Origin of the sequence: Pseudomonas sp. Pseusp3 (assembly GCF_047304225.1) — a bacterium.
Lineage (GTDB): Bacteria > Pseudomonadota > Gammaproteobacteria > Pseudomonadales > Pseudomonadaceae > Aquipseudomonas > Aquipseudomonas fluorescens_CD.
Genome location: NZ_JBGLYV010000002.1, coordinates 1 through 115,343, shown reverse-complemented (window position 1 = coordinate 115,343; position 115,343 = coordinate 1). Strand labels below are relative to the sequence as shown.

General features: G+C 56.7%; 101 protein-coding genes and 7 pseudogenes (1 of these 108 running past the window's edge). 50 read left to right on the top strand and 58 right to left on the bottom strand.

The window, feature by feature from the left end:
• Window positions 1-751, top strand: the 3' portion of a protein-coding gene (locus ACCD00_RS01470; protein WP_413421301.1) for a Gfo/Idh/MocA family protein. The gene continues 365 nt to the left of window position 1, outside the view; only the last 751 of its 1,116 coding nucleotides appear in the window; the start codon falls outside the window, past its left edge; its stop codon occupies window positions 749-751.
• A 286-nt stretch (window positions 752-1,037) separates the two neighbouring features.
• Here the strand turns inward: ACCD00_RS01470 and ACCD00_RS01465 are convergent, their stop codons facing one another.
• From ACCD00_RS01465 to ACCD00_RS01450, 4 genes and pseudogenes are all read right to left on the bottom strand, one after another.
• The gene (locus tag ACCD00_RS01465) at window positions 1,038-1,232 is read right to left on the bottom strand and encodes a hypothetical protein (RefSeq protein ID WP_413421299.1); all 195 of its coding nucleotides are present in this window, start codon (window positions 1,230-1,232) and stop codon (window positions 1,038-1,040) included.
• On the bottom strand, window positions 1,148-1,924 hold the full coding sequence (locus tag ACCD00_RS01460; RefSeq protein WP_413421297.1) for a metallophosphoesterase: 777 nt from the start codon (window positions 1,922-1,924) through the stop codon (window positions 1,148-1,150). The genes ACCD00_RS01465 and ACCD00_RS01460 overlap by 85 nt, the downstream gene beginning before the upstream one ends.
• Window positions 1,925-2,000: 76 nt before the next feature.
• Window positions 2,001-2,183: pseudogene (locus ACCD00_RS01455) on the bottom strand (hypothetical protein); the annotation flags it as partial.
• A 576-nt stretch (window positions 2,184-2,759) separates the two neighbouring features.
• A complete protein-coding gene (locus ACCD00_RS01450) occupies window positions 2,760-3,077 on the bottom strand; it encodes a hypothetical protein (RefSeq protein WP_413421295.1) in 318 nt (105 codons plus the stop codon).
• A 272-nt stretch (window positions 3,078-3,349) separates the two neighbouring features.
• Here ACCD00_RS01450 and ACCD00_RS01445 point away from each other — a divergent pair, with 272 nt between their 5' ends.
• Window positions 3,350-3,706: a hypothetical protein gene (locus ACCD00_RS01445; RefSeq protein ID WP_413421293.1), complete on the top strand. Its 357-nt coding sequence runs from the start codon at window positions 3,350-3,352 to the stop codon at window positions 3,704-3,706.
• Window positions 3,707-3,756: 50 nt separating this feature from the next.
• Window positions 3,757-4,032, top strand: a complete 276-nt coding sequence (locus ACCD00_RS01440; protein WP_413421291.1) for a hypothetical protein — start codon at window positions 3,757-3,759, stop codon at window positions 4,030-4,032.
• Window positions 4,033-4,036: 4 nt separating this feature from the next.
• Here ACCD00_RS01440 and ACCD00_RS01435 read toward each other — a convergent pair whose 3' ends face one another.
• Window positions 4,037-5,002 (bottom strand): LysR family transcriptional regulator, encoded by a 966-nt coding sequence (locus tag ACCD00_RS01435; protein ID WP_413421289.1) that lies wholly within the window; start codon window positions 5,000-5,002, stop codon window positions 4,037-4,039.
• A 296-nt stretch (window positions 5,003-5,298) separates the two neighbouring features.
• Here ACCD00_RS01435 and argH point away from each other — a divergent pair, with 296 nt between their 5' ends.
• From argH to ACCD00_RS01395, 8 genes are all read left to right on the top strand, one after another.
• The gene (gene argH, locus ACCD00_RS01430) at window positions 5,299-6,726 is read left to right on the top strand and encodes an argininosuccinate lyase (protein WP_413421287.1); all 1,428 of its coding nucleotides are present in this window, start codon (window positions 5,299-5,301) and stop codon (window positions 6,724-6,726) included.
• A gap of 162 nt (window positions 6,727-6,888) precedes the next feature.
• Window positions 6,889-7,767 carry an amino acid ABC transporter permease gene (locus ACCD00_RS01425; protein WP_057396441.1) on the top strand — a complete coding sequence of 293 codons (879 nt, stop codon included), beginning with the start codon at window positions 6,889-6,891 and terminating at the stop codon, window positions 7,765-7,767.
• A gap of 10 nt (window positions 7,768-7,777) precedes the next feature.
• On the top strand, window positions 7,778-8,542 hold the full coding sequence (locus tag ACCD00_RS01420; protein WP_413421285.1) for an amino acid ABC transporter ATP-binding protein: 765 nt from the start codon (window positions 7,778-7,780) through the stop codon (window positions 8,540-8,542).
• Window positions 8,543-8,595: 53 nt separating this feature from the next.
• Window positions 8,596-9,420 carry an ABC transporter substrate-binding protein gene (locus tag ACCD00_RS01415; RefSeq protein WP_413421283.1) on the top strand — a complete coding sequence of 275 codons (825 nt, stop codon included), beginning with the start codon at window positions 8,596-8,598 and terminating at the stop codon, window positions 9,418-9,420.
• 92 nt (window positions 9,421-9,512) lie between these two features.
• Entirely contained in the window at window positions 9,513-10,361 is an 849-nt protein-coding gene (locus ACCD00_RS01410; RefSeq protein WP_413421281.1) for a polysaccharide deacetylase family protein, read from the top strand.
• Window positions 10,354-11,241 (top strand): polysaccharide deacetylase family protein, encoded by an 888-nt coding sequence (locus tag ACCD00_RS01405; RefSeq protein ID WP_413421279.1) that lies wholly within the window; start codon window positions 10,354-10,356, stop codon window positions 11,239-11,241. Before ACCD00_RS01410 ends, ACCD00_RS01405 begins: the two co-directional genes overlap by 8 nt.
• Window positions 11,238-12,587, top strand: coding sequence for an MmgE/PrpD family protein (locus tag ACCD00_RS01400; RefSeq protein ID WP_413421277.1), 1,350 nt, complete (start codon window positions 11,238-11,240; stop codon window positions 12,585-12,587). The genes ACCD00_RS01405 and ACCD00_RS01400 overlap by 4 nt, the downstream gene beginning before the upstream one ends.
• 132 nt (window positions 12,588-12,719) lie before the next feature.
• Entirely contained in the window at window positions 12,720-13,898 is a 1,179-nt protein-coding gene (locus tag ACCD00_RS01395; protein ID WP_413421275.1) for an MFS transporter, read from the top strand.
• Between the two features lie 107 nt (window positions 13,899-14,005).
• On the opposite strand, the gene ACCD00_RS01390 is transcribed toward ACCD00_RS01395, so the two are convergent.
• The 5 genes from ACCD00_RS01390 to treP all read right to left on the bottom strand — a co-directional run bounded on the left by ACCD00_RS01390 (window position 14,006) and on the right by treP (window position 21,354).
• A complete protein-coding gene (locus tag ACCD00_RS01390) occupies window positions 14,006-14,302 on the bottom strand; it encodes a PTS glucose transporter subunit IIB (protein WP_413421273.1) in 297 nt (98 codons plus the stop codon).
• A gap of 2 nt (window positions 14,303-14,304) precedes the next feature.
• The gene (gene ptsP, locus ACCD00_RS01385) at window positions 14,305-16,839 is read right to left on the bottom strand and encodes a phosphoenolpyruvate--protein phosphotransferase (protein WP_413421271.1); all 2,535 of its coding nucleotides are present in this window, start codon (window positions 16,837-16,839) and stop codon (window positions 14,305-14,307) included.
• 61 nt (window positions 16,840-16,900) lie between these two features.
• Entirely contained in the window at window positions 16,901-18,124 is a 1,224-nt protein-coding gene (locus tag ACCD00_RS01380) for a maltoporin (protein WP_413421269.1), read from the bottom strand.
• A 96-nt stretch (window positions 18,125-18,220) separates the two neighbouring features.
• Window positions 18,221-19,870: an alpha,alpha-phosphotrehalase gene (gene treC, locus ACCD00_RS01375; RefSeq protein ID WP_413421267.1), complete on the bottom strand. Its 1,650-nt coding sequence runs from the start codon at window positions 19,868-19,870 to the stop codon at window positions 18,221-18,223.
• A 41-nt stretch (window positions 19,871-19,911) separates the two neighbouring features.
• Window positions 19,912-21,354, bottom strand: coding sequence for a PTS system trehalose-specific EIIBC component (gene treP / locus ACCD00_RS01370; protein ID WP_413421265.1), 1,443 nt, complete (start codon window positions 21,352-21,354; stop codon window positions 19,912-19,914).
• Window positions 21,355-21,582: 228 nt separating this feature from the next.
• Between treP and treR the strand changes: the two genes are divergently transcribed.
• Window positions 21,583-22,287 carry a trehalose operon repressor gene (gene treR / locus ACCD00_RS01365; protein WP_413421263.1) on the top strand — a complete coding sequence of 235 codons (705 nt, stop codon included), beginning with the start codon at window positions 21,583-21,585 and terminating at the stop codon, window positions 22,285-22,287.
• Between the two features lie 289 nt (window positions 22,288-22,576).
• Here treR and glyA read toward each other — a convergent pair whose 3' ends face one another.
• Together glyA and ACCD00_RS01355 are read right to left on the bottom strand one after the other, a co-directional pair.
• Complete coding sequence (gene glyA / locus ACCD00_RS01360; protein ID WP_413421261.1) at window positions 22,577-23,530, bottom strand: serine hydroxymethyltransferase; 954 nt, start codon at window positions 23,528-23,530, stop codon at window positions 22,577-22,579.
• Window positions 23,527-24,732 carry a benzoate/H(+) symporter BenE family transporter gene (locus ACCD00_RS01355; RefSeq protein ID WP_413421259.1) on the bottom strand — a complete coding sequence of 402 codons (1,206 nt, stop codon included), beginning with the start codon at window positions 24,730-24,732 and terminating at the stop codon, window positions 23,527-23,529. Before ACCD00_RS01355 ends, glyA begins: the two co-directional genes overlap by 4 nt.
• Before the next feature lie 348 nt (window positions 24,733-25,080).
• Here ACCD00_RS01355 and ACCD00_RS01350 point away from each other — a divergent pair, with 348 nt between their 5' ends.
• A complete protein-coding gene (locus ACCD00_RS01350) occupies window positions 25,081-26,469 on the top strand; it encodes a PLP-dependent aminotransferase family protein (protein ID WP_413421257.1) in 1,389 nt (462 codons plus the stop codon).
• A gap of 131 nt (window positions 26,470-26,600) precedes the next feature.
• Window positions 26,601-26,786 (top strand): annotated as a pseudogene (locus ACCD00_RS01345) (MerR family transcriptional regulator); the annotation flags it as partial.
• Window positions 26,787-26,814: 28 nt separating this feature from the next.
• Here the strand turns inward: ACCD00_RS01345 and ACCD00_RS01340 are convergent.
• Window positions 26,815-27,858, bottom strand: coding sequence for an NAD-dependent epimerase/dehydratase family protein (locus ACCD00_RS01340; RefSeq protein ID WP_413421255.1), 1,044 nt, complete (start codon window positions 27,856-27,858; stop codon window positions 26,815-26,817).
• 286 nt (window positions 27,859-28,144) lie between these two features.
• Between ACCD00_RS01340 and ACCD00_RS01335 the strand changes: the two genes are divergently transcribed.
• The 4 genes and pseudogenes from ACCD00_RS01335 to ACCD00_RS01320 all read left to right on the top strand — a co-directional run bounded on the left by ACCD00_RS01335 (window position 28,145) and on the right by ACCD00_RS01320 (window position 30,956).
• On the top strand, window positions 28,145-28,519 hold the full coding sequence (locus tag ACCD00_RS01335; RefSeq protein WP_413421253.1) for a hypothetical protein: 375 nt from the start codon (window positions 28,145-28,147) through the stop codon (window positions 28,517-28,519).
• A gap of 102 nt (window positions 28,520-28,621) precedes the next feature.
• A pseudogene (locus tag ACCD00_RS01330) lies at window positions 28,622-28,963 on the top strand (integrase); the annotation flags it as partial.
• Window positions 28,964-29,301: 338 nt separating this feature from the next.
• Entirely contained in the window at window positions 29,302-30,693 is a 1,392-nt protein-coding gene (locus tag ACCD00_RS01325) for a tyrosine-type recombinase/integrase (RefSeq protein WP_153425777.1), read from the top strand.
• Window positions 30,694-30,761: 68 nt separating this feature from the next.
• Complete coding sequence (locus ACCD00_RS01320; RefSeq protein WP_413421251.1) at window positions 30,762-30,956, top strand: hypothetical protein; 195 nt, start codon at window positions 30,762-30,764, stop codon at window positions 30,954-30,956.
• Here ACCD00_RS01320 and ACCD00_RS01315 read toward each other — a convergent pair.
• From ACCD00_RS01315 to ACCD00_RS01270, 10 genes and pseudogenes are all read right to left on the bottom strand, one after another.
• A complete protein-coding gene (locus ACCD00_RS01315; protein ID WP_413421362.1) occupies window positions 30,941-31,804 on the bottom strand; it encodes a methyl-accepting chemotaxis protein in 864 nt (287 codons plus the stop codon). The two genes, ACCD00_RS01320 and ACCD00_RS01315, sit on opposite strands and share 16 nt — an antisense overlap.
• A pseudogene (locus ACCD00_RS01310) lies at window positions 31,799-32,092 on the bottom strand (HAMP domain-containing protein); the annotation flags it as partial. The pseudogene ACCD00_RS01310 and the gene ACCD00_RS01315, both read right to left, overlap by 6 nt.
• A gap of 987 nt (window positions 32,093-33,079) precedes the next feature.
• Window positions 33,080-35,542: an efflux RND transporter permease subunit gene (locus ACCD00_RS01305; protein WP_413421249.1), complete on the bottom strand. Its 2,463-nt coding sequence runs from the start codon at window positions 35,540-35,542 to the stop codon at window positions 33,080-33,082.
• A gap of 4 nt (window positions 35,543-35,546) precedes the next feature.
• Window positions 35,547-36,686, bottom strand: coding sequence for a WD40/YVTN/BNR-like repeat-containing protein (locus tag ACCD00_RS01300; RefSeq protein WP_413421360.1), 1,140 nt, complete (start codon window positions 36,684-36,686; stop codon window positions 35,547-35,549).
• Window positions 36,687-36,727: 41 nt separating this feature from the next.
• A complete protein-coding gene (locus ACCD00_RS01295; RefSeq protein ID WP_413421358.1) occupies window positions 36,728-38,047 on the bottom strand; it encodes a DUF1329 domain-containing protein in 1,320 nt (439 codons plus the stop codon).
• 54 nt (window positions 38,048-38,101) lie between these two features.
• The gene (locus tag ACCD00_RS01290) at window positions 38,102-39,805 is read right to left on the bottom strand and encodes a DUF1302 domain-containing protein (protein WP_413421247.1); all 1,704 of its coding nucleotides are present in this window, start codon (window positions 39,803-39,805) and stop codon (window positions 38,102-38,104) included.
• 659 nt (window positions 39,806-40,464) lie between these two features.
• The gene (locus ACCD00_RS01285; protein WP_413421245.1) at window positions 40,465-41,367 is read right to left on the bottom strand and encodes a transporter; all 903 of its coding nucleotides are present in this window, start codon (window positions 41,365-41,367) and stop codon (window positions 40,465-40,467) included.
• Between the two features lie 86 nt (window positions 41,368-41,453).
• Window positions 41,454-41,804: a Rieske (2Fe-2S) protein gene (locus tag ACCD00_RS01280; RefSeq protein ID WP_413421243.1), complete on the bottom strand. Its 351-nt coding sequence runs from the start codon at window positions 41,802-41,804 to the stop codon at window positions 41,454-41,456.
• A gap of 18 nt (window positions 41,805-41,822) precedes the next feature.
• Window positions 41,823-42,749, bottom strand: a complete 927-nt coding sequence (locus tag ACCD00_RS01275; RefSeq protein ID WP_413421241.1) for a VOC family protein — start codon at window positions 42,747-42,749, stop codon at window positions 41,823-41,825.
• Between the two features lie 95 nt (window positions 42,750-42,844).
• Window positions 42,845-43,843: a fumarylacetoacetate hydrolase family protein gene (locus ACCD00_RS01270; RefSeq protein WP_413421239.1), complete on the bottom strand. Its 999-nt coding sequence runs from the start codon at window positions 43,841-43,843 to the stop codon at window positions 42,845-42,847.
• 290 nt (window positions 43,844-44,133) lie between these two features.
• Between ACCD00_RS01270 and ACCD00_RS01265 the strand changes: the two genes are divergently transcribed.
• Window positions 44,134-44,730, top strand: a complete 597-nt coding sequence (locus tag ACCD00_RS01265; RefSeq protein WP_413421237.1) for a TetR/AcrR family transcriptional regulator C-terminal ligand-binding domain-containing protein — start codon at window positions 44,134-44,136, stop codon at window positions 44,728-44,730.
• 102 nt (window positions 44,731-44,832) lie between these two features.
• On the opposite strand, the gene ACCD00_RS01260 is transcribed toward ACCD00_RS01265, so the two are convergent.
• The 7 genes from ACCD00_RS01260 to ACCD00_RS01230 form a co-directional block, all read right to left on the bottom strand.
• On the bottom strand, window positions 44,833-45,759 hold the full coding sequence (locus ACCD00_RS01260; protein ID WP_077431820.1) for a 3-keto-5-aminohexanoate cleavage protein: 927 nt from the start codon (window positions 45,757-45,759) through the stop codon (window positions 44,833-44,835).
• A complete protein-coding gene (locus tag ACCD00_RS01255; protein ID WP_413421234.1) occupies window positions 45,756-46,295 on the bottom strand; it encodes a cupin domain-containing protein in 540 nt (179 codons plus the stop codon). Before ACCD00_RS01255 ends, ACCD00_RS01260 begins: the two co-directional genes overlap by 4 nt.
• Window positions 46,296-46,350: 55 nt before the next feature.
• The gene (locus ACCD00_RS01250) at window positions 46,351-46,821 is read right to left on the bottom strand and encodes a PaaI family thioesterase (protein WP_413421232.1); all 471 of its coding nucleotides are present in this window, start codon (window positions 46,819-46,821) and stop codon (window positions 46,351-46,353) included.
• Window positions 46,822-46,832: 11 nt separating this feature from the next.
• Window positions 46,833-47,822: a fumarylacetoacetate hydrolase family protein gene (locus ACCD00_RS01245; protein WP_413421230.1), complete on the bottom strand. Its 990-nt coding sequence runs from the start codon at window positions 47,820-47,822 to the stop codon at window positions 46,833-46,835.
• Between the two features lie 13 nt (window positions 47,823-47,835).
• Window positions 47,836-48,681 (bottom strand): ABC transporter substrate-binding protein, encoded by an 846-nt coding sequence (locus ACCD00_RS01240; RefSeq protein WP_413421228.1) that lies wholly within the window; start codon window positions 48,679-48,681, stop codon window positions 47,836-47,838.
• 94 nt (window positions 48,682-48,775) lie between these two features.
• Window positions 48,776-49,735: a PDR/VanB family oxidoreductase gene (locus ACCD00_RS01235; RefSeq protein ID WP_413421226.1), complete on the bottom strand. Its 960-nt coding sequence runs from the start codon at window positions 49,733-49,735 to the stop codon at window positions 48,776-48,778.
• A 76-nt stretch (window positions 49,736-49,811) separates the two neighbouring features.
• Entirely contained in the window at window positions 49,812-51,059 is a 1,248-nt protein-coding gene (locus tag ACCD00_RS01230; RefSeq protein ID WP_413421224.1) for a Rieske 2Fe-2S domain-containing protein, read from the bottom strand.
• 281 nt (window positions 51,060-51,340) lie between these two features.
• Between ACCD00_RS01230 and ACCD00_RS01225 the strand changes: the two genes are divergently transcribed.
• Entirely contained in the window at window positions 51,341-51,904 is a 564-nt protein-coding gene (locus ACCD00_RS01225; protein WP_413421223.1) for a MarR family winged helix-turn-helix transcriptional regulator, read from the top strand.
• A 61-nt stretch (window positions 51,905-51,965) separates the two neighbouring features.
• Here ACCD00_RS01225 and hpaR (ACCD00_RS01220) read toward each other — a convergent pair whose 3' ends face one another.
• Both hpaR (ACCD00_RS01220) and hpaA read right to left on the bottom strand, forming a co-directional pair.
• Entirely contained in the window at window positions 51,966-52,388 is a 423-nt protein-coding gene (hpaR, locus tag ACCD00_RS01220) for a homoprotocatechuate degradation operon regulator HpaR (RefSeq protein WP_413421221.1), read from the bottom strand.
• Window positions 52,389-52,514: 126 nt separating this feature from the next.
• Window positions 52,515-53,417, bottom strand: coding sequence for a 4-hydroxyphenylacetate catabolism regulatory protein HpaA (hpaA, locus tag ACCD00_RS01215; RefSeq protein WP_413421219.1), 903 nt, complete (start codon window positions 53,415-53,417; stop codon window positions 52,515-52,517).
• A gap of 176 nt (window positions 53,418-53,593) precedes the next feature.
• Between hpaA and ACCD00_RS01210 the strand changes: the two genes are divergently transcribed.
• The 8 genes from ACCD00_RS01210 (at window position 53,594) to hpaI (ending at window position 60,903) form a co-directional block, all read left to right on the top strand.
• On the top strand, window positions 53,594-54,268 hold the full coding sequence (locus ACCD00_RS01210; RefSeq protein WP_413421217.1) for a fumarylacetoacetate hydrolase family protein: 675 nt from the start codon (window positions 53,594-53,596) through the stop codon (window positions 54,266-54,268).
• On the top strand, window positions 54,265-55,035 hold the full coding sequence (locus tag ACCD00_RS01205; RefSeq protein WP_413421215.1) for a fumarylacetoacetate hydrolase family protein: 771 nt from the start codon (window positions 54,265-54,267) through the stop codon (window positions 55,033-55,035). Before ACCD00_RS01210 ends, ACCD00_RS01205 begins: the two co-directional genes overlap by 4 nt.
• 5 nt (window positions 55,036-55,040) lie before the next feature.
• On the top strand, window positions 55,041-56,501 hold the full coding sequence (gene hpaE / locus ACCD00_RS01200; RefSeq protein WP_413421213.1) for a 5-carboxymethyl-2-hydroxymuconate semialdehyde dehydrogenase: 1,461 nt from the start codon (window positions 55,041-55,043) through the stop codon (window positions 56,499-56,501).
• A 107-nt stretch (window positions 56,502-56,608) separates the two neighbouring features.
• Window positions 56,609-57,466: a 3,4-dihydroxyphenylacetate 2,3-dioxygenase gene (gene hpaD / locus ACCD00_RS01195; protein WP_095152395.1), complete on the top strand. Its 858-nt coding sequence runs from the start codon at window positions 56,609-56,611 to the stop codon at window positions 57,464-57,466.
• 61 nt (window positions 57,467-57,527) lie between these two features.
• The gene (locus ACCD00_RS01190) at window positions 57,528-57,920 is read left to right on the top strand and encodes a 5-carboxymethyl-2-hydroxymuconate Delta-isomerase (protein WP_110656884.1); all 393 of its coding nucleotides are present in this window, start codon (window positions 57,528-57,530) and stop codon (window positions 57,918-57,920) included.
• Between the two features lie 43 nt (window positions 57,921-57,963).
• Window positions 57,964-59,268 (top strand): MFS transporter, encoded by a 1,305-nt coding sequence (locus tag ACCD00_RS01185; protein ID WP_413421210.1) that lies wholly within the window; start codon window positions 57,964-57,966, stop codon window positions 59,266-59,268.
• 12 nt (window positions 59,269-59,280) lie between these two features.
• The gene (hpaH, locus tag ACCD00_RS01180) at window positions 59,281-60,084 is read left to right on the top strand and encodes a 2-oxo-hept-4-ene-1,7-dioate hydratase (protein WP_223457531.1); all 804 of its coding nucleotides are present in this window, start codon (window positions 59,281-59,283) and stop codon (window positions 60,082-60,084) included.
• A gap of 18 nt (window positions 60,085-60,102) precedes the next feature.
• Window positions 60,103-60,903 carry a 4-hydroxy-2-oxoheptanedioate aldolase gene (gene hpaI / locus ACCD00_RS01175; RefSeq protein ID WP_413421208.1) on the top strand — a complete coding sequence of 267 codons (801 nt, stop codon included), beginning with the start codon at window positions 60,103-60,105 and terminating at the stop codon, window positions 60,901-60,903.
• 64 nt (window positions 60,904-60,967) lie between these two features.
• Here hpaI and hpaR (ACCD00_RS01170) read toward each other — a convergent pair whose 3' ends face one another.
• The 3 genes from hpaR (ACCD00_RS01170) to ACCD00_RS01160 all read right to left on the bottom strand — a co-directional run bounded on the left by hpaR (ACCD00_RS01170) (window position 60,968) and on the right by ACCD00_RS01160 (window position 63,713).
• Window positions 60,968-61,390: a homoprotocatechuate degradation operon regulator HpaR gene (gene hpaR, locus ACCD00_RS01170; RefSeq protein ID WP_413421206.1), complete on the bottom strand. Its 423-nt coding sequence runs from the start codon at window positions 61,388-61,390 to the stop codon at window positions 60,968-60,970.
• Between the two features lie 126 nt (window positions 61,391-61,516).
• Window positions 61,517-62,467, bottom strand: a complete 951-nt coding sequence (locus ACCD00_RS01165; protein WP_413421204.1) for a p-hydroxyphenylacetate 3-hydroxylase reductase component — start codon at window positions 62,465-62,467, stop codon at window positions 61,517-61,519.
• A 76-nt stretch (window positions 62,468-62,543) separates the two neighbouring features.
• Complete coding sequence (locus tag ACCD00_RS01160) at window positions 62,544-63,713, bottom strand: p-hydroxyphenylacetate 3-hydroxylase oxygenase component (protein ID WP_413421202.1); 1,170 nt, start codon at window positions 63,711-63,713, stop codon at window positions 62,544-62,546.
• Window positions 63,714-64,313: 600 nt separating this feature from the next.
• Here ACCD00_RS01160 and ACCD00_RS01155 point away from each other — a divergent pair.
• Window positions 64,314-64,937: a TetR/AcrR family transcriptional regulator gene (locus ACCD00_RS01155; protein WP_413421200.1), complete on the top strand. Its 624-nt coding sequence runs from the start codon at window positions 64,314-64,316 to the stop codon at window positions 64,935-64,937.
• Window positions 64,938-65,059: 122 nt separating this feature from the next.
• On the opposite strand, the gene ACCD00_RS01150 is transcribed toward ACCD00_RS01155, so the two are convergent.
• From ACCD00_RS01150 to ACCD00_RS01120, 7 genes are read right to left on the bottom strand one after another with little or no spacing between them, the layout of a single operon-like run.
• A complete protein-coding gene (locus tag ACCD00_RS01150) occupies window positions 65,060-66,403 on the bottom strand; it encodes a hypothetical protein (protein WP_413421198.1) in 1,344 nt (447 codons plus the stop codon).
• 20 nt (window positions 66,404-66,423) lie between these two features.
• Entirely contained in the window at window positions 66,424-67,197 is a 774-nt protein-coding gene (locus tag ACCD00_RS01145) for an SDR family NAD(P)-dependent oxidoreductase (RefSeq protein WP_413421196.1), read from the bottom strand.
• Window positions 67,198-67,240: 43 nt separating this feature from the next.
• Window positions 67,241-68,413, bottom strand: coding sequence for an MFS transporter (locus ACCD00_RS01140; RefSeq protein WP_413421194.1), 1,173 nt, complete (start codon window positions 68,411-68,413; stop codon window positions 67,241-67,243).
• Complete coding sequence (locus ACCD00_RS01135) at window positions 68,410-68,763, bottom strand: c-type cytochrome (RefSeq protein ID WP_413421192.1); 354 nt, start codon at window positions 68,761-68,763, stop codon at window positions 68,410-68,412. The genes ACCD00_RS01140 and ACCD00_RS01135 overlap by 4 nt, the downstream gene beginning before the upstream one ends.
• The gene (locus tag ACCD00_RS01130; RefSeq protein WP_413421190.1) at window positions 68,760-70,436 is read right to left on the bottom strand and encodes an FAD-binding oxidoreductase; all 1,677 of its coding nucleotides are present in this window, start codon (window positions 70,434-70,436) and stop codon (window positions 68,760-68,762) included. Before ACCD00_RS01130 ends, ACCD00_RS01135 begins: the two co-directional genes overlap by 4 nt.
• Before the next feature lie 3 nt (window positions 70,437-70,439).
• A complete protein-coding gene (locus tag ACCD00_RS01125; protein WP_413421188.1) occupies window positions 70,440-70,895 on the bottom strand; it encodes a hypothetical protein in 456 nt (151 codons plus the stop codon).
• Window positions 70,896-70,897: 2 nt separating this feature from the next.
• Complete coding sequence (locus ACCD00_RS01120) at window positions 70,898-71,140, bottom strand: hypothetical protein (protein ID WP_413421186.1); 243 nt, start codon at window positions 71,138-71,140, stop codon at window positions 70,898-70,900.
• Window positions 71,141-71,471: 331 nt separating this feature from the next.
• Here ACCD00_RS01120 and ACCD00_RS01115 point away from each other — a divergent pair, with 331 nt between their 5' ends.
• Complete coding sequence (locus ACCD00_RS01115) at window positions 71,472-72,065, top strand: TetR/AcrR family transcriptional regulator (protein ID WP_413421184.1); 594 nt, start codon at window positions 71,472-71,474, stop codon at window positions 72,063-72,065.
• A gap of 107 nt (window positions 72,066-72,172) precedes the next feature.
• On the opposite strand, the gene ACCD00_RS01110 is transcribed toward ACCD00_RS01115, so the two are convergent.
• Entirely contained in the window at window positions 72,173-73,285 is a 1,113-nt protein-coding gene (locus ACCD00_RS01110; protein WP_413421182.1) for an FAD-dependent oxidoreductase, read from the bottom strand.
• Between the two features lie 500 nt (window positions 73,286-73,785).
• On the opposite strand from ACCD00_RS01110, the gene ACCD00_RS01105 reads away from it, so the two are divergent.
• From ACCD00_RS01105 to ACCD00_RS01095, 3 genes are read left to right on the top strand one after another with little or no spacing between them, the layout of a single operon-like run.
• Window positions 73,786-74,790 carry an ornithine cyclodeaminase family protein gene (locus tag ACCD00_RS01105; RefSeq protein ID WP_413421180.1) on the top strand — a complete coding sequence of 335 codons (1,005 nt, stop codon included), beginning with the start codon at window positions 73,786-73,788 and terminating at the stop codon, window positions 74,788-74,790.
• 46 nt (window positions 74,791-74,836) lie between these two features.
• Entirely contained in the window at window positions 74,837-75,847 is a 1,011-nt protein-coding gene (locus tag ACCD00_RS01100; RefSeq protein ID WP_413421178.1) for a dihydrodipicolinate synthase family protein, read from the top strand.
• Between the two features lie 28 nt (window positions 75,848-75,875).
• Window positions 75,876-77,327, top strand: coding sequence for an NAD-dependent succinate-semialdehyde dehydrogenase (locus tag ACCD00_RS01095; RefSeq protein ID WP_413421356.1), 1,452 nt, complete (start codon window positions 75,876-75,878; stop codon window positions 77,325-77,327).
• Between the two features lie 232 nt (window positions 77,328-77,559).
• On the opposite strand, the gene ACCD00_RS01090 is transcribed toward ACCD00_RS01095, so the two are convergent.
• The gene (locus ACCD00_RS01090) at window positions 77,560-78,474 is read right to left on the bottom strand and encodes a LysR substrate-binding domain-containing protein (RefSeq protein ID WP_413421176.1); all 915 of its coding nucleotides are present in this window, start codon (window positions 78,472-78,474) and stop codon (window positions 77,560-77,562) included.
• A 198-nt stretch (window positions 78,475-78,672) separates the two neighbouring features.
• On the opposite strand from ACCD00_RS01090, the gene ACCD00_RS01085 reads away from it, so the two are divergent.
• The 4 genes from ACCD00_RS01085 (at window position 78,673) to ACCD00_RS01070 (ending at window position 82,706) form a co-directional block, all read left to right on the top strand.
• Window positions 78,673-79,422, top strand: coding sequence for an SDR family NAD(P)-dependent oxidoreductase (locus tag ACCD00_RS01085; protein WP_413421174.1), 750 nt, complete (start codon window positions 78,673-78,675; stop codon window positions 79,420-79,422).
• Window positions 79,423-79,522: 100 nt separating this feature from the next.
• Window positions 79,523-80,821, top strand: a complete 1,299-nt coding sequence (locus tag ACCD00_RS01080; protein ID WP_413421172.1) for an MFS transporter — start codon at window positions 79,523-79,525, stop codon at window positions 80,819-80,821.
• 17 nt (window positions 80,822-80,838) lie between these two features.
• The gene (locus tag ACCD00_RS01075; RefSeq protein WP_413421170.1) at window positions 80,839-81,687 is read left to right on the top strand and encodes a transketolase; all 849 of its coding nucleotides are present in this window, start codon (window positions 80,839-80,841) and stop codon (window positions 81,685-81,687) included.
• Window positions 81,684-82,706, top strand: a complete 1,023-nt coding sequence (locus ACCD00_RS01070) for a transketolase family protein (protein WP_413421168.1) — start codon at window positions 81,684-81,686, stop codon at window positions 82,704-82,706. Before ACCD00_RS01075 ends, ACCD00_RS01070 begins: the two co-directional genes overlap by 4 nt.
• Window positions 82,707-82,854: 148 nt before the next feature.
• On the opposite strand, the pseudogene ACCD00_RS01065 reads toward ACCD00_RS01070, so the two are convergent.
• From ACCD00_RS01065 to ACCD00_RS01015, 11 genes and pseudogenes are all read right to left on the bottom strand, one after another.
• Window positions 82,855-83,562, bottom strand: a pseudogene (locus ACCD00_RS01065) (alpha/beta hydrolase fold domain-containing protein).
• A gap of 622 nt (window positions 83,563-84,184) precedes the next feature.
• Window positions 84,185-84,850: pseudogene (locus tag ACCD00_RS01060) on the bottom strand (IS630 family transposase); the annotation flags it as partial.
• A 131-nt stretch (window positions 84,851-84,981) separates the two neighbouring features.
• Window positions 84,982-86,076 carry a polyamine ABC transporter substrate-binding protein gene (locus tag ACCD00_RS01055; RefSeq protein ID WP_413421166.1) on the bottom strand — a complete coding sequence of 365 codons (1,095 nt, stop codon included), beginning with the start codon at window positions 86,074-86,076 and terminating at the stop codon, window positions 84,982-84,984.
• A 341-nt stretch (window positions 86,077-86,417) separates the two neighbouring features.
• Window positions 86,418-88,007 carry a phytoene desaturase family protein gene (locus tag ACCD00_RS01050; protein WP_413421164.1) on the bottom strand — a complete coding sequence of 530 codons (1,590 nt, stop codon included), beginning with the start codon at window positions 88,005-88,007 and terminating at the stop codon, window positions 86,418-86,420.
• A gap of 71 nt (window positions 88,008-88,078) precedes the next feature.
• Window positions 88,079-90,139, bottom strand: a complete 2,061-nt coding sequence (locus ACCD00_RS01045) for an FAD-dependent oxidoreductase (protein ID WP_413421162.1) — start codon at window positions 90,137-90,139, stop codon at window positions 88,079-88,081.
• 235 nt (window positions 90,140-90,374) lie between these two features.
• Window positions 90,375-91,247: an ABC transporter permease subunit gene (locus tag ACCD00_RS01040; protein WP_222585719.1), complete on the bottom strand. Its 873-nt coding sequence runs from the start codon at window positions 91,245-91,247 to the stop codon at window positions 90,375-90,377.
• Window positions 91,244-92,155, bottom strand: a complete 912-nt coding sequence (locus ACCD00_RS01035) for an ABC transporter permease subunit (RefSeq protein ID WP_222585718.1) — start codon at window positions 92,153-92,155, stop codon at window positions 91,244-91,246. The genes ACCD00_RS01040 and ACCD00_RS01035 overlap by 4 nt, the downstream gene beginning before the upstream one ends.
• Complete coding sequence (locus ACCD00_RS01030; RefSeq protein ID WP_413421159.1) at window positions 92,152-93,285, bottom strand: ABC transporter ATP-binding protein; 1,134 nt, start codon at window positions 93,283-93,285, stop codon at window positions 92,152-92,154. Before ACCD00_RS01030 ends, ACCD00_RS01035 begins: the two co-directional genes overlap by 4 nt.
• A gap of 33 nt (window positions 93,286-93,318) precedes the next feature.
• Window positions 93,319-94,419, bottom strand: a complete 1,101-nt coding sequence (locus tag ACCD00_RS01025; RefSeq protein ID WP_413421157.1) for a polyamine ABC transporter substrate-binding protein — start codon at window positions 94,417-94,419, stop codon at window positions 93,319-93,321.
• Between the two features lie 78 nt (window positions 94,420-94,497).
• Window positions 94,498-94,857 carry a cupin domain-containing protein gene (locus tag ACCD00_RS01020; RefSeq protein WP_413421155.1) on the bottom strand — a complete coding sequence of 120 codons (360 nt, stop codon included), beginning with the start codon at window positions 94,855-94,857 and terminating at the stop codon, window positions 94,498-94,500.
• A gap of 8 nt (window positions 94,858-94,865) precedes the next feature.
• Window positions 94,866-96,926 (bottom strand): FAD-dependent oxidoreductase, encoded by a 2,061-nt coding sequence (locus ACCD00_RS01015; protein WP_413421153.1) that lies wholly within the window; start codon window positions 96,924-96,926, stop codon window positions 94,866-94,868.
• A gap of 394 nt (window positions 96,927-97,320) precedes the next feature.
• Between ACCD00_RS01015 and ACCD00_RS01010 the strand changes: the two genes are divergently transcribed.
• The 8 genes from ACCD00_RS01010 (at window position 97,321) to ACCD00_RS00975 (ending at window position 106,318) form a co-directional block, all read left to right on the top strand.
• A complete protein-coding gene (locus tag ACCD00_RS01010; protein WP_413421151.1) occupies window positions 97,321-97,869 on the top strand; it encodes a cupin domain-containing protein in 549 nt (182 codons plus the stop codon).
• 356 nt (window positions 97,870-98,225) lie between these two features.
• Window positions 98,226-98,975, top strand: coding sequence for an electron transfer flavoprotein subunit beta/FixA family protein (locus ACCD00_RS01005; RefSeq protein ID WP_413421149.1), 750 nt, complete (start codon window positions 98,226-98,228; stop codon window positions 98,973-98,975).
• 1 nt (window position 98,976) lies between these two features.
• Window positions 98,977-99,906: an electron transfer flavoprotein subunit alpha/FixB family protein gene (locus ACCD00_RS01000; RefSeq protein ID WP_413421147.1), complete on the top strand. Its 930-nt coding sequence runs from the start codon at window positions 98,977-98,979 to the stop codon at window positions 99,904-99,906.
• A gap of 94 nt (window positions 99,907-100,000) precedes the next feature.
• On the top strand, window positions 100,001-101,650 hold the full coding sequence (locus tag ACCD00_RS00995) for a 4Fe-4S dicluster domain-containing protein (protein WP_413421145.1): 1,650 nt from the start codon (window positions 100,001-100,003) through the stop codon (window positions 101,648-101,650).
• Between the two features lie 33 nt (window positions 101,651-101,683).
• A complete protein-coding gene (locus ACCD00_RS00990) occupies window positions 101,684-103,108 on the top strand; it encodes a gamma-aminobutyraldehyde dehydrogenase (protein ID WP_413421143.1) in 1,425 nt (474 codons plus the stop codon).
• A 435-nt stretch (window positions 103,109-103,543) separates the two neighbouring features.
• Complete coding sequence (locus tag ACCD00_RS00985) at window positions 103,544-103,906, top strand: hypothetical protein (RefSeq protein WP_413421141.1); 363 nt, start codon at window positions 103,544-103,546, stop codon at window positions 103,904-103,906.
• Window positions 103,907-103,975: 69 nt separating this feature from the next.
• Window positions 103,976-104,317 carry a cupin domain-containing protein gene (locus ACCD00_RS00980; protein ID WP_413421139.1) on the top strand — a complete coding sequence of 114 codons (342 nt, stop codon included), beginning with the start codon at window positions 103,976-103,978 and terminating at the stop codon, window positions 104,315-104,317.
• Between the two features lie 39 nt (window positions 104,318-104,356).
• Window positions 104,357-106,318 carry an FAD-dependent oxidoreductase gene (locus ACCD00_RS00975; protein ID WP_413421137.1) on the top strand — a complete coding sequence of 654 codons (1,962 nt, stop codon included), beginning with the start codon at window positions 104,357-104,359 and terminating at the stop codon, window positions 106,316-106,318.
• Window positions 106,319-106,429: 111 nt separating this feature from the next.
• Here the strand turns inward: ACCD00_RS00975 and ACCD00_RS00970 are convergent.
• Window positions 106,430-106,708 (bottom strand): annotated as a pseudogene (locus tag ACCD00_RS00970) (heme-binding protein); the annotation flags it as partial.
• Window positions 106,709-106,825: 117 nt separating this feature from the next.
• On the opposite strand from ACCD00_RS00970, the gene ACCD00_RS00965 reads away from it, so the two are divergent.
• Window positions 106,826-107,611, top strand: a complete 786-nt coding sequence (locus ACCD00_RS00965) for an IclR family transcriptional regulator (protein ID WP_413421135.1) — start codon at window positions 106,826-106,828, stop codon at window positions 107,609-107,611.
• Here ACCD00_RS00965 and ACCD00_RS00960 read toward each other — a convergent pair.
• Both ACCD00_RS00960 and ACCD00_RS00955 read right to left on the bottom strand, forming a co-directional pair.
• Window positions 107,608-109,101, bottom strand: coding sequence for a class I adenylate-forming enzyme family protein (locus ACCD00_RS00960; protein WP_413421133.1), 1,494 nt, complete (start codon window positions 109,099-109,101; stop codon window positions 107,608-107,610). The genes ACCD00_RS00965 and ACCD00_RS00960 overlap by 4 nt on opposite strands.
• Window positions 109,102-109,103: 2 nt before the next feature.
• On the bottom strand, window positions 109,104-110,126 hold the full coding sequence (locus ACCD00_RS00955) for an alcohol dehydrogenase catalytic domain-containing protein (protein ID WP_413421131.1): 1,023 nt from the start codon (window positions 110,124-110,126) through the stop codon (window positions 109,104-109,106).
• 111 nt (window positions 110,127-110,237) lie between these two features.
• On the opposite strand from ACCD00_RS00955, the gene ACCD00_RS00950 reads away from it, so the two are divergent.
• The 4 genes from ACCD00_RS00950 to ACCD00_RS00935 form a co-directional block, all read left to right on the top strand.
• On the top strand, window positions 110,238-110,975 hold the full coding sequence (locus ACCD00_RS00950; RefSeq protein WP_413421129.1) for an enoyl-CoA hydratase/isomerase family protein: 738 nt from the start codon (window positions 110,238-110,240) through the stop codon (window positions 110,973-110,975).
• Between the two features lie 104 nt (window positions 110,976-111,079).
• Complete coding sequence (locus tag ACCD00_RS00945) at window positions 111,080-113,605, top strand: TonB-dependent receptor plug domain-containing protein (protein ID WP_413421127.1); 2,526 nt, start codon at window positions 111,080-111,082, stop codon at window positions 113,603-113,605.
• Between the two features lie 6 nt (window positions 113,606-113,611).
• The gene (locus ACCD00_RS00940; RefSeq protein ID WP_413421125.1) at window positions 113,612-114,958 is read left to right on the top strand and encodes an MFS transporter; all 1,347 of its coding nucleotides are present in this window, start codon (window positions 113,612-113,614) and stop codon (window positions 114,956-114,958) included.
• A 20-nt stretch (window positions 114,959-114,978) separates the two neighbouring features.
• Window positions 114,979-115,343: acyl-CoA dehydrogenase family protein (locus ACCD00_RS00935; RefSeq protein WP_413421123.1), on the top strand; the 365-nt coding region annotated here is incomplete at its 3' end.

Here is a 115,343-nt window from a genome sequence, read left to right as displayed (position 1 = left end):
CGGCGTGGTCACCCGTGTCGGCTACAACTACCAGCACAACCCGATCATCGGCCTGGCGCGCGAGTTGATTCAGAGCGGTGAACTCGGCGAAATCATCAGCTTTCAAGGCGAATTCAGCGAAGACTTCATGGCCGATCCAGCGTCCCCCTGGTCGTGGCGCTGCGAGGCCGGACATGCCGGCGGGGCGCTGGCGGATCTGGGCAGTCACTTGCTCGCCATGGCGCGCCATCTGCTGGGTAATGTCGAAGCGGTGTGCGCCGATTCCCAGACTGTGCACCGCCTGCGCCCGGTCACGGCCGGTAGCCAGGAACAGCGCAGCATTGCTGTCGACGATCAGGCCCATGCCTTGCTGCGCTTCGCCAACGGTGCGCGTGGCACCTTCAGCAGCAGTTGGCTCAAGCACGGCTACAAGAATCACCTGAGTTTCGAGATCAGTGGAACCCAAGGGACCCTGTCATTCGATCAGGAGCGTTTGAATGAGTTACGCCTGTGCCGTGTCGGCCAGGACGGTTTCCAGCGCTTACTGGCCGGGCCGAACCTGCCCGGATATGCCGCGTTCAGTCCGGCGCCGGGGCATCAACTGGGCTACAACGAGTTGAAAACGCTGGAAGTGCATGAGTTGATCATGGCCTTGGCCGGCCAAGGACAAGCCGGCACTGATTTCGAGCAAGCCCTGGAAGTGGAGCGACTGGCGACGGCGATTCGATTGGCGGCACGGGAACAGCGTTGGGTCAATATCAGCGAGATCTGATCGCCGATAAGGCTGCCGCCAATGGCAGTGGCAGGATGCGAAAGGTGCACTCGCAGCGTGTGCCTTTTGGTCTCTACCCTTGCAGGAGTTGTACAGGTCATTGTCGGGAATCAGGACGCAGCTGCCCTCGCAAGCATAACGCCCGAATGAAGCGTCCAAAATCATTAGGCCAGTTCAAAACCACAATATCGCTATATAGGGACAGGCTCCAAAAGCGACGACATATTCGAAGACGGGGCAGATGCGCCGTGGTTTGTGGTTCGTCGTGGAGAGTGGATTGAAAGGGTTAGGGATCGCGTATGTCTGGCGCCCACTGAAATAACAGCACCTCAATGATACTAATTAGCCACCACCCTACCAATTTTTCCTCAAGCGAAATGTACGCCTGCTCGCAAGTCACTCCCCGGGCTCTGGCTTGGTCAGCATTTGCAGCCAGGTCAAACGCTCGTTGGTCAGCGCGCTTGAACGCGTCGATAAGCACAGCGACGGCTGGAGGGTATGCAGATTCAGCAGGGTGAAGTGGCCGTCCATCCAGCCGCCGGTGTCGATGTGGTAGACGTTGCCGAGAACTGCTGGCTGGCGCACCGGTGTATGACCAACCACAACAGCCCTGACCCCGCTAACCACCTGGGAGCTTTCTTCAGAAATACGCTTCCTCGACCATTGGGCAATCGCTGCAACGTGAGCTGCTTCCACGGAGCTTCCCTGCTCGATCACCTGTACGAATTCATTCCAGTGGTCATAGGGGCAGTCGGCGTGGACGATCCCGATAAGGCCCGCTGGCGTCCACACTTCGATCACCAGTGGCAAGTCGGCCAACAGCTCGGAATACCAAGCTTGCTCAACAGACGAGCGCGCATAAAGCCAAGAACCACCGTTGATGAGGTGCATTACCTTCATGCGACCTTCAGGGTCTGCACGGTAGGCATCTACTGCCATCTGCTCATGATTTCCGCGCACGGCGTGAAACCATGGCTTGCCCAGCCAAGAGTCAACCTGCTCCGACTCCGGCCCGCGATCCACGAGATCGCCGACGCTGAAAAGCCGGTCAACATCAGGATTGAACTGAACTGCATCCAAGGCGGCTTGCAACCTGGAGAAGCAACCATGGATATCACCAACCGCAAAGTCCCGGCCGATTTCGTTGATTTTGAAGCGATCAATCCGGTTCATGCCGCCACCTCGCCCAGCAGATCGGTGAACACCACACCGCGCGCAGTGAAATCAGCCACGATGCGGTCCGTGTATTGATCTGCGTCATCTTGGCAACACGCTGGTAAAGGGCAAACCAGAGGGCATTCTGGTCGAGGATATGGTCCTTGCCCGGACGCAGAGAGACCACAGCGTACTTCTTATCCCGGAACATGGTGTTCAGCCTCGTGATAGCCTCAGCGAGCCTGGCTTGGCTGTTAACGCTGATTTTACCAGTCATTGCGCCGCCCTCTTCACTTCCAGTTCACTATGAGCAAACGCAAGCCCGACAACATGCGGGTACGGATCGAGCAGTCCTGCCGGGCGCTGCTCAGCAGCAACCACGTTGCGCCAGCACCGACGACAGACATGGCTGGGTCTACCGGCCCACGGAATTGAAGAGGCAGGCCATGGCCAAGAGTGGACAGGAACGATCGGCGAACGCTGCATAGAAGCGGATCGAGTACGACGAGAAGGAAATGTGGTGCGGATGTTTCGAAATGAAAGTTTGCGGGAGCTGCGCAGGGACCCGGGTGACGAGCACTTCGCGTCCTGAACGGTCATTCCTGCAATCAGTTACCTCGACTGAGCTGCAAGTTCCGGGTCGTGCATTCAGTGGTGCTAACAGTACCCATGAAAGCGTTCATCTTCACGGCGCACCTCTCGATATTCAAGCCATTACATCCATCGCTTGAGATGTTGGTGACTATGGGCCAGGGAGCCGCCACCCGCAGGTTTGATGCTCAAGTAGCTTTCCCCCTGACACCGTTCCCATGCCCGTTTCCAATGTCATCCAGGCGTGCATTCGCAGATACGATCACGACCCTATGTGCGAAAGTTCTTCGTCAATGGTTCGCTCTGCATTCTGCGCAGCGGTTGTCGCGAACTCGTAACAGACCCAGAAGTCCTGCTCCGTTACGGATGCAGATCCCTGCAAGTTCTCCAGGCAGCGCGTTAATGCATGCTTTATCAAGCCATCATTTAGAACATTACGGGCTGCCTCTTCACCTTCAACCGCTCGAATGGCAGCTTCGATTTCTTCGATCTGCTCAATCTTTGCCGCCAGCGCGACCTTGGCGAACTCATCTCGCTCGATGATTTTGCTCCAAGAGTGATCAACTATCAGCGTTTTCATTAGTAGTCCCCTGTCTTCCGGACTCATGAAGGGCCATCAAGCAATAGCCCAAAAACTCGAATCACGCCAGCCCGGTGGCGCTAGCCCAAGGCAAAGAGGTTCTGCCGTTCGGACCGCCCTGCGAAGGTTTCGATTTCACCGGCTGTGAATGCCCATGATCTGGTATCGATGGAGTGATCATCGGCCTCACCTTTTGTCGCAAGTCGATTGACTGACAGGGGCCTTGGGAGCTCAGTTATCAGCCGGCTAAACCTGATCAGAAGAGAAACACCATGTCTAAAATTACAGTGATATCCGGTGACTTTCTGGCAGGTGATGCCGATTTTCAATCTGGACGGTTCACTCTAAAATCCGCATTAAAACCTTCTCGCGAATTAACGATATCCATTTCAAAACTGGAAGCCCTGGAAACAGCAACCGAAGAGGTCGTAAACAAGAAAGGAAGCGTCATTCGATGGAGCCTGGCTGGAGCATTGCTTTTAGGGCCGATTGGACTGGTTGCGGGCTGGTTGCTATGTGATAAAGAAAGGGAAATAACCTTCTACGCAAAATTCAAGGATGGCCGCTCCCTTCTTGCTACAACTGATATCGACACTTACTCCAAAATCTCTGCCTCGCCCCTCAAGTAACACCACTCCCCCCCTTCAAAGTCAGCCGCTAACACGGCAAGGGCGAAGTCATGTCTGAAGAAACTGTTTTGATCCAGTCGCTGCCGGTCGAACCGGGCGCCGAGTCGATCCCGAGACTGAAAAGTGTTGCGGCGCCTGCTTGTGTGATGATGGATCCAGGCGAATATCACGCTCTTCACGGCACGGCATTGGGAACTCTACAAGCAGTATTGAGCGAACGTTTCGATAAAGACGATTTCGTGTTGCTGCACATTCTGAAACCTTATGCCCGGCCCAGTCATCCCCATTGGCCGCCAGTGTTCGTTAGTTGGTGTTCAACGTGGTGAACAATCAAACCGAGGCTTTTAAATCCACGCCCAGCGCCTGGGCAAATGCCTTCACCAAGGGGCTGCGCACAGTGTTATGGCGCAGGATCAGACTGAACGGCGTGACGATGTTGATCAGGTCCGGGCGCACCGCGCGAAACTCTCCCCGCGCCACCATCGGCGCGGCGTAATGCTGGGGCAGGAAACCCAGGAAACGACCAGTCTTGATCAGCAGCGCAACGGCCTCCACCTGGGTTGCCGAGGCGGAAAAGCTGTCGTAGTGGGCAAATTTCAATTTGTCGCGATGAATCGCGTAGCGATGGTTGATGCATTCGTAATCCTTGAGCACATTACTACCCATGTCCGCGTCCGCCATGGAGAACAGCGGGTGGCCGAGCGCGCAATAAACCTCCGAGCGTTCTTCGTATAGCGCGTAGTAATCGAACTCCTCGCGCTTTTGATAAACCGGCACAACCCCCGCAACTAACCGCCCCTCGACGACACCTCTTTCAACCTCATCAAGCTGCGTTGCCTGAAGTTGAAATCTAACCTTGGGAGACTGTTCGTTTATACGTCTAAGCGCGGCAACTAACGGCGAATTGGCGTCAGAGATGGTGTTATCAATAACCCCCACACCAAGATCACCGACAAGTTCGTTTTGCGCCGAACTAAGGCGGTCACGAAAGTTGTCGACCGAAGCAAATAAGTCTATTGACGCCTGATACACCAGACGCCCTTCTTCCGTCAGGTGAAAGCCCTCTCGCCCTCGCGTGCAAAGGCGCATGCCGATACGGATTTCCAGGTCGGAAATTTGTTTGCTGATGGCTGCCAGCCCCACATTCAGCTCATTTTGCGCGGCACTGAAGCCTCCAGCCTCGACCACAGCCTTGAACACTTTGAGCAATTTGAAGTCCAGCCCGCTGAGGGCTAACGGTGCCCGTTGCAGGGTTTTCGGCGGCGGGTTTCCGGAATTGGAAAGTGGGGTTTCCATAATGCTTATTTACCTCTGGCGCCCTATTCAACAATCTGTGCCCAACAACAAAAACATAGCTGGCCTAATAAATAATGAACACAGAAAACCAGGCTTGGCAACCGCCAATAAATCCCGAACATCAGTGCCAAACCACTGATCTCAAAATATTAAAAGCTGACACTTCGATCAGTTCTCGCTCCTTTGCAACTGCCCTCTTGAAAACTGCCCTGGCCTGATTTCGCTCGCTGACTTTGTAGCGACGTTGCGGCCCGGCATCCCCATTTCAGTTCGCGTTACCGACGAGGAAAACAACAATGTCTCAAACCACCGACCGTCTCTGGGGTGCTCGCTTCAAAAGCGGCCCGTCCGAAGCCTTGGCGGCCCTGTCCCGTTGCCCTGAGCGCTACTTCCGGCTCACCCCGTACGACCTCGCCGGCTCCAAGGCCCATGCCCGGGAACTGCAGCGCGCCGGACTGCTGAGCGAGCAAGAAACCCGGACCATGCTCGACGCCCTGGAACGTATCGGCGCTGACTTTCGCGCCGGCAGCATCGCCCCGACCCTGGACGACGAAGACGTCCACACCTTCATCGAGCGTCTGCTGACCGAACGCCTTGGCGCCCTCGGTGGCAAGCTGCGCGCCGGTCGTTCGCGCAACGACCAGACCGCCAACGACCTGCGTCTGTTTCTGCGCGATCACGTACGCACCCTGGCCGCCGAAGTGCTGGCCTTGCAACAGGCGCTGGTGGCTCAGGCCGAACAACACATTGAAACCATCTGCCCCGGCTTCACCCACCTGCAGCAGGCACAACCGATCGTGTTTGCTCATCACCTGCTGGCTCATTCGCAATCGATGCTGCGTGACGTGCAGCGCCTGGTGGACTGGGACGCTCGCACCTCGCTATCGCCACTTGGCGCAGCCGCGATGGCCGGGTCTGCCATCGCTCGCCTGCCGCAGCAATCGGCGAAAGAAATGGGTTACAGCGGTGTTTGCGAAAACTCCATCGACGCCGTGGCCAGCCGCGATCACGTCGCCGAGTTCCTGTTCATCGCCAGCATGCTCGGCATCAACATCTCGCGCCTCGCCGAAGAGTTCTGCCTGTGGTCGTCGCGGCAATTCCGCTGGGTCGCGCTGGACGACGCCTACGCCACCGGCAGCTCGATCATGCCGCAGAAAAAGAACCCGGACATCGCCGAACTGGCGCGGGGCAAGGCGGGTCGCCTGATCGGCAACCTGACCGGCCTGTTGTCCACCCTCAAATCCCTGCCGCTGTCCTACAACCGCGACTTGAGCGAAGACAAGAACGGCGTGCTCGACAGCGTCGACACCCTGCTGCTGGTGCTGCCGGCCATGGCTGGAATGGTCGCGACCATGAAGGTCAACGTCGAAGAGCTGCGTCGTCAGGCACCTATGGGGTTCACCCTCGCTACCGAAGTCGCCGACTGGCTGGCCGTACGCGGCGTGCCGTTCAAGGAAGCCCACGAAATCACCGGCGCGTTGGTCCAGGCTTGTGAGAAACACGACATCGAATTGTGGGAAGCCTCGCCGACACTGTTGGCCGAGATCGATCCACGCCTGACCCCGCAAGTGCGCGACAGCCTGACCCTCGAAGCCGCCATCGCCGCCCGCAGTGGCTGGGGTGGCACCGCGCCGCAACAGGTGCGCGAGCAGATCGGCCGTTTGAAAACCGCCCTCGCCGCCCAGCAAGCATGGACCGAGAACTATCAGGGCTTCCGCCTCTGAGCCAAAACACAAAACTCCTGTAGGAGCGAGCCTGCTCGCGATGGACCTGAGAGCGCCACGGGGTGTCAGGTTCCCAGCGTTATCGTTGGCGACCATCGCGAGCAAGCTCGCTCCTACAAGGGATAAGTGTTTGACCCGAATAAAGTGTACGGAGAAACAACCATGAGCCAGACACAGGCAGAGCGACTCCAGGCGGAGCGCAAACTGGCGGAAAACCAGTTTGATATCACCCAGTACGATCATGTACCGCGGCGTTACTACGGGCGGATTTTCTTTGCCACGGTGATCGTCATCGCGATCATTGGCCTGGTGCGCGCCTTCGCCGAAGGCAAGATCGAATGGTCGTATATCGGCCAGTTCCTCACCTCCCAGGCGATCATGTGGGGCTTGCTCAACACCATCGTCATGGCGGTGCTGGCGATGGCCCTGGGCATCGTGTTCGGGGTGATCACCGCGATCATGCGCATGTCGGCCAACCCGATCCTGCGCTATGTGGCGCTGACCTACACCTGGCTGTTTCGCGGTACGCCACTGATTCTGCAACTGCTGTTGTGGTTCAACCTGGCGCTGATCTTCCCCACCATCGGCATCCCCGGCCTGTTCGAAATGGACACCGTGAGCCTGATGACGCCGTTCGTGGCGGCCCTGCTCGGCTTGAGCATCAACCAGGGTGCCTACACCGCCGAAGTGGTGCGCGCCGGCCTGCTCTCGGTGGACACCGGGCAATACGAAGCCGCCAAGTCGATCGGCATGCCGCGCCTGCAGGCACTGCGCCGGATCATCCTGCCCCAGGCCATGCGCATCATCATTCCGCCGGTGGGCAACGAGTTCATCGGCATGGTGAAAATGACCTCGCTGGCGAGCGTCATCCAGTACTCGGAACTGCTCTACAACGCGCAGAACATCTACTACGCCAACGCCCGCGTGATGGAGCTGCTGATCGTCGCCGGTATCTGGTACCTGGCCACCGTCACCGTCCTGTCCTTCGGTCAAAGCCGTCTGGAGCGTCGTTTCGCCCGCGGCGCCGGCAAGCGTTCTTGAGGAATCCGACATGAGAAGCATCGTCAAGGCCGTGAGCCTGAACAAGTATTACGACCAGTTCCACGCACTCAAGGACATCAACATCGAAGTCGAGCAAGGCGAAGTGCTGTGCATCATCGGCCCGTCCGGTTCCGGCAAGAGCACCTTGCTGCGTTGCGTCAACCAGCTGGAAAAGATCGACAAGGGCGGCCTGTGGGTTGACGGCGAGCTGGTGGGTTACCGGATCGTCGGCAACAAGCTGCACGAACTCAACGAAACGCAGATCGCCCGCCAGCGCCTGTCCACCGGCATGGTGTTCCAGCGTTTCAACCTGTTCCCGCACATGACCGTGCTGCAAAACATCATCGAAGGGCCGTGCCAGGTGCTCAAGCGTTCGCCCAAAGAGGCGCACGAAGAAGCCGTGGAACTGCTCGCTCGCGTCGGCCTGGCCGACAAGCGCAACAGCTACCCGATCGAACTGTCGGGTGGTCAGCAACAACGCGTCGCCATTGCCCGTGCATTGGCCATGCGCCCCAAGCTGATGCTGTTCGATGAACCCACTTCGGCACTCGACCCGGAACTGGTCGGTGAGGTGCTGTCGGTAATGCGCGATCTGGCGCAGACCGGCATGACCATGATCGTCGTCACCCATGAGCTGGGCTTCGCTCGCGAGGTTTCCAACCGCATGGTGTTCATGGACGGCGGGCAGATCGTGGAGGCTGGAAGCCCCGAAGAAATACTAATAAGTCCGCAAAACCCTCGCACCCAAAGCTTCATTTCTGCCGTTCGAACCTAAGGGCCGTGCTTGGAAAACAAGAGCCGCCTCACAACACTCATAAGAGAACGACCATGAAGAACTTCGTTATTCCAGCAGTACTCGCCGGCGTTATGGCATCCGGCTTCACCTTCGCTGCCGAATTGCCGGCCAGCATCAAGGCCAAGGGCGAAATCGTCGTAGCGATCATGCCGAACTACCCGCCGATGGATTTCAAGGACCCGGCCACCAACACCCTCACCGGCCTGGACTATGACCTGGGCAATGCCCTGGCCGAACGTCTGGGGGTGAAGATCAAATGGCAGGAAACCGGCTTCGAACAAATGATCAACGCCCTGACCACCGACCGAGTGGACATGGTGCTGTCGGGCATGACCGACACCGCCGAACGTCAGGCCAGCGTGACCTTCGTCGACTACTTCACCAGCGGTCCGCAGTTCTACACCTTGCAGAAAAACAAGGACACCAACGAGATCGTCGACCTGTGCGGCAAGAAAGTCGGCACCAGCCGCCGTACCACCTTCCCGGCGGAAATCGCCGAGTGGAGCAAGGCCAACTGTGAAGCCGCCGGCAAGCCTGCGATCAATGTGATCGGCACCGAAGGCTCGGCCGATGCCCGTGCGCAACTGCGCCAGAGCCGCATCGACGCCGCCATGCAGGGCAGCGAAACCCTGCCCTACCTCAAGACCCAGGAAAAGGATATGTACAAAACCGTGGGCCTGCCGATCTCCGAGCAGTACACCGGGATGGGCGTGAGCAAGAAAAAACCTGAGCTCAGTGAAGCGGTGAAGGTTGCGCTGCAGAGCATGATCGACGACGGCAGCTACCAGGCGATCCTGAAGAAATGGGACCTGGAACTGGGTGCGATCAAGACTGTGACGGTTAACGCCGGGAAGTAAGTTTGCAGGGATAAATGCAATACCTGTGGGAGCGCCAGTGCGGCGCTCCCACAAGGTCTTGTGATTGTTTATGGATCACCGGAGCACTAACGATGTCCTCCTCACCCCAACCCACCTGGCCCGACCGGCACAAGGCCTGTCTGGCCCTGGCCTTCGACCTCGACGGCCCTACCGGCGATGCCATGCTCAATGGCTCGATCTGGCGCAAGCCCGAGTATTTCGGTTTCGGCGGTTACGGCCCGTACCGGGCGCTGCCGCGGATTCTCGATCTGCTCGACGAGTTCCATATACCGACGACCTTCTTCGTCCCGGCCTGGGTCGTGGAGAACTGGCCGAAACAGTGCCAGGCGATTGTCGAGCGTGGGCATGAGGTGGCTTATCACGGCTACAAACACGAATCCTTCTACGCCCTGACGCTGGAACAGCAAAAGGACGTGATGAAGCTGTCCCGCGAGGTGTTCTGGAAGCACCTGCACATCCGCGCCGAAGGTTTCCGCACGCCGTCCGGCGACTGGCGGGCCGAAACCCCGGCAATGCTGGTGGAGGCCGGCGTGACTTACTCCAGCAGCATGCGCGGCGATGACCGGCCTTACCTGGTCAATGTGCCGGGCCATGCCACGCCGCTGGTGGAAATCCCCGGCCGCTGGGAAATGGACGACTACGCCTCCATCGCCTACACACGGGCCCCGGACTTCCCGTCCGGGCTGGACCGCACCGCCAGCTACGCCCTGACCCTGGACAACTGGTGCCGTGAATACGACGGCGCCATGGATGAAGGGCTGTGCCTGACCACCCTGTTCCACCCCAAGATCACCGGCAAGCCTGGGCGCATCCTGCTGCTGGAAAAACTCTTTGAACACATGCGCCGACGCGACGACGTGTGGTTCGCCACCTGCCGCGATGTCGCCCAGTGGTGGCTGAAGGAGCATCACCATGGCTGATTCCACTGTCTGGCCCAAGGGCTATCGCTGCGCGGTAGTGCTGACCGTCGACTACAACGACATCCACGGCATCCTCACTCAGGCCCCGCAAGTTGCCGGGCGTGACAAGACCCTGTCGGTCTGGCGCTACGGCACCCAACGCGGGGTCGAGCGTTTGCTCGCGTTGTTCAAGGAGCTCGGAGTGTCCAGCAGCTGGTTCGTACCCGGTATCGTCGCCGAGGAAAACCCCGAGCATATTCGTGCGATCCAGGCGGGCGGGCATGAGATTGCCTGCGCCGGGTATCACCATCAGAACTACGACACCCTCGACCTCGCCGCGCAGAGCGCTGACATTGCCAAGGGTTGTGAGGCGTTGACGACGCTGACCGGTCAGCGTCCCACTGGTTTCCGCATCCCCGCCGGTAACGGTGCACCCGGCTTCATCGAGGCGTTGAGGGATCAAGGAATTCGCTGGTCGTCATCTTGGCGTGGTGATGACTTGCCCTTCGCTCACCCGACCGCACCCGACGTGATCGAGTTGCCCCTGCATTACGAGCTGGAAGACGAACCCTATTTCGCCTTCAACCTCAGCCCGGCGGTGCCTCCGGCGCAATCGCGGATCGCATCCTACAGCCACACCCTGGGCAACCTGCAAATGGACTTCGCCGGGTTTCATCGCTTCGGCCTGTGCTACGTGCTGCGCCTGCACCCGGAGATCATCGCCACGCCGGGACGGATTGGTGTGTTGCGTGAATTGCTTGAGGGAATTCTGCAGCACGATGACGTGTGGATCGCCACAGGTAGCGAGGTCGCCCAGTGGTGGGAGCAGTCGGCTGCGCCAGTGACCGAGGATCATCCGGCGTCAGTGTATGAGCGGCACTATCGGGATTATCTGTCATGACCGAACGCATGCAACGACTGGCGCAATTTTGCGTGGATACGCGGTTCGAGGACCTGCCGGCCGCACTGGTGGAACAAGCCAAGCGTCATATCCTCGATACTTTCGGCGCGACCCTCGCCGGGGCAGACAGCGAAGTCGCGAAAACGGCAAGGCAGGTATTCGAAGACGAAACGGGCGACACCCTGGTCTGGGGTACTCGCCAGCGGGTCGGCGCCGCTCAGGCCGCCATGCTCAACGGCATCGCCGCCCATGCCCTGGAACTGGACGACACCGGTGGCTGCGACCACTCAGGCGCCGTAGTGCTGCCGGCGGTCATGGCGGCGGTGTCGATGACCGGGCAACCGGTGAGCGGCCACGAGTTCATCACGGCCGTGGTGATCGGTTACGAAGTCGGGCGCCGGGTGCTCGAAGCCTGCGGCGGCTACTCAGCCCATAACGGCGCTGGCTGGCACTCCACGGCGACCTGCGGAGTGTTCGGCGCGGCAGCCGCCAGTGCCCGGATCTTTCAATTGAATGCCGGGCAAACCTTGTCGGCACTGGGCATCGCCGGCAGCTTCAGCGGTGGCTTGTGGGCTTTCATCCACGACGGTTCACAAAGTAAAAAACTGCACAGTGGCCGGGCCGCCGAAGGGGGGTTGCTGGCGGCGCGGTTTGCGCAGCAGGGCATCAGTGGTCCAACCAGGTTGTTCGAGGATGTCTGGGGCGGCTTTTTGCAGACACTTGCCGCCGCCACCTCAACCCCCGAAGCACTGGATGCCGACCTCGGCACCGTATGGAAACTTGCCCGCTGCTCGATCAAGCCCTACGCCTCGTGTCGCGGCACGCATTCGGCCATCGATGCGTTGGGGCTTTTGCTCGACCAATTGAATGTGCCAGTCGATCAGGTCGAAGACATACAGGTTTCGCTGTGCGGTTTTCTCCAGGACATGTGTGGCGGCCAGGATGTCGGCACCCTCGCGGCGGCGCAGATGAGCCTGGCGTATGCACTGGCGGCACGGCTGGTACATGGCCATTGTCGATTGCAGGCCTATGACGATGAGGCGCGCAACGATCCACGCATTGTCCAGTGGATGTCACGCATTCGCCTTGAAGTGGACCCGCAACTGTCAGAGGACGGCGAGCCCGTGGTGACACTGCGGACCGTGGACGGTCGGCAAGCGAGCCTGTGCGTTGAAGTGCCGTTGGGCGCGCCGGGTAATCCGCTGAGTGATGTGGCGCTGGAGGAGAAGTTTTTCAGTTTGGCGATGCGGGTCATGTCCCGGGAGCGGGTTGAGGAACTGCTCGGGCAGTTGTGGCGGATTGAAGAACTGGAATCGGTTCGTACTCTGGATCGGTGGCTGACTTGATGTTTGTGCCATCCGCAAGGGCCTCATCGCGGGCAAGCCCGCTCCTACAGGTACGAGCCGGCTTGCCCGCGATGGCAGCGACGCGATATTGCGGCGAACACCAACAATCTGAATAAGGACATTTGCCCCACCGTGGTTACTTACTCGCTCGTTATCCGCCGCTTGATGATCGTTTCACTGACCATCGTGGTCAGCCGCGCCATTACCAGCCCCTTGCTCACGCTGTTCCTGAGCAACAAGCTGGGCCTCAACCAACAGGACGTTGGCTTGCTGCTCGGTATCGCGGTGTTCATCGCCACCCTGCTCGCGCTTTACGGCGGCTACATCATCGACCGCCTGGAAAAGCGCCGGCTGCTGATCCTGGCAATGCTCTCCAGCGCTATCGGCTTCGTGCTGCTGACCTTTGCCGAAAACCTCTACCTGACCACCGCCACCCTGGTGATCACCGAGACCGCGTCAGCGCTGTTCCTCATCGGCTCCAAAGCGATCCTCAGCGAAAACCTGCCCATGGGCCAGCGGGCCAAGGCGTTTTCCTTGCGCTACACGCTGACCAACATCGGCTATGCCACAGGTCCCATGCTCGGCGTGGTGATTGCCGGGGTCTATCCAGTTGCACCGTTCCTGATTGCCGGTGGCATCGCGTTCTTCAGCATCTTCCTGATGACAGGCATTCCCAGGGATTCGGCGCAGGCACCCGCCATCGGGCAACCCCAGAGTTTCCTGAAAACCCTGGTCACCCTGAAAAACGACCGCACCCTGATCATGTTCACTTGCGGCTGCCTGCTCAGCACCGTGGTGCACGGGCGTTACACCCTCTACCTGTCGCAATACCTGCTGGTGACCCACGATTCCAAACGCGCCCTGGAAATCATGGCCGCCCTGCTCGCCTGCAACGCCATCAGCGTGATCCTGCTGCAGTACCAGATCGGCCGGTTCCTCAATCGCGAAAAGTTGCGCTACTGGATTGCCGCAGGCACCAGCCTGTTCATCCTTGGCCTGATCGGTTTCAGCCTGGCCGACAGTATGCTGAGCTGGTGCGTGGCGATGTTCATCTTCACCCTCGGTGAAATGATCATTTACCCGGCCGAATTCCTCTTCGTCGACACCCTGGCCCCGGAAGAGCTGCGCGGCAGTTACTACGGCGCCCAGAACCTGGCAGCCCTCGGTGGTGCCCTGAGCCCGGTGATTTGCGGCTTTCTATTGATGCACACCCCCGCGCCCACGATGTTCTATGCCTTGAGCGCACTGACCGCGATGGGTGGGTTCCTGTGCTTCATGAGCGGTCGTCGGGTGGCTAAAGTGCAAAAATAAGGCACTGAAACTGCATTGACATGGACCTTTCAGTTTCAGGAATGCCAGTCGCCCTGGCCGTTGGCGCAGGCGTTGACCCGCGCGTCGAGAGCGACCGGCGCCGCCAGTCAGCCCCAACTTGGGCGCCGGGTCAATACATGCACCACGCCATCCGCCAGCACCATCACCCCCGGCACACCCGCCGCACGCAAGGCCTGTTCGTCCAGTCGGGTTACATCACGCAACTGGACCCGCACTCGCGTTATCGCAATGCGCTGTTGCGACGCCAGGTTTTCCAGCCCACCCAGCGCGCAGACCACACTCGACGGCAGCTCCGTAGAAGGCAGGGCAGCTACCTTCGGCTCATCCACCAGCAGATCCGGGGTCAATGCCCTCCAGAACGCCCGTTGCATTTTCTCGAACATGTTCAGTTCTCCAACACCTGTGAAGTTTCGACCATCGCCTGCTGCTGCGAAGACAAGGCCTCGCGGACCTGCTCAGCGCTCTCCAGCCCGAGTATCCGATGCGCGACAGCCTGACAGTCGCTGAGTTCGACCTCGCGAATCGCGGCCTTGATCGCCGGAATCAGCGGCACGCTGACCGACAGTTCATCCACCCCAAGCCCCAGCAACAGCGGCACCGCCAGAGTCTCCGAAGCCAGCGCGCCACACACCCCGACCCACTTGCCGTGGGCATGGGCGGCCTTCACGGTGCCGGCGATAAGACGCAGTACCGAGGGGTGAAAACTGTCGGCCTGGCTGGCCAGGCGTGGGTGATCGCGGTCCATGGCCAGGGTGTATTGGGTCAGGTCGTTGGTGCCAATGGAGAAGAAGTCCACCTCGGGGGCAAACAGGTCCGCCATCAATGCCGCGGACGGGACTTCGATCATGATGCCCAGTTTCGGCAGCGCCTTGAGCCCGAGCGCCAGCGCCTCTTCTTCCAGCATCTGCCGCGCCAGACGCAGCTCCGACAACTGGCTGACCATAGGCAGCATGATGTGCAGACGGGCCAGACCGGCGCTGCTCAGAATTGCCCGGAACTGCTCGCGCAACAGTTGCGGACGCTCCAGGCACAAGCGAATTCCGCGCATGCCCAGAAACGGATTGGCCTCGCTGTCCATTGGCACGTAGGCCAGCGGTTTGTCGCCGCCCACATCCAGTGTGCGCACCACCAGATTGCGCTCTGGCCCAAGGGCCCGGGCAATGGCGCTGTAAGTGACCGCTTGCTCGTCATGGCTGGGCGCGTTGTTGCGCTCCAGATAAAGAAACTCCGAACGCAGCAGACCGACACCCTCGCCGCCCAGCATCATCGCCTGTTCGACCTCCAGCAGCGAGGCAACGTTGGCTGTCACCTCGAAGTGATGGCCGTCACGGGTACAGGCCGCCAGCGAAGCCTGCTCGAGTTCGCGCTGATGCCGTTGCCGTTGCTGCTGACGTTTGGCGTACAGCTGTTCGATGGCCGACAGATCAGGGTCCAGGTGCAACTCGCCCTTGTCCGCATCAAGCAGCACTCGGGTTCCGCTGGCCAGCGACAGCACCTGCACCGGTAAACCACACACCGCCGGCAAACCCAAGGCCTGGGCCAGTATCGCTACATGGCTGGTCGCACCTCCGCCCACCGTGGCGAAACCCAACACTTTGCCGCTATCCAGGGCAGCGGTCTGCGACGGTGTCAGTTGTTCGGCAATCAAAATCGCCTGATCCGGCAACTCCCAGACACCGTCCGGCACCCCGAGAATCAGCTTGAGCACACGCTGGCCGACATCCATCAGGTCCAACGCCCGCTCGGCCAACAACGTGTTGCCCAGTGACTTGAACAGCGTAGCGGTGGCTTGAGTGGCACTGTTCCAGGCAAACGCCGCACTCTTGCCCTCGGCAATCAGGGCCTGGGCTTGCTCCAGCAGACTCGGGTCCTCCAGTAACTCCTGATGAGCCTTGAAGATATCCCCCTGCGCCTTGCCTTCGGCGTTGTCGCGCAAGTGCTGCAGCGCCTGCGTCGCGTGTGCCAGCGCACGCTCCAGCGACTCGCGCTCCCCGCGTTGATCCGCGGCAAACTCAGGCACCTCCAGGGTGCGCTCAACCACCTGCACCACCTGCCCAAAGGCCGAACCCGCCGAAGCACAGACACCGCGCAACAACTTCGTCGACACATCCTGCACCTGAACCACTGGCGCGACGACCTCCACCGCCGTCACGGCCTCACCGCAGCCATCGGCCAGCAGTTGGGCCAACGTGCTGATTGCCAGTTCGGCATCTTCGCCCACCGCACTGACCTGCAGTGCATCGCCGTGAACCGTCTGCAACGCCATGATCGCCACCAGGGACTTGGCGTTGGCACTGTCCTGCTGCTTGTGCAGGCAAATGCTTGCCGCAAAACCTTTCGCCGCCTGCGCAAAAATCGCCGCCGGCCGCGCGTGCAGGCCATTGGGGTTGGGCAGGTGAACCGGTTTGGAGAACAGCGCTTCGCCCTCCTCCTGCGCAACGCTGGAACGCGGATCGCCGAGGCTCAGGCGCAACACGGGCTGTGCACAGGCCACCAGGCCGTTGTCAGGTGCCAGCAGGCTGAAGGGCTCGCCACTGACCACCAGCATCAAGGTCAACAGGCTGCGGGCATGCAGGGCTACATAGTCGGCATCGAACTCGATCAACGGCTGTCCGGCCTCGACACGCTGGCCCTGCCCGACCAAGGCATTGAACCCCTTACCCGCCAGGTTCACGGTGTCCAGACCAATGTGCAGCAGCACCTGTACGCCGCTGTCGTCGGTGATGCTGATCGCATGGCCACTGTGTTGAAGGTTGCTGACCACGCCGGCCAACGGCGCGCAAAGGGTCTGCGAGGTCGGATCGATGCACAGGCCGTCGCCGATCACCCGGCTGGCGAACACCGGATCCGGCACGTGCTCAAGTGGCACCAGCACCCCGGACAGCGGCGCCAGCAATTGCAATGGTTGGGTTATGGTCATGACTTCACCTGCGGTTTTATTCTTTGAAGTGCCGATGGAGCGCGAGCTCCGACAGCATCGCTTATTTCCACCAGTACTCGACTTGCAATCCGACGTTCGCACCATGCAGCGCCGTGCCGAACGCGCCGGTATCGGACAACGCTGAACCTTGCGCCAGTTCATTGGCCGCACGCTTGGCCGCTTCGTTCCAGCTGGCATAGGTGTAGTACAAACGCACCTCGGGACGTTCCCAGAACCCCGGGCCGTTTGGCGACCAGGTCGGGGCAAAGGTGAACTTGCTCAACTTGCGCGTCCCCCCCGGGGCCTCGACCTGATCGTGTCCCAGCTCAGTCACCAGCTTGAATTGATCGGTGATCGCGTAAGCCGGGCGAACGCCCAGGGAAATCCAGTTCTGGGCGTTACCGTCCGGGCGGATGTCCTTCTGATAGACCGCTTCGACCTGACCACCAAAACGCGGTGTCACTTGCCAGTCGAAAAACTCCACCAGCCGGTAGCTCTTGTTGCTGTCGTCCAGGCCCACATCGCCGGTGTAACCCAACCCGGTACCAGGCCCTTCGCCGTATTGCAGCGCCAGTTTGTTCTTGCCGCCAAGGAAGTTTTTCTGCACATGCTGGGCGGTGATTGCCCAACCTGCGTGCGCATCGTTGCGGTCAGGCTTTTCGATGTAACTCAGGCCAAACTCCAGTTCACCGCCGGGGTTGGTCTGAAAACCCGCGACGTTGAAATCCTGCCGGGTGACATAATCCTTCTGGTACAGGTTGTCCTTGCGCGAAAAGGCGTAGCTGTATTTCAGGTCGCCGATCTTCACATCCTCGATACCACCACCCGTGGCGCTCTGGTTCCAGTAGTAGAAGTCGGAAATATGGATGTCGTTTCGTTTGTAGTAACGCCGACCGGCCCACAACGAACCACCATTGAGACTCGGCAAGTTCGACCATTGTGCGTACATCTGTGGCATGCGCACCGAGCCGTTATCACCGTTGAACGTCAGGTCTTTGTCGTACTGGTTGTACAACGAAGCCATGCCGTCGACGCTCAGCACAGAGCCATCGTCCAGGGTGAACAAGTCCTGACGCAACTCCAGTTCGGCGTACTGCTCACATTCGTTGCCCAAGCGGTATTTCGACTGGGCACCCGGCAGTTGAAAACACTGTTGAGAACCGCTGTTGACCGAAGTCCCGACGCCGCTACGCAAGTAACCGGCGAACTCCAAAGCCTGTGCCGGGAACGGCAACACCAGACACACGCACGATGCCGCAAGGCTGCGATTAATTGTTGTTTTCAAGAGCCACCCCATTATTTTTATTGTGCTCATCCGGTAAAACCTGCGCGCAGGAAGCCCCCGCGCAGTACTCTGCGAGTTGTTTGAAGATCGTTTTGTTTAGTTATCGGTGAGGTGCAGAACAAACGACTCGTACGGCCGCAGGAATAGTTGCCGACTACGCGTATCACAATCCGGGTAGTTGCTGATCACCAGGCGTTGCAACATGCCGTCGGTAATTACCCGTTCCGGCAACTCGACTTCACACGCCGTGCCATAGAAGTTGTTCACCACCAGCAGATGCTCGCCTTCGCCTTCGCGCAGGTACACCCAGACCTGCGGGTGCGTGGGCAAGAGCTGGCGATACACGCCGTCCTGAATCAGCGGTTCGCTGCGGCGCAGGGCAATCAACCGGCGATAGTGGTGCAGCACCGAAGTCGTGTCGTCGAGTTGGTTTTCGACGTTGATCTGCATGGCGTTGGCCGGCACGCCGATCCAGGGTTCGGCACGGCTGAATCCGGCATTGGCTTGCGTGCTCCAGTGCATCGGGGTGCGACTGTTGTCGCGGGATTTCTGCATGATCGCGCTCATGCTCGTCGCCTCGGACTCCCCGGCATTGCGCTTGAGCCGGAAGATGTTCAGCGTCTCGACATCGCGGTACTGCTCGATGCTCTCAAAGCCCGGGTTGGTCATGCCCAACTCTTCACCCTGATAGATGAACGGCGTGCCCTGAAGAAAATGCAGCGCGGTGCCAAGCATCTTCGCCGATACCACACGGTGTTCGCCGTCATCGCCAAACCGCGAAACCACTCGCGGCTGATCGTGGTTACACCAGAACAATGCATTCCAGCCGCCACCGGCCTGCATGCCGGTCTGCCAGTCGGAAAGGATGCGCTTGAGTTCGAGGAAGTCGAAGGCAGCGCGAACCCACTTCTGCAGGTTCGGGTAATCAACTTTCAGGTGATGAAAGTTGAAGGTCATCGACAGCTCTTTCGAGTCCGGCCGCGAGTAACGAATGCAATGTTCCAGGCTGGTGGAAGACATCTCGCCGACGTTGATCAGGTCATGGCCTTCGAAGACTTCGCGATGCATTTCCTGCAAGTAGTCGTGCACGTTCGGGCCGTCGGTGTAGAAACGCCGGCCATCGGTGCTGTCCTCGGGAAAATCTGCTGGCTTGGAGATCAGGTTGATCACGTCCAGGCGGAAACCGCCCACGCCCTTGTCACGCCAGAAGCGCATCATGTTGAAGACTTCGGCGCGCACCTTGGGGTTGTCCCAGTTCAGGTCGGCCTGAGTGTGGTCGAACAAATGCAGGTAATACTGACCGGTCTGGGCTTCGTACTCCCAGGCCGAACCGCCGAACTTGGATTCCCAGTTATTCGGCTCGTCGCGCCAGATGTAGAAGTCACGGTAAGGGTTATCGAGGCTGCTGCGGGCCTGCTGGAACCAGGTGTGTTCGATCGAAGTGTGGTTGACCACGATGTCGAGCATCAGCTTGATCCCGCGCTTGCCGGCCTCGGCGATCAGCAATTCGCAGTCGGCCATGGTTCCGTAGCTCGGGTCGATGGCGTAGTAATCGCTGATGTCATAACCGTTGTCACGCTGGGGCGAACGCAGGAACGGCGTGATCCACAGGCAATCGACACCCAGCCAGTGCAGGTAATCGAGCTTGGCTACCACACCGAGCAAATCCCCCGTGGGGTTGCCGGCGTGGCTGTGAAAACTCTTCGGGTAGATCTGGTAGATCACCGAACGCTGCCAGTCTTGCATGGCGGATTCCTTTTTGAATATGTACTGACGAATGCGATCTGTCAGGCGACCCGATACCCAGGCCGGACAATTTTCATGCTCAGCCCGCAGGTCAGAACGAACGGCACGACCATGGCAATCACCATCCCGACCACGAACATCGGAATGAACTGCGGGATGATCGAGATGAAACCGGGCAAGCCACCGACACCGATCGCCGAGGCCTGGACCTTGTTCAGCGACAGGAACATGCAGCCCAGCGCCGAGCCAATCAACGCTGCGTAGAACGGAAACTTGTAGCGCAGGTTGACGCCGAACATGGCCGGTTCGGTGATGCCGAAATAGGCGGAAATCGCTGAGGTCGAGGCCATGCTTTTATCCCGCGCACTGCGGGTCATGTAGAACACCCCGAGTGCCGCGCTGCCTTGTGCGAGGTTGGACATGACGATCATCGGCCAGATGAAGGTGCCGCCCTGAGTGGAAATAAGCTGCAAGTCGACCGCAAGAAACATGTGGTGCATGCCGGTAATCACCAGCGGCGCATACAGCAGACCGAAAATCGCCCCGCCGACCATCGGCGCCAGGTCAAACAAGGTCACCACGCCTTCGGTGATCAGAATCCCCAGGTGACGGGTCACCGGACCGATCACGGCCAGCGCCAACACCCCGGTCACGACGATCGTGGTAATCGGCACCACCAGCAGTTGAATGGCATTGGGTACCCGCGCCCGCAGCCATTTTTCAATGACGCTCATGACGTAGGCGGCCAGCAGGATCGGCAGAATCTGACCCTGGTAGCCGACCTTCTCGATCTTGAACCAGCCAAGAATATCGAAGTACGGCAGGCTCTGGCCGTCCAGCCCGGCCACTGCCTTGCCGTAGTTCCAGGCGTTGAGCAGGTCCGGGTGAACCAGCATCAGACCCAGCACGATGCCAAGGATTTCACTGCCGCCAAAACGCTTGGCCGCCGACCAGCCGACCAGCGCCGGGAGGAACACGAACGAGGTGTTGGCCATCAGATTGATCAAGCTCCAGACACCGTCCAGCGTCGGGTAGGCCTCAAGCAGAGTCTTGCCGGCAATGAACATGCCTTTGGCGCCGATCAGGTTGTTCACCCCCATCAGCAGGCCGGCAATGATCAGCGCCGGCAGAATCGGCATGAACACATCGGAGAACACCCGCACCAGCCGCTGCATGGCATTGGTTTTATCGGCGCCCTTCTGTTTCACGTCGGCGATGGTCGACGCCGCAAGCCCTGTCTGCGCGCGCAGCGCGGCGTAAACCTTCTCGACCTCGCCGGGACCGATGACCACCTGAAACAGGCCGCCCGTGAAAAACGAGCCTTTGACCAAATCGATCTGATTCAGCGTCGTACTGTCGACCCGCTGCGGGTCTTTGAGGGCCAGGCGCAGGCGCGTGACGCAATGTGCGGCCTGCTCAAGGTTGTCGGCACCACCGAGGCTATGAAGCAGCTCGCTGGCGATCGTCGCGTAATCATGGCTCATGCTTTTCATCCACTGTGTTTTTTTGTTGTTTGGCAGCACACCGAAGCGAAAAATACTCGTCTGTACGAGTTAAAGCAACAACTCGTACAGACGAGTTTGGATTTATTTATCAATAACCCGCCCAGCGGTAATATTTCCGACAGCCACGACCGCCCCGCCATTCGTGCAATAGACAAACCCTCACGCGTTCCCTAAGGTTCCTGCCTTGAGCACAACGCAGCCACTCCCATGAGCAAATACAACCAGATCTACAGCGATCTGCTTACCAGCATCACCACCGAACGTCTGGAACCCGGCGCCCGGCTGCCTTCCGAAACCGAATTGATGGACAGCTACCAGGCCAGTCGCGGTACTGTGCGCAAAGCCATAGAAATGCTTCAGGAACGCGGCTTCGCGCAAAAAATTCACGGTAAAGGCACCTTCGTGCTTTCGCCCAATCCGATCGAATTCCAGCTCGGCGGCATCGTCAGCTTCCAGGAAACCCACCCAAGGCTGGGCAATGACGTCAGCACCGAGGTGGTGGCGTTCGAGCAGTTCCCCCTGCAAGGTGCCTTGCGTGAACACCTGAAAGCCGAAGAAGGCAGCCTGATCACCCGGATCAAACGCGTGCGTCGAATCGATGGCAAACGGGTCATCCTCGACATCAACCACTTCGTCGCCGATCTCATTCCGGGGCTCAATAGCGAGATTGCCGAGCATTCGATCTATGCCTTCATCGAACAGACGCTGCAACTGCAAATCAGCTACGCCCAGCGCACCATCGAAGCCGTACCGCGAGGCAAGGACGACCAGCAGCACCTGGACCTGGAGGGGCAGAGCCATGTGATCGTGGTCAGCAACCAGACCTTTTTGCAGGACGGCCGCCAGTTCGAGTACACCGAGTCGAGGCACACCCTGGACAAGTTTTACTTTTCGGATGTGGCTAGACGGTGAAGGGGGATCAACGTGCCTGCTGCAGAACGGGGTAATCAATGCAGCATGCACTTCATCAATGGTGGTGGATGGGGTCTACGAGCTGTCCGGCATCGAGCAAGGCTGGTACGCCAGCATCCATCAAGACTTGCCTCTGGTGATCGAGGGCCATACGCCGCTCAGGCAGCCGGTTGTACTCGGGAATGTTTCGCGCCGATCGCCAATCCAATGAACGTCGATGCTCCACGACGATAAGGCCCGTGAGCGTTTTTACACACTCCGGGCCAAAAGCAGACGGCGCCTCCAGCAATCAAATCAGCAGATACACCGGAAAGCATTCACACAAATGCATCACCCGACGCCGGGTGTTATCCAGCAGCGCCGCGTTGTTCGGCTGCTCCAGCAGATCGGCGATCAGGTTCGCCACTTCCGCACATTCCGCTTCACCAAAACCGCGGGTGGTCAACGCCGGCGTGCCGATGCGAATGCCACTGGTGATCGCCGGTTTCTGCGGATCGTCGGGTATCGCGTTTTTGTTCAACGTGATGTGGGCACTTTCCAGCAGCGCTTCGGCATCTTTGCCGGTGATGTTCATCGAACGCAGATCGAGCAGGAACATATGGCAATCGGTGCCCCCGGACACCACCCGCAAACCCCGTCGGGTGAGGATATTGGCCATGGTCCTGGCGTTGCTGATCACCCGTTGCTGGTAATGCTTGAACCCATCGCTCAAGGCTTCATTGAACGCCACGGCCTTGGCGGCGATGATCATTTTCGGCCGATGCTCCCGGGCCAGGGCTTCCATTTCGGCGTAGTCGAGGGTTTCGGTTTCTTTCTCCAGCCCGTAGGAAAACGCCCGGTAGAACTTGCCGGAAAAATTCACCGAGGCACCGTGGGTCAGATGCCCGCCGCGAGCCAGTGACATCCCCAGAATCGTATCGCCGGGTTCGAGCACCGCCAGAAAAACGGCTTGGTTGGCCTGGGATCCGGAGTGCGGCTGGACGTTGACATATTCACAGTTGAACAGTTTGCGGGCGCGTTCGATGGCCAGGTTTTCGATCTCGTCGACGACCTTGCAGCCGCCGTAGTAGCGCTTGCCCGGATAACCTTCGGCGTACTTGTTGGTCAGCACCGACCCTTGGGCCTGGAGCACTTCTGCGCTGACATAATTTTCTGAAGCGATCAGCTCCAGGTGGGTTTCCTGGCGATTGCGTTCGTGGTCGATCAGGCGGGCAATGGCGGGATCTAAATGTTGCAGGCTCATGGTCGGCGGCCCTCAGCGAGGGCAGCGGTTTTGCTTTCCCGGGTGCAGGTCAGTACGAAGTTCGCCACGAGGCCGAAGATCAACCCCCAGAACGCAGCGGCCAAACCGAGGAAGCTCATGCCCGAGGCCGTCACCAGGAAGGTAATCAGCGCCGCTTCCCGTTGTTTCTCATCTGCCATGGCGCCGGTCAGCCCGGCGCTGATTGCACCGAACAAGGCCAGGCCGGCAAGGGAGGCAATCAACTCTTTGGGCAGGGCGGAAAACACCGAGGCCAGGGTCGCGCCGAAGGTGCCCATCAGAATGTAGAACAGCCCGCAGGCAATCCCGGCGATGTAGCGTTTGTCGCGGTCTTCGTGGGCTTCGCGGCCGGTGCAGATCGCTGCTGTGATTGCTGCGAGGTTAAAGCCGTGGGAGCCGAACGGCGCCATCAGGACCGAGCCGATCGCGGTGACCGAAATGATCGAGCGCGCGGGGGTGTTGTAACCCGAGGTGCGCAACACCGCCATGCCCGGCACGTACTGGCCGGTCAGGGTCACCAGCGCCAATGGCAGGCCAATGTTGATGATCGCGTGCCAGCTCCACTCGGGGGCGATGAAGACCGGATGGGCCACGGCGATGGTGATCGAGCTGCCGTTGAGTTCACCGAACGAGGCCGCCACTGCACAGCCGACAATCAGTACCGAGAGAATCGCGTAGCGCGGCGAAAAGCGTTTGAAGATCAGGTAGGCCGCGATCATCGACAGCACCAGTTCCGGTTGCAGCTTGATCGAAGTGAACAGCTCGGCGCCGAAGCGGAACAGAATGCCCGCGAGCATGGCGGCGGCGATGGCTTTGGGCAGGCGTTTCATCAGTTTGTCGAACGCCCCGGACAAACCGACCACGGCAATGATCACCGACGCCACGACATAGGCGCCGATGGCCTGCGGCAGGGTGACGGTGGGCAACATCGTCACCAGCAACGCCGCACCCGGCGTCGACCACGCGGTGATCACCGGAACTCGCAGGCGCCAGCTCAGGAACAGGCCGGTAATACCACTGCCGATGGAAATGGCCCAGATCCACGAAGACACCAAGTCGTTGGGCAGGTGCGCCTCCTTGGCTGCCTGAAACACAATGATCAAAGGGCCGGCGTAGGAAATGATCACGGCAATAAAGCCCGCGATGACGGCTGACAGAGATAGATCCTTTCTGAGTGTGTCCATGATGTCTCGACTTGGCACGACAGAGTCGCGCAGTGAACAGGGAGGATTGAGTCGATTGCTTCGATTCTATATGAGTGTATTTGAAAGAATTGAGTTGATTCAATAGGTGACAGGGTTTTTACGAGATGTTTTTTTGCTATCAATGGCTGATTTTTCTCTATTTACTGCTTAAATATATGATTTACAAGCGAATTAGCCGTGTGAAAAATATCTTTTTTGAGCATTGGATATCGACTCAATCACAGGCTCAATCGAATCAATTTATCGATTGAGTCGATTTATCAGCTGCTTAACCTCCATGTGATATGCTCGGATATTCATCATTTCTACGATGGGCAGTGATCATTCATGTGGGTTCCCCAGCTAAGCGAGTTCAACCAGCCGATGTATTTGTCGATTGCCGATGCGTTGGCGCGCGATATCAGCAACGGCGTGTTGAATGAAGGCGATCGCTTGCCGACCCTGCGGGAGCTGGCCACTACCCTGAATGTCACGCCGGGCACCATCAGCCGGGCCTATAGCGAAGCCCATCGACGTCGCCTGGTGCAGGGGGAAGTGGGCCGCGGTACTTATGTGCTCAACCAGAAGCAGCTGGAACTGCCGGCGAGCAACAGCGCCGCACCGCTCAATCTGGGGCAATCCGAGTTACTCGATCTGTCGATCATCAAGCCCTACAGCGAAACCCTGGAGTACTGGTTGCGCGACGCCCTTGTAGGGATGGCCAAAAGCACCGATTTCGCCCGGGCCCTGGATTACGCGCCGGACGGCGGTCACCCGGCGCATCGCGAGGCGGGTGCGCAGTGGTTGCGCCATTCGTTGCCCGATGCGCAATGGCAGCAAGTGGTGATCACCGCCGGGGCCCAGCATGGCTTGATGGTCGCGATGAGCGCCCTGACCAACGCCGGTGACCTGGTGCTCTGCGAAGCGCTTTGCTACCCCGGTATCATTTCCCTGGCCCACGGCCTTGAGCGCCGCCTGCGTGGCGTACCGATGGACGACGAAGGGATCATTCCCGAAGCGTTGCGCGAACTGTGCGAGCGAGAGAAACCAGCGATGCTGGTTTGCGTGGCGACCTGCCAGAATCCGACGGCGGCGATCATGTCGCAAAAGCGTCGGGCCCAAATCGCGGCACTGGCCGAAGAATTCGACTTCATCATCCTCGACGACGACATCTATGGCTTCCTCGCCACCGATCCGTCAATCAAGCCGCTGTCGGCATTTGCGCCGGACCGTTCGGTGTACCTGACCAGCCTGTCGAAATCGATCATGCCGGCGCTGCGCGTCGGTTATATCCATAGCCCGCCGAAACTGCTGTCACGCCTGACCTCGATGGTGCGCAGCAGCGTCTGGATGCCGTCGCCGTTGACCGCACAACTGGCCAGCAATGTGATTACCGAAGGCCTGGACAAAAAACTGATCCGCATCCAGCGCAACGAAGCCGCCGGGCGACAAGCGATTGCCCGGGAAATCTTTGCCAATTTCGAACTCAAGACCCAGCCCTATTCGTACCACATCTGGTTGACGCTGCCCGAGCCGTGGACCGGCGACGAGTTCACCATGCTCGCCCGGGCCAACGGTGTGCTGGTACTCAGTGGCACCCAGTTCCAGGCTGAACGCTCCGGGATTTCCCGTTGTGTACGGCTGGTATTGATGTCGCCCACGAGCCAGGACGAATTGCGCTTCGCCCTGACCAAACTGGCCAGCCTGATCGAGTCCGACCCGCGACGGTACTACTGAGTCGCCGCAGGCTGGCATATTCGAAAGACCCACATCACCCGCGTGCTCCGCATGACGGTTGTGACGGTTACGGGCTGACTGGCAATCAAACGGACAAGGCATTCAACACATTTAAAAAAAGGAATTTAAGAATGTTCATTGGACGACTCGCCAGATTGACCGGCTGCACACCAAAAGCCATTCGACTGTATGAACAGATGGGCTTGATAAACGAGCCGGAACGCGACGGTCGATACCGGACCTACAACGCTCACCATCTGGAAATCGTCCACCTCATTCGCAGGGCACAAATTGCCGGTTTCAAACTGGCAGAGATGAGTCCCCTGATCAGCGCCAAAAACGAGCTCAAAGGCGAGATGAACTCATTGTTCGGTCCTGCACCGACGTCAGTTCTTCATAAGGCTGGGTCGATCGCCTGCCCAGATAAACAAAAGCTGACATCAGCGCCTCTTCGGCCGGTCGCGGATTGAACCCCAATTCAGTCTTCGCCTTGACGATGCTGTACTCCTGCCGAACGTTATGGAACAGGCGCACCTGGCTGAGCAGTAACCTGGCAGGCTTGCCAGTCAGTTGCGCGGCCCGCTCCTGCATCCAGGCAATGCAGACCAATAACCACTGCGGGGCTCGCGGTGGCTGGCGATAACCCGGTGAAAGCGCATTGACGACCTTGACCAGGCTGGCGAGCGACGATGAGCGCTCATTCGCAAGAATATAGCGCTGTCCTGCCCGGCCCTTTTCGGCGGCCAGAATCAACCCCTCCGCCACGTCGCGCACATCCACGAAATTGAAATGGAACCCTGGGTCCAGCGGGATCTGACGCTGCCTGACTGATTCCAGAAACCCCATGGTATCGGTCAGCCGGGTCGCGTTTGGCCCCACCATCGCCGAGGGCAGTACCGACACCATCCAGAGCCCCAGGTCGTTGGCGGTCCGCCAGGCCATTTGCTCGGAGAGAATCTTGGATTTGTAGTAGGCATTTTCGGCCTCGTCATTCCAATGCGCTTCATCCAGAGCACTGCCGTCATGACCAACCGCGGCGACGGAACCGACATGGACGACACGCTTGACGCCCGCCCGTGCAGCGGCCTCCAACACACTACGTGCCCCCCGCACATTGGGCTCGACAATCTCGGTTTCCGGGCTTTTGGCCCAATGCCTGAAAACTGCCGCCACTTGAAACAGCACGTCGACACCGTCCAACGCCTTGAGCATTGCAGGCCCGTCCAGCAATTCGGCATAGACCAGCTCGCAATCAAGCCCCGCGAAGGGCGCCGTGTTACCGACGTCACGCACTCCGGCTCGGACTCTGTAGCCCTGACTGAGCAATGCTCTGACCAAGGTATTGCCCAGGTGCCCATTGGCGCCCGTGACCAGACATAACTTGCTCACTGAAACTCCTTCTTCTGGAAGAGAACCATTCTGTTCAGGATCTAGAAAATCATAAAGTCTGTCCCCCAGGACAGAGTCAAGCGTGTCCTGGCACGTTAGTTCGAGTTATCAGAAAAACACGTCAATGAAATATTTAGACACATCCGCCCGACACAACATTCAACAGACTTAACACCCACAGGTGCAGGGTCTTTTTTGACTGCCCCCCTCCCGCACTCAAGCCCCTCACCTTCTCGCCGATACTGCGACTGCATACTTTGCTCAACATATTTTATGGAAGAAGGTAATGATCAGAAGTTCTTGGCTACTTGCTGTCCTCTGCTGCAGCGCCTCGTCTATAGCCCTGGCCAATGCTTCAAATGAGAAGGGGATTCACTGCGCGGCTTACTACGAAATACTGTCAGTAGCTGGTGACCAACCAGATATCAGTCGCAAACAGTCCTCACGAGCCTTTTACGCATTTCTAAAGCATGCCGGAGATACTCCCGAGGTCCAGGAACGCATTGCGCAGAAAATGGTGGATCTTGGCAAAGAAATGCCTGGGAAAATGACCTCCGAAAATGTTGCAAACTTCAGAGATAAGTATGATGCCCAGTGCCAAGCCTTACTGAAACCCGTTTGGTGCGAAGCCTATAAAGACCCGGGAGCTTGTGCTGAGTGACGCCTTTTCGGCGGATTCACACTTTAGCTATTGTCTATTGAAGCTCTACTCTCACATAGCCCGGCCTCGTATCGGGCTTTTTCATTTGGCCTCCCCGCTGCAGAGTTGCAGGCTGTCATCAGTAAATGCCGCGACGATATCGCCTCACCTTATCTGGCAAACCGCAAACCTGATCGCCTGAAACACAAACAGAAACAGGCACAGACCAAGGACCTCTGGACGAAGGCTGAAGAAAGATATTTGACCCGGGCGTTCAAAGACGCTCGGGAAGCGACGGAATGCGACAAGTAATGGAAGGAAGAGGAGATGCCGGGCTTCCACGAAGTGCGAGCGCTGTCGCTGTACCTGTACAAGAAAGCCGGAAAGGACGGGTAGAAAATCGCGAGACATGCGAGCGAAGGAATGACCAAGAACTACCAGCGGGACCACGCGGAAATCGTCTAGCCAGAGGCAATTCCCGACCTGAACATCAGCGAAATCACCGGCTAGTTTTGCGCGGGTTTTTCGCCAGCCTGAAACGAGAAAGGGGACCAAGCACCTAAGCACTTGATCCCCTTACGAAATATGGTCGGGACGGAGTGATTCGAACACTCGACCCCTAGCACCCCATTCAGTTAAGCACTAGACATCCATAGTTCTCACAACACCTCTATAGAATCATAAACCCCAGTAAAATAAGACCTTTAAGCGATTAACTCTTCCAACAACCGCTATCCTGACCTACCCTTAGCTGACGGATCCGTGGGAGTAAATGTGGGAGTAAATTTCTCAGGAGGTTGATTATGGCCAAGCTCACCGCCAAAGAACTAGAAGCACTCACTGAGCAAGATGTCGGCACCGTTATACGCGACGAAGGTAGCCTATCAGGCAGGGTCTCGCTCCGCAAAAAAGGTGTCGCAATCCCCTTTTACTTCCAGTTTCGTTGGGAAGGTATTTACACCCGCTTTTCCTGCGGCACCTGGCCAAACAAGTCGTTGACCGAAATCCGCAAGGAGCGCAACGAAGCGCGAGACCTTGTAGCCAAAGGGATCAATCCTAATGAAAACAAGCGCGCCGGGAAGGTCAGACAAAAAGCGGAGCTGGCTGCTCAACTCGCGGAGGCCGATCGGCAAAAGTCTAAGGAGCTAACGCTGCTGGAGCTCGCAGGAGAATGGCTTCGCGATGGTGTGGCGCGCAAGGATGGTAATGCTGAATTACGGAGAAAGTTCGCGAAAGACCTTTACCCCGCCCTTGGCTCAAAAGTCATCAGTTCAATTAGTGAGCATGACCTGCGGAATCTGGTGCGGTCCGTAATGGCTCGCGGCGCTACTCGTCAGGCAATCAGTCTTTTTTCGGATATCGTTCAGATGTTTGGATGGGCCCAGAAGCGCCAGCCATGGCGAACACTGCTGATTGACGGAAACCCTGCAGACTTGATCGAAATCAACAAACTGGTACCCAGCGACTACCAGGAGGAGCGAACCCGGATCCTCTCCCCTAGCGAACTTCAAGAACTACACCAGCGCTTTCAAAAAATGACTGCGGACTATGCAGCACTACCTGCTGGCGAAAAGTACGATGGGATTCGCCCACTCAAACCAGAGTCCCAACTTGCACTCTGGATCTGTTTGGGAACGCTATGCAGGATCGGTGAACTGCTTCAAGCGGAATGGAAAAACGTAGACCTAGAAAATGGCGTCTGGTTTATTCCCGTGGCAAACGTCAAAGGCAGCCGTGGAAAGAAGCAGGACCACCACGTGTTCCTATCTGCGTTTGTGACCCACTATTTCAGCAAGCTTCGGTTGCTTACGGGACACTCTCAATGGTGCTTCCCCGCAAAGCATCATGATGGGCATGTCGATCTCAAGGTCGTCAGCAAACAGGTGGGAGACCGCCAATCACGCTTCAAAAATCGCAAACCGCTTTCCCGTCGCCGACATGATGACACCCTGGTGTTGTCCGATGGTGCGAATGGGGAATGGACACCCCATGACTTGAGACGAACAGGAGCAACCATGATGCAAGCCTGGGGCATAAGCCTTGACGTGATAGATCGCTGCCAGAACCATGTGCTCGCAGGTTCTCGGGTCCGCCGACACTACTTACATCATGATTATGCCGAAGAGAAAAAAGCAGCCTGGAGCCTGCTGAGCGAGAAGCTCTCTGAGATCATGATCGACCAGGATGGTTTGTAGGGACTTGAGACACACCTCCGCCATTTTTACCCCAGCAGGTGATGCAGCTACTGTCCCAAGTCGATTTCATGGGCCAGAAAATCCAACGCTTTGAAACGATCAACGAACAACTTCCCCCACCAATCGCCATCCCCAAGCGGCACAATCTTGCCAAGCGCAGCGAACAACTGAGCCTCAACCATGGCAGCCTGCTCGACATTGATTCTGCCATCCAACGACGATCATCTTTCGCCTTAATCGTTAATATTTATGTGCGAAAGTGACCGACCGCTGCATTCAACTCCTGATCCACCCGCTGGAGTTCAAGCGTCAAACGCTGCAACTTCTCACTTTCTTGGGCGCTTTCCTCTGCCACCTCGCGCACCCGAACTATGTTCTGGCTAGCCTGTTCCGCCAAAACCCGTTGTTGCTCCGCGGCCCCTGAGATTTGTTTGTTCATCTGTTCAATGCTCGAAACGGCGCGAGTAATTCGTGTCAACGCCTGAGATGCCTGACCAGCAAGGATCACTGTTTCACCTGTCAGTGCATGGCTACCCTGTAGCCGTTCAGTTGCCTGCTGGGCGACGCCACGCAGGCGACTGATCAAGTCTTCGATTTCGGCGGTAGAACTCTGCGTGCGGCGTGCCAGACCACGCACTTCGTCAGCTACTACCGCGAATCCACGACCGTGCTCTCCTGCTCGCGCGGCTTCTATGGCCGCATTTAACGCCAGTAAATTAGTCTGTTCTGCTACAGCTTTAATCACATCAAGCACGCCGCCAATAGCCGTACTTTCTGCCAGCAACGATTGCATTGCGTCAGTGCAGCCGGTCATTTCCAAAGCCAGTTGGTTGATCTTGGACCCCGCTTGGCGTGCTAAGTCGTCACCTTCGCGCGCCTGGTCATCAGCAAGGGCTACTGCAGCACTGGCGTCCTTGACGTTACGTGCGACTTCGCCGGCCATCGCATTCATCTGTTGCATTGCGGTAGCGGCGATTTCAGTCTCCTGTCGTTGTCTCTCAACTCCCCGGCTGCTGCGCTGAATAACTTCTACCAGGCTCCCTGCTGTTCCATTGAGCAGGCCTACCCCGGTACCAATTCGACCCACCAGGCCTCTCAGACTACCTAGCATGCTATTGACGGTATCCAATAGCTGCCCAAGCTCATCGTGCCGAACGCTTGCACCATCAGGCACACAATTCAGATCACCTGCGGCAACCTGCTGGGCCAGATGAACAGCCCGACGCAACGGCTGCAGTATCAAATGACGTATTAATAGACTCGCGCCAATGCCCAGCGCTAACGCCAGTAGACTAATGAGGCCAAGCTGACGGTATGCGTTGCGACTATCGCGTTGTATCGCCTGGCTCTGAAATTGGTTGGCCTTATCCAACAACTCGCTGACTTGCTGAGTTTGCATGTTCATCGCTTCGCTGCTACGAGCGCTTTGCTTGCGGCTGGCAACAAACTGTTCGAATGCTTTTCGATAATCTCCCAGTGCGTGACTTGCAGCCTGCAGCGAAACCTTCTCCTGATCATCGAGATTGAGCACCTGCATCGAAGACAGCAGGTCGCTCATGCTCATCTCCCAATCGCTACGGAAGCGTTCCTCACCATCCAACGAATAATACAGCTCACTGTCACGGAGCCTGGCCAGCTTGTCACGCAGAGCAGTGGTCTGTTCCAGCAACAACAGTTGCCCGCTGTCCGGAGGGGTACCTCGTTCCTGTTGCGCACTCAACGCATCCAACTGGTCGAGAAATACCAAGGTGAAGCTTTCTCCCGCTGTCTGCGCGAGTGTTTGCATGCGCATGCGAGCCTCTCGTGCTTGCTGAAGAGACTCGGCATAACTTAGGAACTGCTTTAAATAGTCGCTGGACGCATCCCGCATCGCGATGTCGGCGCTATTTTTTTGGGAGAGGCCATCAAAATGCCGAGTGAGCTGCTCAACTGCCCCTCGCACTTGATCCTGCGCCTGAGGAGAAAGACTCAGCGCATATTCTTTTTCCGCGATACGAGCCTGCAGGATCAACGTTTGAATCCAATCCTCGGTACGAAGTTGTTCACCACGAAGCCCTAACAGACTCAAAGAATGGAAGGCGGTAATCCCCACCCCGAGAGTGAATAGCAACACCAACCCAAAACCGATCGACAGCTTGGCTCCTACCGAGAGATTACCCAGTAGCCGGCTCACTAAAGACATACAAATCTCCTCTTCACGCTAGTGGTGGTGCACCCAGGAACAGGAAAACATGCCCACTGGCGGAGCCACTACTGCTTTGCCGACGGAGGCAGCGTCACTGGCCGGATAAGCCTGAACCAGGTCCAGGATTATCCGGGCGCTACATGCCCCACGGCAGTTGTTGTGAAAGCCCTTGATCAACCGTAATACGCCGTGGCGCGCCGATCAGGCGTTGGCGCTGTGCAGACGCAGTGGTTGACCTGAAGTAGGTTGTTCACTCAACGCCACCGGGTTGGCCACCTTGCTGCTGGAAGCATCGCTGCGGGGTGTGGAAGGCAAAAGAAAGTAAGCCAGTGCCGGCAGCAGGAGAAGAGCCCCCACCATGTTCCAGACAAACATGAACGCCAGGAGCACACCCATGTCAGCCTGGAACTTGATGGGGGAAAATATCCAGGTACCAACACCTATCGCCAAAGTTATCCCTGTGAGCATTACAACCTTCCCAGTGGAGACCAAAGCGCGGTAGTAAGCTTCGGAGAGGCTTTTTCCTTCGCGCAAGAAACCCAGCATGATGGTCATTACATACAGCGCGTAATCAACCCCGATACCGACACCTAGAGCGATTACCGGCAAGGTCGCCACTTTTACGCCAATACCTAACCCGACCATCAATGCCTCACACAGTATCGACGTGAGCATGAGCGGAATTACGGCACACAAAGTCGCTCGCCAAGACCTGAAGGTGATGAGGCAGAGCAAAATAACTGCGCCGTACACCCAAAACAGCATTTCGCGATTGGCCTCTTTGACCACAATGTTCGTTGCCGCCTCAATTCCCGCATTACCGGCGGCAAGCTGGAATTTGACTTCATCGGTGTCATTAGCCGCTGCAAAAACTTCGACGTGACTAACCAGGCGCGAAAGGGTTTCGGCCTTATGGTCTTTGAGAAAAACGTAAAGCGTCAGCAGGCTGCAGGACTCGTTGTAAAGTCCACGTGGCGCGCTGGCGGTAATCATGTTGAGCATTGCCTGGTTGTTTTGCAGCTCGTACCACTTCGAGTTGCCCTCAGACAGCCCCACCAACATACGACGATTTAGCAGAGCCATGGAGTTCGTTGAATCTACCCCAGGCAAACTACGCAACTGCCAATCCAGATCGTCGACCTTACGTAAGATGTCGTAGCGAGAGCAGGCACTTTTCGGCGTCTTCACCATTATCGCGAACAGGTCACTACTGGCTCCGTAGCTGCGCGTCATGAAGGCATCATCCAGGTTATAACGCGAATCCGGACGGAGCTCTGGCGCACCCGCATCCAGATCGCCAATGGCCAGATGCAAGCTGACCATAAAGCCCAGCACAGCAGCCACCAGGCTGACACCCACGCTGACCAAGGCCCATGGCTTGCGAGTGAAAAGATCAAGGAATCGCCAAAAAACGTGTCGCGCTTGACCACTCTGCTCTGCCCGTTCGCTTTTGAGGCTCAGTTCGGCCGCGCGGCGATTGACGCCGACATAGGAGAGCAGGACGGGTAGCAGAATGAGGTTGGTGAAAATCAGCACAGCAACGCCGATGCTAGCGATAATGGCCAAGTCTTGAATGACTTTGATCTGAATGATCATTAGCACGGCAAAACCCACCGCATCACAAAGCAACGCAGTCAGGCCGGCGAGAAACAGGCGACGAAACGTGAAGCGCGCGGCAACCACTCGATGCATGCCACGACCAATATCCTGCATGATGCCATTCATTTTCTGGGCGCCATGGCTCATGCCAATGGCAAACACCAGAAAGGGCACCAGGACCGAATATGGGTCAAGCTCATACCCCAGCAACGGCAGCAATCCAAGCTGCCAGACAACTGCCACCAGCGAGCAAAGCACGACCAAAAGTGTGCTCCGCATGCAGCGGGTGTAGCCATAGAGCACTACTGTCGTGATAGCGATGGCGGCGGCAAAGAACAGCATGATCTGCCCCAATCCATCAATCAGGTCCCCAACTTTCTTTGCGAATCCCGTGATGTGAATGTCGACGCTGTCACTTTGATACTCGGCGCGAAGCGCTTCCAACTGAGCAGACAGTTTGGCGTAATCGAGGGGCTGACCATCCGGCGTGCGTGACAGCAAAGGAATGGAAATGATGCTGGACCGCTGGTCGAAGGCTACCAGTTGGCCGATCTCGTTAGACAGCTGCACATTGCTGCGCAACTCAGCGAGTGATGTGGGACTACCGTCGAACTTATCAGGGATTACCGGTCCACCATCTAGCCCATCCTCCGTCACCGAAACCCAGCGGGTGGCAGGCGTCCACAGCGACTTCATGTAAACGCGGTCCACACCTGGCAGCAAAAAGATACGATCACTCATGGACTGTAAAGTACGCAGGTAATCAGTGTCGTAGATGTCCCCCTTCTTGTTGGCCACAGCGATGCGCACCGTATTACCGAGTCCAGAGAGCTCCTTTTGATTGGCTAGATAATTAGCAATATAGGGATGTCCAGTAGGGATCATCTTCTCGAAGCTAGCGTTCAATCCCAGTCGAGTGGATTGCCAGCCGAGCAGAACAGTGATCAGCAGACATAGCAGAAGCACCCAGTGGCGATGGTTGAACAGAGCACGCTCAACCAAGGTCCCTGAGCTTGGATCAAATACGCCTGACTCAGGCAGGGAAGGATGACGAGCGGAATTCATATGCTCACTCCGAAACTTCAATGGCAGGATGTGAAAAACGTGACAAACCAGCAAAACCGGAGGTAATCAGACTGCCGTCGACCGCCTCAACAATGCTGCTCACGGGAATTCCCAGCGGTTTTCCCACCGGGTTAAGCGCTAAACCATTTGAGGCGGAGCTACTGAACAAATCACCAGTTTGATTGGCTAGCAATACGCTTCCATCTGGCAACCGAGTGGAGCTACTGATTGAATTCGGCCAGGAGACCATCAATGGATTAAAGCTGGCACCATCATCAGATGACATATAGGCATGACCTTTAAGGCCCGCGATCAGCAGAGCTCCGTCACCCCGTACATTGGCGGTGAAGAAGCTACCGTTATATGGGCTTGGCAATTGTGCGAAAGACTCTCCGTCATCAGTTGAACGAGCCACATAACCTTGCTCACCGGCAAGGAACCAAAGGTGGTCTTTGCGAGCGATCGCGTAGATATGCACAAGCGACGGATTTTCGATGCGGCCTATCAGCGACTGCCATGTTGCCCCTCCATCCCGAGTAGAAAAAACCATCCCGTAGGAGCCGGCGACGAGGCCGTGCTTGGCATCAAGAAAGTGCAGCGCCAGGAATGGTTTATCCGGCCCATCCGCCACCAGGCGTTCGGCATTGGAAATACGCATATCAGCTGCGTCGGCATCGACTGCATTAGCCTTGTTATCTTGAGCGGCCTTCAACTCAATCTCTGCAGCCTGTATACCGGTAAGCTGGAGGCTCCAGAGCTCGCCACCGTCCGCAGTGGCCAGCACGGTGCCGGCGTGTCCGACTGCCCAGCCATGTTTGTCATCTACGAATTGAACCGCAACCAGACTAACTGAGACCGGAACTTTCACCTGCCGCCAGGACTGGCCATTGTCATCAGACAGTACAATGACCCCCCTTTCACCGACGGCAATCAGTCGATCACCGGCACGTGCCAAATCGATCAGAACAGCATGAGCGGGTGTGGCTATTTGCATTGCCGGTGAACTCAAGGCAGAGCCAACAGCCCCGCCTTCAGCACAAGCCAGCGAAGCTAAAGCAGACAAAGCGAAAGCTAATGCCAAGGCACTTAAACGATTGTTTATTATCATTTTTATTATCTCTTGAATCGCGTGTTGCAAAAGCACCGACAACCGAGATTGTCGGTGCCTTTCAGAGAGTATTAGCGTTAACGCACACCCTGCCCCGCCATGACTGTTGGCGAGAAGTCAGACTTCTTGAAACGATCGACAATCCCCCATTGCGAGGGCTGTCCAGTGAGCAGGTCAAGTACAAACCAAGTACCGGACATAAAGTCATAGAACCCCGACGACACAGAAGCCTGGGCAGGGATATCTGGCATGACTGCCGGTAGCGCCCACAGTGTTTTGGCCAATTGACCACTTGCATCCCAACGATCGCCCAACAGCGCTTGCCAGGTATCTTCATCCAGGTAGTAACGGCTTTTAACCATTTGATGGCGCTCGCCAGGCTTCAGATTTGCCTCGACAACCCACACACGATGCAGTTCCCAGCGCAAGACGTCCGGATTAAGATGCCGCTTACCAAGTACGTCTTCCGGTTTGCCTGCGGTAAAGAACTTATTGGTGTTATAGGGAATATATAGTTCCTTTTTCCCTACCAACTTCCAATTGAACCGGTTGAGCCGCCCTTTATAAACGGACAGTTCATCATAGGCCATCACGCCTGCTGTTGAAGGCGCTGGCGTGTCGCAACAGGAGTTAGGTACCTTGCGCACTCGCCGTTGACCGGCAAGGTAGATATGCGTCTGTGACTTATCGGCATTGAGATTGGCCCGATCCATCGCCTGCTCACCAGCACGAATCGGTGGGCCAATATTAAGCAGGCGAATCATCCAGTAATCGCCATCGAAAGTCTGCGCCGAGCCATCCTGAAAGTAATACGGCATCTCTTGGATAGCCCGACCATCGGTAGTCATTACTTGTTGACCATCGGCAGTCATCAAATAAAAGCGAGCGTCCCGCGTAATGGAAGTACCGCTCCAACTCAGCAGATGGTTCCACATCGCCTCGTCACCATTTTTCGGAATCGGAAACGGGATGCCGCCATAAGCCCCTTCGGGCATTGGACCCGCGCTCCCCTCTACCAGCTTGGCATTAACCGCATTCTTGGCTGTATTGTCATATACCCACTGCGGAGCCGCTGCTGTTCGACGTGTTGGGTAGATATCCATTCGATAGGTGTCTGGATACCGCTTGAACATTTCTTTAACACCATCGCTCAACTTATCTGCGTACTGAGCCATGTTCTTCGAAGTAATGCTGAACAGTGGTTTATCCGCGGCGAAAGGATCGCCACGTTTACCACCCTTCTGATACGACGGATCAACGGTGGTATATCCACCCTCCCATGCCGGGATACTTTTATCCGCGTTACCAGCCCGCTCAGCGCCAAAGGGAGTCAGGCTTTTACCTAAATCATCTACTCCGGTAGCCATCGCGGACGCACTGAAAGCAACAGCACTCATTATGACAAAATAAGCGGCACTGAATTTAATTCGAGAAATCATGCTCAAGTCCTCTTAGAAAGTGCTCTTGATCGAGAAGGCCAGGTAATCCCGATCTTTAAATGATTGCTTATAGTTAAACTGGCTGGCCTCATTGAGCGTAGTGTCAGATGGACCGTAATAATGTGTGTACGTCAAACCGCAAGTGACACGATCAAGATAGGTGGCGGTTACACCGATATTGAAATCACCACCTTTATCAGGACCGAAAGCGCCAACTACAGCCGACTTACCCATAGGGAAATAGCTGACGCCCAGCGGAACACCAAGGTCGATGCCTGGGAAGACCTGACGATAAGTTGGTGTATACACCAACTTGAGCCCTACCCCGTCGTCTGTAGCATTCGGATCCAGTGCCGATCGGTTTTCAGTAACCTTCAACAAACGATTCCAGGCAATTTCACCGATCAAGCTAGCCTCATTGGATATGAAAGTTGGCTCGAGAGAAGCGAGCACGTTCAAATTCACATGGGCAGTCCGCCCGACCGCGTACAGTGGATGCTTGTCGTTGTCAGCTTCTACATCAGGCAGTACGACCTGACCATTCGATACCAGGGGCATATTCCAGCGCATAGACGCTTCCCCGGCAAAGTTATACTCACCCACTGATGTGGTAAAACTTGCACCCAGTGCGCGTATATCCTCCGGATACACCCAGAAGAACTCACCTACTTGCCCGGTTGCAAAATTAGGGGCGCCTACGCCAGGACGCAGGTACAACTGAGGCGTTTTATCGTGGTATTGGATAGCATAAAGCCCGTAATCGACAGTTTCTGCTGCATAGCGCAACTGCAGACCACCCTGTCCAGAATTCCGGGCTTTTTTGTCCTTACCATGAAAAAAGGCCGCAGGGCTACTTGGATTACCACCGAGAAAATCCGGGAATGGCTCACCAACAATAAGGCGCTCAGCCCCCTCTCCCATCATGTCGAGCGTGGAAAAATAGCTACCCGCCGCAGGTAGTCGTGTTTCTTCCCACTCAAACTGATAGAACGCACCCAACGAAAGCGCATCAGTAAGTTGGTAGGAAGTAGACAACTGACTGACTGGCCTGGTGATTTCCTTGAACTGGGTGTTGGGTACTGAAATAGCCTTTACCACGTCCACCGGAGCCATTCCGCCCGCAATCCCGTTGGACCCGAAAAACAGACTTTCTCCCCAAATTAGGCCATGCCGACCCAAACGAACGGACAAAGCTCGATCCGCAACTTCACCATTCCAATAGACGAATGCATCTAATAACTCACCATCACCGCCGTGCAGATGTCGAGTGTCATCAGTGAATTCGTCATAGGCAACTGATACCTGGTTAGCACGTGCGGGGTTGTTGTTATCGTTGTCCTTCTGGTATTCGGTGTCGAACCAGGCTGCCCCGCTTAGACGACCACCAAAATTGCGGTAACCGATATCCATTTCCGAGAGCAGGTCGAAACGGTTAGAGATGAGGCCCTTATCAAAAGCACGGTCACCGTCATCCTGGTTCAGGCTGACTTGGCTTTTCGAAAGCTTGCTGCTTGGGTCCTTCAGACGCCATGCAGAACTGTACTTGAGGGTGTTATCCCAGCGGACACGAAGATCGTTGTCACCCGTATAAATTTGAAATGCACTGGCACTCATCGATATCACACTCAGCGCACCACCTGCGAGAACGCATGATAAGAACTTTGGCCGCCCTGAAGGCGACGGATATGAGTACGCAGTAGACTTGATTACACGCATATACGAACCTCTTTTGTTTTTGTATTAGGCTTCGCTAAATTTAAATTTGACGCTGCTTAACCGCTCCTTCCAAAAACTCATATACCTACCCGGGTCTCACCGAGCACCAGCGATATGACCATTCCCATAAGATTTAACGATACGGGACGTTTCGTATACTTACAGCTATCAACCAGGCCTGTCAAGCCCAGGGTGAGGTGTTTTGCCTACGGTTCCCTGTTGGGGGGATTTTGGCTGGCATAGCGTACCCCGGCAGCCTCAAAATCCGCGGACCCACCAGCAGAAAGCGCTAAAGGAGAGATAGTTGTGATCTTTTGAGATTGGGAAGTCGCCGCCCCCTTTCCTGCCGTGTTAACAGGCGACGCGCAGGCGCAATCTCACCATTCATCTGCTAAGCGGCGACAAGCACAAATAAAACAGAACGTACCGTTTAGTGCGTTCCCATTTGTCATGTTCTGCAAGATGACTGCAAGAAAAGTTAAGGTTTAGAGGTCAACCTGAAGGGGACAAAATAGCGTCACGTATCGCTTCTCTATACTCTGGGAATCGATACGCGCTGAATGGTAGGTGGCGTCAAGGGCCGTAAAGCTAAATCGCCACAATGATTTTATTAAAAAAACGCTTGCACTAGAAGCCAAGCGTAAAGTTGCAGCACCTAATTAAAATTTAAGCATTCCATTGAGCATCACCGTGTCGCCCTCCGAAGTATTTCGAGCATAAACATCTTTTTGATAGCCGAGTACTATTCCAAAATCCCGACTTGCGTAGCCCACTTGCGGGCCGACCTTTATGGATTTGGTTCGATTACCTACATCATTCCCCTGGGACTGGTCATCATTCACCTGGGTCGATAAATACCCACCAATACCTGCCAGCCAGTTCTGGGTCAGCCGATAGTTAAATCCATAGTCTGCAACGACCTGCACTCCAGATTTATAGTCAGTCTTTGGATTTTCGTAACTATAGTTAACACTGATCTTCGAGCTAACCTCAACTTTCGGCATTGGAAACCACGTAAAGGCGTAAGCAGCATAAATTGCCTTACTATTGCTTCCTGGATTAATCAAGGCATGTTCATCATATTTACCCCAAGGCGCTACAAAATCTAACTCAATGTTATGAAGATAGGTTGGAGACTGCCAACTGACCAAGGCACCGAATAATGGGTCGCCCATTCCATTCGAGGAGTCTCTACCAAATGCTCCCAATGCAGGAATATCCAGGTGACCGGCAACGTAAGGAACTGCGAGCTGCAATGATACGTTCCCGCCAAGTAGTGTTGGCCCATCAAGCGTGTGTACTACTCTCAAAGCATGAGAGTGAACTCTTCCTTTAGCCTTTTGAAATACCTTACTTCCTTGTCCATCGCGAATTGAATCTATGGCAACAGTTTTATTGTATGTATAGGCATGGGTTTCGCCTGGAGCACCTACTGCCCCACTCATGACAGTTACAATACCCAATGGATAACTTGAAGCACCTCCTTCAAGCGCCATCGATTTGGCGGCAAACAGCAATACACCAAAACAAATCACCTGGCGAAAATCAGCGGGAGTCTTCATCACACGTTCCTTTCTTGTTTTTGTTCTTAGCAATGGAAATTGACGCAATCAAGCAATACAAGAGTCTGCCAAAAATCCTTTGGCTGCTACTCTTCCAGGAAAAATATTTCTCCCACCTCAGTAATTTCCAAACTTACAGGAATCAAACGCAAGCCAAGACAGGGACCTTTTATGCACAAACCCGAACTAATTTCAAACAACGCACCATGACCACTACAAACGATATGCCTGGACTCGCCGTCGAGATATCGATTCTTGCGCACTGGCATAGTTGAGCCCGGCCAATGGGGACAAGAGTTTTTATAGCCAAAAATATTCCCGCAGTCATTGACTAAAAAAATGTCGTCGGGGCCTATGCTTCCCTTCCTGAACCCCAAAGATTGGCCTGGCGCAATTTGCTCGAGATGGCAAAGCCTGCGGCGATCAGATTTTGCCATCTTTAACTTCCCTCCTTATTAATCAGGCTTGCCGCCAGGAGCCCATTTTTCACGCCATTGGAACAGGAACACTTGGGAGTTATCCATGATTGCAGGGGCTACGCGCGGCGACCAGTCATCGTCGTGCTGATCCATATCGGCGTCGTACTCGATGTGGCAGCCCAATGGGGTGTTGAAGTACCAGAACCAGTTAGACCCAAACTTATGTCGCCCTGGCCCCCAATATGACTCATAACCTTTAGCTGCAAACGCATAGCCGGCTTGCAGTACTTCCTGCGGCCCCCCCATATGGAAGGTAAAGTGTTCGCATCCCTGCAAATGCGGCGGGGTTTGAATGAAGAAAAGGGTGTGGTGGTCGAAAGTACCCGCAGGACGCAGAAATGGCCCCATCCCGACAAATTTGTCGGTGAGTTTGAAGCCCAGACGATCCGCATAGAAGCGCTCGGCCTTTTCGATATCTGGAACGAAATAGACAACGTGGGAGAGCGTTCGTGGCTTCGGAGCGAGCTCGGAACTTTCATCCACACCGGTTTTGTTTGCAGGACGGTGAATATCTCCAGGCGCGTTTACGCGCTCGGCAGGCAGTTTGTGCGGCTTTCTCATCGAAACTTGAAAGCCCAGGGCGAATCCGAGATCGTCCACTAACTCCAGTGAACCATCAGCCAGAACCTTGACTTCTCGCTCGCCCTCAAATTCCTTCCGGATGCTCGCGAGAGTCGCGACGTCTTTTACGCCATACATTGTCTTGCGCAACATGTTCGCGGTCGGCAAATTCCAGGCAGGTAGCGAGGGATCGTCACGATGTTTGATAACTACACCAGTTCCATCCAATGCCTCAAAGCGTCCGCCCCCTACCGGCTCAAGGCCGTAATCCTCCAGGAAGCGCTCGCAGAGCGCGACATCGTCAACACCAAAATACAAAGTGTCCGGGCCAAGGATGTTCATTTCAACACCTGTCAAAGAATGCGTTTTTGTTATGTCAGGCCCGAACCATTGCAGGGCCTGAGATCTCTGATGCGCGCGTGAGTTTCAAATACACGTCACATGAATGGCTTGCGCTCTTCAGGCCACCATAGACCGGAGATAGGTTGCCCCATCTTGTTGCGCAAAGTTCCAACGCCATCAACGATGATTTCGACGACATCACCGGGCTGGAGCCTGCGATCGAGCTCCAGAGCTGAACCACCGCCCATCGTACCCGAGCCGATTACATCGCCAGGCACGATGGCTTCACCAAGGCTGGCCCAGGCAATCAGCTCACCAATCGTCCAAAGTTTGTTGGAGCTGTCACCCTTACCCCAAGTCTCGCCATTGACGCGGACTTCCATGCCGATCCGGTCCAGATCTTTGAATTCATCGACGGTGGTAATCCAAGGCCCGATACCGTAGGCGAAGTCTTTGCACTTGGTGGGGCCCATCCCAATCGGCATTTCGACCGCCTGACAATCGCGGGCACTAAAGTCATTGAAGATGGTGATACCAAACAAGTGATCAAGGGCGTTTTCAGGGCGCAGGCTTTCTCCACGCTTGCCGATGACGTAACCAAGCTCCAACTCGTAGTCCATGTGCTGGATGTATCCTGGCCACGGAACTTCCGCTTCATGCCCAATCACTGTATGCGGGGTACCTTTGAAATAGCCAGGCACCTTCAAGAGATTTGGAGTGGGCGGCTGGCCAATTTTTTCATGGAAGCCTTTGATGTGGCCCACGAATGTCAGTCCATCTCGCACCACAGAAGGATCCGAGGCTGGCAACCACTGCACGCTATCGAATGAGATCGAATGTGCATCTGGCCGTTTTGCATTGATTTTTTCTGCCGCCTCGATAAACGGCGTGCCCAGTGCAATTGCCGCCGACATGCTGCCGGGGAAAACAGCATTTGCATATTGCAGAGCGCTTTCCCGGGAAGAACCGCCCTTGACCAACTGCTCATGGAGCGCGCGCTTCAGGTCGATGACCCGATGCTCCTCTGGAAATACCAGCACCAGACGCGCTTCCGCGCCGTCGGGCCCGTTAACAGAAATTCGACCTAGCTTCATGTGATTCCCCTCTTTTTATTGACTTGAATGAGCCTGAATCAGCTTTCCAGGACCCAAAGCTAAACGACACGCACCGTTTTGTAAAGAACAAAAATTGGTACAATTTCGAAGGTCCCGCTGATACATCAAGCCCGTGGCTCAGACAGATCAATAGGCATCAGGAGGGACTGAAACAGTCGAATTGATAAGTCAGGCAGACGACAAATATACTACTCGTCTCGTTTCGATTATAGGTTCCTACAATGAATCAGTCAGACCATCTCAAGGCCGCAGCGCCAAGGAACCCACCAATGCAGGTTAAGAAAACCTCATTGCCTGCTGGACGCCCTCGTAGTGAAGCAACGCGCCGACAGATCCTAGATGCGGCTATCAGCCTCCTCCAGGACAAATCGATTCAAGCGATCTCTATCGAAGCGATAGCTCGAGAGGCAGGAGTGAGTAAGGCGACCATTTATCGATGGTGGGAATCCAAGGCTTCCGTGGTGATTGATGCGTTTATTGAGCAACACTTGGTTAAAACAACGCTTCCTCGAGGCATGCGCCCACGCGATGCCGTAACGCACCATTTCCGTTCTTTCGTGACGCAGTACTCAGGATGGCCCGGCCGGCTCGTCGCTCAAATTGTTGCTGAAGGTCAATCTGATCCAGCCATCCTTCGCGTCTTCCGTGAGCGATTTCATTACGGCCGAAGAGCAGTCGTCAGAGAGATGCTTGAAGAGTGGAAAAACAGCGGCGACATTCCAAAAGGTTCAGATGTCGAAGTACTCATGGATTTGATCTATGGGCCGGTTTATATGCGCCTGATGATAGGTCATGCCACTCTGGACGAGTCCTTTGCTGAATCACATATCAATTACATATGCGAATTGCTGGGCTCTAGATCCTGAAAATCGCCATGATTTCCATACCAAAAAGCCGGCCTGATGGCCGGCTTGTGTATTTCACAATACAGGGTGAGCCGTCACTGGATGGCCCTTCTGAACACCGAATTAGAAAGCAGTATTTGTCTTTCCTTTCAGCGCGAGTATTTCCCTTGCTTCTTGAGGCGTAGCGATTTCAAACCCCAACTGTTCCACGATACTTCGGATTTTCCGCACTTGTGCGGCATTAGATACCGCCAACTCACCGCGCCCGATGTACAAGCTATCTTCAAGACCCACTCTGACGTTGCCGCCCATAATGGCCGCGAGAGTCGCTAGCGACATCTGGTCTTTGCCTGCGCCCAATACCGACCAGTGATACTGATCACCAAAGAGACGATCTGCGGTTCGCTTCTGATGCATCACATCTTCGATATGAGCCCCCATGGCACCACGCAATCCAAAAATTGTCTGGATGAACAATGGCGGTTTAACCAAGCCTTTATCCAGGAAATACTTTAGCGTGTACAAGTGGCTGACGTCGTAACACTCGAACTCAAAGCGAGTACCGGTATCACCAATGGTTCGCAGGATCCATTCGATATCGGAAAAAGTATTGCGGAAGACCAGATCCTTTGTGGCATTAAGATGCTCCACTTCCCAGCTGTAACGCCACTCTCGATCCTTGCTGGCCATTTCGGAAAGGTTGAGGTTTATAGACCCCATGTTCAGGGAACACATCTCCGGTTGTAGTGCTACACCCGCCGCCGCACGCTCGCTAATTGCCATTCCCGGGCCACCACCGCCCGTAGAAATGTTCACGATGGCATCCGTTTCGGCCTTAATTCTCGAGACAAATTGACGAAAGATTTCAGGATCGCCAGTGGGACGCCCATCCTCAGGGTTTCGGGCGTGAAGATGAACGATCGCCGCTCCCGCCTTTACCGCTTCGATCGCCTGATCGCCAATCTCCTGAGGAGTAACCGGCAGATGAGGAGACATCGACGGCGTATGTGCCCCGCCCGTGATAGCGGCGGTTATTATAATTTTTCTCACAGCTCTTCTCCTTCTTTCAGCGCTAACAGGACAAACAGCATTCGACAGTTACGCCCGGAACGATTCGACCAACTGTGGTTGGTTGCGCGCTGTACCAGTACGTCTCCTGGCCGCATAACGGTTTCACCGTGATCCATCATCGCGACAATCTCGCCCTCGAGTACCACGGCGTAATCAAGGGATTGCGTTTTGTGGAACCAGAAATGTCGAGGCTTTTTCTTGTCGCGAACACCTTCACTATCAAGAAATTCGACCAACTTTTCCTGGTCATAAACTTCGTCTGGCGGGAAGTCGACTATTCGAAGAAGCGAACCATCATCAGAATGAAAACCAAATTTGTGTCCGGCTGGCGCTGGATCCAAACCGTCCGCACGCCCAACACCCGTTGCCCAGACGACCTGTGCAACCGGCTTACCAGCTTGTGCCAGAACATTTGGTGTATTGGCGTCACTGGTGAAAACCGACTCACCAGCTTCGTTATGACCAGTGACAATTCTCCGTACTGGCTTATAGGCCACTTCGGTAATGTTATTCATCATACAGCCTCAAAATACGGTTCGTTTAGTTTCGTTATTAATTAAATTTTTTGACTCATACCGCCTTTAGGCGACTCACCGGCATAACCACAAATGTTGCTGACGAACTGGCGATCAGCACTTCCCGCTGAGGGTCATGAAGTTCAGCCCTGGCGAACGCAATTTGACGACCCACGCGTTCAACTGTTGCTTTTGCTTTCAACAACGACGGTTTCGCAGCCGCCTGCATATTCACAGTGATACTGGTAGTGGCACAGGTTTGCCCACACGGCAGCATGCTGAGCACTGCAAAAGCCATGGCATAGTCGAGCATGGTCATCAAGGTGCCACCGGCTATAACACCATTTCCCTGAATGGCTGAAACTGGCGCTTCGAAACTGAGCTCGACAACTCCAGGGCGGCCATGAACCAACCGGGCGCCAAGCGCACTTAGTCCAGCAGTCAATTCAAACGGGGTGTCGAATTGGGCCTCTGAAATAACACGTTCCAAAAAGGCCCGATCTGGATTGTCATCGATCGTTTGCATAATACGTTGCCTCAACCTGGATAACTGATGCACTTCTGTCGCTGCTCACCCAGTCCGGCAATTGTGCCAACCATAATATCGCCGTCGAGCAAGAAACGATTGTAATGAGTTCCATTGCCTGCAGGTGATCCAGTACAAATCACATCACCTGGCAATAACTTTGCGTACTTCGAGATGTATGCAATTTGTTGTTCAATTCCAAAAAGCATATCTGCAGTGGTCTCATCCTGCATTGTTTTGCCGGACACTGTCAGTTGCATCGATAGGTTGTGTGGATTTTCAACGAACTGCTTGGGAACCAGATACGGACCAAGCGGAAGAAAGCCTGGCTGCCCTTTCGATCTCAGCCAGTCGGTACCGAGCATCTTGTAGTCAGTGCGTGGAATCAGATCACGAGCAGAGATGTCATTGACGATCGTATAACCGGCGACATAATCCATGGCGTCTTCCGCCCGGATATTGTACCCCTCCTTGCCTATTACTACGGCCAGTTCCAACTCCCAATCTGGTTTGCTGGTTGTGGGTGGAAGAACCAAGTCTTCATAGGCACCCGAAATTGCAGAGACGGGTTTGGTGAATACATAGGGTTCTCCATTAGTCACCCTCTGATCCATCATGTCTTCGGCCCACTTTCTTAATTCTTCCTTGCTCAGTCCTTCTGGACCGACATTGGAATCAACGGTCAAATCCACTACATGCTTTCGATAGTTTGCACCGGTGCAGAACACTTGCCGCGGCAGGTCAATCGCAGGATGAAACGTGAGTTGATCTTCATTATACCAAGAGGAAGTAGTGGCTTTACTCACAATCGATTCGAGAGCGGTGTAGCTAGCATCCCAGTTTTCAAGTAGCGATAGCACATTTTTTTCTCGGAGAATATCAACATCGAACGCCTCTGCCACGCTGCTGACTGGAACAACCTTTGCGTCGACAACCAGACCAGCAAAGCGGTGATGCGGATTGGTTTTTAAAGAAAATGTACCGAGCGAGAACTTCTTCATGTGCATCTCCGAATTATTGTAGGAATGAGCAGTCGACAATTTGCTCATAGGTAAAATCCGCACCGGGTAACCCAAGCAGAGCTCTTTGACCAATAAGCAGTTCGATACCCTCGCGAGAAGGCGTCAGAGTTACAGGGAATGCATTAACCAATGCTGTTACTGCTTCGGCAGGCATGCCAAGCAACCCCAAAGCCTCGGTCAGCCTGGCTGTGTCGCCAGGCAGAGTCGTTAGCGATGCGTTGAGGATGCGTACCCACGCTTTCAGCACTTCGTTCGTATGGGTCACCGATTTCCTTACGACCAATCCTTGACCCGGAAAATTGGCAAATACATCCTGAATCGTTGCAATTTTATTGAGTCCCCGCTGCACCGCCATGGTGTCGAAAGGCGGCCCCAGCAAAGTCGCATCACCCTCCCCCGCAACAAGAGCCGAGAACCGCTCTCGCACCCCGCCAACGGGTGTCAGGCGATAGTCGTCAGCACCGAGTCCTACTTCCTTGAGAAGCGCTCGAAGTGCAATGACAAAACCGTTCTCGGGGGCATCCACCAGAATGTTGGCACCGCGCAAATCCGCAGGAGCTGACATGGCCGAGGAGCCGACCAGCTGTAACGGCGTGGTGGTTTCAATTTGAGCAATCACCACGAAGTCTTGTGGACCTTGCCGGCGGTTCCAGTGCAGAACGTTGTCGATCGACGTTACGACCGCGTCGACCCCTCCTGCACAAAGTGACGAGTACTGCTCATCAGACGATTGAGTCATTGAAGACTCGAGGCGCAAATCCGCCGGCATTTGCCACGAGGCTGCTACCGCAATGGCGGGAGGGACAAACCACATCACACGGAGAGAGTCGTTGGGCATTTTTTATTCTCGTTGAAAGTACCCATATATAAAACTATACGTACCGTATTGTCAACGAACCTACCGATGCTTGATTAACCCGCTTGAAGGCGGGTTATAGGTCTAACACCATACGAGGTGTCTTGCTTCCTGAGCAGCAGACAAACAACGTCTTGCCCGCCTGCTTTTCCGCGTCGCTGAGAATTGAATCGCGGTGGTCTGGCGTGCCCTCCAACACCCGCACTTCACAAGCACCACAGATGCCTTCGCGACAGGAGTGCATCACTTCTACACCGTTTTCAATCAGCGCATCGAGTATGCTTTTGCCCTGCTCCATCTTGAGGGTCTTCCCGGTCTTCGCCAGTACGATCTCATATCCACCCGACGTCGCGGCTTCCTGCAGCGGTATAAAGCTCTCGAAGTGAACTCTGCTATCAGAGATGGAAAGCGCCTTTGCTTGCTGGGAATAGGCCTGAATCATCCCCGCAGGCCCGCAACAATAGTAATGCCGGGTTCCATCATCACCACGGAAAACCTCTTGGATATGAGCGACAGTAGCCTCGACGTCGTACCCCAACAGCAACTGGACCTTGTCCTGGGTAATATGACCTTGCATCGCGTCAATCAACGCGGCGTGGTTAACACTGCGAGCGAAGTAATGCAGCTCCCAGTCCATTTTTTTGCTATTTAAATGCTGTGCCATACACCAAAGCGGCGTAACCCCTATCCCACCCGCAATCAGGACAGAACGATGCTCGCCTTCAGAGACGGGGAACAGATTTCTAGGCTCACTGACCTGCAACCTGTCTCCGGGACGCAAGCGATTATGAATCATGATCGATCCGCCACGACTTTTAGGATCTTTGGCTACCGCTATGACGTAACGATTTCTCTCAGACGGATCGTTTAACAAGGAGTAACTGCGCAGAGGAATACCCTCTGCAATGACGTCAATGTGGGCCCCTGGAGTAAAGGCAGGAAGCGTTACGCCCTCCAGCCCTTTTAGCTCATACGCCAGTACCCCATCTGCCTCATGGGTAACTGATTTGATGTACACCTGGAATGTGTTTGGCATTTCGCAACCTAACCTGAACCATGATTGTTATTGGAGCGTTCGGCCGCCAGCTCATCGAGCTGACGGCCGAACGGGCTCAGAGATAAGTCATTCTGCGTTCTTGACGCTTCTGCTCCGTGTAGTCCTGAATGACGGTCCCAACAGGAATCATGTCAGCCAACGCCCTCAATGAACGGTAGTCGCTCGCTTGCGCCTGGACGCTGTCTTCACTGGCTTCCGATTGACGGATCCGCTCCATCAATTCACGCCGTAAACGGACAATTGCGAGATCCCCGCTACCCAGAAACTCCCGCGTCCGATCGACGATGGGGATGCTCTCTGCAACGGCGTAATCCTCAAAAATAACGCCCGGAACGCCTGTCCAGCTCCGACCGGCACGCATTGCTTCGCGATCTTGCCCATAGTTGGGAAGACCTTGGCGGGACGCTGCGAAGTTGTCGTCGGATTCATCGGTACCCAGCAGCGCGAAATCCGGGAGGTTTTCATCGATGGGTTGGCGCGAATCCCAATAGACGTACCACTGAAGACTGCGCGTGTTGTTGACCGGCACTACGATGATCAGAAATCCTGCTTCTTGTTCGGTGGTACCAATGAACGCGGTCGCCGGTGCTACAAACTCGGTCACCCGAAGGTAGTCCTGCTCCTGACCAGTGGTGCGCAACGAATACGACCGTAAGCCATACGGCTTGCTTTCCAGTGTGTACTTGGGGGTGTCGTTGCCAGTGACGAGCTGAAGCCCGGCCTGGGGAAGCTCCGGGTTCGCCGTGGTGTCATGGTGCAGCAGTCCGATATGGGCCGAGTCCATCAACGTTTCGACGTTTTGCAACCAGTTCGCTTCGTTATAGGAAGCCCGCGGTCTGGCGTGCTTACGATCAAAATAGGTGAATGCATAATCAGTGAAGGCCGGCGCTTCGCCCTCACCCAAGTACACCCAGACAATACCGCCACCCTCTCGCACCCTGAACCCCTGGCCCTTTACCTTTTTGCAAAAAGCCTGGTCCTTCTCGGTTGGCATTTTGGTGCAGTTGCCCTGCGTGTCAAAACTCCAGCCATGGAAGATGCAAGTCAGGCGGTTACCTTCATTTCGACCGAGCGCGAGCGAAACGCCGCGATGGGGGCATGCCTCATGGAGGAATCCGACATGACCATCATCCGCGCGAAAGGCGACATATTTTTCGCATAGCAATTCGACACGTTGTGGCGTTCCTCCCGGCTCAAGCGCCTCACTGCGCAATGCAGGAATCCATTGCCTTTTCCAATACCTGTGCAGAGGTGTGCCAGGGGAAACGTCCGTCAGCAGGCGGTTCTGTTCAGCGGTCAGCATAGCGAGCCCCGTTCTTGTTTTTTAGAAGAGCCGCAGCTAGGCGGCCAAAACTATCTTAATAACAAAGTATCTCAGTCTTTAAGATAGTTTTAGGCTATGCTCGCTTTTAGAGCTCGTCAAGAAAATTCGTTAGCATGTTAACGCGTTGCGATGAGCGCTCCGCGAGCCTCAATGCACTGGGGTTCATCGCCTCAATGACATCCCTGGCAGCGCCATAGCTGCAGGGCACACTTGGTTTGCGCTGGGGTATGATGACCTCAACGCCACCTGATGGATTTTGCATGAACGATTTATTGTTTCCTGCCGCCAGCCCTGAGGCCGTGGCGCAAGCGTGGCGTAACGAACGCCCGGATCTGGATCACCATGGACTGGCAATTACGCTTCGGATCCGAAGCCTGGCCATGCTGATCGATCACCACATCGAGGTCATCGCGGACGACCTTGAACTGGGAATGAAGGATCTTATGCTGCTGTTCGCTTTACGGCGAAGCGGCCCGCCTTATTGCATGCGCCCTACCGATGTTTTTCGCCTGCTGAAGGTGACGTCAGGCGCTGCCACCTATCGAGCGGACAAATTGGTGGAACGCGGCGTCGCCAACCGGATTCCCGATCCACGTGATCGCCGAGGTCAATTGATTCAATTGAGTGAGGAAGGAATGCGCCTGGTTGATGTCGCTATCACCCGCCTGGCGGAATCAAGCTCCAAATGCCTCGCTTCGCTCGATAGCAAAGAAGGTGAGCTTGATCAGATTGGCCATCTGTTGCATTCGTTGGAAGCCGGGTGGATGGAGATCACTCCCCTCAGTGAAAACCCGCTCGCACGCTCTGACGATCCCGGTCTGTGATGAGCAATCCATGACTGCGGATGAGCGGATGTCGCCGATTTGAAAAAGCAGGTAGCCCTTTTCAGGGCTTGATCTTTTTAAGATCCTCGAGTAATTCGAGCAACTTCTGCAATTTCTTCTCGCCAAACTGCCGCTGGATCTCGAGGTAATTGCGCTCCATCCCCTCGCTCATCGACAAAAAGCAATCATGCCCTTGCTCGGTCAGGTTGAGGAAAATGCGGCGCTGATCTTCAGCCGATTTCCTGCGAATGACCAGGCCGTCGCGCTCCAGGCGCTTGAGCACACCGCTCATGCTGGGTTTTAGAATACAAGCCTGATGCGCCAACTGGTGACTTTCCAGTTCGCCCTGTTGGCGCAGGATTCGAATGACTCGCCACTGCTGCTCGGTCAAGTCATGATCGTTCAGGCCAGGACGGAAAAACGTCATTACCGCTTCGCGTGCCTGGAGCAAAGTGAGTGTCAGGGAAGGTCGGGGATTGGGCATATTGAGTGGACTATGTGAACAAGCCAACAGCTTACGGTTGGTGCTTCAGTAGCGCAACCGGCTGGAAATCGGCCGCGCCCCTTTACCCTGAAACAAACACGATTCAGTCACCCAAAATACAGGTCGTCAGCGAAACCCCGAATGTCGCTGGCGATACTCTCCTGGCGTCATTTGTGCATTGCGTTGAAAAAAACGACTGAAATACGCCGGATCCCTGAAACCCAGCAGGTAGCAGATTTCATTTGCCGAGCTGCCCGTGAACAACAGCAAACGTTTGGCTTCCTGCATGACTCTTTCGAACACCAGGCGTTTGGACGGCAAATCGGCAATACGTCTACACACGTCGTTAAGCCGCGCTTCGTTAACACCAATGGCCTGCGCATAGCGGCCAAGCGCCCAGTGCTCCAGATAATGCTCTTCAATCAGTGCATTAAATCGATGAAAGATCTGTAAGTCTTCACGTCGCGTGGGCGTCGCTTCGAGTGGGTTTGCGCACAACCGTAATACGCCGACCATGACCAGTCGAGTCAGGCTTAGCACCGCGTCACTGTGACCGGCGGCCCCACTGTTCATCTCCCCTCGCAGCTCTTCGAAAAGAAATGCCAGGCGCCGTGCTTCGCTTTGCAGCTCAGGCTTCAGGTGATCAAGCGCCACACAAGCAGGGGGTGGTTGCGGACCCGGTGCCAGCCCGGGATCGCTTTCGATCAATTGCCAGATCAACTGCTGGCGAACGGTAAGCACGTGGCCGTCGCTGTCCGCCTCCGTCACGAAAGAATGGGGAATCGTCGGTGGGGTGAGAAAAAACATGGGGCCCGACTCGACGTACTGCTGGTCATCAAGATAGACCCTCACCGTTCCGCTCTTGACGTAATGCACCTGGAAAAATCGATCGTGGCGGTGCACTGGCATGTTGCGCCCAAAGAAACCCGCCAGGTTGCCGAGCTTGTCGTAATGCACCTCGCTATCGCTGTAGCGCTGATCGTAGACCTGGCCGATGTTGATGTTAGGAATTGGATACCGATTGTTCATCACGCACTACTCATTATTTTTAGTCCCGACACCCCCGCACCATGGTGCACCCGTTGCGAGTAAATCGCCACAAACGAGAAGGTGCTTGACGATCATTAACATATTAACTATAACGATAATATGTTAACAATAATCAGGCCGGACACCTCCAGTCCCGCCACTGCCAGGAGAGAAGCATGAGCCATGCCTTGCATGACATTGCGACCGGCACCCTGCTCGGTGTAGCGCTGAACTACCAGGGATTGCTGCTGAAACGCCTTTCTGAATTCGAGCAGCCGCCGTATCAAAAGGTGCCTGTCAAACCGGTTCTGTTCATCAAGACGCCCAATACGCGCAACCTACATGGCGGCGCCGTGGTGCATCCCGGTGCAGGAATTTCATTGCAACCTGGTCCGGCTCTGGGGGTGGTGATCGGCAAGGATGCCAGTCGAGTGAGTGTTGACGAGGCTCTGAATCACGTTGCTGGCTATACCATCGTCAACGAATTCAGCCTTCCGGAAGAGAGCTATTACCGCCCTGCCGTGAAAGCAAAATGTCGCGATGGCTTCTGCGCCATCGGCCCGGAACTCGTACCACGTGAACAGCTTGCCAATCCGCATGACCTGACCCTGCAACTACGAGTCAATGGCGAGCTTCGACAAGAAGACTCCACCGCAAACTTCGTACGCAAGATTCCTCAGCTGATCGCCGAAATCAGCGAGTTCATGACCTTGTATGCCGGAGATGTGTTGATCACCGGGACACCTTTGGGTCGTGTCGATGTCCTGCCAGGTGACCGCGTAGACGTAGAAATCCAGGGTCTGGGATGCCTGACCAATATCATCGTTGCCGAGCAGGAGGGCACCGTATGAAACACGCTCGTATCCGATTCGAAAGCCAAATACATTCCGTCACAGTTGATGCAGACAACATCGTGCATCTGAGCGATGGCCGCTCCCTCAGCGAAGACAAGGTCGAGTGGCTGCCACCGGCCAATGGCAGCATGTTTGCCCTCGGCCTGAACTATGCCGATCATGCTGCCGAACTCGCCTTCTCGCCGCCCACCGAACCTTTGGTGTTCGTTAAATCACCGGGTACCTACACCGGCCACAATCAGGTCACCTGGCGACCTGACAACGTTGCCTACATGCACTATGAGTGCGAGCTGGTTGCGGTCATCGGCAAGCCTGCGCGCAACGTCAAGCGTGAAGATGCGCTGAGCTATCTGGCGGGTTACACCCTGTGTAACGACTACGCGATCCGCGATTACCTGGAAAACTACTACCGCCCGAATTTGCGGGTAAAAAACCGTGACGCCACGACCCCGGTCGGTCCATGGATTGTCGATGTTGCAGATGTCCCCGATCCGGGAAATCTGAAACTGCGCACTTGGATCAATGGTGAGCTTCGCCAGGAAGGCTCGACCAAAGACATGATCTTCGACATCCCCTACCTGATCGAATACCTGTCCAGTTTCATGACCCTGCAGCCAGGCGACATGATCGCCACCGGTACACCGGAAGGCCTCGCAGACGTAGTTCCAGGCGATGAAGTGATCGTGGAAGTCGAAGGCGTTGGTCGCCTCGTTAATCGAATTGTCAGCGAAGCGGATTTTTTCTCCGCACGAAAAGAGGCTTGAGCAATATGATCAAACATTGGATCAATGGCCGTGAGGTCGAAAGCAAAGACACCTTCACCAACTACAATCCGGCCACCGGCGAAGCGATTGGTGAAGTGGCCAGTGGCGGTGCTGAAGAAGTCGCACAAGCGGTGGCGGCGGCCAAGGAAGCCTTTCCTAAATGGGCCAATACGCCCGCCAAAGAGCGCGCACGACTGATGCGCAGACTTGGCGAGTTGATTGAGCAAAACGTTCCACATCTGGCCGAGCTGGAAACCCTGGACACTGGTTTGCCGATCCATCAGACCAAGAACGTGTTGATCCCTCGCGCTTCGCACAACTTCGATTTTTTCGCCGAAGTCTGCACCCGCATGGACGGTCACAGTTACCCGGTCGACGACCAGATGCTCAACTACACCTTGTACCAACCGGTGGGCGTTTGCGGCCTGGTGTCACCCTGGAACGTGCCGTTCATGACGGCGACCTGGAAGACTGCGCCGTGCCTGGCACTGGGCAACACTGCCGTGCTGAAAATGTCCGAGCTGTCGCCGCTGACGGCCAACGAACTGGGTCGCCTGGCCGTCGAAGCTGGCATTCCGAACGGTGTACTCAACGTCATCCAGGGCTATGGCGCTACTGCCGGTGACGCGCTAGTTCGGCACCCGGACGTACGAGCGATTTCCTTCACCGGCGGCACCGCCACCGGCAAGAAAATCATGCAAACCGCCGGCCTGAAAAAGTACTCCATGGAACTGGGCGGCAAGTCCCCGGTATTGATCTTTGAAGATGCCGATCTGGAGCGTGCCCTCGACGCGGCGTTGTTCACCATCTTCTCGCTCAATGGCGAGCGCTGCACCGCCGGTAGCCGTATCTTCATCCAGGAAAGTGTTTACCCGCAGTTCGTGGCTGAGTTCGCGGCACGTGCCAAACGCTTGATCGTCGGTGATCCGCAAGACCCGAAAACCCAGGTCGGCTCGATGATCACCCAGGCCCACTACGACAAGGTCACCGGCTACATCAAGATCGGCATCGAAGAAGGCGCCACCCTTCTCGCTGGCGGCCTGGAACGTCCGGCCAACCTGCCGGCCCATTTGAGCAAAGGCCAGTTCATCCAACCGACTGTGTTCGCCGACGTGAACAATAAAATGCGCATTGCCCAGGAAGAAATCTTCGGTCCGGTGGTGTGCCTGATTCCGTTCAAGGATGAAGCCGAGGCCCTGCAACTGGCTAACGACACCGAATACGGCTTGGCGTCCTACATCTGGACCCAAGACATCGGCAAGGCCCATCGCCTGGCCTACGGTATCGAAGCCGGTATGGTATTCATCAACAGTCAGAACGTGCGGGACTTGCGTCAGCCGTTCGGTGGTGTGAAAGGTTCCGGTACCGGACGCGAAGGCGGCCAATACAGCTTTGAAGTGTTCGCCGAAATCAAGAACGTCTGCATTTCCATGGGCAGTCATCACATCCCTCGCTGGGGATTGTGAGCAGCCGATAGCCGCTGCTGAAGGCTTCGATGAGTCGCGCATCGGCTCATCGCAGTTTTCACTGGCCGCTGAATTGAACCGACAAGAATAATTTCAGGAGAATCATCATGGGCGAAGTCGTCCTGGCAGCAAAAGTCTGTCATGTGCCGTCGATGTACTTGTCCGAACTGCCGGGCAAACACCACGGCTGTCGTGCCGCAGCCATCGCAGGGCATAAGGAAATAGGTCGCCGTGCGCGCGAATTGGGTGCCGACACTGCCGTCGTGTTCGACGTGCATTGGCTCGTCAACAGCGGCTACCACGTGAACAACGGTGAGCACTTCAGTGGTGTTTACACAAGCAATGAACTACCGCATTTCATCAAGGACATGGTTTACCACTACCCAGGCTGCCCGGAACTCGGACAACTGATCGCCGAGGAAGCCAACGCAGCCGGTGTGCGTACGCTGTCGCATAACATCCCGAGTCTGGAACTGGAATACGGCACCCTGGTGCCCATGCGCTATATGCATATGGATGTACCTGCAGCCGAAAAACTCAAGGTAATTTCCATCGCGGCCTGGTGTGCCTGGCATCGTCTGGAAGACAGCTTCACTTTCGGTGCCGCCGTACGCCGCGCAATCGAGAAGAGCGACCGCAAAGTCCTGGTGCTGGCCTCCGGATCACTGTCGCATCGTTTCTCTGACGATCGCGAGGCGGAAGCCAATATCCACAACTGGACTCGCGAATTCGACAAACAGGTCGACATGCACGTGGTCAAGTTGTGGCGTGAAGGTCGATTCAAAGAATTCTGCGCAATGCTTCCTGATTACGCCGAGCACTGCTTCGGCGAAGGCAAGATGCACGACACCGCCATGCTCCTGGGGCTGCTGGGAGGTCCTGACTACAACAAGCCGGTCGAAGTCCTCACGGAGCCCTTTGGAAGCTCCGGAACCGGCCAGATCAACGCCATTTTCCCGCTCTGAATTTCGCTCAAGCGGCAGGGGCGCGCCCACCGCTGAGCGCAACTGCCTACCAGGAGGGCACATGCCGCATTTTATTGCTGAATACACCGACAACATCGAGCAACAGGCCGACTTGCCGGGTCTCTTTGAAAAAATCCACGCGACACTTGGGGGCAGCGGTGTATTTCCGCTGGGGGGTATCCGTAGCCGAGGCGTTCGACTGGATACGTGGCGTATGGCCGACGGCAAACACGATTACGCCTTCGTCCACATGACGCTGAAGGTTGGCCATGGCCGCGACCTGGCGACGCGCCAACAGGTCGCTGAAAAGCTGTTCGAAGTCATTACCGCCCACTTCGCTCCGCTGCAGGCAGAACGTCTGCTGGCGCTGTCGTTTGAAATGATCGAGCTGCACCCCGAGCTGAACTTCAAGCTCAACAACGTGCATGCCTTCCTCAAGCAGCAGGCGAATTAGCAAGCCCTCCCCCCACGGCCACTCTCACAAAAAGTACAAAATCATGAGCATAGCCACTTCCGCTACACAGCCATTGAGCGATGCCTCAATGTCGACCCACCGCACAGTGACCTGGCGGCTGATGCCACTGCTGCTGGTGTGTTACCTGTTTGCTCATCTTGATCGGATCAACATTGGTTTCGCCAAGATGCAGATGGGCGCCGACCTGCAGTTCAGCGATACCGTCTACGGCTTTGGTGCGGGCCTGTTTTTTATCGCCTACGCGATGTTCGGTTTACCCAGCAACATCGCTCTGGATCGCATCGGACCACGACGCTGGATCGCTTTGTTGATGGTCGTCTGGGGGACCCTGTCGACCAGCATGCTGTTGATCAAAAACGCTGAGGGTTTCTACGCGTTGCGCTTCTTGCTCGGCGTCGCCGAGGCCGGATTTTTCCCAGGCATTTTGGTGTACCTGAACCGCTGGTATCCGGCCAGCAGGCGCGCACAAGTCACCGCGTTGTTTGCCATTGCCGTGCCGCTGGCCGGGGTTGTCGGTGGCCCTCTATCGGGCGGTATCCTGCAAGGCTTGCATGATGTTGGTGGCCTGCATGGGTGGCAGTGGATGTTCCTGATTGAAGGCGCGCCAGTCGTGCTTCTCGGCTTGCTGGTACTCAAGGTGCTGCCTGACAACTTCGAGTCAGTCAGCTGGCTGAGCAACGAACAGAAAGACCAGCTGCGCAAGCAACTGGCTAGCGAAGAGCAACGCAAACCCATCATTTCGTTTGGCGGAATTCTGCGAGATCCGCAGGTCTGGCTGCTGGTGGGCATCTATTGCGCAGTCATGTTGGCGGTCAACACGCTAGCGTTCTGGATGCCTACCCTGATTCACAGCGCCGGGATTGGCAGCGATGGTAAGGTCGGCCTGCTCAGTGCACTGCCTTACCTGGCGGGCTGCGGTTTCATGATCGCCTGCGGACGTTCATCGGATCGGCACCGCGAACGCCGGTGGCACTTGTGTGTGCCATTGCTCATGTCTGCCCTCGGTATCGCCGTAGCCGGCCTGATGCCTGACGATCCCGTCATGGTAATCGGCGGCCTGGTGATTGCGGGTATGGGCGCGAGCGCCGCCCTACCGATGTTCTGGCAGTTACCACCCGCTTTCCTGTCAAACCGTACCCAGGCGGCGGGCATCGCCTTGATCAGTTCCCTGGGAAGCATTGCCTCGTTCCTGACACCCAATCTGATTGGCTGGATGCGTGACACCACGCACAGCGCCAGCCTTGCCCTCTACGTCCTCGCGACCTTGATCGTCGCCGGCGCCTTCCTGGTGCTGCGCACGCCCGCCGCCATCGTCAACCCTCATTAAGAGATCCACGTCATGCTTGATCAAGAATTCATCCAGCAAGCCGCTGCTCAACTGGACAACGCCGAACGCTCTCGTGAACAAGTCGGGCAGTTCTCCCTCGCGCATCCACAGATCACCATCGAAGATGCCTATGCCATTCAGCGAGCCTGGGTGGCGCAGAAAATAAAGAACGGACGAAAGTTGGTGGGGCACAAGATTGGCCTGACCTCTCGGGCCATGCAGGTTTCATCAAACATCACAGAACCGGATTACGGGGCGTTGCTTGACGACATGCTGTTCGACGAAGGCACCGATATCCCCTTCAACCGTTTTATCGTGCCGCGCGTTGAAGTGGAGCTGGCATTCATTCTCGGCAAGCCCCTCAAAGGCCCCAACGTCACTATTTTCGATGTGCTGGATGCTACTGAATGGGTGATCCCTGCCCTGGAAATCATTGACGCGCGTATCCAGCAGATCGATCCCGAGACCAAAGCCACGCGCAAGGTCTTCGACACCATTTCCGACAATGCGGCGAACGCAGGGGTGGTCATGGGCGGTCGCGCTGTGCGCCCTCATGAGGTCGACCTGCGCAAGGTGCCCGCTGTCTTGTACCGCAATGGTGTGATCGAGGAATCAGGGGTTTCTGCCGCGGTGCTCAATCACCCGGCGAAAGGTGTCGCCTGGCTTGCCAACAAGCTCGCACCTTACGATGTCACGTTGCAACCGGGGCAAATTATTCTGGGCGGATCGTTTACCCGTCCGGTGGCTGCCAGCCCAGGCGATACCTTCCATGTCGACTACGACATGCTGGGCTCCATCTCCTGCCGCTTTGTCTGATTTCTGGAGGATCGTTTCATGGATATGCCCTTCAACACATTCAAGCAACGCCTGAAAAGTGGCAAGGCGCAGATCGGCCTTTGGCTCGGTCTGGCCACTCCTTATTGCGCAGAGCTGGCAGCCAATGCCGACTTCGATTGGCTATTGATCGACGGCGAGCATGCGCCCAATGACGTACGCAGCATGCTTGGCCAACTGCAGGCGATAGCGCCTTACGCCAGTCATCCGGTCATCCGTCCTGTCACTGGCGACACCACGTTGATCAAACAGATTTTGGATATAGGCACCCAGACCTTGCTGGTGCCGATGGTCGAAAGCGCCGGGCAAGCGCGAGAACTGGTGCGCGCTGTGCGCTATCCGCCCAGTGGCGTGCGCGGTGTAGGCAGTGCTCTGGCACGGGCGTCGCGCTGGAATACCGTGCCTGGGTACCTGGACAAGGCTGATGAGCAAATATGCCTGCTGGTGCAGATTGAAAGCCTCAAAGGCCTGACCAATCTGGATGCCATCGTCAACGTCGAAGGCGTTGACGGGGTGTTTATCGGCCCCGCCGACCTCAGCGCCGCCATGGGCCATCGCGGCAATCCGGGGCATCCCGAAGTTCAAGCCGTCATTGAAGACACGATCATTCGAATCCGCAATGCGGGTAAAGCACCCGGCATTCTCAGCGCTGACGAAAAACTGGCCAGGCGCTACATCGAGCTCGGCGCGGCATTCGTAGCGGTGGGCGTCGACACCACTGTACTGATGCAAGGCCTGCAAGCACTGACAAGCAAGTTCAAAAATACCCCGGCCACCCTCAGTACTGGCGGCGTTTACTGATTTCAGGTCAATTGCAGATAGTCGCTGCTGGCGGTCGTTTCTGCCAGCAGTGATCCTCCGCAGATCAACGCTTCAGTGACTTCAAATCGTTGAGCAACCCCAACAACGTCTGCAATTTTTCTGCGCCGAAGCGCTCCTGCAAGCGCTCATAGTTCTCTTCCATGCGCCCCCTCATACTTTCAAAACAACTATCTCCGGCCCCCGTCAGTTTCACCAGCACTCGACGCTGGTCGTGTTCTGAGCGCCGTCGTTCGACCAACTCTGCGGTCTCCATCCGCGCCAGTACGCCTGTCATGCTGGGCTTGAGAATGCACGCCAGGTCCGCCAGGCGATTGATCTCCAGTTCGCCCTGTTGACTGAGAATTCGCACCACCCGCCATTGTTGCTCAGTGAGGCCTATATCCTTCAGAGAGGGCCGGAAAAAGCTCATGGCGACTTCACGGGCCTGGAGCAAGTTGAGTGTCAAAGACTGTCGGTGCCTGGACATTTAATATGACTCTAATTTAGTTAGCATGTTAATGATATTATCACGCTGAGATACCCATAAAGCTTCTTGCTTCCATAAAAAAACGGCGCCTTTGGCGCCGTCCATTTGATCACTGACCAGAGCAATTCAGAGCCTGATAACCGCTTTCAACACAGTCTTGAAGGTTTCCAATTGGTCGTCGCTGAACTGGCTGAAGACTTTTTCCTGCTGTTCACGGGCTATTGACCACAATCCTTCTGTTTCATCGATACCTTTAACCGTCAGACGCAAGCGCCCATCCTCCTCACAGACCAGCCCCTTGCGAGTGAGATTGGCAACGGCCTCTTCGATCTCCCGCACGGGCATCGCCACCTCGCGTTGCAGATCGATGAGGCTTAAACCCGCATCATTTTCCAGCACCATCAGCATACGTGCCTCACTGGTCCGCAAACCTGTCGACAATTGCCGCGGCTGGTAGCTTGCCTGATAAGCGCGCAACGCTTGGGTCATGAGGTAGTACAAATTGTGGCTCAGCCTCCCCTGGAAGTGGCTGCTCGGCGGCTGACCTTCGGCACTTTTTGTCATGCGTGTGTGGGGCAGCACCATGGAGTAAGCACCCTGGTGGTAAAGCAACGGCGAACGACCAAAATCATCAAAAGCCACTACCCTGCCAATCATGATCCAATGATCACCGCCGTCCACCTGCTGATGCTTTTTGCACTGAAAGCGCGCTGAACAATCAACAAGAATTGGCGCCCCCCCGTGACCTGATTCGTATTCGATGCCATCAAAACGATCGTCTTTCGGACGGGCGAAATTGTTCGACAAATCAATTTGATCGGCAGCAAGCACGTTCACGGCAAAATGCGTAGCGGCAGCAAATACGTCGTGACTTGTAGATCGTTTATCGATACTCCAGAGAATTAACGGAGGATCGAGCGACACCGAGTTGAAACTGTTGGCCGTCACCCCCACTTTGCGGCCGTTGTGGTCGGCGGCTGTCACCACGGTTACACCGGTGGCGAAGTTACCTAATGCGCGGCGAAATGCACGGGCATCGAAGGCAGAAGAAACGGCAATCTCATTGATATCGGACATGCAAGGCTCCCGAGCACACCCTGAGGCGTACTCTGAATTTTTTTATGAGGGGCTTATGGCTTGGCGGCGAACGGCCTCAGGCCATTGACGGATCGGGCTCGAGACCCATCAGTTCGCGACCGAGTATCTGTGCACAGACGTCATAGTCGGTGTATGCATGCGCACCCGTCAGATGTGAATCGCGGAAAAGGCGTTGCAACTCGTTGGTTTCAAACCAGGCACCGCCGCCGGCCGCTTCCATTAGACGGTCCACGGCCTGGATACACATTTTCGTGGCATAGCCTTGATTGGTACGCCAGAACGTGAGCGTGGTGCGGCTAGGGTACTCGTGGCGCTCACTGTATTCGGCAATCTCCTCCCAGCTTTTCTCCAGCAACGCTCGGGCGGCCGCAACCTGATGCGTGGACTCGGCCAGGCGCATCAATGCCGGGGTGGCGGCACCGACAGCGGCACCGGTGTAGGCACGGACGCGGTTGCGGGTTTTCTCGCGGAAGACATCCAGCATACGCTCGGCAATACCCAGGCTGACGGTCGAAAAACCGCTGGCGAAATAAGGTCGATAAGGGGCGAAGAAAATCTTGCTGTCCGGATACAAACCAAAGCCCGCCGACTTGCCTTCGATCATGTCCTTGGCTTTCTGGATTCGGTGCTCGGGCACGAAAGCATTCTTGACGATCAGGGTTTTGCTACCACTACCGCGCATACCAACGGCAAACCAGTCATCACGAATTTCGTAGTCACTGCTTGGCAGCACCGCGAAACAATAATCCCGAGTACCTTCGGTATTCTCGCGAAAGAACCCCATGATGGCCCATTCGGCATGATCACAGCCTGAACTCCATCCCATCTCGCCACTGAAAGTGACGCCACCCTCCACCTCCTCGGTGCGACCAAAAGGCGCGATGCTGCTGCTGGCAGTGGCATCGGGGTCATTTCCCCACATCTCATCCTGCAGCTTGCTGGAAAACATTGCGATTTGATGACTGTGAGTACATAGAAGGCTCATGGCCCAGGCCGTACTGGCACAGGAACCGGCCAACAATGCGATGCAGTCGGCAAACTGAGGCAAAGAGATCTCCATGCCGCCGTACTTTTTCGGCTGCAGCGCATGGTGCATACCAATGCCTTTGAGCAGGGCGATATTTTCGGCGGGAACACAACGCGAGCGTTCGGCCTCGAAGGCATTAGCCGCGATAGTAGGCAGAACACCTTTCAGGTCTTCCAGCAGCGGGTTTGGAGTTTTCATGGGCGGTCTCTTTATTATTGGATAGTAGCGCTCCGCTTGGCAGGCGCTTGCGAACAGCGCCAGAAGGCACCGTACGGTAGATGGCAAGCGGGTACGCGCGTCAGCACCTGTTCAGTATGAGGTGCTGGGGCACTACGAAAAATGCACGTTACAAATAGAAGATTGCACTTTTCATAGAGTCTTTAAGCAACGAACAAAACGCGAAGAAAAATGGACCTGAAAGTGATGTTCATCGCTGACTGTTTAAAAATGGCCGCTGCCCTTCCCTCCTGGCTTGCCCCCACGCCGCCGACTTACCGACAACAGATCCGAGCAAAAAACCTCATACAAACGAAACGTAATGACTTGTAGAGAGTCGACCAAGCGAAGCAATTTACACTGCAACAGAGCCTTCAGCTTGAGCACCCTAGACCGCGCTAAAAACAACAAAACAAGCTTATTTCGAGCGAACATTTTCCTGCTGGATTGAGCACAGCCAAGGTAGAATTTTTCACACACAGGCAATATACTAAACACTGCGTATACTAATTATTTCTTGACGAGAGCCATCCTGGGCTTTTTTTTTTAGAAACAAATGCACCTGGGTAAGGGATCTGGAAAATGTCGACTTACAAACCTGTATCGACCACCAAATCGATAGTGGGTCGCCCACGAAGCGAAGCTACGCGCCGTCAGATCCTGGACGCCACCATCAGGCTGCTGCAGGAAAAATCCATTCAAGCCATCTCGATCGAGGCGATAGCACGAGAAGCTGGCGTTAGTAAATCAACCATATACCGGTGGTGGGACTCCAAAGCGTTAGTCGTTATCGACGCATTCATAGACAACCAAATGTTGAAGACAGTCTTGCCACGAGAGCTGGGTCCGAGAGAGGCAATTGCTCAGCACTTCCGCTCACTCGTAGACCAATACTCTGGTTGGGCCGGTCGACTGGTCGCACAAATACTCGCGGAAGGTCAATCAGATCCCTCTATTTTGAGAGATTTTCGAGAGCGGTTTCATTATGGAAGGCGCGCGATAATTCGAGAAACACTAGAAGAATGGAGGGTGAGCGGCGAGATATCTCCCGATACGGATATCGAGATACTGATGGATTTGATTTACGGGGCCGTTTACATGCGACTCATGATTGGACACGCCCCACTTAACCAGGCGTTTGCCGAGTCTCACATAAACTTTGTGTACCACTTACTGGGTGTCAAGAGCACTGACCCCGAGGCCTGATCGTTGTTGATCAAGTTCAGTGCGCAAGCGTTGAGTTGATCGGATACCGACGTGGAGCCATTGGAAACGAACACCCCGCTCATCTCGCTATAAGACTGATCGAAGTGCTCGCCCCAATTGGGTCATTTCTTTTTCGTGGCGCGGGCGAGCTTATCGGCAACGCCCATCAGCACGTTGTTACCGGCTACCCAGACGCCCAGGTTCTGAACCGGACTGGAACGTTTGGCCTTCGGATCCTCGCGTCCCATCTCCGGGTTTTTATGACAGGCAACCGGCGCGTTGAGTATCAGCCTGCGTAAACAGGAATTGGCATGGTCGCACCACACGATCTCAGCCTCACGACCTTCGATTACCTTCACCGCATAATCAGGATCGGCCAGCATCTGCCGCGCCAGCATGCTTGCATCGACATCACCGTCCCAAATAGCCGCCGCCGCTTGCCGGGGGTCTGGAGTACTGGAAAGGAACAGGAGCACCCCGCTACCGAGCGCCTTGCGAAAGGCCAGCGGCTCTCCGTGGGTCAGCATGTTGCCGGAAGTGCTCGGCACATTGTCACGCATCGACTCGTAGTTGCCCTCGCTGAGCGAGATGAAGTCCAGGCCGACTTCGGCGATGTGCGCTGCCACTTCAGCGTAACCCTCAGGCCCCTGGCCACCGGGCATATGGTCATTCACACTCATGCGCACACCCACCGGATAATCCGGGCCGACTTCGGCGCGCACCGCTGCAACCACGTCGCGCAACGCTCTTGCGCGATTGGCCACCGAGCCGCCATATTCATCGGTGCGCTGATTGGCCAGCGAGGACAAAAAGGACGAGTAGAAGTAGCACATGTGTGCGCCAATCTCGACGCCATCGAAACCACAAGCCTTGGCCCGGCGTGCACCACTGACGACGCTCGCCTCGATGTCCTTGATCTCCTGGATGCTTGCCTCGTGTGGCACCGGTGTGATTCGGCCGCCGGGGATGTAGAGATGGTTGGGCAAGCCACCGGCCCCCAGGTTCACCGGCTTCGGGCTGGCCGCCAAAATCCACTGACCATTGCGCGGCACGCCCATGCGGCCGAAACTCGGAAACAGCTGTGCGAACACTGCCGCACCGCTTTCATGTACCGCGTCGGTCAGGCGCTTGAGATCATCGACAAATTCGTCCTTGTCAAAGCGCAGGTTTGGCGCAAACGGTGACTCGTTCCAGGCGCGTTCGCTGCACACCGATCCACCAACGATGACCAGGCCCACCCCGCCCTGCGCACGACGCTTGAGGAACGCGATGGTCTGCTCACTTGGGCGGCCGTCTTCGGTCGGGCGAAGCACCGCCATCGGCCCAAGGATAATGCGGTTTTTTATCTGCAATCCATTGATCTGCAGCGAGCTTGCCAGCACCTTTGCTGCATTGCTTGTATTCATGGAAATGTTGGACATGGTCAAAACTACTCTTGCCTGTTTAGAGTCGGCTTGCGGGTTCAATCAGCTGAATCCAACTCGACTTACATGATTGAGCTGGCACCACCGTCCACGGGAATATTGATCCCGGTGACCCATTTAGACTCATCAGAGGTCAGGTAAAGACCTGCCCAAGCGACAGCGATCGGCTCGCCCGGCTTACCCGTCAGGGTGCGTTCCACGATCGGGGCCACGGGTGCCTTGTCACCAAACTCCCGATACATCGCCTGAACCGGCGGGGTGTTCATTACACCAGGGCTGACCGAGTTAACCCGTACACCAACAGCTATGCCTTCTGCGGCCAGCTGGCGCGTCAGGGCAAGGACCGCCCCCTTCGCCGCGGCATGCGCAGCCTGCGGCAACGTTCTCGCCCCCTGCATGCCAGCACCGGAGCCGATGTTGACGATGGCACCTTTGGACTTCACCAGATGTGGCCAGGCAAGCTGGCAAGCACGCCAGACAAGATCGAGTTCATTCTGGATCGTGAAGACATAGTCGGCATCGCTCTGCACCGCAAAAGGCGCAAAGCGCGGCAGACTGGCGTTGTTGTACAGCGCGTCGATGCGGCCATGCCGAGCCGCCGCACCATCGATCCAACGCGCTACATCGTCGCGATTACCGAGGTCGACAGGAGCAACCACGTCGATGCAATGACCATCGTTTTCTACCAGCTTCGCGGTTTCTGCGGCCGTCTGCAGATTGATGTCGCACCCAACGACGATCGCGCCTTCGCTGGCGAAAAGCCGAGCTGTCTCGCGCCCCATCCCACTGCCAATGCCAGTCAGTAAAACGACCTTGTCCTGCAATCGCTTGCTCATGCCAAACCTCTAGTAAGGGACTTCATATTATTGTTGTTTGTCGTCAAGCCTTGCGGGTACCAAGGCGAAAGCAGATGGCCGACAGAAGGCCCAATACCAATGCCGCCCAGCCCAAGCTGCCATAACCAATATGCAGGGCGAGCACGCCCCCAAGGAGTGGGCCAGTAGCCGAACCCGCCATGACCATCACCGGGGTGGCCGCGACCACGCGACCGGACGGGTCCAGTCGCGCCAGCACCCCGAATGCGAACACATGGGTAAATGTAACGACCGCGATGAGCACTGAGGTTGCTACGATGTAAACCCCGTAACCACTGAACTGGGTCACTGCGACAGCTGCGGTGGCTTGGATCAGGGGACCGGCGATGACTACGCCCGAGGCCGGCAAGTGGCGTTCGAGCAGGCTGGAAAGGGCGACAGGTACGAGATTCACGAAACCACTGATGACAAGCACCGTGGTGATCTGCGCCGCGCCGAATCCATGCCAGCCGCCTACACGCTCGATAAAGCCGAAGACCATCGAATGGCTCACCATCAGAAGACTCACGCCGGCAATGCCGAACCACACTCGGGTAGGCAACCGGTTGAGAGTGGATCCATCGTGCTGGACCGTACGGGCAACGTTCGGAAAAGCCAGCAGTGCGGCCAGTGCGGCAGTGAACATGATGCCCGACATCGTGTAGAAGAATATGTTCGGGCCGATCTTGCCCACTAGCGGAGGCAGCGTCGCCATCACCAAGATGGACACCAGGCTCAACGAGCTGAAAGCCATTGCCGCTGTGCGGTGCGGATTGGCGGTCGCCCCCATCGTCCCGTGAACTATCGACAGGCCGCAGCCGACCGCCAGGCCTGCGACGACATGCGCAGAAGCCAGAAGGATATAGCTGGCGCTCGCGCTTGGCATGCTGGCAAAGGCCATACCAGCCACTGCATAGGCTGCCGATGCCATGCGCTTGCGGTTGAGTCGGGACAGTTTTGGTGCGATACACAGACTGCTAAGCACGACCGACCCGAGGAAAAGAGTCAGCAGGAATCCAGCACGCTGCGGATCAAGTGCCAGTTGCCCGATCAGGACGATTCCAACCCAGATCGGCAAAGTGGTGATATCCATCAGGCCAGCGCAATGCCCGATGACGAGCGCTGCGGTGCCGTTGCGCGATGCCCTCCGGTTGCCAGCAGCTTTGCTCAAGGTGTCAGAAACAGTATGTGAGCTCATTGGTCTTTAGCCTTTAGGTAGTCGACGAGCAATTGAAGGTCGGCGTCGGTTATTTCGGTTTTACGAAATGCCGGCATGATCAGTACGCCGTTGCGAACGAAATGTTTGATGAAGACCGGGGGCATGTCAGTGCGGTCTTCCAAGGCAGCCGGTAAGCTGCCGCCGTACTTGGCCGCCAGCGAAGCAGTGCCGGGCATACGTGGCGCTGCGGCGTGACAGATCGCGCACCATTGATCGAAAATCGGCTTGCCAGGATGCGCCGACATAGCTTGTCTGGCCGGCTCGGAGGCGACCGCCAGACCAGCCATGCATGCCAGCATCATCAGCACGATGAGACGGATCGTCTTCATTTGGCGTCCTTCCTCAAGTGCCTGGGCCAGATGCCGTAGCGGCCCGGCGAAAGAGTCCCGTTAGGATCGATGGCGTCCTTGATGACCTCGTTCAAGCGCAGCAGGCTGTTGTTGTTGTACGAATACAGGCCCATGGCCTGGTCCTGGAATTCCGGGTGGCAGCGATATTCGCCCCAGCCATGCTGTGCGCCGATATCCAGCAGCGTCCGATACGCCTTGATGGAGGCCTTGTTCATCGCCGTATCATCGGTGATCGGGAAGCCCACGATGAAAAGGAAAGCGCGCTCGAAAAACGGCGCAGGCAACGCAAAAGGCCTGAGATTCCAGATCGGCACATTCTGCAGCGCAGGCATGGTGCGGTGCGCTTCGTCGAAGACACGGTTGGCTTCGAGGATGCCTTGTGCAGTCTGTGGTATGACTGGAGAGAACCACATATGGCCGCGCATCGGATGCGGGTTGCCTCCGGCACGCGTGCCCATACCGAAGAAATCCATGTTCGGCACACCCACATCCTGGGGATAAACCGTCCACTCAGCAGAAGCTTTGCGCGGATCGGTCTGAACCTGGCCAACCTGAAAGCGCACGCCCTTGATCGACTTTGCCGCCAGCTCCTGCACCACTTCCCACTGCGCCTGGATCACCTTCTGCGGTCCGTAGAACTTCAGGTTGAGCACCCAGTAAGGAATGTTGTTGTCTTGCCCATACTTCTGCAATTCAGCCGAATAACCGATCCTGGCTTTCGCAACCAAGTCAGCATGCTGCTTCTGCAATTGCGGCGGACCATCGTAAAAGGCATCCACCAGATGTTTCGTGTAATTGCTGATACCGAGCAGCGGACTGCCCATCTCCGGCGCACCAGGAGCCAAACCAGTGTTCTCGACGTACTTGAGCAATTCCACTACCGCGTGCAGGTCGTCATAACGCGCGGCCATCACCATGCCGTGCATGAAGGCTTCTGGTGCCGGCATTAACCAAATGCCCATCTTGGTGACAACGCCGAAATTGGACTGGGAAAAAATGCCATCCAGGATCGGCCCCATGCCCATCTTGAATTGCCCCCACGTCTGGGAACCGGGAAGCGCTCCCATTCCTGTGCGAACCACCTCCCCATTGGCCAGCACCACCTCCATTCCGCAGTGCGAATCGAAGTGGTTGCGAAAGCGCGACAACGTGTGACCCACGCCATGATCAAGCGCATTGCCAACCACACTGCCCCAGCCCGGGTCGGCGACATCCAACCACACTTTCAGGCCACGTTCCTGGATGTAGTTATACAGATCGAAATAGCTGACGCCGGGCTCCACGATTGCGTAGCCGTTGCTTTCGCTGACCTCAATGATGCGGTTCATCCGCTTCAGATCCAGCACAACACTGCCGCCATGATTGGGCGCTGAACCGCCGTAGCCGAGGTTTTTGCCGGTGGAAATCGTATAAAGCGGTATGCGGTGCTTATCGGCAATGCGCACGACCGCCTGCACCTCTTCAACCGAACCGGGCGCCACGGCAGCTGATGCGCTTCGATCCTCAGGCGTGTCGCGCAGCGGGGAATAAGAATCACGGTAGGGAAACAGATCCTCGTCCTCAACGAAGACCCATTCTTTTCCGACTACACCAGCAAACGCCTGTAGCGCGACGGAAAAAACTTCGGGGGAAACATTCGGGGGTGTTCTCATAATTCACGCGATGATCCATGAAACCAAAGGATTGGGTTGGCTCGCCGGTACATCGTACTGATGCAGCACAACCGTACGGCGCGACTGGCTGCGTGCTTGTTCTGCAAGGCAATGCCAAACCTCGCGCGTGGTGAGTCCGGCGACAGCGCCACCTTGCTCACGCCAAAACGGTACGAGCGATTCCTGCCAAAGCCTCGTGAGTCCATTCGTGACTTCAAGCCGCGCACTGCCTTTTTTGGCATGCTCAATGGCGAAAGCCAGGCTTTGCGGCAACCGGCGGTCCGTCACGACAAAGCGGACATCAAACTGACTGGGGTCGAATGGTTTTCGAGCGATCTCTCGAGATGGCTTCGCGAGCGCCGGTATCGCCCCCAGCATGGCGAGCGTCGCGGCACTTGCGGTAGACACGAGCAACTGGCGCCGCCCAAATCCGAGATTGGAAATATTGGGGATCGACATGCTCACTCCCCGAAAATGTTGAGGAATGTAGCGGAGCTCTGAACGCCGATTAAGAGACTGAGATCGGCGTCGAGGATCGAGCCGGTGGTATCGCGCGTCGAAGCAGCGTTGACGGGGAAGTGTTGGAAATCAGCGGACGCGAAGTGCTTGTCGCGTTCGGCCATCTGTTCACTGGTCGAGTGCCAGATGCGACCCACAATGGTAACGGTCGCAACATCGCCTTTCAGGCTTGAACCCTGATGCATGTTTGTCTCCTCCGCGCATTCTTGTTGTTGTGCCCGTGACAGGCTTAATATGCGCGAAACAAACATATACGATCCGTACCGTTTTGTGCAAGCTTACTTTTTTCGATTTCGTCAGCTGGCAGCTTTCATCTGCCTACGGAGTCAGCCCACACGGGCCTTCCACACTCGCCAAGCCAGACCCAAAGCGTTTTTTACATTGCTTCTTGAGTGGTCTGTTGGCTACGATCAGAAACGCCTCAGCTTGATTTCAGCAGGCAGCCGCCCACGCCGCAGAGTGAGCAATGCAGCATTACGCTCCTGTTAAAATTAGTCATTTATTAAGGAATACTTTATGCAGGAGAAGTCTTTAGGACGACCACGCAGCGAAGCTACTCGACTGCAAATACTGAATTCGACCATCAAGTTGCTACACGAGAACTCTATTCAGGCCATCTCGATTGAGGCAATTGCAAAGGAAGCCGGTGTCAGCAAAGCAACGATCTACAGATGGTGGGACTCTAAAGCGTTGCTCGTGATTGACGCCTTCATTGAAAACCATCTTCTGAAGACCCCACTGCCAATTGAACTCGGTCCCAAAAAGGCCATCGCTGCGCACTTCCGCACACTGGTAGAACAGTTTTCTGGATGGCCAGGCCGAGTACTTGCTCAAATCATAGCCGAGGGACAATCTGACCCTTCAGTATTACGAGCCTTTCGAGAGCGATTCCACTATGGGCGACGCGCGATAGTTAAAGAAACACTTGAAGAATGGAAACGCAGCGGTGAGATCCCAAGCGACACCGATGTTGAGTCGCTTATGGACATAATCTACTCAGCAGTCTACATGCGCTTGTTGGTTGGCCACGCCCCATTAAACGAGGAATTTGCCAAGTCGCATATCGACTACATATACCACTTGCTGGGAGTAACTAACTCAGAAAACTGAACAGCACTGTTGGCTGCTGATCGTTATAAAAGTATGAGTTGACTCAGTCCCCATTCACCCTGAGAGGTGAATCGGGACTTTTTGACAGATAACGTCAACCTGGTGGTTTAGATAGGCTGCCCCAAATATTGATAGGTTTTCAGCAATAGAGCCGCCGACTGCTCTCTATTTTTCAGTGGGTCTTCCTGCTCATAGCGACAAAGTTGCAATGACGCGTCACAAATGATTTTGCATCGTTCAAATCGGCGCTCGCTATACATCGCCAATGCCTCGTTAACTGATTGGGTCTTGGATATGCAGTCTGCAAGCACCACGGCATCTTCGATGGCCATGCCACCTCCAGACGTCATATGCGGTGTTGGTGAATGTGCAGCATCACCGATGAGCACTACTCGGCCGCGGTACCAAGGTGCCGGCACCAGCGTGATATCCAGCGGACGGAAGATAACCTGCCTGGCATCGGTCACCTGCTCAAGAGCTTCCAATACAGCGGGCGCGGTATATTCGGCAAGGCGTTCGCGAATCATCGCGCCCGCTTGATCCTCTGGTACCCGCAGAGGCTCTACGCTGTTCTCGAGATAAAACAGGTAGCAGCTGTCCTGCGATGTCGGGAAAGAACCCACCGTTTTCCCTGTCGGGCTGCGGTACAAACAGAACCCATCAATCTGAGCCGGACGCGGCGCGTTGAAACGCCAGACACTCTGACCTGCAAATTGCGGCCTGCACTCAGCACCGAAAACCTGATCGCGCAGCTTGGAGTAGGCACCATCCGCAGCCACCACCAAGTCATAGGTAGCCTCGCGACCATCCGAGAATTTAACTTCGACGCAGTCCCCACGGTCGTCGAGATGTTCGATCGTCAACCCTTTATCCAGAACTGCCCCTGCCCCTTGCGCTGCCGACTCCAGGATTCGAGCAAGTTCCGGCCGACGGATGCCACAGCTGGGAGGTGCAGGGTCCGATCGCAGGAGTTGACCTGAGGAATCGAATTGCCGAAACGCGTCGAATCGCATACCACTGTCGAGACAAGGCTCCGCCAATCCGATCATGTCCAATGCTCGGACCGTGTTGTGTAACAGGCAAATGCCCGACCCTGCCGAGGGAATCCCCGGTTTGATATCGATACAGTGGACGTCCACTCCCGCCCTGCGCAGTGCATAAGCTGCGGTGGCACCGCCGATTCCGCTGCCCACAATCAAAACGCGTTTAACTTGACTCATTCTTGTCTCCTCTCCGCTTCTATGGCGGGTGGTAGCTGCTATTCAATTACACAGCTTGTTTGCCAGTTCCGGTACATCGAAGTACGCCTCGGCAAGAGACATCCGCGACCGGGTATAGCCCTCGTGTAGTCATATGCGGCAAGCCTTCAGGCGTCGCGCAGTACTGCTTCAAGTGCAGCGACGAGCAAATCCACTGGGCAGGACTGTCCAAGCCTTCAACTACCCTCGCATCCCGCGCTTCATGTCGCTCACCAGACATCGGCGTTGCTAAGAACAAATCAAATCTATACGTTCCGTTTTGTTTCCGCAACCATGCCGAGTAAAACCTAGATTTACGCAATGGGGCCATTGACAACGGCAATCTCAGGCAACAATACTTTGTATACGCATCGTTTTGTTAGTGCTACCTTCAGTTAGATAGCTATTCATAGCCGGAGCGCGGCTTACGTAGGCCGCCTCGCGTTTACTTCAACTCTCTCTGCCGTTTCGGAGCTCGACGCATGACCGCTAATTCCCAGTCTCCCGTGTTCGTTTCAAGCGCTGCCGCGCAGGCCGTTTTCCGTTGGAAAGATGCGATTGCCGCGCTTCAGGCCGCTTACGGGCAACACTTGCCAGCCAGGGCTACCCCGCCCCGTACCGTTGCAAGTCTTGAAAAAACCTGGCTTCGCACCTTGCCGGCAATTCCGGCAGGTGGACGCTACTTCGGCGCCAAGCTGATGGGGTCGAACATGGGCGATGCGCCACCGGGGATCGAATACGTCATCGTTCTGTTTGATCGAACGACCAATCGCATTGCCGCTTTCATTGACGCAAATCTGGTGACTGGATTCCGGACTGCAGCTACGTCGGCAGCAGCCCTTGACCGCCTCGCCCCACAGAAACCTGTTCGTCTTGCCGTCATTGGAAGTGGGTTGGAAGCCTCGATGCACACCCGTGCCTTCGCAAGTGTCCGCGAACTGACCGAAATAACCGTCTACAGCCCGACGCCTGAACGGCGCGAAGCGTTTGCCACAGCGGCGACGCGAGATCTCGGTGTACCCGCTCGAGGTGTTGGTTCGGCACAAGAGGCCGTGGAAGGCGCCGACATCGTGCTGACTGCCGCACGCTCACGCGATGAAAAGCCGATTCTGTTCGGCGAGTGGTTGAAGCCGGACGCCACTGTCGTTTCGATCGGCTCGACCATCCCGGAGCAGCGTGAAATAGACATTTCAGTCGTAGAGCGCAGTGACTTGATCATCTGCGACACCCTGGAAGAAGTGCTGGAAGAGACAGGAGACATGCTTGCTGCCCATACCGCCGGGATCGAATTTCGACACAAAGCCTTCAGCCTGTCTGACCTGATGAGTGGCGCCTGCAGTGAGCAGTTGAAACAAGCCAAGGCCCCGATGTTCAAGTCAGTCGGCGGTGGCCTTCAAGACATTGTGGTAGCAGAACTCATCCTGACCAAGGCACTGGAAGCAGGGCTCGCAACACCACTGCCAATCGATTTTGAAACAAAGCGCTGAGCGAACAGCGACGACTATCACCAACCCTGACTAACAGGAGCCTTACATGGCCAATTACAACAAGAAAGACGCTCGAGACTGGGCACGCGAGAAACTCGTTGGGGTCGCCAACGTTACGATTCCAACAATGACCTCCGACTTCAAACGCATCAATGAGAAAGCTGTTCGCCACGACGTAGAACTGGCAATCAAGCACGGCTTCGTCGGCTCGCTGTCTTGCTCCGAGGTAGCCATTACCCAAGAGCAATACGGCGAGTTCTGTCAAATCATGGCCGATCAAGCAGCCGGCCGTCTCGTGATCGTTCACCACGCGGTGTTCAACACACTGGAAGATAACATTGAGGCCGTGCAGCGAGCCGAAGCTGCCGGCGCCGATCTTGTACTGCTTGGCTATCCTCCGTTCTTCTATCCGAAGTCCTATGACGAAGTATTCGAGTACACCAAGGCGATCTGCGCCGCGACGAACCTCGGCGTAATAATCTTCCCGCTGCCGGCTTGGGGCTTCAGCCGCTTGCACCCTGCTGACATTCCACTGGCAGTGCTGCGTCGAATGGTCGACGAGATCCCCAACGTCGTTGCAATCAAAGCCGAAGGCGGACTGCCTTACATCATGTCGGCGATCGAAGTTCACCGCGAGTTCCATGAGGAAGTCGTTATCTCATCTCCGCTTGAGTATGAGTACGTGCCTTTGGCACAGGTCATGGACATCCCGTTCTGTGGAACTAACTACTCCTCTTATTACGGCCCGTTGCTTCCACAGATCCACAAGTTGATCCGCGCGGGCAACTACGATGAGGCAACTCAGCTCTGGTACAAAATGGATCCGGCACGCAAAGCGTTTGCAAGCCTGCCAATGGCGGCAAACGGACTTCTCAATCGCATGATGTGGAAATACCAAGGCTGGTTGCAGGGTTACAACGGCGGTCCTATGCCGCACCCTACCCAACGCGTGTACCAACGCGACATGGCGGTGTTACGTAAAGGACTGGAAGCTGCTGGGCTGAACCCGACCACCGATCTCGATGAAGCCTTCTTCATCGGTCGTAACTCCATTTGAGGTCTGCCCGATGAATAGCACCGCAACCTTGAATCTGAAAGACCCGGACCTGCTGCGTCAGGCGATGTTGATCGACGGCGAATGGGTCCAGGCAGAAAGTGGCCAGACAATTGAGGTCCGCAATCCAGCCACTGGTGAATGGGTGGCGCGCGTACCAAATGGAGGCGAGTCCGAGACTCGGCGCGCAATCGCAGCGGCCGAACGCGCCATGCAGGGATGGCGCAAGACGCTGCCAAAGGAGCGTGCAAAGGTCCTGCGCAAGCTCTATGAGCTGATGCTTGAAAACATCGAGGACCTGGCGGTCATCCTGACGGCCGAACAGGGCAAGCCCTTGGTGGAATCCCGTGGCGAAATCCTTTACGCCGCAAGCTTCATCGAATGGTTCGGGGAAGAAGCGAAGCGTGTGAATGGCGACATCATTCCGCAGAATGTGGACGGTCGGCGCATTCTCGTGCAGAAAGCCCCTATCGGCGTGTTTGCAGCCATCACACCGTGGAACTTCCCTTCCGCGATGATTACACGCAAAGCCGGCCCAGGCTGGGCGGTTGGTTGCGCAGGAGTTATCAAGCCGGCCAGTCAGACACCGCTCTCGGCACTAGCTCTGGCCGTACTCGCCGAGCGCGCCGGTCTGCCGCCTGGTGTGTGCAACGTCGTCACAGGCTCGGCCCGCGCAATCGGCGGGGAGCTCACCGCAAACCCGGTCGTTCGCAAGTTGTCCTTCACAGGTTCGACCGAAGTGGGATCGCTGCTGCTGGCCCAGTGCGCTCCGACCATCAAAAAAGCAAGCATGGAACTGGGCGGCAACGCGCCGTTCATCGTCTTTGACGATGCTGATATCGATGCTGCAGTAAAGGGTGCACTGGCCGCCAAGTACCGCAACACAGGCCAGGCTTGTGTTGCCGCCAACCGCATGCTTGTGCAATCGGGTGTCTACGATCAGTTTGCGAAGAAGCTCGCGGATGCCGCCGCCGCGCTCAGGGTCGGTAATGGCATGCATGACGGGGTGGTACTGGGTCCGCTCATCAATGAGGACGCAGTGCAAAAGGTTGAAGAGCACATTGCCGATGCGGTGGAAAAAGGTGCGCGCATTGCTACCGGAGGCAAGCGTCACTCCTTGGGCGGTAGTTACTTCGAGCCAACGGTGCTCACCGATGTGCCACGCGATGCACTCATCTTCAACGATGAAACCTTCGGCCCTGTTGCTCCCCTCTTCCGTTTCGAGACTGAGGACGAGGCAATTGCGATGGCCAACGACACACCTTTTGGCTTGGCAGCCTATGTGTACGCACGTGACGTGGGTCTGATCTTCCGTGTCGTCGACAATCTTGAGTTCGGCATGGTGGGCGTCAACGAGGGGATGATCTCTACAGAAGTTGCACCCTTTGGCGGCGTGAAGACCTCCGGACTTGGCCGGGAAGGCTCAAAATACGGGATCGACGATTACCTGGAAATCAAGTACGTCGCACTGGGCGGCTTGTAAGCCGGCGATAGTGGGTGAGGTGGTGTATGTCTATAAAACATGCGCCCTCACCTACACGCATTCATCACTGCGCTATAAATTTTGCTCCATGGCCTCACTGATAAGACGTATCACTAAGGCTCCAAACCCTCGTCTCGCTCTGCGAGATCGACACAAGTTACACATCTGCCACGGCCAAAAGCGGACACTCACCAGGCAATCTGATGAGACGCGGCGTGTAATGACATCCAGATCAATAATTGAAGTCATGCCCCAACTCCGCCTGCATCCACTCCAGAAATCTTCTGACCCGTGGGAAGTTGGAATGCGCTCTCGGGAAAACCAGGTGGTGTGCAGTGATTGCCGCACTTAACTCCGACGCTACCTCGACCAACGTTCCACGCGCTAGATAATCCTGCGCAAGCAGTGTGCTTTCCAAGGCAAACCCAAGCCCGTAGCTGGCTGCCTCCAGCGTCATATAGGAACGGTCAAAACTCAGTGTGTAAGGCTTTTCAGGGCGCGACAGACCATGTTGTGCAAACAATTGTGGCCACTTGATCAGCGTCGCCTCCGACAGGATTAGATTGCAGTCCAGCAAATCCGCAACGGCACGGATGGGTCGTTTTTCAAGGAGTTTGGGTGACGCCAACACCGCGATTTTTTCATTGCGCACGGTGCGCACCTCGAAACTCGGCCAGCTGGGCATGCCGTGGCGGATATCCACATCGATCTTGTCGCGACTGAAGTGCAGCGATTCGTAGGAACACGAAAGGTTGAGCTGTATGTCGGGATGGCTCTGACGAAATTGCTCCAGGCGCGGCATCAGCCACAGCAGGCCGAAACTGGGCGACGAGTGCAGTCGCAGGCAATCGAGGCTGACATCGCTGGTGGCCCGCTCGGTCGCCACCGCCAGGCTGTGCAGGATGCCGGAAACCTCGGTGAGGTATTGCTCACCCACTGGCGTCAATGTCACGCCCCTGGCCGTTCTGAGAAACAGCTGTCGGCCAATCATGGCCTCGAGTTTGGCCAGCTGGTGACTGACTGCCGAGGGCGTCAGGTCGAGCAGTTCGGCGGCGCGGGCGACGTTGCCGAAGCGTGCAGTCTGTTCAAAGGCCTGAATGGCTTTCAGGGGTGGAAGTACAGGAGGTGCATCGCCAGGTGAACTCATGATTATTGTTATTCCGCTGCAAGTGGCTTGGGCCGGGCGTTCAGCTATTCAAACATTGGAAGAGTTGGTTGGCGAGTGCTGAATTTTTTTCAGCATCGAGTGACATTCGCGTTATTGCTCAGGGTTAGCATGGAGAACAAGCTGAGTCATCCGTTCATTGCGGATCGACCCAATAAAAACAATCAGAGGTACTCTTCCATGCTTCTTCAAGGCAAAGTCGCGATCATCACCGGTGCAGCTTCCGCACGTGGCATCGGCCGCGCTACAGGGACCACCTTCGCGCAACAAGGTGCTCGTGTCGTGATTCTCGATCTGGACGAATCCGCCGCACGCGATGCCGCCGCCTCACTGGGCGAAGGCCACCTGGGTCTGGCCGCCAACGTCGCCGACGAATCCCAGGTGCAGCAGGCTGTCGCCAAAATCATCGAGCATTTCGGCCGCATCGACATTCTGATCAATAACGCCGGCATTACCCAGCCGCTGAAAACCCTGGATATTCGCCCTTCGGACTACGACAAGGTGCTGGACGTTAGCCTGCGCGGCACCCTGCTGATGTCCCAGGCGGTGATTCCATTCATGCGCCAACACTCTTCCGGCAGCATCGTCTGCATGTCCTCGGTGTCCGCGCAACGAGGCGGCGGCATCTTTGGCGGCCCCCATTACAGTGCGGCCAAGGCCGGTGTGCTGGGCTTGGGCAAAGCCATGGCGCGGGAGCTGGGACCCGACAACATTCGTGTCAACTCCATCGCCCCTGGCTTGATTCACACCGACATTACCGGCGGCCTGATGCAGGACGATCGCCGTCACGCGATCATCGACGGCATCCCGCTGGGGCGCCTGGGCGAAGCGCAGGACGTTGCCAACGCCGCGCTGTTCCTGGCCAGCGACCTATCCTCCTACCTGACCGGCATCACCCTGGATGTGAACGGCGGCATGCTGATTCACTGACTACACCTGGGCGGGCCTGCCTGGCCCGTGCGGTTCTGGATCGATGATGCAGCCGGGCCTCAGGGCCTGGCGGTCAATAAAAACAAGAGATCGAACCATCATGACAACCCTGTCGCTCGAAGCGGTTTCGACCGTGCGCTCCTCCGCCTACCGTAAAACGGCCTGGCGCCTGATGCCGTTCCTGATGCTGTGCTATCTGTGCGCCTATCTGGACCGCGTCAACGTCGGCTTCGCCAAGCTGCAAATGATGAACGACCTGGCCCTCAGCGAGACGGTCTACGGCCTGGGTGCAGGCATGTTCTTCATCGGTTATTTCCTCTGCGAAGTGCCGAGCAACATCATCCTGCACAAGGTCGGCGCACGGGTCTGGATCGCCCGCATCATGATCACCTGGGGCATCGTCTCCGCCCTGTTCGCCTTCGTCGAAACCGCCTGGCAGTTCTATGCTCTGCGCTTTCTGCTGGGCATCGCCGAAGCCGGTCTGGCGCCGGGTCTGTTGCTGTACCTGACCTACTGGTTCCCGTCCTACCGGCGTGCACGCATGACCGTGTTGTGGTTCATCGCCATTCCGCTGTCGGGCATGGTGGGTGGCCCTCTTTCCGGCTGGATCATGAACCACTTCGCCGGCATGCATGGTTGGGCCGGCTGGCAATGGATGTTCGTCCTGGAAGCCGTGCCGACGGTGCTGGTCGGATTGTTGGTGCTGAGTTATCTCAAGGACGGGGTGCATCAGGCCACTTGGCTCAACGACGAAGAAAAGGAGCTGATCACTCGCGAGTTGGCTGAAGACAACCAGCAGAAAGTCACACATGCCTCCGTGGGTGAGTTCATTCGTGATCGCCGTTTGTGGTTGCTGGCCGCCATCTACTTCTGCGTCGTGATGGGTCAGTACGCAATCACCTTCTGGCTACCGACGCTGGTACGCAACGCTGGGGTTTCCGATCCACTGCATATCGGCTTCCTGACCAGCCTGCCCTACCTCTGCGCGATCGTAGCGATGCTGCTGGTCGGACGCAGTGGCGATAAGCACCGCGAACGCCGCTGGCATCTGATCGTGCCGATGATCGCTGGCGCTATCGGGCTGAGCCTGGCGGCATTGATGGGAGGAAATGTGACGCTCTCCATCCTCAGTCTCTGCCTGGCCGCCTCCGGCATTCTGTCCGCGACGTCGCTGTTCTGGATGCTGCCGACCACGCTGCTGGGGGGCGTCTCTGCCGCCGCAGGCATCGCGGCAGTCAACAGCTTCGCCAACCTCGCCGGCTTCTGCTCGCCATACCTGATTGGCTGGATCACAACACAGACCGGCTCCAGCGCCATCGGCATGTACCTGATCACCGGTGTGCTGGTGAGCGGCGCCCTGCTAGTCCTGCGCATTCCCGCCGCCCTGGTCAATCGTTGAGTTAACGGAGTTTCATCATGACAACCCAATCTTCACCGGTTTCAAGCAAGAATCTGGCGCAGCGCGCCCACAACATCCGGCGTCACGCGCTGCGCATGGGGCAAGTCCAGGGCCAGGGTTATGTCGGCCAGGCCCTCGGTGCGGCCGACCTGCTGGCGGTCTCCTACTTCCATGCTTTGAACCATAAACCCGAAGACCCGGAATGGGAGCAGCGTGATCGCTTCTACCTCTCCATCGGTCACTACGCCATTGCGCTGTACGCCGCCCTGATCGAAGCCGAAATCATCCCGCTCGATGAACTGGAAACCTACGGTTCGGACGACAGCCGCTTGCCGATGTCGGGCATGGCCGCCTACACCCCGGGCATGGAAATCACCGGAGGCTCGCTCGGTCAGGGCCTAGGCATTGCGGTCGGTGCCTGCCTGGGTCTCAAGCGCAAAGGCTCGGCCTCCTTCGTCTACAACCTGCTGTCGGACGGCGAGCTGAATGAAGGTTCGACCTGGGAAGCGGTGATGTCGGCGTCGCACTGGAAGCTCGACAATCTGATCGCCATCGTCGACGTCAACAATCAGCAAGCCGATGGCTACTCAAGTGAAATCCTGTCGTTCGAGCCCATTGTCGATCGCTGGCAAGCATTCGGCTGGTTCACCCAGCGTGTCGATGGCAACGACATCGATGCACTGGTCGCGGCATTCGATGCCGCTCGCAATCATCCCGGCGCCCAGCCACGAGTGATCATCTGCGACACCAAAATGGGCAAAGGCGTGCCCTTCCTGGAAACCCGTGAGAAGACGCACTTCATTCGCGTGGAAGAACACGAATGGGACCTGGCACTGAACAACCTTGAAGAAGGAAAAAACCAATGAGCAACGCAGCCAACACTCCGACTTCCACGGCTACGCCTGCCAAGAAGCGCCTGACCACTTCGGCGATGATCGCCTCGATTGCCTCGGAAGGCCAAGCCACCCAATCTGCGCCGTTTGGTCATGCACTGGCTGCGCTGGCGGATCAACGATCGGACATCGTCGGCCTGTCCGCCGACCTGTCCAAGTACACCGACCTGCATATTTTCGCCAAGGCCCATCCCGATCGCTTCTATCAAATGGGCATGGCCGAACAATTGCTGATGAGCGCGGCTGCCGGTATGGCCCGCGAAGGCTTCGTGCCCTTCGCCACCACCTACGCCGTGTTCGCTTCGCGCCGCGCCTATGACTTCATCTGCATGGCCATCGCGGAGGAAAACCTCAACGTCAAGATCGTCTGCGGCCTGCCCGGCCTCACCACCGGCTACGGCCCGAGCCACCAGGCCACGGACGACCTGGCGATCTTCCGCGCCATGCCTAACTTGATGATCGTCGATCCGTGCGATGCACTCGAAATCGAACAGGCAGTACCCGCCATCGCCGCGCATCAGGGGCCGGTCTACATGCGTTTGCTGCGCGGCAACGTGCCGCTGGTGCTGGACGAGTACGGCTACCAGTTCGAGATCGGCAAGGCCAAGACCCTGCGCACCGGCAACGATGTGCTGATCATCTCCACTGGCCTGATGACCATGCGCTCGCTGGAAGCGGCCAAGGCACTGCAAGCCGACGGCGTCGACGTCGCCGTGCTGCACGTGCCGACGATAAAACCACTGGATGAACAAACCATTCTTGCCGAGGCGAGAAAGTCAGGTCGCCTGGTGGTCACTGCTGAAAACAGCTCGATCATTGGCGGCTTGGGCGAGGCCGTTGCAGGGGTGCTACTGCGTAACGGAGTGACGCCCACTTTCAGGCAGATTGCTTTGCCCGACGCGTTCCTTGACGCAGGTGCCCTGCCGACGCTGCATGATCGTTACGGAATCTCAACTCAAGCCGTTTGCGCACAGATTAAAGGTTGGCTGTAACCGCACTCAAAAGGCACCTGCCCCCAGGTGCCGTTCAACTCGATGCAAGCTAGTAAACTTCCTCAGCCTTTAACGGCATAACTATGAAACCAGACGGCCTTCCTGATTCGGTAGCGCAAAGCAATCACCTGCAACGCGAGTCAACCGCCTACGACCCTTGCCGTACTAGCACCCCGTTTATGAAATTGACGGCAGCGGCGAGCGCCTCACGCCCCTCGGAGAGCGCCGGCGCATACGCCTGCCAGACATGAAACATACCGGGCCATACCTCCAGCCTGGTGTCCACGTCCGCTGATCCTGCGTTTCTCACCAGACGTACTGCATCATCAAGAAGGATTTCACACTCCCCCACTTGAATCATCATCGGCGGCAACCCCTGCAGGTCAGCCTCCAGGTTGAAGGTAGCAGTCTCGACCTGATCTCCCAGGTAGGCGTCAGCACTGACTTGCAACTTCTGAGGTATAAGAAAGCAGTCCACTGCAGTCTTGGTATGGATGCTTTCTCCGGTAAGAGCCAGATCCAGCCAAGGAGAAAACATCACCACGCAACCTGGCATTTACATTCCCATGGTCCTGGCCTGAATCAGGGCGGCCATGATCAAATGGCCTCCCGCCGAATCCCCCACCAAAGCATTATCGTTTGCTCCTTCGCTGTTAGCGAGTAACGCCGCATACGCAGCAAGAACATCTTGCTGCGTACTAGGGTATGCATGTTCAGGTGCCAGTCGATAATCAACGACATAAGCCGTGGAAGATGTACCGGCAGCAAGCGCGCCGGCGATTCCCTCAAAACCTTCAGCGCTACCCACCATGAAACTACCACCGTGGACATAGAGCAGAGAGCGCCGGGACTTCACACCGGTTAACCTCCCCACAGGAACTCCATCGAGTGTCGGCGCCGTGGAGCTGCAATCGGACGGAGGCGAAAAACGCTTGCACAAGTGGTCAAAACCCTTACGAGCCTGCTGCAGCGACCCAGGAGGATTTTCTCTTCGAGAGAGCAGTTCATTACGGATAGCATTCAGTTCACAACTACTAATTCTTGCCTACCAATCAAAGAGTGACGTGGAGTGTCAGTCAGATATCAAGCACCAGCCTTGATGACTTGGCACGTGAAACACACTGCAGAATGACCGCATTGGAAGCTCGCTCCTCATCGCTGAGGACATAGTCCCTATGATCAATCTCACCCGCTAGCACCCGGAAGGCGATGGCGGCGTAAGCCTCGGTTTTCTCTGCTCCAGAAGGTGCTAAACCGCTCCATAACCCCTTTGGACCGTCAGTAATGCTTATCGCGGCAAACGCTTGGGCAATCGCATCGCCCAGGAACGTCTGGTTGACGCACTCAAGATACAAAAGAGTTTTTACACACTGGGCCAGGAGCGAACATTCGATTTCGTCTGTAAAGAGCCAATGCAGTTATTTGAAAGTGCCTACTAGTGTGCTGTTCTCGAAATAATTTACCTTTCTTGCACGGCTTCAAGCACCCCAAGAGCCCGTTGGATTTTTGCTCAAAATCTCCTCACCCTTTGCGCTCCAAACGTATCGGGTCGGCTGTGCATTTCGTAATGCCATGAACGTTGTAATCGAGCTTTCCAACTCGCGCACGGAGGCAAAGCTACCGTCCCGTAGATACACCGTAATGTCTCGAAAAAACCGTTCGACCATGTTCGTCCAGGAACAGGACGTCGGTGTGAAGTGCATATGAAAGCGCGGATGCTTCGCCAGCCAGGCTTTCACGGCGGCGTGCTTGTGCGTCGCGTAATTATCAACGATCAGATGGAGCTGGAGGTGCTTGGGGGTCTGCTTGCTGATTTTCTTGAGGAAGGCCAACCATTCTTGATGACGGTGTTGACGCTCGATGCTGCTGATCAGTTTGCCCTGTAGGTAATCCAGCGCTGCGAATAACGTAACCGTGCCGTGGCGCGTGTAATCATGGGATTTTGTCCGGATGTGGCCGATGCCTAAAGGCAATCCGGGCTGCGTTCGCTCCAGGGCCTTAACCTGACTTTTTTCATCGCAACACAGCACCAATGCCTTATCCGGCGGTGCCAGGTAAAGCCCGATAACATCCCAGAATTTGTGTTCGAACTGCGGGTCGTTTGATAGCTTGAAGGTGCGGGTCAGGTGAGGCTTCAAGTCTGATCGTCGGGCAAGAAAACCCGGTCAGTCGTGCAATCTCCTCTCGAGTTTCATCCTGCGCTGCCAGCAGGATAATACGACGTCTATTTCAAACCATGCTTATAGCCGTCTGCAATAGACGCCAGCGAGCCAAATTACTGAGTGTTTTTCAGATTAGTCCAGGCACGAGTCATCCAACGCACCACGTTCTGAGGAAGCAAGGTGGAGACGTAGAGACGGTCAATCACCTCTTTATTCGGATAAACCGCAGGATTCTCGAGCAGTTCCTTCAAGACCAAGGGATCTGCAACAGTGTTGGGATTGGCATAACCGATGTAATCGCTGACCTTGGCTATGTTACGAGGATCCAGCAGGAAGTTGAGGAACACGTGCGCTTCGTCTTTGTGCTTCGCGTCTGCCGGAATTGCCAACACGTCGATCCAGAGATTGCCACCCTCCTTTGGCACAACGTATTCAATTCGGGCGCCACTGTGAGCTTCTTCAGCGCGCTTCATGGCCTGGAAGCCGTCGCCAGAGTTTGCCATCGCGATACAGATATCGCCGTTGGCCAGGTCACTGATGAATTTTGAAGAGTGGAAGTAGGTGATGTAGGGGCGGATCTTCTTCATCAGATCCAACGCTTCCTCGTAATCCTTGATGTTGGCGCTGTTGGGGCTCTTGCCCATGAAGTGGAGCACTGCGCCAAACAGCTCGTCCGATGAGTCCATCACTGCCACGCCGCAGCGATGGAGCTTCTTGACGACCTCCGGATCGAACAGAGCCGTCCAGGAATCGATGTGGTCGACGCCCAGGGCCTGCTTGATCTTATCCTTGTTATAAGCAATACCGCTCGTGCCCCACATGTAAGGAATGGTGTATTGATTCCCCGGATCATTTTCCTCAAGGCGCTTGAGAATAGTGCTGTCGAGGTTCTTGTAGTTCGTAAGCTTGGAACGGTCCAGCTTCGCGTAAACGCCAGCCTTGATTTGCCGAGGCAGGAAATGGCTGCTTGGCACGACGATGTCGTAGCCGGTATTACCCGTAAGTAGTTTTGCCTCGAGGGTTTCGTTGGCCTCAAAGACATCGTAGACAGTCTTGATGCCGGTCTCCTTGCGGAAATCAGCCAGCGTCGTATCGCCGATGTAATCCGTCCAGTTGTAGATATTGACCTGACGCTCCTCGGCAAACGCGCATGTGCCGAGCGTGATGCCTACTGCCAGTAGTGCGTGCAGCATCTGCTTCATGTTCATCTGCTTCCTCCGTTATTGTTGTTGCAGATCAAGTAATGCCGTCTGGGAGAGGCGCCATTCATCGCCTCGATTCCGCTCCAACATCTCTATTGCGTGAACTCGCAGTGTCGTGCTGGCAACACAACGCAAAAAACAGCTTTCTGTTACTCAAACTTGTTGAGGCTAATGCGATTTTGACCGTGGCTTATTTTTATTGCCCGGTATGTTGCCCATCAAATAGAGCGCAAGAGCATTCTTGCCGAGTATTCGGGTAGGCGAATGAACGCCGGCGGGCAGCTTCAATATCGCATCAGCGTCAACCGGCTAATAACCATTGACAGGCCCTGGCCGCACTACAAGTATCAGTTATCCTTTATGATGCGCTTTGCAGCATTGTACCCAGGCGCACCTGTAACGCCTCCTCCTGGATGGGCACCCGATCCGCATAGATACAAACCTGCTACGGGGGTCGAGTATTGAGCGGCATCAGGATGAGGACGAGAGCTGAATAACTGATCTGGCTCGAGTCTTCCATGACAGATGTCCCCGCGAGTCATGCCAAACATGCGTTCCAAGTCAAGAGGGGTCAGGCACTGATAGCCAACCAGAATCTCTCTTAGATTAGGAATGTAACGCGCAACATAATCGATGATATTTTCGGCCACTTCCTTCTTTACATCATCCCAATGTCTTCCTTCAGACAGGTCGTAAGGCATATATTTACACAGCAGACTCATTACATGATGGCCAGCCGGGGCAAGCGTGTCGTCAATCGTACTCGGCATCAACGCTTCAACGATTGGGGGATTTGCAGGAATTCCGCTTCGAGCCGAATAATAGGCACGCTCCACATGCTCCTTTCCTTCTATGAAGTAGATCCCGCCCTTATGGTGCGACCCAATTCCCTTCGAGGGTATACATGCAAACTCCGGGATACCCTTCAATGCGAGGTTCATTCGCAAGGATGCTGATTCTTGGCGGAACACCTTGATATCTTCCGCAAACGAAGTGGGAAGATGCTGCTCTCCCAGTAAATTCAGGAACGTGCGCTTTGGGTCGGTGTTTGCAGCTACTATTTTTGCTGATATCTGCTCGCCCCCTTTGAGGCGCACTCCACGCACAGCGCCATTTTCAACCAGTATGTTCTCGACCTCGCTGTTTACACGTATCTCGACGCCTTTAGCGACAGCTGACTTTGCCATAGCCTGCGTTATCGAGCCCATCCCACCCTTGACTATTCCCCAAGCACCTCTGCGTCCGTTCAACTCACCAACCGCATGGTGCAACATCGGCATACAAGCACCCGGCTGATGCAGCGAAGCAAATGTTGCCGGCATACAATGCGTAGCCATGACTGACTGGATTTTTTTACTCTCGAACCAGCGATCGATCATGCTGCTGGGTGTCCCGAGAAATAGTTGCAGCATTCGATGCCGTGTTTCCGAGTCTGTTTTATAAAGGTCCAGCCCCAACTTCAGTCCACTAAAAAGATCCTGAATACCTCCACCGGCCAGCTTCGGCGGCTCTCGTAGCCATTGCCCCCGAACTATATCTCCAACCTTTCCAACAAGATGCTCGAACTGCTGGTAGGCAGAATAATCAGTTCCTGAAAACTTCGCGAATTGTCGCTTATTCTCTTCTTCGTCTGCTGTAAGTAATAGGTACTCACCATTGATATCTGGATAGAACGAATTTTCCAGTGGCATTGTCTCGTAGCCGTATGCCTCGAGCTGTAAGTCCGAAATCACTTCTGGCCGCAGAAGGCTGACCACATAGGATGCTATCGAGTTTCTATAACCCGGGAAAAACTCCTCGCTGACTGCCGCCCCGCCAACGATATGGCGCTGCTCTAAAACGCAGACGCGAAATCCCGCCTTGGCCAGATAGTTAGCTGTAACCAGCCCATTATGCCCGCCACCAATCACTACTACGTCATATGTCAAATCGTTCATTCTGTCCTCAGCGGTATTAGCGCATGCTGCCTATTGAAGAGGAAGCGTATGCTTCTGTATTCATCTTTAACTTAAGAGTGGACAATGACTCGTTCGCGACGGAAGGCAATTGCCTCTTCCGTTTCCTGCAGTTCACGCGCCGCCAGATGACCGCTGTAAACAGCACTGGCGATAATTCCTGGCGCATAACAGTCGCCTATTGCACGGACCGATTTGATTCCCGCAACGTCAAGCGCAGAACTGTCTTTGACCAGATCGAGGTAGAGACCTTCATTCGGTAGACGCTCGGTAACCAGCACCACGGCTGCACTTGCAATCTCATATTCCTGCCCTGTGTAGGTACAGGCAGTCACGACACCGTTATCCGTCAGCTTGCACAGCGAACGGTTAGTGTTGATTTCCACCCCAAGCTCCATCAGGCGTACCTGCGTTCGCCTTTGCTCCCAAGTGAAATAGGACCAGGGAGAAACAACGGGGAAGGGAGTTACAAGGCGAACCCGGCATCCCTTCTTCGCCAGCAACTCGCAGATAACGCTGCCCATGTAGTAAGTGTCGTCATCGAACACCACTACCTCGCCTTTGGGCAGGTTGCCGCCCATGATGTCGTCGGGCGTGAAGACGGGGATGGTGCCAAGTCCAGGTACCGGCTGATGAAGGCTTCGACCCACACCATCGCCCCGCCAGGTCGCGCCGGTTGCCAGCAGTACATGCTGGAAACCAAAACCCAGAACGTCCTCCGTTGAAAGGTTGCTCTCTCGGTAAATGTCTACTTTCGTGGATTTCAGAAGCTGCTGCACACGGTAATCCGCAACACGACGCCACTCCGCCAACCCCGGCAGGCCACCTTCTTTCAATACACGACCGCCCAACTCAGCCGAGGCCTCGGCCAGGGCAACGGTATAACCCCGCTCGCCCAACGCACGCGCCGCCTCGAGGCCCGAAGGACCGGCGCCGATGACCAGAACCGAATCATCGGAACGCTTCGGATTCATACGCTCCGGGTGCCAGCCTCGACGCCACTCCTCCCCCATGGTCGGGTTCTGCGTACAACGCAGCGGAACCATGTTCTGGTCGGACGAAACACAGATGTTGCAGCCGATGCACTCGCGGATATCCTCAAGGCGATTTTCCTTGATCTTGTTCGGCAGGAACGGGTCGGCGATGGAGGGCCTGGCTGCACCGACGAGGTCCATGACGCCAGCCTTGATCAGGCGAACCATCGTGTCGGGTGAGGTGTACCGGCCTACCCCGACGACAGGCTTGCTGGTGACTCGCTTTACAAAGGAGATGTACGGTTCCTGGTAACCCTCCTGCGAGAAACGCGAGGGTGCCGAGTCGTGTTCCCAGTCACCAACGTTCACGTCCCAGAGATCGGGAAGCTCGGCCAGCATTTCGACGATTTCACGTCCTTCGGCGTCATGCTGAATGCCGTCGTCCCCCATGAGCTCTTCAACCGAAAAACGCAACGCGACCGCACAGGTGTCGCCCACAGCATCCTTAGTGTCTTCGAGCACTTCACGCAGCAGGCGAACACGATTTTTAAGGCTGCCGCCGTAATGATCGGTACGAGTGTTGTAGCGAGGAAGCAGGAACTGCTGAAGGATTGAAAGGTTATGCGCCGCGTAGACGTAGATAATGTTGAAGCCAGCACGCTTGGCACGCAGCGCGGCATTACGATGCCAGGTTCTAAAGTCCTTGATGTCTCGAAGCGACATCCCCCGCGCCTGAATCGGCTCATCCAGAATAATTGACCGGTGGGATGGCGCGATTGGCGGCATACGCGAGTCCTGGTTACCAAAAGCCAGGCCCAGATGCCCCAACTCGATCCCTGCCAAGGCTCCATGCGCCTGAACAGCCCGGGTCATGGCTTGGACAGCAGGAATGTCAGCATCATCCCAAAGCCGGCCCTCGGCATAGGGCCCTTGGTCAGAGGTGGGGTGAATATCAGTGTTCTCAGTACAGATCGTCCCCCAGCCACCTTCCGCTTTCACGCCCCGCATGGTAGCGAGCATGTTTGGCCGGACGTGTCCCATGCCATTGCAATGAGGAACCTGGAAAAAACGGTTGGGAGCCGTGACAGGCCCGATTTTCACGGGCTCGAAGAGAATGGAATAGCGCGGATCTGTCGTCACAGGACGTACCTCAGGATGACCAGGAGCTCGGCGCTCCTTACGTTGTTATGGCCATCACTGTGAAACCATTCATGAAATTATGCAATATTTTTCATGAATTATTTTTTGTATTTTCACGAACTTCACGACCAACAGCGCGACACTAGGCGGGACAGCCCGATCAACTGACAAACGGTGCCGGTTTACACCTGCATCTCCTGCATCTCCTGCACCGCCTCCCGCCGTGCTGTCGGGCTTACGCCGCCTGTAACTGCGGCAGTGGTGCTTTTGCCGAAACGTCCTCATGCATCAGTTGGACGGACCGCCGTCTGCGCTGCTCACCTCTACGGGTGAAATACCATGCGAAGAAAGTGAACAGCGATACAGATAATAGGATCAGGCTGGCCACCGCGTTGATCTCCGGCTTCACGCCAAGGCGTACGGCAGAGAACACTTCCATTGGCAGCGTGGTGGCACCCGGACCGGACACGAAGCTGGCGAGTACCAGATCATCCAGCGACAGGGCAAAGGACATCATGCCGCCCGCCGCTAGCGATGGCGCGATCATCGGGATGGTGATCAGCAGGAACACTTTCCAGGGCCTGGCGCCCAGGTCCATGGCCGCTTCCTCGATGGAAAGGTCCAACTCACGCAGGCGCGCCGAAACCACGACCGCCACGTAGGACGAACAGAAGCTGGTGTGGGCAATCCAGATGGTCACGATGCCGCGCTCCTGCGGCCAGCCGATCAACTGGGCCATGGCGACGAACAACAGCAGCAGCGACAGACCGGTGATCACCTCGGGCATGACCAGCGGCGCCGTGACCATGCCGCCGAACAGCGTACGGCCACGGAAGCGTGGAATGCGGGTCAGCACGAAGGCGGCCAGGGTGCCCAAGGCAACAGCGGCAACCGCGGTATAGAGGGCGATCTCCAGCGAGCGGAACACCGACCCCACCAATTGTCGGTTGTCCAGCAGTCCGACATACCACTTCACCGACCAGCCGCCCCAGACAGTCACCAGCTTGGAGGCGTTGAACGAGTTGATGACCAGGATGACCATCGGCAGGTAGATGAAGAGCAGACCCAACACCAGCATGATGCTGGAAAACGACCAACGCTTGTTCATACCTTGCCCTCCAGCTCTTTCGCCTGGTTTTTGTTGAACAGGATGATGGGCACGATCAGGATCGCCAGCATCACCACGGCGAGGGCGGAAGCCACCGGCCAGTCACGGTTGTTGAAGAACTCCTGCCACAGCACCTTGCCGATCATCAGCGTCTCGGGGCCGCCGAGCAGTTCCGGAATCACGAACTCGCCCACCACAGGAATGAACACCAACATGCAGCCGGCGATGATGCCGTTCTTGGACAGCGGGACGGTGATCTTCCAGAAGCTGGTGAAGTTGCGCGCACCAAGGTCGGATGCAGCTTCCAGCAAACTCAAGTCGTGCTTCACCAGGTTGGCGTAGAGCGGCATGACCATGAACGGCAGATACGAATAAACGATGCCGATGTACACCGCCAGGTTCGTGTTGAGGATGACCAAAGGCTCCGGAATGATCCCCAGGAACATCAGCAAGCTATTGAGCAAACCGTTGTTGGAGAGGATACCCATCCAGGCGTACACGCGGATCAAGATCGCCGTCCAGGTCGGCATCATGATCAACAGCATCAGCACGGTCTGCATTTCCTTGTTGGCACGGGCGATGCCATAGGCCATTGGATAACCGATCAACAGGCACAGGACCGTGCTGATCGCCGCCATCTTCAGCGATCCCAGGTAGGCGTCGATATAGAGCGGGTCGCCCGTCAATATCAGATAGTTGCCCAAGTTCAGTAAGATCTGAAGGGACTGGTTGGCGTACTGGACCACTTCGATGTAAGGCGGAATGGCAACGTCGGCCGAAGCCAGGCTGATTTTCAGCACGATTGCGAAGGGCAGCAGGAAGAACAGGAACAGCCAGAAGAACGGCACACCGATTACGACGTGCCTCCCTCTTGGCCGTCGTGCCTCAATGAATTTAACGATGTTCATGATTGCAGTACCACGCCAGCATCATCGTACCAAGAGATATAAACTTGCTGACGCAATGTCGGTCGCTTCAGATGCCGCTCACTGTTTGGGATCTGTACCTGGATTTTCTTTCCCGACTCCACCCTTACAAAGTAATTGGTGTGCCCACCCAGGTACGCTACTTCATCAACACAACCGAGCGTCCAATTGAAGTCGGAATCAGGGCGTTCCAACGTCATAAGCATTTTTTCCGGACGAATTGCATAGGAAATTGACTTGCTTTGAGCGCGGGTACTGATGCCATGGCCAATGTATATGAGCTGTTGGAGCACGGGTGACGAGATCAAGGCACGATCTTCCAGATCCTCGACCAACTCGCCGTCAAAGACGTTAACGCTACCGATGAACTCGCATACGTGACGATTGATCGGGGTCTCGTAGATATCGACAGGACTCCCGACTTGCTCGATACGGCCGTTGTTCATGATGGCAATACGTTGAGCCATCGACATGGCTTCTTCCTGGTCATGGGTCACCATCACGCAGGTAACCCCCACTCGGCTGATGATCTCAACGAGCTCGAGCTGCATTTGCGTACGCAGTTTTTTGTCCAGCGCCCCCATCGGCTCATCGAGAAGAAGAAGCTTGGGGCGCTTGGCCAACGAACGAGCCAGGGCAACGCGCTGGCGCTGCCCTCCCGATAGTTGATGAGGCTTGCGCTTTGCAAAGCTGGTCATCTGAACCAGCTTCAGCATTTCTTTCACGATTTTGCCGATTTCGACTTTCCCTTTCCCATCCTGCTTCAAGCCAAATGCAATATTCTGCTCGACTGTCATATGCGGAAATAACGCATAGGACTGGAACATCATATTGATAGGGCGATCATAGGGAGGGACATCTGCAATGGACTCTCCCTCCAAGAGAATCTGTCCCTCGGTGGGCCGTTCGAAACCCGCCAACATTCGCAGCAAGGTCGACTTCCCCGAACCGGATCCCCCAAGCAGAGCAAAGATCTCACCCCGCCGAATTTCCAGGTTGACATCATCAACCGCAACGACACCGTCGAACTTTTTCGACACCCCTTGAATCTTGAGAACAATCTCACTTCGTGATTGATCCATTGATTCAGAAACAACAGCAGCAACAGTCATCGAATTACTCCCAACATACCCGTGAACGACAGTTCAACTACCGCTCTTAATTTTATTCCAAGACCTAGTGATAAATCTTACTAGTTCAGGCGAACGTGACTTAATGACAACCAGGCGTTGAGCAACGTCTTCCGGCGGATAAATCACTGGATCATTGGAAATTTCTGGCAAAGTGAACTGCTTTGAACCTGGCACTGCGTTTGGGTAGTGAACGTAGTTTGTAATCGCCGCCATTACCTTCTGGTCGAGCACGAAATTAATGAATTTCTCGGCATTTTCCGGATTCTTTGAATCCGCAGGAATCGCCATCATGTCGACACTTAGCTTTGACCCTTCTTTCGGGACGGCGAAGTTAACATGAACGCCATTACCTGCCTCTTCAGCTCGCGAATTAATGAGTCCCGGGTCGCCGGAATAGCCAATGGCGAGGCAAATATTTCCATTGGCAAGATCGGAAACATACTTCGACGAGTTGAAATAGGTTACGTAGGGTTTTACCTTCTCCAGAAGGTCTGACGCCTCCTTGTAATCCTTCAGGTCAGTCGTATTGGGGTCCTTTCCGAGGTACTGAAGTACAGCAGGAAAAATCTCGTCAGGCGATTCGAAAAAAGCCACGCCACATTTGGATAACTTTTTGATATTTTCAACATCAAAAACCGCAGACCAAGAGTCAATAGCGTCTATACCCAGAGTCTCCTTGACCTTTACCGGGTTGTAGATAATGCCATTCGAGGCCCAGAGGTAAGGAACCCCATAAACGTTACCAGGATCGCTGGACTCGATCAGCTTCAGCATTGCAGGGTCCAGGTTCGAGAGATTGGGAATCTTCTCCTTATCGAGCTTTCGATAAACGCCTGCCTTGACCTGCCGGGCTAGAAATTGAATTGACGGAACTACAAGATCATATCCTGTATTCCCCGAGAGGAGCTTGCCCTCCAGAGTTTCATTAGAATCAAAGACATCATAAACGACAGTGATGCCCGTTTCCTTTTGAAACTGCTCTTTCAAAGCAGGGTCAATGTAATCCCCCCAGTTATAGATATTTACAACATTACCAGAAGGTTTTTCCTGTGCCTGAACTGCACTCAGACCAAACGCAAAAGCAAAAACTGAAAACGCCAGGATCTTATTCATTTCTGACTCCACACACATGAAGAAGAAAGTACTTACCCAAGCATATGAGCCGCTTCCACGGCTCATATGTTAAATATTTTAGCTAATCACGAAGTACTTCCTGACCGTAACGATGTTCTCCCAGACTCCATCGAAGCCGGCTGGAATAACGAACGAGTCTCCTTGTGAATAATCCTCGGACTTTCCTTCACTGTCGGTCAGCCGAACGACGCCTTCGAGCAAATGGCAATATTCGTTTTGCTCCGAGATAAATGCCTCCCGGAAACTCCCTGCCTCCCAGACACCAACAGAGTATCCAGATTCAGCATCGTAATAATGAAGCCACGTTGTGGAGATGTATTCTCCCGAGAGAACGTTAGCGTGATTGACAGTCTCAATGGCCGGCTCCACAGCAGAGCGGCAGAAAGACACCACGTCTTCTACATGTTTCTTGTTCATTTTTTTACTCACGAGTGGACGATGATTCGTTCGCGACGGAAGGCAATTGCCTCTTCCGTTTCCTGCAGTTCACGCGCCGCCAGATGACCGCTGTAAACAGCACTGGCGATAATTCCTGGCGCATAACAGTCGCCTATTGCACGGACCGATTTGATTCCCGCAACGTCAAGCGCAGAACTGTCTTTGACCAGATCGAGGTAGAGACCTTCATTCGGTAGACGCTCGGTAACCAGCACCACGGCTGCACTTGCAATCTCATATTCCTGCCCTGTGTAGGTACAGGCAGTCACGACACCGTTATCCGTCAGCTTGCACAGCGAACGGTTAGTGTTGATTTCCACCCCAAGCTCCATCAGGCGTACCTGCGTTCGCCTTTGCTCCCAAGTGAAATAGGACCAGGGAGAAACAACGGGGAAGGGAGTTACAAGGCGAACCCGGCATCCCTTCTTCGCCAGCAACTCGCAGATAACGCTGCCCATGTAGTAAGTGTCGTCATCGAACACCACTACCTCGCCTTTGGGCAGGTTGCCGCCCATGATGTCGTCGGGCGTGAAGACGGGGATGGTGCCAAGTCCAGGTACCGGCTGATGAAGGCTTCGACCCACACCATCGCCCCGCCAGGTCGCGCCGGTTGCCAGCAGTACATGCTGGAAACCAAAACCCAGAACGTCCTCCGTTGAAAGGTTGCTCTCTCGGTAAATGTCTACTTTCGTGGATTTCAGAAGCTGCTGCACACGGTAATCCGCAACACGACGCCACTCCGCCAACCCCGGCAGGCCACCTTCTTTCAATACACGACCGCCCAACTCAGCCGAGGCCTCGGCCAGGGCAACGGTATAACCCCGCTCGCCCAACGCACGCGCCGCCTCGAGGCCCGAAGGACCGGCGCCGATGACCAGAACCGAATCATCGGAACGCTTCGGATTCATACGCTCCGGGTGCCAGCCTCGACGCCACTCCTCCCCCATGGTCGGGTTCTGCGTACAACGCAGCGGAACCATGTTCTGGTCGGACGAAACACAGATGTTGCAGCCGATGCACTCGCGGATATCCTCAAGGCGATTTTCCTTGATCTTGTTCGGCAGGAACGGGTCGGCGATGGAGGGCCTGGCTGCACCGACGAGGTCCATGACGCCAGCCTTGATCAGGCGAACCATCGTGTCGGGTGAGGTGTACCGGCCTACCCCGACGACAGGCTTGCTGGTGACTCGCTTTACAAAGGAGATGTACGGTTCCTGGTAACCCTCCTGCGAGAAACGCGAGGGTGCCGAGTCGTGTTCCCAGTCACCAACGTTCACGTCCCAGAGATCGGGAAGCTCGGCCAGCATTTCGACGATTTCACGTCCTTCGGCGTCATGCTGAATGCCGTCGTCCCCCATGAGCTCTTCAACCGAAAAACGCAACGCGACCGCACAGGTGTCGCCCACAGCATCCTTAGTGTCTTCGAGCACTTCACGCAGCAGGCGAACACGATTTTTAAGGCTGCCGCCGTAATGATCGGTACGAGTGTTGTAGCGAGGAAGCAGGAACTGCTGAAGGATCGAAAGGTTATGCGCCGCGTAGACGTAGATAATGTTGAAGCCAGCACGCTTGGCGCGCAGCGCGGCATTTCGATGCCAGGTTCTGAAGTCCTTGATGTCTCGAAGCGACATCCCCCGCGCCTGAATCGGCTCTTCCATAGCAATTGACCGGTGGGACGGCGCGATTGGCGGCATCCGCGAGTCCTGGTTGCCAAAAGCCAGGCCCACATGCGCCAACTCGATCCCCGCCAAGGCTCCATGCGCCTGAACAGCCCGGGTCATGGCATGGACGGCAGGGATGTCGGCATCATCCCAAAGCCGGCCCTCGGCATAGGGCCCTTGGTCAGAGGTGGGGTGAATGTCAGTAATTTCCGTGCAGATCGTCCCCCAACCACCTTCCGCTTTCACGCCTCGCATAGCCGCGAGCATGTTTGGCCGGACGTGTCCCATGCCATTGCAATGAGGAACCTGGAAAAAACGGTTGGGAGCCGTGACGGGCCCAATTTTCACGGGCTCGAAGAGAATGGAATAGCGCGGATCTGTCGTCACAGGACGTACCTCTGGATGACCAGGAGCTTGGCGCTCCTTACGTTGTTATGGCCATCACTGTGAAACAGCATATGAAAATATGCAATATATTTCATGAAGGAAATATATTTATTTCACACCCGCTCAGACTGAGCCCGGCTACCTGGCGATTGGCGCCAGTGCGCACAGCCTGTGGTCAAGTGGCCTGTGCGGCCGTCAGGAGCTGCTCATCCCTGACTTTGTCAGAGCACCAATGTGAAAATCCCATGAACAAAATCTGAAGTTTTCACGACGTCCGGTATACTGCAGGCCGTCCCGACCAAAAACCGACATTGGTTATCATTTGCGGCAACACCCGCTATCCCCCACCCCTTAAAACCTACTCGCCATCCGCGTGTACCCCTTGGAGCCAAGAATGAACGACCACGTTGCAGGCCTGAGAATCAAATATCTGCGCAAGAAAAAAGGTCTCAGTCTTCAGCAGGTAGCTGATCGAATTGGCAGATCGATTGGTTTTGTCTCTCAGATCGAACGAGGACTTTCCCAACCGAGCATTGAAGACATCGGGGCGATCGCTCAGCTTTTGGAAGTCGACTACTTGAGCTTTTTTACTTCCGAGCAGGAACTGCCTAAGCACCCTGTCCTGGTGAAACGCCGGGAGCGCTCGGCGCTTGATTATCGCGGGGGCATAAAGGACCAACTTCTGTCGCCCGATATTTCTGGCAAGTTTCATATGCTGCTGACAGAAATTGCCCCGGGCTCCAGATCAAGCGACGATCTGATGACGGATGCGGGAGAACAAGGCGGCCTGGTTCTGGATGGTGAACTGGAACTGACAATCAATGGAGAAACACTTCACCTGGTTGAGGGTGACAGCTTCCATTTCACGTCCAGCACCCCGCACAGCTACGTCAACAAGGGCCAAATACCAACCAAAATTGTTTGGGTATTTGCCCTCCGCTAACCCCATTTCATTCGCCTATTTGGGCACATCCACCGCTCTTCACTCCCCCCTTCCAGCTCTGGCCCCGAGTTTTTCACGCGGGCCCAGCCTCTCACCGTCCGCGTAATCAACTGATTTATAACGTTTTTTTCAAATCGACGAGCTCTCATTTCAAACCGCTTGCCTGGCGCCGTGAAAAAACGTATAAAATTTCACGAGCATCTCTCGTACCGTCAGCGCTTTTCCCGGCTCCTTCGAAAGGAAGCCCGCGCAGGCTCGGTTCGTGAGTTCCGTCACCCAAAAAGCGCGGCCATCGCTCCACGCAGATGGCTCCAAATACGCATTGCTACACCTCCAGCAGGCTAGGTAATAACAAGATGAAAGTATTGGTAGCGATAAAACGGGTCGTTGATTACAACGTGAAGGTCCGCGTGAAGGCGGACAACTCCGGTGTTGATCTCGCCAACGTCAAGATGTCGATGAACCCCTTCTGCGAAATCGCCGTGGAAGAGGCCGTACGCTTGAAAGAGAAAGGCATTGCGAGCGAAATCGTCGTCGTCACCATTGGTCCGAACGCCGCCCAGGAGCAACTGCGTACTGCCCTGGCCCTGGGCGCTGACCGCGCTGTACTGGTTGAGTCCGACGACGAGCTGAACGCTCTGGCCGTGGCCAAGCTGCTCAAGGCCGTGCTCGACAAGGAACAGCCGCAACTGGTCATCCTCGGAAAGCAAGCCATCGACAGCGACAACAACCAGACCGGCCAGATGCTGGGCGCCCTGAGCGGCTATGCACAGGGTACTTTCGCTTCCAGGGTCGAAGTGACGGGCGACAAGGTCAATGTGACTCGTGAGATCGATGGTGGCCTGCAAACCATCGTGCTGGACCAGCCCGCCATCGTTACCACAGACCTGCGCTTGAACGAGCCGCGTTACGCATCGCTGCCGAACATCATGAAAGCAAAGAAGAAGCCGCTGGACGTGGTCACACCGGACGCCCTCGGCGTATCCACCGCATCTACCGTCAAAATCCTGAAAGTTGAAGCGCCGACCACGCGCCAGGCCGGCATCAAGGTCAAGTCCGTGGCTGAACTGGTTGAGAAACTGAAAAACGAAGCGAAGGTGATCTGAGATGGCAATCCTGGTAATCGCTGAACTCAACGACGGCGTCTTGGGCGCTGCGACTCTGAATACCGTCACTGCCGCTCAGAAGATGGGTGACGACATCCACGTGCTGGTTGCGGGTTCCAATGTCGGCGCTGCCGCCGAAGCCGCTGCCAAGGTTGCTGGCGTGTCTCGGGTACTTGTTGCCGACAACACCGCTTATGCGCATCAGTTGCCGGAAAACGTTGCGCCGTTGATTGCCACCTTGGGCAAGGACTACAGCCACGTACTGGCCCCGGCTACGACCAACGGCAAGAACTACCTGCCGCGCGTAGCCGCACTGTTGAACGTCGACCAGCTCTCCGAAATCATCGCTGTTGTAAGCGCCGACACCTTCAAGCGTACGATCTACGCCGGCAACGCCATCGCCACCGTGCAGTCCTCGGCTGCCGTGAAAGTGATCACCGTGCGTGCCACCGGGTTCGACGCCGCCGCCGCTGAGGGCGGTAACGCCGTGGTTGAAGCGATCAATATCGTCACTGATGCAGGCAAATCCGCCTTCGTCGGCGAAGAGCTGGCCAAGTCCGACCGCCCGGAACTGACCGTCGCCAAGATCGTCGTGTCCGGCGGTCGGGGCATGGGCAATGGCGACAACTTCAGCCTGCTCTATTCCCTGGCGGACAAGCTCGGTGCCGGCGTGGGTGCCTCCCGTGCTGCCGTCGATGCTGGCTTTGTACCGAACGATATGCAGGTCGGCCAGACCGGCAAGATTGTCGCGCCGCAGCTGTACATCGCCGTAGGTATCTCCGGCGCCATCCAACACCTTGCAGGCATGAAGGATTCCAAGGTCATCGTCGCGATCAACAAAGACGAAGAGGCGCCGATTTTCCAGGTCGCGGACTACGGCCTGGTCGGTGATCTGTTCGAGCTCATTCCAGAGCTGGAGAAAGCCCTTTAAGGGATAGGTTGCCGCTCTCGAAACAACGGTTCCCGCTTTAGCCGGTTCTGCCGGCTTCTTTTTACACGCCACTCTTATAATAAGTACGAAGCACATGCGTGAATTTATGGAATATGACGTCGTCATCGTCGGTGCTGGCCCTGCCGGGCTTTCTGCCGCATGCCGACTGAAGCAGCAGGCCGCCGCAACGGGACAGGAGATCAGCGTATGCGTGGTCGAGAAAGGTTCGGAGATCGGTGCCCACATCCTCTCCGGCGCCGTATTCGAACCTCGCGCCCTGAACGAACTCTTCCCTGACTGGAAAGACCTGGGCGCCCCGTTGAATACCCCTGTAGCCCGCGACGACATCTACCTGCTCCAAGGACCGGAAAACGCTAAGCGAATTCCCCATTTTTTCGTCCCGAAGACCCTGCACAACGTGGGAAATTACATCATTTCCCTGGGCAACCTCTGCCGCTGGCTGGCCCGACAGGCGGAAGGCCTGGGTGTGGAGATCTATCCGGGTTTCGCCGCCCAGGAAGTGCTGTTCGACCAGGGCGGTGTTGTTTGCGGCATCGTCACCGGCGATCTCGGCGTCGACCGCGAAGGCAACCCGAAAGAAGGTTACTACACCCTCGGCATGGAGCTACGCGCCAAGTACACCCTGTTCGCCGAAGGTTGCCGTGGTCACCTCGGCAAGCAACTGATCAAGAAGTACAACCTGGATTGCGACGCCGACACCCAGCACTACGGCATTGGCATCAAGGAAGTCTGGGACATCGATCCGAGCAAACACCAGCCCGGCCTGGTGGTTCACACTGCCGGCTGGCCACTGAACGACGAGAATCCAGGTGGCTCCTTCCTCTATCACCTGGAGAACAACCAGGTGGTCGTCGGCCTGATTGTCGACCTGTCCTATAGCAACCCGTACCTGTCGCCGTTCGGCGAGTTCCAGCGCTACAAGCACCATCCGGTCGTCAAGCAGTACCTGGAAGGCGGCAAGCGTGTGGCCTATGGCGCCCGCGCTATCTGCAAGGGTGGCCTGAACGCCCTGCCGAAGATGGTCTTCCCAGGCGGCGCGCTGATCGGTTGCGATCTGGGCACTCTGAACTTCGCCAAGATCAAGGGCAGCCACACCGCCATGAAGTCGGGCATGCTGGCTGCGCAAGCGACCGCTGAAGCGCTGGCTGCAGGTCGCAAGGGTGACGAGCTCACCGGCTACGTCGATGCCTTCAAATCCAGTTGGCTGTTTGACGAACTGTTTCGCAGCCGCAACTTCGGCGCCGCCATTCACAAATTCGGCGCCTTGGTCGGCGGTGCCTTCAACTACATCGACCAGAATTGGTTTGGTGGCAAAACTCCCTTCACCTTGCGCGACAACAAGCCGGACTACGCCTGCCTGAAGCCAGCCGCCGAGTCCCCACGCATCGAGTATCCGAAGCCGGACTCAAAGATCAGCTTCGACAAACTCTCTTCGGTGTTCCTCTCCAGCACCAACCATGAAGAAGACCAACCGGTGCATCTGCGCCTGGCTGACGCGAGCATCCCGCTCGTCAAGAACCTGCCCCTCTACGACGAACCCGCGCAGCGCTACTGCCCGGCAGGTGTTTACGAAGTGTTGAACAACGATGACGGGATCAAGCGCTTCCAGATCAACGCCCAGAACTGTGTGCACTGTAAAACCTGCGACATCAAGGACCCGGCCCAGAACATCACCTGGGTGGCCCCGGAAGGAACCGGCGGTCCCAACTACGCCAACATGTAATTCCCTGATCAAACAATAAATATGGGTACAACAATGCAAACCAAACTACTGATCGATGGCAAACTGATATCCGGTCTTGGTGCGTCCCAGGCGGTCCTGAATCCGTCGACCGGCGAGGTCATCATCGAAATCCCCGAAGCTGACGCCAGCCAGGTCAATGCGGCCATCGACGCCGCCGAAGCGGCGTTTGAAGGCTGGTCTCGCCTCTCGCCCAAAGACCGTAGCGCAGCACTGCTCAAGATTGCCGATCTCATTGACCTACACGCTGAAGAACTTGCCCGCCTTGAGTCGCTGAACTGCGGCAAGCCTTATCCCGCCGTGCTCAACGATGAACTGCCTGCCGTGGCTGACGTGTTTCGTTTCTTTGCGGGGGCCGCTCGATGCCTGAACGGTAGCGCCGCCGGCGAATACCTGCCGGGGTATACCTCGATGATTCGCCGCGATCCCATCGGCGTCATCGCGTCCATCGCACCCTGGAACTATCCGCTGATGATGGTTGCGTGGAAGATCGCACCTGCACTGGTCGCCGGTAACACGGTCGTCCTCAAGCCCTCGGAACAAACCCCGCTCACGGCACTGCGCCTGGCCGAACTCGTAAACACAGTCCTGCCTCAAGGTACGCTCAACATTGTCTTCGGTCGCGGACCCTCGGTTGGGGCGACGCTCGTGACTCACCCGAAAGTTCGGATGGTCTCGCTTACCGGCTCCGTCGCGACTGGCGCGAACATCATTTCGAGCACCAGTAGCGAGATCAAGCGCATGCACATGGAGCTGGGAGGCAAGGCACCCGTGCTAATTTTCGATGACGCCGATATCGATGCGGCAGTCGAAGGGATCAGGACCTTTGGTTTCTACAATGCGGGCCAGGACTGCACCGCCGCCACCCGCATCTATGCCCAGGAAGGCATTTACGAACAGTTCGTGGAGAAACTGGGCGCAGCGGTAAGCACCCTCAAGTACGGTCTTCAGGATGAAGACAGTGTCGAACTGGGCCCGCTGATCACCTCCCAACATCGTGACCGGGTGAAAGAGTTGGTCGATCGCGCGATTGCTCAACCGCACATCCGAGTAGTCACTGGCGGCAAGCCGGTTGATGGCCCCGGCTACTTCTTCGAGCCGACGGTGCTTGCTGACGCGAAGCAAGACGATGAAATCGTACGGCGCGAAGTCTTTGGCCCCGTCGTGTCGGTCACCAAGTTCACCGACGAAGCCCAGGTACTGGCCTGGGCCAACGACTCCGACTACGGATTGGCATCCTCTGTTTGGACGCAGGACGTGGGCCGTGCCCATCGCCTTAGTGCTCGCCTTCAGTACGGATGCACCTGGGTCAACACCCACTTCATGCTGCTCAACGAAATGCCTCATGGCGGGCAAAAGATGTCGGGATATGGGAAAGATCTGTCCATGTACGGCCTGGAAGATTACACCTCCATCCGCCACGTAATGATCAAGCACTAACTTTTAGTGCCCTGCGGGCTGCACATGGAAGTGCAGACGCCGTTATCTGCATTGCCTCTAGCGTCAATGGATTTTATTTCCGGCTTACAGGCCGCTGACAATAATAATTAAGGTCCGAGACAACATGACGAAATATCAAGACGCCGGCACGGCATTTGAATCCTATACATCAGAAACGCTCAAGGCTAATACCCCACCAAAGTCTCTGTTTCGAGTAACCCTGCTGGGCCTATCCGGCCAACAAGTTGTCCCCAGCGCAGCAATGGCTGCCGGATGCCTTCCTCTTCTGCTTACCGGAGCCGCATTTGCCAGTCTTGTAGCGTTCATGAACTATGGGAGCCGAGTATTGCCACCTCGGCAACCGAGAAGTTTCTTCCCTCGGTCTTTTCGAGTGTGCATCCCGAGTTTGGATCGCCCACGGCCGCGACGATTCTGATGGCTACTTCGGCTGCGATTATTCCGCTGGCACTTCAGGTTTTTGCAGGTGCACCACCGATCCTTTCGGCGAACTATCTTTCTACGCTGTTCTCTCTGTTCTGGATCATTCCATATGTCTTGCTCAGCATAGATGCCATTAAAGAAATCATTAAATCCGGGGAGCAGAATGTAATAAATATCCCGGCAATTGCCATCGGCGGCCTGACGTTTGCCGTCATCCTGGCTTATTACTTCATGATCGAATCCGAGGGTGTATTTGCCTGGCTACCGTACATCATGATCATTATGACAGCAGTCGCCTATGGGGTTCTTGTTGCACTGGAACGCTCTCAGGCAAAGCACTGCCACCCAGCCCGTTAGTTCGCACTCAAGAACCCTATGCAACTTTGGTGCAATAAATAATGGAAACACCACCCAGAGGTCTGATCTATGTCCAACACCATTCACTTCAAGCGTGATGAGATGGTCTATTCGTCTTATGGCGGACAGCCCCTGAACAGGGCTGCCATTTGTCGCCTGGTAGGCACCGATGAAAGCCAGACGATGGGCGCCGGAATCGCTTATTTCGATGACATCTCGATCAACTGGACTGTGCTTTACGATGAGCTGATCGTCGTCCTGGAAGGTGAGTTTGAACTCGTTCTCGGCGAAACCACGATAGCTGCAAAACCGGGTGATGTTATCTGGATTCCAGAAAAGACACCCCTCGCTTACTCGGGCAAAAAAGCCAAGGTCTTTTACGCGCTGTACCCAGTCAACTGGAGCAACTAAAAGCACGTCATTGTTAAACACGCTGATAGGACCTCTAAGATGCCTGCCTCAAAAGATGCGTACCCGCACCTGTTTTCACCTCTTCAAATACGTAACAAGCGCCTGAAGAACCGGATCATGTCTACCGGGCATGACACCTCCATGCCCACCGACAACCTGGTTAACGAGCAGTTAGTCGCGTACCACAAGGCCCGAGCCGAAGGTGGCGCAGGGCTCATTATTCTGCAAGTTGCAGGTGTACACGAAAGTGCCCGGTACACTTCTCATGTGCTGATGGCCACCGATGACGACTGCATTGCCGGCTATCGTCGGATCGCCGATATCTGCCACGCGAATGGGACGGTGGTCTTTTCGCAGATATTCCACCCGGGACGCGAGATCATGGAGTCCAGCGATGGCCCCTTGGCCGTCGCCTACTCGGCCTCCGCCACGCCGAATGAACGCTTTCACGTCATGCCCCGAACGCTCGATCAGAAAATGATCGACGAGATCGTTGCTGGGTATGGTGAAGCCGCTCGCAGGCTGGAGGCCGCAGGCATCGATGGCGTGGAGATTGTTGCCAGCCACGGATACCTGCCGTCGCAGTTCTTGAACCCGCGCATCAATCGGCGCACGGACCAGTATAACGGTGACATCGCGGACAGACTGCGATTCATGGATGAAATCATCGAGGCGGTGCGGGCCCGGACGAGCGAAAACTTCGTGGTCGGGATGCGCATTTCGGCTGATGAACGCGATGCCGATGGCCTGACTGAAGAGGAGTCTCTTCAGGCCGCACAACGGCTCCAGGATCGTCTGGACTACGTGCATATCGTCGCCGGTACGTCAGCAACACTCGGCGGTGCGATTCATATCGTTCCGCCGATGGCGGTTGAAGCGGCATACCTCGCGAATGAAGCCGCCCGTTTCAAGTCGAAGCTGTCCATTGCGCTGTTCGTGACCGGGCGAATCAATGCGCCCCAGGAGGCCGAACTGATCCTTGCCCGGGGACAGGCGGATGTCTGCGGTATGACAAGGGCTCTGATCTGTGATCCGCAGATGCCAAACAAGACCTCCAGCGGGGAGGCCGACGACGTACGCGCCTGTATCGCTTGCAACCAGGCGTGCATAGGTCACTTCCACAAGGGTTTCCCGATCTCCTGCATCCAGCGCCCCGAGACCGGCCGTGAGCTGCGCTACGGCGTTGTCACTGCGGCCCAGGTAAAAAAGCAGGTGATGGTTATCGGTGGTGGCCCCGCCGGCATGAAGGCGGCTGCCACCGCGGCCCAGCGAGGCCATGACGTGTCCCTGTACGAAGCGACTTCGCAACTCGGCGGGCAGGTCCTCCTCGCTCAACTACTTCCCCGGCGAAGCGAATTCGGCGGCGCAAGCACGAACCTCCAACGCGAACTTGAACTGGCCAACGTCAAGGTGTTCAAGAACACCCGCGTAACAGCGCAAATCATCAATGAGGCCAAACCTGACGCTGTCGTCTTCGCAACCGGCGCGAAGCCATACACCCCTTGCTACGAAGCGGGCGGGGATCTGCAGGTCGTCAACGCCTGGCAAATACTTCGCAACGAAGTGAAGGTGGGCCGTTCCGTTGTCGTCGTGGATTGGCGCTGCGATTGGATCGGGCCCGGCATAGCCGAAATCCTGACCAGGGCTGGCCACAACGTTCAGCTTGCGGTGAATGGACTCAACGTCGGTGAGATCCTGCCACTCTACGTCCGCGACAACATGGTCGGTGAAATGCACAAGTTGAAGATCGCGGTGACCACCTATGCCCGGCTTTACGGTTGCGATGACTCCACCGTCTACATGCAGCACACGGCGAGCGGCGAACCCATCATCTTCGAGAACATTGACACCCTGGTTCTGTGCACCGGGCACGAATCAATCGACGATCTGGCTGATCAACTGGACGACAGCATTGCAATTCATCGCGCCGGCGACTGCCTTGCCCCTCGCAGTGCCGAGGAAGCCATCTACGAAGGAATGAAGGTCGGCTGGGCAATTTAGACCTGATTGTCCGATATCACCCTTTAGCCGCAGCGCCTTAGCCTGGCCTGTGGCTCTTTTTTGGGTTCATCGCGTTCCATGCTGTCCTGGCGCAGTTGCTAATGGATCGATTCACACCAGGGCCGAGCCCGCGGCATGGGCGACTTTCGCGTCCTGATCGGCCTTGACCCCGGAAACGCCAATCGCACCGACCACCTGGCCATCGATCAGCACCAGTACCCCTCCTTCCAGAGAGGTCAGCATCGGTGCAGACAAAAAGGCACTGCGCCCTCCGTTGACCATATCCTCGTCGCCCTTCGTTTCGCGGCGACCGAGGGCCGAGCTGCGCGCTTTCTCTGTGGCGATGTAGGCGCTGATCGGTGCACAACCGTCCAGATGTCCAAGCACTAACCCAGGTTTACTTCACTCTCCTCTTCACCCCGTCGCAGATCACCGTTAACCTTGTCCTCCGGCCGAGCCGGCATTCCGTGCCAGCCGATCAAAAAGCTTTCGGAAACCACTGCCACAATGGATATTTCTTCGACTCAACCCGCACTCAACAACGGCAAGGACAACGCTGGAGGCGGACGCGTTCAGGTCATTGACCGCTCGATTGTGCTGCTGCGCACCCTTGCCGGGCTCAAGCATGGCGCCAGTGCGCTGGACTTGGCGCGCCTGACCGGGATCGACCGGACGACCATCCACCGCCTGCTCAAGACCCTGACCTACTGGAGCCTGATCGAGTCCCAGGGCGGCACCTACCGCATCGGACCCGAGAGCCTGATCTATTCGGCGGCCTATCTGAATCGCTTGAACCTGAGGAAGATCGCCCTGCCCTATGCCATCGAGTTGCAGCGCGTCATCGGCGAGCGCCAGGCCATCGTTTCGTTGTCGGTTCCCGTAGGCGATCAAGTTGTGCTGATAGAACGGATGTGGACCCCGTCGACTCCGCTCAACGTGATCGTAGACCTGGCCGACCAGTTTCCCATCGACGGCAGCCCCAGCGGGCGGGCGATACTGGCCACCTACGGCGAATCGACGGCCCTGGCCATCCTGGGTGAAGAGCGCTATGCCAGGGTGCTGCCAGCCCTCGAGCAGATTCGCCGCGAGGCGGACTTTGCCTTCGGTCACGGTGAGTTCAAGCCCGGCCTGTCCTCGGTGGCCTTCCCCATCCGGCCCGAGGCCACAATCGCCATGGGCGCCGTGGTAGTGGCCGGGCTGGAGATGGAGGACGAGACCCACTCCGGTTCCTCCCTGGCCAGCCATGTGCGCCGAGCTTGCGAAGGCATCGCGGCGCAGTTGGGCAGCCTTTAGGACAGCAGGTCGGGGCCGAGAGCCGCCAGCAACCGGTTCTTCTGCACCTTGCCGTAGTGCGAACGTGGCAACTGATCGGTGAAGTAAATCCGCCGCGGCACCTTGTACCGCGACAACTGCGCGCGGCAGTGCTCAATCAATTGCGCTGCCGACACTTGCCGCGTGCCATCCAGCACCACCGCGGCACAGACCTGTTCTCCCCACTCGACGTCCGGCAGGCCGAACACATGGGCGTCGGCCACGCCGGGATGGCCCAACAGGCTCTGTTCGACCTCGCCGGGCTGTACCGATTTTCCACCGCTGCGAATGATGTCCTTACAGCGCCCCAGGACCAGCAATTGCCCGTCATCGCGAAGCCGCCCCAGATCGCCGCTGCGCAGCCAGCCCTGGTCGAGTGTCTGGGCGCTGAGGGCTTCGAGTTGCCAATAGCCGCTCATCAACTGCGGTCCGCCGAGCAGGATTTCGCCGACGCCATTGGCATCGGCCTGGTCGATACGCACCGCCGCAGCAAATACCGGACGTCCCACCAGGCCTTCGGCGCTCTCTCCGGCACGCCGTGCCGCAGCCATCTGCGAAGCCGAGAGGTAGCAGCTCCAGGGCGCTTCGGTCATGCCGTAAAGCACGCTGATCCGCTCGCCAAACAACTGGTACGCGCCGTCCAGGACGTCGCTCGCCAGCGCGGCGGCCCCCACGTCGAGGCTCTTGAAGAAGGGCAAGTCCTCGGGGCCGGCACCCGCTTCGCGTATCAGCCGCAAAAGCTGGGTCGGCACCAGCGAACTGAAGGCGACCCGATACTCGTGCAGTTGCGCGATAAAGCGTTCGCCATCGAAGCGCCCGTCCAGCACCACTTGCCCACCGCTGAGCAGATGCGCCAATACCGCGACAGCGGCGATCGGCCACAACGGGCGGACATTCAACAGCACATCGCCGGCTGAGGCGCCGCGGGCCATGACGATGTTCTGCAGCACCGCGCAAAGGCTCGCATGCCGGTGCATGACCGCCTTGGGCGCGCCGGTGGTGCCGCCGGTGTAATTCAGTGAGGCCAGCGCCTGGGGGGATTGCGCTGGCCGTGGCTGCCCTGCCGGGGGCGCGGCTTCACTCACTGAACTCAAGGGCCGGCACTCGATACCCGCCAGGCGCAAGTCTTCGACCAGTGCCGTGTACGCGGGTGAAAACAGCAACAACACGGCGCCGGCGTCGCGCAGTTGGGCCAGCAATTCGTCCGCGGCCAGCGCCGGATCGAGGGGCACCCGTACCCGGCCGTTGGCCATGCAGCCATAGTCGGCGAGCAGGTAGTCGATGCTGGCGTCGGCCAACAGCGCGACCCGGGCTCCGGGGGCGATCCGCAGCCCGTCCAAGGCGTGGCCGACAGCATCGAGGGCCCGATCGAGCTCCAGGAAGGTCAGGGTCCGAGCACTGGACGGTTCCCGCAGCGCCGTTTCGTTTGGCCATTTGCAGGCGGCCTGGGCAAGCAGCGTACTGATGTCCATGGCTACCACCCGCTCAGGACGATACGTCCACTGACCTGCCGCGACTCCAGCAGCGCATGGGCCAGGGCCACTTCATGAAAAGGCAGCACCCGGTCGATCAACGGCCTGACGTGGCCGCTGTGGATCAGCGCCAGCGCCATGCGCAACTCTTCAAGCGTCGCACTGCCCGAACCCTGAACCTTGAGCCGCCGTCCGATCAACAGGCCCGGATTGATTGGGACGCTGCCAGGGCGCACGTTGCCCAGCACCACCACCCGCCCCCCCAGGGCCATGCAGCGCAGAGTGTCTTGCAGGGTATGCCCGAGGTTATCCATGGCCGCGTCCACGCCGCGCTTGCCGGTCAGCGTCCAGACCTGGGCGCTGTATCCCTCGTTCGCCACGATCACCTCATGGGCCCCCAGCGCATGCAGGAAGTCGCGTTTCTCCGGGCTGCCCGTAACGGCAATCACCCTGGCGCCCAGCGCCCGAGCCAGTTGAATCTGGTGCGCTCCCAGACCGCCACTGGCACCGTTGATCAACACGGTTTCGCCGGGCTTGAGGGCCGCTTCGCCCTGCAAGGCCCGGACGCTGGTCGCGATCGGGCATGACGCCAGCGCAGCCTGGGCATAGTCCAGGCCCTCGGGCAGTTCGACGGCCAAGATAGCCGGCACCCGCAGGTATTGCGCATAGGCCCCTTCGGTGTCCACCGAGGGCAGGCCCAAGGCCCGGCACAGATCCTGGCGCCCGCGCAGGCAGTCCCGGCATTGCCCGCAAAAACGTCGCTGGTAGATCACGACCCTGGCGCCCACGGCCAGTTGCAACACCCCCGCCCCGACCTCGACCACGTCGCCCGCCACTTCATGGCCCAGCACTACCCCGACATGCGCCCCTGGCAGATGACCGGCGCGGTGCAGCAGATCGTGGTGACAAACCCCGGCCGCCTGCACCTTGACCAAGACTTCACCCGGGCCGGCCTGGGGTGTCGGCACCTCTTGCACTTGCAACTGCTCCGGCCCTCCAAAGGCTTTTAGAACTATCGCTTTCATTTTTTATAACCGTTAGTAATTTGGTAAGAATATGTTCGTATAACAAACATGTTGTGCGCATTGTGCGCATAAATTAAGTTTTCCCCACTTTGACGCGGACCTCAAGGGGCAATGCGTCTTTCTTTCACACTCAATGAAATCGAAGTCATGACAGTCGAGTATCAACAGGTTGGCGAAGGTGTTCTGGTGGTCACCCTCAATCGGCAGGAGCGCCTGAACGCCCTGGACAGCCAGGCCAAATATGAGCTGGGCGAGGCCTGGCAGCGCGCGCAGAACGATCGTGCCGTTCGCGCAATCGTTCTGCGGGGCGCTGGCGAGAGAGCCTTCTGCGCAGGCTCCGACCTCAAGGAAATAGCCACCACCGGCGAGACCGTCAGCAGCGAGCTGCTCGCCCGCGCCCTGCCCGGCGTTGGCCATGACCTGAACAAACCGGTGATTGCCGCCTTGCACGGCTACACCCTGGGGCTGGGCATCAGCCTGGCCATCCATTGCGATTTCCGCATTGCTCGGCATGACACCCGATTCAATTTTCCGGAAGTGCAGCACGGTATGCTGTCCGGCTTCAGCGCTATCACCCTGCCGAGCCTGATTGGCGAAGCGGCGGCCCTGGACATCATGCTCAGCGCCCGTCAGTTCGATGCCGATCAGGCGCTGGCCATGGGCCTGGTCAATCGCGTGGTCGACAACCCCTATGACAGCGCCGTGGAACTGGCTACACGCCTGGCCGCGCACTCCGGCAAGGCTGTCGAATGGACCAAGGCCTTGTTACTGGCGGAAAGGAAAAGCCGCCTGCAACGCCATATGGCGCTGGTCGACCAGGCTCGCCAGGACGTCATGCGCGACCGGTAGCGCCCATCAATAAGCGAAAAACCAACACACCCAGCTTCGCCAGTACTGTCAGGCACACCCACCACCAGGAATGGAAAGCGGCACCTCTTCATTGGAGCCTCACCATGTCTCACCCCTGCACCCGTTTTTATCCCAGGCTCAGCCTGCTAAGCGCCAGCCTCCTCGGGCTCTGCGCCAGCCAGGTGACCCTGGCCGAAGAAGACAGACCACGACCGGCGGCTGCCAACGAAACCGCCCTGCAGACCGTGGTCGTTACCGGTGCCCGGGACAGCGGCCGCACCGTGGCCAAGAGCCTGGCCCCTATCGACGTCATCAGTGCCGACGACCTGGCTCGCTCTGGCAAACAGAATCTGCGCGACGCCCTGGCCGCCAGCGTGCCGTCCTATACCAACGCCGCGGGCTTCACCGGCGGCACCGGCCTGTCGGTCAAGTCCGCGACACTGCGCGGGTTGGGCGGCAACCATGTACTGGTGCTGGTCAATGGCAAACGCCGGCACAACACCTCGCTGATTTTCGTACAGAACGCCGCCGCCTCCAGCGGCCAGTCACCCGCAGATCTCGACCTGATCCCCATCAGCGCCGTGGATCACGTCGAAGTGCTGCGCGACGGTGCGGCGGCACAATACGGCTCGGACGCCATCGCCGGGGTGATCAATATCATCCTCAAGGACAACCGTTCCGGTGGTAGCGCCAGTGCACTGTATGGGCAGTACAAGGAGCGGGTTGGCGGCAAGGGCAATTTCGGCGCCCGCGGCCAGGGCCAGATCAACCAGGGCTTCGAACTGCCCAACGACGGTTTCTTCAGTCTCAGCGCCGATATCGGCATTCAGGAAAGCTCCAACGTCGCGGGCGCGGTTCCAGACCGCACCAGTATCTATTTTCGCCAGAACGGCCGGCCCGATCCGCGGGAAACCAGCGAAAGCCGCTATCGCCAGCAACTGGGCCAGCCTCGGGCGCAGACCTACGATTTCGCCTATAACACCGAACTGCCGCTCAACGACGCCTATACCCTGTACTCGTTCTCGACCCTGAGCCACCGCAACTCGACCAGTTGGGGCACCTATCGCACCGCCAACTCGCCGCAAAACATCGTCTCGGTGTACCCGGACGGTTTCTCGCCGCGTTTCGTGGTCGAGGAAGACGACTTCCAGAACGTGTTCGGTGTACGCAACGACGATCTGCTGGGCTGGCATTGGGACCTGAGCACCAGCTATGGCTACAACAACGCCAACACCCGCAACGAACGCTCGCTCAACCCGTCCCTGGGGCCGGACAGCCCCCGCAACATGGATGGTGGCAACCTGATCGCCAGCCAATGGACCAACAACCTGGACCTGACCCGCTCGTTCGACACCGGGCTGTTCGCCAAGCCGTTGAACGTGTCTACAGGCCTGGAGTTTCGTCGCGATGGGTTTGAAATCCAGGACGGCGAGTACGCATCTTACGCCGATGGCGGCTATGTGTTCCCGGTCGGACACCCCCTGGCGGGCCAACGTCCCAACCCGGGCGCGCCAGGGCTGGTGGGTTTCACCCCGGCCGACGCGCATAATTACTCGCGAACCAATACCGCCGGCTACGTCGACTTCAACCAGAGCCTGACCGATAAGTGGGACATGAGCCTGGCCGGTCGTTTCGAGCACTACAGCGACTTCGGCGATACCGGTAGCGGCAAGTTCTCGACACGCTATGCCTTTACCCCGCAATTCGCCGTGCGCGGCACTATCAGCAACGGTTTTCGCGCACCGTCCCTGCAACAGCAGTACTACTCCTCGTCACTCACCGCATGGCGCACCAATCCGTTCAGCGGCGTACTGGAGCAGGCGACCACGCGTTATGTGACCGTCGACGACGCAGCCGGGCAAGCCTTGGGCGCCAAGGATCTGAAACCGGAACGCTCGATGAACTACAGCCTGGGCTTTGTCGCCACGCCGACCGAGAACCTGGACGTCACCGTCGACCTGTATCAGATCGATATCAAGGATCGCATCCTGCAAACCAGCAACCTGCAAGGTACGGCGGTTTCCAACCTGCTGGCCACCCAGGGACTGAACCCCAACCAGATCGTTTCCTACTTCGGCAACCTCGCCGATACCCGCACCCGCGGCATCGACCTGGTGGCCGACTACCGTTACGACCTGGGCCGTTATGGCAAGACCAAGTGGACCCTGCTCAGCAACCAGAGCCTGCAGACCATCGAGAAGATCAAGGAGCCCGCGGCACTGGCCGGCACCGGGATCAGCGCGGTCGGCCGCGACCGCCAGGGCAACCTGACCGACGCCTACCCGAAGAACGTCACCTCCCTGACCGCCGCCTGGCAACTGGGCGACTTCGACCTCACGCTCAAGGAAACCCGTTACTCCAAAGTCACCGGGCGCAATCAGATTTCCGCCAGCCGCGACGAAGAAATCCGCCCGGCCTTCATCACCGACCTGAGCCTGGGCTACTACCTGAGCGACGCGGTGAAACTGACCATCGGTGGGGAAAACATCTTCGACCGCCGGCCCCAGCAGCTCAACGACGAAGCCAAGCGCTTCTACTTCTTCCCCACCGACAACCCGACCTACAGCTGGTACTCGCCCTACGGTCTGGAAGGCGCCTATTACTTCGCCAAAGTCGACGTGAGCTGGTAAGGGCCAATGAACACTCCCAGCACCTTGAGCGCCCATGCTCATCCGCACGCCGACAGCGCGGTACCGGCCTTCGACCAGCGCCTGTACCGAAAACTGGTGTGGCGCATCATGCCGTTCCTGTTCCTTTGTTTTGTCCTCAACTGGCTGGACCGGGTCAACATCGGCTTCGCGCATTTGCAGTTCAAGACCGACCTGAACATCAGCGACGCCACCTTCGGCATCATCGTCGGGGTGTTCTCCATTGGCTACCTGCTGTTCGAGATCCCCAGCAACCTGTTGCTGGAGAAAATCGGCGCGAAGAAAACCATGACCCGAATCATGATCCTCTGGGGGCTGGTGACCATCGCCACCGCGTTCGCCCAGACTCCGGCGCAGTTCTATGTGCTGCGGATCTTGCTGGGGGCAGCCGAAGCCGGGTTCTTTCCCGGCGTGATCCTGTACCTGACCTACTGGTTTCCCGCGACCCACCGGGCGCGGATCACCTCGCGGTTCATCATGGCGATCGCCGTCTGCGGGATCATCGGTGGCCCGCTGTCAACCTCGATCATGGGGCACTTCGCCGGGCTCGGTGGTTTTACCGGCTGGCAATGGCTGTTCGTGGTGACTGGCATTCCCCCGGTGCTCGCCGGGCTGTTCGCCTGGTATTGGCTGGATGACAAGCCGGCCACCGCCAATTGGTTGAGCGATGCAGAAAAGTACGCCATCGCGCAGGCCCTGGCCCATGAACGGCAACAGCGCAAACCCGGCGGTCATCAGCGCTTCGTCGAAGCCCTCAAGGACCGCAAGGTCTGGTTCATCACCCTGGCCTACTGCCTGACCATCATGTGCACCGGCAATGTCACCAACATCTGGGCACCCTCGATCATTCGCGAGTCGGGGATCAGTCACCTCGGGCAACTGGGGCTGCTCTCGGCCGTGCCCTATGTGGTGGGTGTCACCTTGATGCTATGGGCCTGTCGGCATTCGGATCTGCATCAGGAGCGCCGTTGGCACTTCGCCCTAGGTGGCCTGAGCGCGGCGCTGGCAATGCTGATTCTGCCCGGCTTCCTGTTCAGCCCTTACTCGGCGATTGCCGTGCTGACCCTGATGACCAGCGGCTACCTGGTGGCCACGGCGATCTTCTGGACCATTCCCACCTACTACCTGTCGGACCGCGCCAAAGCTGCCGGCCTGGCGCTGGTCAACTGCTGCGGGCAGATCAGCAGCCTGCTGACGCCGATCATGATCGGTGCGATCAAGACCGGTACCGGCGATATCAGCCTGGCGCTCTACATCGTCGCGGCCCTGGTGGCCAGCGGCACCCTGATCCTTTTGTTCGGCGTGCCACGGCACGCCCTGCGCGACGCTTCCTGACCTTCTCGATGGACACTTCCATGACCGATTACCTCGACCTTGCCCAACAACTGGCCACTCAGATCCAACCTGGCGCCGCCGAGCGCGATGCCGGCAGGCTCCTGCCCTATGCGCAACTCGACCTGATCCGCAATTCGGGCCTGGGCGCCGCCCGGGTTCCTGCCGAGCTGGGCGGCGGCGACATCAGCCAGTTGCAGGTGGCGCAGATCTTCATCGCCCTGGGCAAGGCCGATCCCAGTGTCGCCCAGGCGCTGTTCCCGCATTTCGCCACCGTCGAGCACCTGCGTCTTATCGCCAGCCCCGAGCAGCAGCGCCTGTACCTCGGAGCCTTCGTCGAGCGCCAGCTGTCCTCGGGGGCCATTGCCGAACGCAGTGGTACCTTCCG

Bases quoted from the DNA above. Each gene is read 5' to 3' on its own strand.
- ACCD00_RS01285 (WP_413421245.1), bottom strand. From the start codon at position 41,367: ATGAAGACTCCCGCTGATTTTCGCCAGGTGATTTGTTTTGGTGTATTG.
- ACCD00_RS01225 (WP_413421223.1), top strand. From the start codon at position 51,341: ATGAACGATTTATTGTTTCCTGCCGCCAGCCCTGAGGCCGTGGCGCAA.
- ACCD00_RS00985 (WP_413421141.1), top strand. From the start codon at position 103,544: ATGGCTACTTCGGCTGCGATTATTCCGCTGGCACTTCAGGTTTTTGCA.
- ACCD00_RS01450 (WP_413421295.1), bottom strand. From the start codon at position 3,077: ATGAAAACGCTGATAGTTGATCACTCTTGGAGCAAAATCATCGAGCGA.
- ACCD00_RS01445 (WP_413421293.1), top strand. From the start codon at position 3,350: ATGTCTAAAATTACAGTGATATCCGGTGACTTTCTGGCAGGTGATGCC.
- ACCD00_RS01435 (WP_413421289.1), bottom strand. From the start codon at position 5,002: ATGGAAACCCCACTTTCCAATTCCGGAAACCCGCCGCCGAAAACCCTG.
- ACCD00_RS01010 (WP_413421151.1), top strand. From the start codon at position 97,321: ATGAACGACCACGTTGCAGGCCTGAGAATCAAATATCTGCGCAAGAAA.
- ACCD00_RS01055 (WP_413421166.1), bottom strand. From the start codon at position 86,076: ATGAACATGAAGCAGATGCTGCACGCACTACTGGCAGTAGGCATCACG.
- ACCD00_RS01210 (WP_413421217.1), top strand. From the start codon at position 53,594: ATGAGCCATGCCTTGCATGACATTGCGACCGGCACCCTGCTCGGTGTA.
- ACCD00_RS00950 (WP_413421129.1), top strand. From the start codon at position 110,238: ATGCGTCTTTCTTTCACACTCAATGAAATCGAAGTCATGACAGTCGAG.
- ACCD00_RS01460 (WP_413421297.1), bottom strand. From the start codon at position 1,924: ATGAACCGGATTGATCGCTTCAAAATCAACGAAATCGGCCGGGACTTT.
- ptsP (WP_413421271.1), bottom strand. From the start codon at position 16,839: ATGACCATAACCCAACCATTGCAATTGCTGGCGCCGCTGTCCGGGGTG.
- ACCD00_RS01050 (WP_413421164.1), bottom strand. From the start codon at position 88,007: ATGAACGATTTGACATATGACGTAGTAGTGATTGGTGGCGGGCATAAT.
- ACCD00_RS01275 (WP_413421241.1), bottom strand. From the start codon at position 42,749: ATGAACATCCTTGGCCCGGACACTTTGTATTTTGGTGTTGACGATGTC.
- ACCD00_RS01350 (WP_413421257.1), top strand. From the start codon at position 25,081: ATGTGGGTTCCCCAGCTAAGCGAGTTCAACCAGCCGATGTATTTGTCG.
- ACCD00_RS01405 (WP_413421279.1), top strand. From the start codon at position 10,354: ATGGCTGATTCCACTGTCTGGCCCAAGGGCTATCGCTGCGCGGTAGTG.
- ACCD00_RS01165 (WP_413421204.1), bottom strand. From the start codon at position 62,467: ATGTCCGATATCAATGAGATTGCCGTTTCTTCTGCCTTCGATGCCCGT.
- hpaI (WP_413421208.1), top strand. From the start codon at position 60,103: ATGGATATGCCCTTCAACACATTCAAGCAACGCCTGAAAAGTGGCAAG.
- ACCD00_RS01205 (WP_413421215.1), top strand. From the start codon at position 54,265: ATGAAACACGCTCGTATCCGATTCGAAAGCCAAATACATTCCGTCACA.
- ACCD00_RS01005 (WP_413421149.1), top strand. From the start codon at position 98,226: ATGAAAGTATTGGTAGCGATAAAACGGGTCGTTGATTACAACGTGAAG.
- ACCD00_RS01240 (WP_413421228.1), bottom strand. From the start codon at position 48,681: ATGCCCAACGACTCTCTCCGTGTGATGTGGTTTGTCCCTCCCGCCATT.
- ACCD00_RS00990 (WP_413421143.1), top strand. From the start codon at position 101,684: ATGCAAACCAAACTACTGATCGATGGCAAACTGATATCCGGTCTTGGT.
- ACCD00_RS01020 (WP_413421155.1), bottom strand. From the start codon at position 94,857: ATGAACAAGAAACATGTAGAAGACGTGGTGTCTTTCTGCCGCTCTGCT.
- ACCD00_RS00945 (WP_413421127.1), top strand. From the start codon at position 111,080: ATGTCTCACCCCTGCACCCGTTTTTATCCCAGGCTCAGCCTGCTAAGC.
- ACCD00_RS01025 (WP_413421157.1), bottom strand. From the start codon at position 94,419: ATGAATAAGATCCTGGCGTTTTCAGTTTTTGCTTTTGCGTTTGGTCTG.
- ACCD00_RS01390 (WP_413421273.1), bottom strand. From the start codon at position 14,302: ATGTTCGAGAAAATGCAACGGGCGTTCTGGAGGGCATTGACCCCGGAT.
- ACCD00_RS00965 (WP_413421135.1), top strand. From the start codon at position 106,826: ATGGATATTTCTTCGACTCAACCCGCACTCAACAACGGCAAGGACAAC.
- ACCD00_RS01075 (WP_413421170.1), top strand. From the start codon at position 80,839: ATGACAACCCAATCTTCACCGGTTTCAAGCAAGAATCTGGCGCAGCGC.
- ACCD00_RS01155 (WP_413421200.1), top strand. From the start codon at position 64,314: ATGTCGACTTACAAACCTGTATCGACCACCAAATCGATAGTGGGTCGC.
- ACCD00_RS01280 (WP_413421243.1), bottom strand. From the start codon at position 41,804: ATGGCAAAATCTGATCGCCGCAGGCTTTGCCATCTCGAGCAAATTGCG.
- ACCD00_RS01255 (WP_413421234.1), bottom strand. From the start codon at position 46,295: ATGAATAACATTACCGAAGTGGCCTATAAGCCAGTACGGAGAATTGTC.
- ACCD00_RS01145 (WP_413421196.1), bottom strand. From the start codon at position 67,197: ATGAGCAAGCGATTGCAGGACAAGGTCGTTTTACTGACTGGCATTGGC.
- ACCD00_RS00975 (WP_413421137.1), top strand. From the start codon at position 104,357: ATGCCTGCCTCAAAAGATGCGTACCCGCACCTGTTTTCACCTCTTCAA.
- ACCD00_RS01080 (WP_413421172.1), top strand. From the start codon at position 79,523: ATGACAACCCTGTCGCTCGAAGCGGTTTCGACCGTGCGCTCCTCCGCC.
- ACCD00_RS00980 (WP_413421139.1), top strand. From the start codon at position 103,976: ATGTCCAACACCATTCACTTCAAGCGTGATGAGATGGTCTATTCGTCT.
- ACCD00_RS01335 (WP_413421253.1), top strand. From the start codon at position 28,145: ATGATCAGAAGTTCTTGGCTACTTGCTGTCCTCTGCTGCAGCGCCTCG.
- ACCD00_RS01110 (WP_413421182.1), bottom strand. From the start codon at position 73,285: ATGAGTCAAGTTAAACGCGTTTTGATTGTGGGCAGCGGAATCGGCGGT.
- hpaD (WP_095152395.1), top strand. From the start codon at position 56,609: ATGGGCGAAGTCGTCCTGGCAGCAAAAGTCTGTCATGTGCCGTCGATG.
- ACCD00_RS01295 (WP_413421358.1), bottom strand. From the start codon at position 38,047: ATGAGTGCTGTTGCTTTCAGTGCGTCCGCGATGGCTACCGGAGTAGAT.
- ACCD00_RS01315 (WP_413421362.1), bottom strand. From the start codon at position 31,804: ATGCTAGGTAGTCTGAGAGGCCTGGTGGGTCGAATTGGTACCGGGGTA.
- ACCD00_RS01120 (WP_413421186.1), bottom strand. From the start codon at position 71,140: ATGCATCAGGGTTCAAGCCTGAAAGGCGATGTTGCGACCGTTACCATT.
- ACCD00_RS01290 (WP_413421247.1), bottom strand. From the start codon at position 39,805: ATGCGTGTAATCAAGTCTACTGCGTACTCATATCCGTCGCCTTCAGGG.
- ACCD00_RS00995 (WP_413421145.1), top strand. From the start codon at position 100,001: ATGCGTGAATTTATGGAATATGACGTCGTCATCGTCGGTGCTGGCCCT.
- treC (WP_413421267.1), bottom strand. From the start codon at position 19,870: ATGCAAGACTGGCAGCGTTCGGTGATCTACCAGATCTACCCGAAGAGT.
- ACCD00_RS01400 (WP_413421277.1), top strand. From the start codon at position 11,238: ATGACCGAACGCATGCAACGACTGGCGCAATTTTGCGTGGATACGCGG.
- ACCD00_RS01090 (WP_413421176.1), bottom strand. From the start codon at position 78,474: ATGAGTTCACCTGGCGATGCACCTCCTGTACTTCCACCCCTGAAAGCC.
- ACCD00_RS01140 (WP_413421194.1), bottom strand. From the start codon at position 68,413: ATGAGCTCACATACTGTTTCTGACACCTTGAGCAAAGCTGCTGGCAAC.
- ACCD00_RS01235 (WP_413421226.1), bottom strand. From the start codon at position 49,735: ATGCCAAACACATTCCAGGTGTACATCAAATCAGTTACCCATGAGGCA.
- hpaE (WP_413421213.1), top strand. From the start codon at position 55,041: ATGATCAAACATTGGATCAATGGCCGTGAGGTCGAAAGCAAAGACACC.
- ACCD00_RS01125 (WP_413421188.1), bottom strand. From the start codon at position 70,895: ATGTCGATCCCCAATATTTCCAATCTCGGATTTGGGCGGCGCCAGTTG.
- ACCD00_RS01100 (WP_413421178.1), top strand. From the start codon at position 74,837: ATGGCCAATTACAACAAGAAAGACGCTCGAGACTGGGCACGCGAGAAA.
- ACCD00_RS00940 (WP_413421125.1), top strand. From the start codon at position 113,612: ATGAACACTCCCAGCACCTTGAGCGCCCATGCTCATCCGCACGCCGAC.
- ACCD00_RS01160 (WP_413421202.1), bottom strand. From the start codon at position 63,713: ATGAAAACTCCAAACCCGCTGCTGGAAGACCTGAAAGGTGTTCTGCCT.
- ACCD00_RS01250 (WP_413421232.1), bottom strand. From the start codon at position 46,821: ATGCAAACGATCGATGACAATCCAGATCGGGCCTTTTTGGAACGTGTT.
- ACCD00_RS01245 (WP_413421230.1), bottom strand. From the start codon at position 47,822: ATGAAGAAGTTCTCGCTCGGTACATTTTCTTTAAAAACCAATCCGCAT.
- ACCD00_RS01030 (WP_413421159.1), bottom strand. From the start codon at position 93,285: ATGACTGTTGCTGCTGTTGTTTCTGAATCAATGGATCAATCACGAAGT.
- ACCD00_RS01265 (WP_413421237.1), top strand. From the start codon at position 44,134: ATGCAGGTTAAGAAAACCTCATTGCCTGCTGGACGCCCTCGTAGTGAA.
- ACCD00_RS01115 (WP_413421184.1), top strand. From the start codon at position 71,472: ATGCAGGAGAAGTCTTTAGGACGACCACGCAGCGAAGCTACTCGACTG.
- glyA (WP_413421261.1), bottom strand. From the start codon at position 23,530: ATGAGCCTGCAACATTTAGATCCCGCCATTGCCCGCCTGATCGACCAC.
- ACCD00_RS01000 (WP_413421147.1), top strand. From the start codon at position 98,977: ATGGCAATCCTGGTAATCGCTGAACTCAACGACGGCGTCTTGGGCGCT.
- ACCD00_RS01440 (WP_413421291.1), top strand. From the start codon at position 3,757: ATGTCTGAAGAAACTGTTTTGATCCAGTCGCTGCCGGTCGAACCGGGC.
- treP (WP_413421265.1), bottom strand. From the start codon at position 21,354: ATGAGCCATGATTACGCGACGATCGCCAGCGAGCTGCTTCATAGCCTC.
- ACCD00_RS01085 (WP_413421174.1), top strand. From the start codon at position 78,673: ATGCTTCTTCAAGGCAAAGTCGCGATCATCACCGGTGCAGCTTCCGCA.
- ACCD00_RS01040 (WP_222585719.1), bottom strand. From the start codon at position 91,247: ATGAACAAGCGTTGGTCGTTTTCCAGCATCATGCTGGTGTTGGGTCTG.
- ACCD00_RS01105 (WP_413421180.1), top strand. From the start codon at position 73,786: ATGACCGCTAATTCCCAGTCTCCCGTGTTCGTTTCAAGCGCTGCCGCG.
- ACCD00_RS01415 (WP_413421283.1), top strand. From the start codon at position 8,596: ATGAAGAACTTCGTTATTCCAGCAGTACTCGCCGGCGTTATGGCATCC.
- argH (WP_413421287.1), top strand. From the start codon at position 5,299: ATGTCTCAAACCACCGACCGTCTCTGGGGTGCTCGCTTCAAAAGCGGC.
- ACCD00_RS01130 (WP_413421190.1), bottom strand. From the start codon at position 70,436: ATGAGAACACCCCCGAATGTTTCCCCCGAAGTTTTTTCCGTCGCGCTA.
- ACCD00_RS01320 (WP_413421251.1), top strand. From the start codon at position 30,762: ATGGGCCAGAAAATCCAACGCTTTGAAACGATCAACGAACAACTTCCC.
- hpaR (WP_413421206.1), bottom strand. From the start codon at position 61,390: ATGTCCAGGCACCGACAGTCTTTGACACTCAACTTGCTCCAGGCCCGT.
- ACCD00_RS01355 (WP_413421259.1), bottom strand. From the start codon at position 24,732: ATGGACACACTCAGAAAGGATCTATCTCTGTCAGCCGTCATCGCGGGC.
- ACCD00_RS01230 (WP_413421224.1), bottom strand. From the start codon at position 51,059: ATGCTGACCGCTGAACAGAACCGCCTGCTGACGGACGTTTCCCCTGGC.
- treR (WP_413421263.1), top strand. From the start codon at position 21,583: ATGAGCAAATACAACCAGATCTACAGCGATCTGCTTACCAGCATCACC.
- ACCD00_RS01035 (WP_222585718.1), bottom strand. From the start codon at position 92,155: ATGAACATCGTTAAATTCATTGAGGCACGACGGCCAAGAGGGAGGCAC.
- ACCD00_RS01410 (WP_413421281.1), top strand. From the start codon at position 9,513: ATGTCCTCCTCACCCCAACCCACCTGGCCCGACCGGCACAAGGCCTGT.
- hpaR (WP_413421221.1), bottom strand. From the start codon at position 52,388: ATGCCCAATCCCCGACCTTCCCTGACACTCACTTTGCTCCAGGCACGC.
- ACCD00_RS01270 (WP_413421239.1), bottom strand. From the start codon at position 43,843: ATGAAGCTAGGTCGAATTTCTGTTAACGGGCCCGACGGCGCGGAAGCG.
- ACCD00_RS01325 (WP_153425777.1), top strand. From the start codon at position 29,302: ATGGCCAAGCTCACCGCCAAAGAACTAGAAGCACTCACTGAGCAAGAT.
- hpaH (WP_223457531.1), top strand. From the start codon at position 59,281: ATGCTTGATCAAGAATTCATCCAGCAAGCCGCTGCTCAACTGGACAAC.
- hpaA (WP_413421219.1), bottom strand. From the start codon at position 53,417: ATGAACAATCGGTATCCAATTCCTAACATCAACATCGGCCAGGTCTAC.
- ACCD00_RS01070 (WP_413421168.1), top strand. From the start codon at position 81,684: ATGAGCAACGCAGCCAACACTCCGACTTCCACGGCTACGCCTGCCAAG.
- ACCD00_RS01305 (WP_413421249.1), bottom strand. From the start codon at position 35,542: ATGAATTCCGCTCGTCATCCTTCCCTGCCTGAGTCAGGCGTATTTGAT.
- ACCD00_RS01420 (WP_413421285.1), top strand. From the start codon at position 7,778: ATGAGAAGCATCGTCAAGGCCGTGAGCCTGAACAAGTATTACGACCAG.
- ACCD00_RS01425 (WP_057396441.1), top strand. From the start codon at position 6,889: ATGAGCCAGACACAGGCAGAGCGACTCCAGGCGGAGCGCAAACTGGCG.
- ACCD00_RS01185 (WP_413421210.1), top strand. From the start codon at position 57,964: ATGAGCATAGCCACTTCCGCTACACAGCCATTGAGCGATGCCTCAATG.
- ACCD00_RS00960 (WP_413421133.1), bottom strand. From the start codon at position 109,101: ATGGACATCAGTACGCTGCTTGCCCAGGCCGCCTGCAAATGGCCAAAC.
- ACCD00_RS00955 (WP_413421131.1), bottom strand. From the start codon at position 110,126: ATGAAAGCGATAGTTCTAAAAGCCTTTGGAGGGCCGGAGCAGTTGCAA.
- ACCD00_RS01135 (WP_413421192.1), bottom strand. From the start codon at position 68,763: ATGAAGACGATCCGTCTCATCGTGCTGATGATGCTGGCATGCATGGCT.
- ACCD00_RS01190 (WP_110656884.1), top strand. From the start codon at position 57,528: ATGCCGCATTTTATTGCTGAATACACCGACAACATCGAGCAACAGGCC.